The organism is Microbacterium sp. NPDC058062 (genome assembly GCF_042885375.1).
GTDB classification, from domain to species: domain Bacteria; phylum Actinomycetota; class Actinomycetes; order Actinomycetales; family Microbacteriaceae; genus Microbacterium; species Microbacterium trichothecenolyticum_C.
The window spans coordinates 845,693-930,770 of the sequence record NZ_JBHVSC010000003.1 but is presented as its reverse complement, the minus strand read 5'-3'; the positions used below and the strand labels follow the sequence as shown (position 1 = coordinate 930,770).

Genomic DNA, 85,078 nt, shown 5'->3' with positions numbered 1-85,078 from the left:
CTCTCGAAGAAAGAGATCATCCGCTGCCTCAAACGGCTCGTCGCACGCGAGATCTACACCGCCCTCACCACTTGACATCCATAGGAGCATCCTGTTGGAGGGATGGAGGGACGGATGCTGCGGCGCGAGGCCGCGGCGCACGCACAACGAAGACGCCCCGCCGCGAAAGCGACGGGGCGTCTGGGAGGCGTGCGGCTGGGGGTCAGCGGCCGCCGCGGCGGTTGGTGCCGTTGGGGCGGACGACCGAGCCGACCATCAGCTTGCCGGTGCCGCCCGACGAGGCGCGGCGGCCCGGGGTGCGGGGGTTGCCGGCGGGCTGAGCCGAGCGCGAGTGACCCGCGCTCTGGTCGTGACGCTGGTGCGAGGCCTTGTCGTGTGCGGTGGCGGCGTCGCGGCGCTGACCGCCAGCGGCCTGCTGACGGCCGTTGCCCTGAGCCGAGCCGGCCTGCGCCGAACCGCCCTGGCCCGAACCGCGACGGCGACGGCCGCCGCCGGAGCGGCCCGCGGTGGCGGCAGCATCCGTCTCGCGTGCGTCACGCGCAGCGCGCTTTCGCTGGGCGTTCGCGCCCTGGCTGGTGCCGCGCGGCGTCTCGGCCACGGGGACCGGCTTGACGTACGGGGCGACCTCGCCGACGAGCTCGACGACCTCGGGCGAGGTCGCCGTGACGGCGACGGGCTCGACGGAGATCGCGGCCTTGCGCAGCAGCTGCGACACGTCGCGACGCTGCTCGGGGAGCACGAGGGTGACGACCGCGCCCTCGGCGCCGGCGCGGGCCGTGCGGCCGGAGCGGTGCAGGTACGCCTTGTGCTCCATCGGCGGGTCGACGTGGATGACGAGCTCGACGTCGTCGACGTGCACGCCGCGGGCCGCGACATCCGTCGCCACGAGCACCTTGACGGCGCCGGAGGAGAACGCCGCGAGGTTGCGGTCGCGCGCGGCCTGCGACAGGTTGCCGTGCAGGTCGACGGCCGGGATGCCCTGGCCGGTGAGCTGCTTCGCGAGCTTCTTCGCCTGGTGCTTGGTGCGCATGAACAGGATGCGGCGACCCATGCCCGAGGCGAGGGCCTTGACGACGTCCTTCTTGGCGTCGGCGTCGGCCAGCGTGAAGACGTGGTGCGTCATCGCGGCGACGGGCGAGTGCGCCTCGTCGACGGAGTGCAGCACCTCGTTCTGCAGGAAGCGGTTGACGAGCTTGTCGACCCCGTTGTCGAGGGTCGCGCTGAACAGCAGGCGCTGGCCGCCGGACGGCGTCGCGTTGAGGATGCGCGTGACTCCCGGCAGGAAGCCGAGGTCGGCCATGTGGTCGGCCTCGTCGATGACGGTGACCTCGACGGCGTCGAGGTGCACGAAGCCCTGCTTCATGAGGTCCTCGAGGCGGCCGGGGCACGCCACGACGATGTCGACACCGGCGTTGAGCGCGTTCACCTGACGGTTCTGGTTCACGCCGCCGAAGATCGTGGTGGTCGTGAGGCCGTAGGCCTTGGCGAGCGGCGCGAGGGTCGCATCGATCTGCGTCGCGAGCTCACGGGTCGGCGCGAGCACGAGGCCCAGCGGGCGGCCCTTGCGGCGGGTGCCGCCGGCGAGCTTGCCGCCCAGGCGCGCGGCCATCGGGATCGAGAAGGCGAGGGTCTTGCCCGAGCCGGTCTTGCCGCGGCCGAGCACGTCGCGGCCGGCGAGCGTGTCGGGAAGCGTGTCGACCTGGATCGGGAACGCGGTGGTCTTGCCGTTCGCGGCGAGCGCGTCGACGAGGGGCTGCGGCACGCCGAGCGCGCCGAACGAGGTTTCGGTCATGAGGGATGTTCTCTGGGCACGCGAGTGCCCTGTCGGTGGCCGGGGCGTATCTCGCCCGCGGGTCGCCGTACGAAAGATGTCAGCGCGGTTCTTCGGATCGGGGTCCGGATGCCGGCGCGAGGGAAGCGTTCTACGACGCGAGAAGCGCAAGAATGCGCTGCAAGGGTTTCCACCTTACCAGTGGGTGGCTGGGCGTTCCCCGGCGCGGTCAGAGGTCGGCGGTGTCCTTGCGCTTCTTCGACCGCTTGCGGCTGCGTTCCCGGCGGAGTTCCGGCTCGGCGTGCGGGACGGCCTCGGGATCGGGGTCGTCTTCAGCGTCGTCGGCTTCGAGGCCGGCCTCGGGCTCGGAGGACAACTCCGGCGAGTTCTGCTCATCGGACTCATCTGCCGCAGGCCCCGACTCGGCAGGCTCGGACTCGTCCGGCTCCCCCTCAGCGTCTCCCGACTCAGACACCCCGGGCGCCGCCGCGGCCTCGTGAGTGTCAGAGTCGTCCGCCGGCGCCTCCGGCTCGTCAGCCGGCGCCTCGACGCCCTCCGCGGGCGCTTCCGACTGCTCCGCCGACTCCTCGGCATCCTCCGCGGACGCGTCCGTCTCCGCCTGCTCCGAGGGCGCATCCGCCTCCTCCGCCGACGCCTCCGCACCCTCCGCGGATGCCTCCGCGTGCTCCGGCACCCGGTCCGCGAAGCGGTCCGTCGCGGCGCGCAGGGCGGACGCGATGCCCGGCTCGGACGCGGCGTGCGCAGCATCCGGGATCATCACGAAGTCGGCCTCGGGCCACGCGCGGTGCAGGTCCCACGCGGTCATGGCGGGGGTGCAGACGTCGTAGCGGCCCTGCACGATGACGGCGGGGATGTCGCGGATGCGGCCGACGTTCGCGATCAGCTGCTCGGGCTCGAACCAGCCGCCGTGAAGGAAGTAGTGGTTCTCGATGCGCGCGAACGCCACCGCCGCGCGGGGTTCCGTCATCGCCTCGATGAGCTCGGCGTCAGGGAGCAGCGTGAGGTTCGCGGCCTCCCAGCGCGACCACGCGACCGCGGCCGGAACGTGCACGGCGGGGTCGGGATCCGAGAGGCGGCGGTGGTAGGCCTGCATGAGCTGCGAGCGTTCGAGGATCGGGATGGGGGCGATGAAGTCCTCCCACAGATCCGGGACGATGGATGCTGCGCCCCCCTCGTAGAACCACTCCAGCTCGTGGCGGCGGAGGGTGAAGATGCCGCGCAGCACGATCTCGGTGACGGCCTGCGGGTGGGCTTCGGCGTAGGCGAGTGCGAGCGCGCTCCCCCAGGAGCCGCCGAACACCTGCCACCTCTCGATGCCGAGGTTCTTGCGCAGCAGCTCGATGTCGGCGACGAGGTGCCACGTGGTGTTGTGGCGGAGATCGGCGTCCGGCTCGCTCGCGTGCGGGGTGGAACGGCCGCAGCCCCGCTGGTCGAGCAGGATGATGCGGTACCGCTGGGGGTCGAAGAAGCGACGGTGCCAGGGCGACGTGCCGGCGCCCGGACCGCCGTGGAGGAACACCACCGGCTTGCCCTCGGGGTTTCCGCTCTGCTCGTACGCGATGCGGTTGCCCTCGCCGGCGATGAGCGTGCCGGTGTCGTAGGGCTCGATGGGCGGATAGAGGATGTCGTCGAGGTGTTCGTTCATAGGCTTCCCCCCGGGACGGCGAAGGTGTCGCACGCGGAGGGACCGTTCCGGTAGCCGGTCTCGAACCAGCCCTGTCGCTGCTCGCTCGAACCGTGGGTCCAGGATTCGGGGTTCACGGCGCCCCCGGACTCCTGCTGGATGTGATCGTCGCCCACCGCGCCGGCCGCGTTGATCGCGTCGGCGATCTGCTGCTGCGTGGGCTCCTTGAGATACGGTACGCCGTTCTCGTCGCGCTGCTCGGTCATGTCGCCGACCCACGCGCCCGCGAAGCAGTCCGCCTGCAGCTCGGTCCTCACGCCGTTGCTGTCGGGCCCGGTGCCGTTGTTCGGGTGCTCGTTCATGATGCCGGTGATGCTCTGCACATGGTGCCCGTACTCGTGGGCGAGCACGTACAGCTGCGCGAGGTCACCCGCGGAGGCATCGAACTGCTGGCGCAGCAGCCCGAAGAACGTCGGGTCGATGTAGACCTTCTCCTCGGGCGGGCAGTAGAACGGGCCGGTCTGGTTGGACGCCGTGCCGCACGCGGTGCCGGTCTGCTGGTCGACGATGATCAGCTGCGGCGCACGGTAGCCCTGTACCTGCGACCCCCAGTACTGGTCGAGCACGACACTGCCGGCGGCGAGGCGGCACTCGTCGTTGGCGTTCGCGTCGGCGCCCGTCTCGCACTGCTGGATCTCGGACTCCTGACCGGATCCGACCTGCGGCTGCGAGGGGATGATGCTCGACAGGTCCTGTCCGGTGAACAGCTGGAACAGGATCACCGCGATCGCACCGAGGCCGGCGATGCCGCCGCCCGCCACCGCGATGCCCCCGCCTCGACGCCTCGCCGTGTTCCCCCCGACGTTGGCGTTCTCATTGAACGTCATGCCGTCACGGTACCCCGACAGTCCGATCCTCAGCAGGAACCATTCCCGAATCGCCAGGAATGAGTACAATGCCGCCGGTCTAGGCTCGGGAGCATGGCGAGCGAACCCACGACCGTGACCATCACCGGCGGCGGAGGCCAGATCGGCTACGCCCTGATGTTCCGCATCGCAGCGGGCGACATGCTCGGCCCGGATCGTCCGGTTCGGCTGCGCCTGCTCGAGATCCCCCAGGGCATGCGCGCGGCCGAGGGCGCGGCGCTCGAGCTGCAGGACTGCGCGTTCCCGCTGCTGGCCGACGTCGACGTCACCGACGACCCGCTGACGGCCTTCAACGGCACCCGGATCGCGATGCTCGTGGGCGCGCGGCCTCGCACTGCCGGCATGGAGCGCGGCGACCTGCTCGCCGCGAACGCCGGCATCTTCGGGCCCCAGGGCGACGCGATCGGCGCGGTGGCCGACGACAGCGTGCGCGTCGTCGTGGTGGGCAACCCCGCGAACACGAATGCGCTCATCGCCGCAGCATCCGCTTCGCCCGACATCCCGACCGACCGCTTCACCGCCCTCACGCGCCTCGACCACAACCGCGCCGTCGGCCAGCTCGCCGAGGTGCTCGGCGTCGCTCCCGGCGACATCGCCGACGTCGTGATCTGGGGAAACCACTCGGCGACGCAGTTCCCCGACGTGTCGCACGCGATCCTGCCCGACGGGATGCCGGTGCTGGAGGCCCTGGCCGAGCGCCTCGGCGGCGAGGTCGCAGCGACGGCGTGGCTCGACGACGTCTTCATCCCGCGCGTCGCGAAGCGCGGCGCCGAGATCATCGAGGTGCGCGGCTCGTCGTCCGTCGCGTCCGCGGCGAACGCCGCCATCGATCACGTGCGCGATGAGCAGCTGGGCACCCGCCGCGGCCTGACCTCGGCGGCGGTCGTCTCACGCGGCGAGTACGGGGTGCCCGAGGGACTGGTGTGCTCGTTCCCGGTCACCTCGCGCGGCCACGACCACGGTTATCGCGTCGTCGAGGGACTCGACCTCGACGATCGCGCACGGGCACGGATCGCGGCATCCGTCGACGAACTCGTCGCGGAGCGCGACGCGGTCCGGGCGCTCGGCGTGCTCTGACGCGCTCGACGGTTCGCTGGGGCCGGGACGGGCCCGGCAATAGGCTCTGAGTCGTGGAAGCCCTGATCGTCGTCATCATCGCGATCGTGGTGATCGCCCTCGCCACGGCGGTCGCGCCCAAGCTCGGGATCGCGGGGCCCCTGATCCTCGTGCTCGTCGGCGGCGCGGTGAGCCTGCTGCCGTTCCTCGAGATCCCCGAGATCAACCCCGAGTTCATCCTCGTCGGCGTGCTGCCTCCGCTGCTGTACTCGGCGGCCGTCTCGCTCCCCGCGATCGAGTTCCGCCGTGACTTCGGACCGATCGCCGGGCTGTCGTTCCTGCTCGTCATCCTGAGCTCTGTCCTGCTCGGGCTCTTCTTCATGGCCGTGATCCCCGGCATCCATCCGGCCGTGGCTGTCGCGCTCGGGGCGATCCTCAGCCCCACGGATGCTGTGGCCACCTCCATCGTCAAACGCCTGGGTGTGTCGCGCCGCGTGGTGACGATGCTCGAGGGCGAGAGCCTGCTCAACGACGCGACCGCGCTGGTGCTGCTGCGGACCATGATCGCCTCGGTCGGACTCGCGACCGGCGTCAGCGGCGACACCCGCATCGGGTTCGGGTTCATCCCGGCGTTCGCGTGGGGCGTCGTCGTCGCGGTCGTGGTCGGCGCGATCGTCGGGTGGCTCAACCTGCGGCTGCGGTCGCTCATCAAGAACTCCGCCGCGAACACCGCGATCGGCTTCGTGGTGCCCTTCATCGCGTACATCCCCACCGAGGAGCTCGGCGGATCGGGCCTCGTCGCCGCAGTGGTCGCGGGCATCGTGACCGGTCAGGGTGCGGCCCGGTGGTTCACGCCCGAGCAGCGACGGTCGGACGAGCACAACTGGCACACGATCGAACTCGTGCTCGAGGGCGCGGTCTTCCTCATCATGGGGCTCGAGCTCAGCGACATCGTCGAGCAGAACGTCGAGCAGCACAACGGCCTCGGCACCGGCCTCGGGATCGCGCTCGGCGCGCTGGCGATCATCATCGCGGCGCGCGCCGGGTACGTCTCGCTGCTGGTGTGGCTGCAGAGCCGACGCGCCCGCGGGCGGCAGCGCACGCGTCTCGAGGCCATGAACAGCCGGCTCGATCAGATCGCCGACGGCACGGCCGTGCCGGACCCGCGATATCGCGGCCGTCGTGGCGAGGTCTCGTTCGACGACCCGCGGGCGCAGCGGCGCCTCTCGTCGATGCGGTCGCGCGTCTCACGGGCGCTCAGCGACCTCGATTACTACCAGGCGTCGCCGCTCGGGTGGAAGCACGGCGCGATCATCGTGTGGGCCGGCATGCGCGGCGTCGTGACGCTCGCGGCGGCTCAGACGATCTCGAGCGACGTCACCGACGACCGCGCGCTGCTGGTGTTCATCGCGTTCGCGGTCGCCGTGGGCAGCCTCATGCTGCAGGGCTTCACGCTGCCGTGGCTCGTCAGGGCATTGCGGCTCGAACGGCCGGGCGACGACAGCCTCGACAAGGCCGAGCAGTCGGCACTCGACGACGAGCTGCGCGATGCCGCGATCGGCGCGCTGTCGAGCCCCGCGCTGCGCCGCCGCGACGGATCCGCGTTCGACGACGAGCTCGTCGAACGCATCGGCAGCCGCATCGTCGACCCGCCCGACGACGCCGACGGGCTCCCGACCCGCGACCTGCTGGAGCTGCGGCTCGCGATGATCGAGGCGATGCGCGGGCGCCTGAACGAGCTGTCGTCGGGCGGCGAGTACAGCACGCCCGCCCTGCGCCACGCCCTCGCCGAGCTCGACGCCGACCAGCTCAGCCTCGAGCTGCGCCTCGACGACGAAGAGGACTGAGCGCGGTCCTGCTGCGACCGCTGCAGTTTCCGGCACCTGCTGCGTCGCGCGACGCAGCAGGTGCCGGAAAGTGCAGCACTTGTCACGAGGGCACCGCGTCGCCGCATGACGGCGGTGTGGGGGACAATGGTCGGGAGCGAGGGGGCCTCACATGAGCGAGACGACGAAGACGCCGGATGCCGCGCACACGCACGCGGCGCCGACTCCGGGGTCGGTCGCGTCCGATACCGCGCCGCTGCATCTGCCGCACCAGGCAGCCGAGTGCCCCAAGTGCTTCACCGAGCTGCAGCAGAACCGCAACTGGTGGCTCGCCCAGCCCGCCGGCTCACGTCTCGTCGGACTCGTGATCGCACGCGACGACATGCCGTCCGTGGTCGAGCAGCGGGGCGACCTCACGCGCTTCGGCGTGCCGATCGAGGGCTTCCGCCACCCGGCTCCCGAGACCCTCGAGTCCTGGGAGGACCGGCTCGTCCGCCTGTTCGGCACGCTCGTCCGGGGCGATGTGCTCGTGGTCGCGAACGTGCACGCGCTCGGCCGCGACATCGACGAGGAGACCCGCACCGTCAACGAGCTGCACCGCCGCGGTGTGGTGGTGAAGGTCGTCAGCCACGGCGGACGCCACCTGTACGACGCCGGGCGCTGACGCGCCTCGTCCGGATCAGCCGACGAGAGGCGCGACTCAGGTCTCGTCCGCTTCACTCTCGCCGCGCAGCGAGCTCTCCTGCTCGACATCCAGGAGAGGGAGGTCGTCACGCGTGACGAGGCGTGCCGCGATCGCGTGCTCGACGAGTCGCACGCGGCGGTTGGTGGCGTACGAGCGCACCCCGCCGCGCATGCCCGGCACGCCGACGCGGTCGAGCTTGTCGCACACGTTGTCGAGCTTGCGGTTGAAGCGCGTGAGCGTCCAGCCGAGCCGCTCGGCGGCCTGGGCCGACGTCGGCAGCTCGCTCATTCCGGTGCCGTCGCGCCGCAGCACGGGCTCGGCGAGCGCGAGGATCATGACGCGCTGACTGTGCGTCAGCGGCACCTCGCCGATCGTCGAGAGGCCGTCGTCGTCAGCGGGCGGCTGCGTGTCGCGGAAGGTCGGCTCGGCCGCGTGGATCGTGAGCTCGTAGGTCGTGGGGCCGGCACTGAAGATGACGGATGTCGCGGCGAAGACGAGCGGCAGCCGTGCACCGGGTGCGAGCCAGGCCTGCACACGCCCGCCCGAGTCGGTGACCGTCGCCGACAGGCGCGAGCCGACGTTCGAGAGCAGCCAGAGCCCCTCGACGTTCTGGATCGTGAGGAAGTTGCGGTGCAGGAACAGGTTGTCGTCGATCGCGAGGTCGCCCTCGCGTCCCACCGTGAAGACGGTGCCGGGTTCGACGGAGAACTCCTCGCCCGCGAACTCGACCCTGAGCTCGTCGACCTCTGCGGCTGTCACGGTGTGCACCCCCGAGTGGGCTCGTTCTGGAACTGCCCGTTCGCACGGACCAGCTCCACGTCGACACAGGTGGGTCCCGAGGCAGCGGCCGGCACGATGATCTCGGCCGCGTCGACGGGCTCGGGTTCGGGGTCGCTGTCGCTCACCGTCACCGGCGTCACGAGGTAGTGGTCGCCGTCCTGCGGGTCGGGGTTCGTCCACGTGAACTTCACGCCGCCGTCGGCCGGCGTCCCGACGACGTCCGTGACGGCGGGGATGACGGCCGAGATCGGGTCCTGCGGCTTCGACGACTCCGTCGGCTTCGGCTGCTCCTGTGCCGTGCCGGACAGGATGCCCGGCAGCGACACCCCGACGATGACCGCCACGATCACGAGCGCGGCGGCGCCGAGCCCGATCCAGAGTCCGGTCCGGCGGCGACGCGGGGGCGCGGCTGGGCCCCCGGCTCCAGAGGCTCGGCGCGACGCGCCAGCGGCGCGTGGAGGGGAACCGGGGACCGTCTCCTCCTCCCGGGGCGGGGCCGCGTCGAAGGCGGGAGCGCGCACGATCGTCTCGTCGAGCGACACCGGCAGGTCGACCTGATCGCGCCGGACCGTCTGCTCGTACGCCGACGGGGGCGCGGGTGCGCGGCGGGCGACCGTCTCGGTCTCGACGGGCGCCGGGTCGAACCGCGGCGCGACGGCGGCGGCGCTCGGCGCCGTGACCGCCGACGGTCGGGTCATACCCGCCGCGGGGGTCGTCTCGGGGTTGATGCTGACGACGCCGCGGACGCGGGTGAGGCCGTCGTCCTCGTCCTCCTCGATGTCTTCGGGGACGTGGTCATCGAGGATGTCGATGGGGGTGACCGAGTGCGACAGCTCGATCTGCACGGTCTGCAGCGCACGCGCGAGGGCGAGCGCGCTCTCGTAGCGGTCGGCCGGCGCCTTCGCCATCGCGCGCTCGAGCACGCGCTGCAGCGACACCGGCACGTCGGCGCGACCGAGGGCGGGGAGCGGCAGCGTCTCGATGCGGTGGATGAGCTCGGCCGCGCCGTTGCGCTGACCCGGCAGCTCGAACGGCGAGCGTCCGGCGAGGAGCGTGTAGACGGTCGCGCCCAGCGCGTACACGTCCGAGCGCGGGTCGCTGCGGGGCACGTCGGCGAACGACTCCGGCGGCGACCACGGGATCGACAGGCCCGCCGACTCGGCGGCCGCGTTCGTGGTCGAAGCGATGCCGAAGTCGGTGAGCGCCGGGCGGTTGTACTCGGTGACGAGGATGTTCGCGGGCTTGATGTCGCGGTGCAGCACGCCTGCGCGGTGCGCGGTCTCGACGGCGGCCGCCACCTGCACGCCGACGCGCAGCGACTCCGCGATCGAGAAGGGCTCGCGCCGGTACCGCACCTGCAGGTTCGGCCGCGGGCAGTACTCCATCACGAGATAGGGGCGGCCGTCCTTCGCGACGCCGGCCTGGTAGATCGTGACGATCGCCGGGTGCGTCGACAGCATCGCCATGACGTTCGCCTCGGCGGTGAACTCCTCCACCGAGCCGCTCGACATGCGGTCGGTGAGCAGCACCTTGACCGCGACGCGACGCTTGGGCAGCTGCTGCTCGTACAGGAAGACGTCGGCGAAGCCGCCCGAGCCGAGCAGGTCGACGTAGGTGAAGCCGGGAAGATCCGGCGGCGCCATGGGCGCGCGCTTGGCGCTCACGACAGCCCCTCGATCGCGACGGTGATGCCGTCGCCCAGATCCAGCACATCGCCCGGGATGACCACCGTGCTCTCGCCCGGGTGCAGCCGCACGGGGTCGGCGCCCTGGCGCAGCAGCGTCGTGCCGTTCGTGGTGCGCAGGTCGGTCGCGACGATGCTCTCGCCCTCGACCCGCAGCTCGACGTGGCTGCGCGAGATGTCCTGCTGAGGGCTGTCGACGGCCACCAGATGCGGCAGATCGGTGCCGCTCACGCGTGTCGAACGCGGGCGCCGGCCGATCACGACGGTGCGGTCGAGCGGCAGCACCTGCCCCGTCGACACCCGGATGCGTCCGGGGGCGGGCGGGCGCGGCGGCGCGAGCGGCGCAGGGGCCGAGTCGATGGGGAACCCGGATGCCGCGCTCCCCGGTCCACCCGCCGCTTCACGCAGTGCACGGGCCTGGGCCAGTGAGATCGTCGCGCCGTCGTGGTCGCCGGCGGGCGGCGCGGCGGGAGCGGGCTCGACGTCCTCGCCGAGGCGGACGGGGCCGTCGTCGGCGGACCGGATCACCGTGGCACCCCAGACGTCGTCGAACGCCGTCGCCGAGGCGTACTCGTCATCGCCGGCCGGGGCCGGGCCGGCCGGAGGCAGCGGCACCTCGGTCGCAGCGGGCGGGGTGAGCGCCGAGTCGAGGGGAAGCAGGGTCTCGGCGTCGACGACCGACGGGACGGAGGTCGAGTCGATGAGCTCGCCCGGGTTCGCCGAGGGAGTCTCGGCGACCGCGGCATGCGAGGTCCACGCACTGCGGACCGGTGCCTCCTCGGCGGATGGAGCCGGGGCAACGGGCGCCGCCGGGATCGCGGGCGCCTCCGCCGGTGCCGGCGCGGATCCGGCGTCAGCGGGCTCCGATGCCGCAGGCGCCGCGACCTCGCGCCGGCGCGGAGCCGGTGCGGCCTCGGCCGGGGCATCACCGGCAGCCGACGGCGCACCCGCGGGCGCAGCATCCCATTCGATCCTGCTCGCCAGCACGATGCCGTCGGCGATCTCGAACTCGGCCGGGCCGTCGGAACCCGTGGCCGTGAGCGCGACGCGCACCGCGCCCGGGATGACGCGCTCGGTCCACGTCGTGACGCCGGCGCCCGACACGCTCTCGGACGCCGCGCCGTCGATGTCGAACGCGAAGTCGCCGCGCACGGCGACGCGGATCCCGTCGCCGTCGGCGAGTGCCACGGCGAACGCGGGGATCGCGGTGAGAGACGCGCCGTACGCGCCGGTGAGCGCCTCGATCACGCCGCCGAGGCCACGGCCGTCGACGAGCACCGACCGGATGCGGGTGAGCAGCGACGCCGAGGCGCCGGGCTCGAGCACGGCGAATCCGCGCGGGGTGACGGCGACCGGCGCGGTTCCCGGAGCGTAGAGCGTGGGCATCAGAATCCTCCCGCGAACACCGCGCGGGGCAGCGTGTCGCCGTCGATGTCGGCGTCGTCGATGGTGTCGGCGGCGCTCACCGGCACCGTGTCGCGCTCGGACGCGCGGCTCGTGCGGGTGCGCACCGCGAGGGCGTCCACGACGATCGCCGTGATGTTGTCGCGGCCGCCGCGCACCATCGCCTCGTGCACGAGCCGGGTCGCGGCCGCCTGCGGGTCGGCTTCGGCGAGGAGGATGCCGTGGATCGCATCCTGCTCGAGCTCGCCCGAGAGCCCGTCGGAGCACACCAGGATGCGGTCGCCGTCCTCGGCGGGGATGAGCCAGTAGTCGGGCTCGGCGTCGCTGCCCGCTCCGATCGCGCGCGTGATCACGTTGCGGCGGGAGTCGCGCTGTGCGGCGTCGGCGGCGAGCTGTCCGCTGTCGACGAGCTCCTGCACGACCGAGTGGTCGACGCTCACCTGCTCGAAGTGGCCTTCGCTGAGGCGGTAGGTGCGCGAGTCGCCCAGGTTGAGGGCGAGCCAGTAGCCCTCGCCGTCGACGTCGGCGATGACGACACCCGCAAGGGTCGTGCCGGCACCCGCACCGGCGCCGGCCGGCAGCGCCGCGACGCGGCGGCGCGCGGCGACGACCGCGGCCTGCACGTCGTCGATGGTCAGGCTCTCGCGACCGGTGAGGCCCGAGAACTCCTGGATCACGGTCGCGCTGGCGATCTCGCCCGCGTTGTGACCGCCCATGCCGTCGGCCACGAGGAACAGGGGCGACACCGCGAGGTACGAGTCCTCGTTGATGCGGCGGCGCAGGCCCGCATCCGTCGACGCCCCGAACGCGACCGCGATGGGCGGGGTGATCCCGGTCATCGTGCGAGCCCCACCGTCACGCGCCGGTCGCCGAACTCGAGCGTGTCGCCGTCGCGGAGGTTCGTGCGCACGCCCGGGGTGAGCGGAATCCGTCCGCCGTCGCGGACGAGCGTCGTGCCGTTGGTCGAGTGGCGGTCGGCGATCCACGTGCCGGCGGTGTCGCCGCCGACCTCGAAGTGCGTCTTCGACAGCGACAGCGTCTCATCGCGCACGGGGATCGCGACCGCGCCGTCCTCGCCCGCGGGGTTGCGGCCGTAGAGGGTGCGCCCGTACACGGCCATCCGCGTGCCGTCATCCCACGTGAGCACCGCGAGCACCGGCGCGCCGTCGTACAGCGCGGCCCGCTGGGCGGGCGGCGGCACGACGATGCGCGTGGCCTCGACGTCCTCTTCGACGGACGCCGGGATCAGGGTGCCCACGCCCCCTCCACGCGCCGCCGGCGCGTCGCGCGGAGCCTCTGGGCGCGTGGGCCCAGCTGCGAACGCGGGTGCTGCGGCAGGTGCGATGGCGGTGGCGGTCGCGGTGGCGCCGAGCGGCTCGGTCGTCGTCGCGGCAGGGAACGGCATCGTGACGTCGGGGAAGGGCTCGGCCGCGCGGGTGAAGGGGGGCTCGTGCGTGATCCACGGGACATCGGCGATCACACCGGTCGGCACGGGAGCGGCGGGCCGTGTTGCGGCCGGTGCGGGCGCGCGCGTGAATCCCGGTGCGGGCAGGGGTGCGGGCTGCAGCGGCGGCGTGGGCGGCAGCGGTGGGGCGCCAGCGGGTGCAGCCAGGTAAGGGTTCGCCGCGGTCATGGCGGCGAGGGCGGCCGCAGCATCCGCCTTCCGGACGTCGACGACCACCGCGCGCGATGCCATGTCGTGCCAGCCCTGGCGGCGGCGGCTCGCGTCGAAGAGGGGCGTGAAGTAGCCGACCACGATCGACGCGGCGAGGCTGAACACGAGGTTGCGGAGGATCGCGCGCCAGAATCCGATCGGGGTGGCCGAGGAGGCGTCGTGCAGGCGCAGCCCGAGGATCCGCTGCCCGATCGACCCGCCGCGGCTGCCCTGCATCGCCGAGTAGACGAGCCACCAGGCGAACAGCAGGAGGCCGATGCCGGCGTAACTGATCAGGATCATGACCGCCAGGCCGTCGCGCTGCCATGCCGGACCGGCGCCGAAGATGATGCCCACGACGATGCCGACCAGCACGGCGCCGATCACCCAGGCGACGCCGATGTCGATCGCGAACGCCCCCACACGGCGTCCGATGGTCGCCGCGGGGGCGGCGCCTGGCGGGCTCACGGTCATTCGTTCTCCTGTGCGGGGTGGGCGGAGCGCTCGGGTGCGCTCCGGGTCTTGCTGCCGCGGCGCGAGCGCCGGGTCGACGTCGGGGCCGGACCCGCGTCCGGCGCGTCGGGCTGCGCGCCGGCGACGGCGTCAGGCGTCGGCGTCGGGCGCGGTGCCCGTGCCGGACGCGCGGGCAGGGCGAATCGCGTGCCCTCGAGGAGTGTACGGATGCTGAGCCTCGCGCCGAGACGCTGCCACACCGAGCGCCCCTTCCCCATGCCGCCGACGATCTCGTCGACCTGCATCCAGAACGCCGCGATGTCGTCGGGCGACGGCTCGGTGGGACCGAACACCTCGAGGTCGGCGCGGGAGGCCAGGGTCGCGACCCGCGGCTCGGCGAACGCCGCGGTGAGCACGCCGGCGTCCTCCTGGCGCGTCGCGCCGGGGCGCACCGGCGCCCCGAAGTCCGAGGCGCGATCCACGAGCTCGTCCCACCCGCCGCTGATGCGGTCGGACGCGCGCTCGGCTTCGAGGCGCTTGCGGCGGCGCGTGGCCTTCAGGGCTCCGATCACGATGAACGGCGCGAGCAGCACCGCGAGGAGGCCGAGCAGGCCCGCGCCGATGGACACGATGGTCCACAGCAGCCCCGCGTCGAAGGCGTTATCGTCTTCCGAGCCGCGGTCGTCGGCGACGGTCGGCGGCAGGTCGACGGGCTCGGCGGGCGGGGGCGGCGGCTGCAGCACCTGCGGCTTCGGGTCGGCCTTCGGCTTCGTCGTCTGGTCGCTCGGGACCTGGTCCTCGGGCGGCGTCGGGTCGAACGGCACCCACCCGGCGCCGTCGAACGCGACCTCGACCCACGCGTGGAGCGTCTCGCCCGTCGCGGTGTAGACCGGCTCGCCTGCCGCGTCCTCGTCCGGGTAGAACCCCATCACGACGCGCGCCGGGATGCCGACCTGGCCGGCGAGCAGGGCCATCGCCGTCGCGTACTGCTCGTCGTCACCCACCATCTGCTCCGAGCCGAGCAGCGTCGCGATGCGCTCCGCGCCGTGGCCGGCGCGCGAGAGCGGCTGGCCGGCGAGACCGTGGCTGAAGTAGCCGCCCTCCGACAGCATCTGCTGCAGCGCGCGCACCTGCTCGACGGGCGTCTCGGCCTCGGCGACCGTCTTCGACGCGATGTCGGCCAGCGCCTCGGGCACACCGGTCTGCTTCGGCATCCTCAGCGGCGCGAAGGTCTGGTCGCCGAGCGCTTCGTCGCTCGGCACCTGCGGGATCACAGCGTCGAGCGTGTACTCGTCGCCCTTCTCGAGCCCGACGGTGACGACTCCGGTCTCGGTCGCCTCGTTGTAGTGCGCGGTGCGACGGAGGTCGTCGGCGCGGTCGCCGTCGAACGTGACGCTGCGGACGGCACCGGCATCCGGCATCCACACGCTCTCGAGCTCCCCGATCTCGACGTGCACCGTCGCGGGCGTGCCCTCGGCGTCGGCCGACATGTTGGTGCGAGCGGGCGCGAAGGCGCTGGACGAACCGCTGCCGTCGTCCGACACGTTGTACACGGTGCCGTTGTACGCATCCATCGTCGCCAGGCGCATGCGGGCACCCTCGGGCAGGCCGCTCACGGTGAAGAGCGGGTCGTCGGGGTGGTCGCGCACGTAGGCGCGGAAAGACTGCAGGGGGCTCGCGAACTCGCGGATGTCGAACGGCGGGATCACGACGTCGCGCAGCACGTACCGCGGTGACGACGGTGCCGCGAACCCGCTGGTCGCGACGCCGACGACGGCGGCGATCGCGACGACGGCGGCGCCCATCAGCACGCGCCGCACGCCCGCGCCCGACTTCGCCGACCCCTCGCCGACCGCGATCGCGGCCGCCTGCGGCTGCCACGCCTGGCGCAGGGCCAGCCACACGACCGCGACGAGTCCGAATGCGACGCCCTGCACGACCGGTACGAAGGGCTCCGACGTGCCGAGCGCGATCGCGATCGCGAGGAATGCGGCGGCCGGGATCAGCGCCCACGCGGCGCTGCGCAGCCGCACCGCGAGAGACGTCGTCAGCGCCGCCGCGACGAGCGACAGGATGAACGGCACGATCAGGTGGCCGTCGTCGGTCGCCACCGGAGCGATCGTGGTGAGGAGCTGCTTCCACGACATGACGGCGCCGAGCGCGAGCTGACGCAGCGTCTCGATGGTGGGGATGACGCCGGCGACCGTGGTGTGCGGCAAGGCGAGCGCCCCGCCGAAGAGGAAGTAGACGGCGATCGTGGCGGCCGTGAGCACCAGGATGCCCCAGCGGAAGAGGCGGCCGAGCACGCCCAGGCCCATGCCGAGCACGAGCCCGCCGAGGGCGGCGACGAGGTAGCTCGCGCCGTCGAACGTCGGCGCGAACCCGACGACGGGGATGAGCAGCAGCAGCGCGACGGCACCGAGGTCGAGCATCCAGCGGCGGGCCGGGAGCGCGTCCGCGCGCGGACTGCGAGGAGCGGATGCTGCCGCCCGCGGCGGTGCAGCCGGCTCGGCGCGCGTCGGAAGCGGCGTGACGGGCGCGCTCATGCGAGCACCTTCCGGAGGGCGTTCGGGAGCTGGTCGAGCGCGCCGAGGGTCACGACATCCGCTTCGCCGATCCTCCGGAGGGAGGGCGCGGTGTCACCCGGCGACGCGACCACGGCGAGAACGCGCGCGCCGAACGGCAGGCGACTGCACGCGGTGCGCAGATCGTTGGAATCGACCTTGCTGCCGCACACCAGCACGACCACGCTCGCGAGGGGCAGCGTCGCGGCGACGACGCCGGCGAGTTCGACGACCGAGCCGGCCTTCGCCTTCGAGTGCCCGAGCGCCGAGAGCGCGTCGAGGAACTGCTTGCCCGTGCCGGCCGGCAGCGCGCGCTCCTGCACGCGCACCTCGACGCGCTGCGAGTCGCGCAGGGCGCGCAGGCCCAGGGACCCCGCCGCCGAGATCGCGAGCTCGAACTCGTCGTCGTCGCGGTAGTCGCCGGGGCTCGTCGACAGGCCGATCACGAAGTGCGAGCGGCGGGTCTCCTCGTACTGGCGCACCATCATGTGGCCGGTGCGCGCGGTCGACTTCCAGTGCACGTGGCGGAGGTCGTCGCCGGGCTGGTACTCGCGCAGCGCGTGGAACGAGACGTCGTCCGGCGACAGGTCGGTGGCGGGAAGGCCCTCGAGGTCGCGGACGAACCCCAGCGACTGCCCGTCGAACAGCACCGTGCGCGGGTGCACGAACAGGTCGACCGGCTCGTCGCGGCGGTGCACGCGCTCGAAGAGGCCGAGCGGATCGCCGCGCACGACGCTCACCGGGCCGACCTTGACCACCGCGCGACGCGACGTGGGGATGGCGAAGAGCTCCTCGGCGGATTCGCCTGCGGCCAGCCGGTTCACGTCGAAGACGCCGCGCCCGCCTCCGACCGGCAGCAGCACGCGCGACGGGAGGATCGCGCGCGAGCCGGTGTTGGCGAGGGTGAGCGCGCCCACGGCGCGCTCCCCCACCACGACGCGCGTGCGGTTGAGATCGAGCGACACGTCGTAGGCCGTGCGGCCGATGAGGAACAGCAGGCACAGCGCCAGCACGACGGTGATCGAGATCGCCGCGACGGTGAGCTCCCACCAGCCGAGCGACTGGCCGGCGATCCACAGCGTGAGCGCACCGGCGATGAGCACCCAGGCGACGGGGCGCACGACCCCGAACACGCGGCCGAGCACCGCGCCGACGCGCCGGAGCGCGCCGAGCATCAGCTGCCCGTACCAGGCGCGGCGGTCCTGAGCGGTCGCCGTCTGCCCGAGTGCTTCGGTCGTCATCAGGCCGCGGACCTCGCCTGCGGTGCGGCCACCGACTCCAGGACGCGCCCGATGACGGTCTCGGCCGACGTGCCGGCGAACTCGGCCTCGGGGTCGAGCACGATGCGGTGCGTCCACACCGGTGCGACGAGCGCCTTGACGTCGTCGGGTAGCACGAAGTGGCGGCCCTGGGCGGCGGCGTAGACCTTGGCGATGCGGATCATCGCGAGCGAACCGCGCACCGAGACGCCCAGGCGCGTGGCCGGGTCGTTGCGGGTCGCCTCGGCGAGCTGCGCGGTGTAGCGCAGCACGGCGGGGTCGACGTGGACGGTGCCGGCGAGGTCGGCCATGTCGGCGACCGCGCCCGTCGTGATGATTGCCGGCAGGTGCGCCGACGGGTTGCGGTCGGCCGCGCCCGCGAGGATGCGCTCGGCCACGGCGAGGTCGGGGTAGCCGATCGACGTCTTCACGAGGAAGCGGTCGAGCTGCGCCTCGGGCAGCTTGTACGTGCCCGCCTGCTCGATGGGGTTCTGCGTCGCGATGACGAGGAACGGGCGGCCGACCTCGTGCGCGACGCCGTCGACCGTGACGCGCGACTCCTCCATGACCTCGAGGAGCGCCGACTGCGTCTTCGGCGAGGCGCGGTTGATCTCGTCCGCGAGGACGATCGAGGCGAAGACCGGGCCGCGGTGGAACTCGAAGCGGTGCGAGGCCTGGTCGTAGATCGTGACGCCGGTCACGTCCGACGGGAGCAGGTCGGGCGTGAACTGGATGCGGCTCGACGTGCCCTGCACGGTGGCCGCGAGCGCCTTGGCGAGGCTCGTCTTGCCCGTGCCCGGGGCATCCTCCAGCAGCACGTGGCCTTCGGCGAGCATCGCCGAGAGCACCAGCCCCACGACTTCGCGCTTGCCCATGAGGGCCTGGTCGACGTTGTCGACCAGTCGCGCGAAGGTGCCCTGGAACCAGGCCGCCTGTTCGGGGGTCATCGTCATGAGTTCGTCTCGCTTCTCGTTGGGATGTCGTGTGTCATGGGCGTGCGGTCAGTACCAGGTGACCGGATCGGCGGATCCCCATCCGTCGATCGAGACCCACGCCCGGCGGCCCGGGTTGCCGTAGTAGCAGCTCAGCTGGACGGTGCCGTTCTCCGGCACGTAGTAGGTGCGCGACCCCCACGTGCCCGCAGCGTCGTCGTTGCAGCGCAGCACGTAGTTGCCGGCGGGGAAGTTCTTCACCGTGACCGTCATGTACGCGCACGAGTACGTCGTGCAGTAGCCGGGCCAGTTGCCCGACGCTCCCTTGCCCGTGACGGCCGTGGGCTTCGGGGCGTCCACCGTCCGTGCCGAGTCCGACACGACCGCACTCCACTGCCCGGCGGCATCCTGTGCGCGCGCTTCGATCCGGTGCGTCTCGCTGTAGCCGTAGTTGGCCGACGTCGAGCCGTTGTTCGCCACGTTCTGCCAGCCGCCGCCGTCGATGCGGATCTGCATCTGGGTGATGGCGCGACCGTTGGGCGATGGCGGGCTCCACGAGTAGGTGATGGAACGCTGGTTCGCGTTCGCCCTGACGGTGGGGTTGCCGACCGGTCCGTAGGGTTTCACGGTGTTGGACGCGGCGGAGGGTGCACCGGGCTCGCTCGCACCGCTGACGGTCGAGACCGCGCGGACGCGGACCGAGTAGTCGGTGCCGTTGGCCAGCCCGCCGATCACGCCGTTGCCGGCCAGGGCCTGCCAGTTGCCGTTGTTCACCGACGCCTGATAGCCGACCTCATTCGGGTTGGCGCCGTTGAGCGCCCCCGGCTGGTACGTGACGGTGAGCGAGCGGTCGCCCTCCTTCGCGCTGACGTTCGTCGGAGCGGCCGGCGCCGTGAAGGCGCGCTGCGGCGCGGAATTCGGGCTGAACTGTCCCCAGCCGGCCTTGTTCTGCGCGCGGACGCGGAAGGTGTAGTCGGTCGTCGAGGTGTCGACCACCACCGCCTGGCTCGTCTGCCCCGCGGGAACCGGGATGGAGTTCACGAGGGCCGAGCCACGGAGTACGTCGAGCTGGTAGCCCGAGATCGCGTCGCCGTTGTCAGCGGGCGCATTCCACGCCACCTGCATCTGCGCCTGCGCACCCACCGGCTGCAGACGAGCGGTCGTCGGAGCGCCGGCAGCATCGGGGGCTCGCGCCGGGATCTCGCTCACGGACCACGTGCTCCAGCTCGAGGGCTCGGGCGCTCGGTTGAGGGCCTGAACGCGCACCTGGTAGGCGACGCCGTTCTGGAGACCGTCCCAGACGATCGAGTTGCCGACGACGTCGACCTTCTGCCCGACGCCCGACGACGGGGCCGGTGAGATCTCGAGGTTGTACTTCTCGACCGGCGAGCCCGGCGTCGTCGGCGTGACCCACGACACGGTCAGGCTGCGGTCGCCGAACACGAGTGTCGGCGCTGCCGGCGTGTCGGGACGTGCGTCGGGGCGAGCCGTCTCGGACGGCGCCGAGGGGTCGGACTCACCGACGCGGTTCTCGGCCACGACCGTGAAGTTGTACTCGACGTTGTTCGTCAACCCGTCGAGCGTGCACGTGGTCGCAAGGCACACCTTCTCGTAGTTGCCCGCGGTCGAGGTGACGAGGTAACGCTCGATCTCGGCGCCGTTGTTGGCCGGCGGCGTCCACGACAGCACGACGGTGCGATCCTGCACGCTCGAGACGATCGGCGTGCCCGGAGCGTCGGGCTTGCCCTGCACGGTCAGCCGGATGCGGCCCTCGACCTCTCGGTCGGGGTCACCCGTGGCATCCTGCACGCGGTAGCGGACGACCATCGTGCCGAAGAACTTCGCGTCGGGGGTGACCCGCACCTGATCGCCGGCGACGTCGGTGTCACCCTGACCGGTCTCGAGGACCGCGGTGGTGACCTTCAGCGCCTTGTCCGGGAACGGGTTGACGTCGTTGGCGAGCACCGGCACGGTGATCGTCTTGCCCTGGTGCGCCTCGGGCACGATGTCGTCGTTGGCCGTGGGCAGCTCGCGGGTCGACGCGATCACACGGATCGCCACCGTGCCCTCGATCGGCTCGGTCGTGCCGTCCTCGATCTTCAGGCGGATCGTCGCCGCGGTGCCCTTCTTGGTGTCGGCCGCCGCGCTCACGCGCAGCTCGTCGCCCTCGATCGACGCCGTCATGCCGTCGGGCGAGCCGCCCACGATCTGGTATTCGATGCGGCCCGCGTCCTCGGGGTCGGGGTCCGTGGTCAGGCCGCCCAGGTCCAGCGTCGTCGCATCCTCGCCGGGCGCGACATCCATCTGCCCGTTCACGAACGTCGGCTGCTGGTTCTCGGGGGGCAGGACGGTGACCGGAATGGTCAGCGTGGCCTTCCGGCCTTCGGGGTCGTCGGGGCCGGTGCCGTCGGTCACCTCGAACGTGATGGCGTCCGGTCCGAAGTAGCCCTGCGCCGACGTGTAGACGAGCGTCGTCTGGTCCTTGATCAGCGACGAGCCGTCGTTGTGGGCGGCGGTGACCTTGGCCGCCTCGGTGATGACGACCTTGCCGCCGCCCGCCGCACGGACGTACTTCGAGAGGGCCAGCTCGACCGTCTCGCCGCTCTTGACCTCGACGGGCTCGGTCGAGACGAGGGTCGGCGGCAGCGAGGACAGCGACGGGACATGGATGAACGCGGATGCCGCGTTCCCGTCGCGGTCGGTGATCGTGTACGTCACGAGCCGCCCGGCGTCGCCGAGCGTGACGCGCACCTTGCCGTCGGCGAGCACGCGCGAGTTCGTGTCGGCGACCTTGAGCTCGAGGTCGTCGACGGTGCCGTCGGGATCCTCGTCGTTCGCGAGCACCTCGAGGTCGACGACGCCGTCCTCGACGTCGGCCGCACGCACGTAATCGTCGCGTGCGATGGGCTTCTGGAGCGGCACGTCGTCGGCGACGGTGATCTGCAGCACGGCCTTCGCCTCGGCGCCGCGCGCATCGCGGATCGTGTACTGCAGCGAGGTCTCGACGGGCTGCGACGGCGACGTGACGACCACGCGGTTGCCCTCGACCTTGGCCTTGAGTCCCGCGACGTCGGGGAGGATCAGGCCGTTCTTGACGATGCCGAACTCGTCGCCGTCGGGGTCGGAGTCGTTCGCGAGCACCGGGACGGCGACCGAGCGCCCGGGGCGCATGATCACGGAGTCCTTGACGGCGTACGGCGCCTGGTTCACGCCCTCGGCGGGCGCGACGCCGACACGGATGGTCGCGGTCGCCTCGGCGCCGAGGCGGTCGCGCACGCGGTAGGTGAAGGTGTCGACGCCCGCGGTGTCGTCGAATGCCTCGTAGACGAAGTGGTCGGCCCCGGTCTCGGTGATCCGTCCCTTGCCGGGCGAGGAGGCGAGCCCGACGAGCTCGACGGAGTCGCCGTCGGAGTCGATGCCGTCCAGCGGCACCGCGATGTTCACGCGGCTCCCGGCGAGCACACGGGCGGTGATGTCCCGGGGCCGCGGCGCCGCGTTCGTGTCGGCGTTGACGGGGAGCACCTGGATGGTGATGTAGCCGGCGTCCTTCTGCCCGGTGCTGTCGACGGCCTCATAGGTCGCATAGACGGTGCCGGGCTCATCGGACGCGCGGAACCGCACGGTGTCCTGCGAGACGAAGACCTCGCCGTCCTCGGGCTCGATGAGCGGCGGCACGAGATCGGGCGCGACGTGGATGGTGTCGCCGTTCGGGTGGTAGTCGTTGTCGAGCACCGGGATCGTCACGACGTCGCCGGCGCGCACCACGACCTGGTCGTCGTTCGCGACGGGCGGGCGCAGCTGCGCCGGGGCCGGGATCGGGATGACGATGACGTCGCCCTCGGCCGACTGCGAGCCGTTGGAGATGCGGTACGTGATGCGCACCTGCTCCGACAGCGCCGCCTGGTCGCTGATGCGGAGGGTCTCGTGGTTCAGCACGGCCACGGCGACGCCCGAGTTCGGCTCGACCGTCACCGACTGCACCACGAGGATGCCGCCGGAAGGGTCGGAGTCGTTCGTCAGGACGTTGACCAGCACCTCGCCACCGCTCGGCAGCAGCGCGACGTCGCGCACGGCGACCGGCGGCAGGTCCGTCTCGCCCTCGGGGATGACGTCGACGCGCACGATGCCGGGGACGCCGGAGGCGCCCGCCGCCACCATGTACTGGACGTAGTACGTGCCGGGCGTCACGGAGCGGAACGTGAAGGTCTTGTTGGAGTAGTCGGGCACGATGTCGGCACCGGAGACCGGGTCGACACGTGCCAGGCGCAGCGGCTCGCGCCCCGCCCCGACGTCGTTGGCGAGCGGCGAGACGGTCGCCGTCTGGCCGGTGCGCACGGCGATGTAGTCGGCGTTCGTGACCGGGTCGATGGAACCGACCGGCCGCACATCGAAGCGCACGGTGCCGACGGTCACGTCGGAGCCGTCCGAGACGGTGATCTCGACGTCCTTGCGGCCCTGCGTGCCGCCGACTGCTCGATAGGTGATCCGGCCGTCCGACGTGAAGTCCGCCTCGTCGCCCTCGGCGGGCTCCACCGAGCCGAGGAACACGTCGTCCCCGTCGGGGTCGATCCAGTCGGGCAGCACGTTGTACGTGATGGTGCCCCCGGCCTCGACGGCCACGGTCGTCACGCGCTTCTGCGTAGGCGGCGAGTTGACGTCCCAGCCGTGGACGGCGAGCGACACCCTCGCGGTGTCGGTGCCGCCGCGTCCGTCGGAGACCTCATACGTGAAGGAGGTCGAGCCCTGGGCGTCCTCGGGGACCGCGATCTGCAGCGATCGGCCGTTGTCGACGGACTGGATCTCGCCGACCGACGGCCCGCCGTCGACCACACGCGTCGTCAGGACGTCGCCGTCGGGGTCGCTGTCGTTGTCGAGGATGGGGAGGATCGTGGTGCGGCCCGGGCGCACGCCCAGGTCGTCGTCGTTGGCGTCGGGCGGGGTGTTGATGTCGGAGCGCTCGGGGAGGACGGTCTCGGTCGTCTCCTCGGTCGTCTGCTCGTCGTCCTCGGTCTCCCCCTCGGGCGGGGTCATCTCGTCCCAGTTGTCGACGCGCTGGAGGTCCTCGACGGCCATCCAGGTGGCACCGCCGACGACGTCGTTGAGCACCACGACGTCCCGGTTGACACGGAACTTCAGCAGCGACGTCGGCTCGATGCCGTCGATGTCGGCCGCGAGGTCGTCGGCCTTGCCCGCGCAGTCCCGCACGAACCTGCCGGACCCCGTCCACGCGGCGTAGCCGCAGCCGTCGAGCCAGACCGGTGCGGCAGGCGCGCCCTCGGCACCGGCTTTGACGGACTTCGGCTCGGAGCCGTCGAACGGCACGCGCACGAACGCGGACGCCGTGGAGAGCGAGACGGCATCGGATGCCGCGGACGGCTGCTGCAGGACGGCGTTGCGTCCGCCGTCGATCTCGGTCGCACGGCCGTCGACGATCACGGTGCCGGTGGCGGTGTCGAGCACGGCGGGCTTGTCGCCGACCGCCGTCACCGTCAGCTCCGCACTGTCGCCGAGGTCGTTGAGTCCGGAGCGAGCCGGCTCCTCGGGTGTACCGTCCGCGCCGATGCGGATCGTCACCAGTTCGGAGGTCTTCGGCGAGACCGCGTACACGACGCCGTCGACGCCGACGGCGACATCCGCACCCTTGCCGACGTTGGCCGTCGGGTCGGTGCCCTCGATCTGGAACGAGCCGATGCTCGTGCTGGGCACCACCCACAGGTCGCCGGACGCCCGGTCGAGGATGGCGACCGTCTCGCCGCCGAGCGCCACGTCGGCGTCGGCGGGCACGCCGGCCGCGCCGGAGAGCGCGACCATGGCCGGATCGACCACGCCGACGGAGGAGCCGGCGTCATCGACGACGAGGACGGTGCTGCCCGACTGGAGGATGTCGTAGTCGTCGCTCGTGGTGCGCAGGGCCCCGTCGAGAACCTGGGACTCGTGGTTGAAATGACCGACGAACAGGCTGGACTGTTTCGTCACCCACACGCCGCCGTCGTGGAGGTCGACCTCGGTGGTGGGCACCCCCTGGTAGACGAACGCGAGCGTCGTGATCGTGACCGCGGCAGCGGTCACCGCGCCTGCCGATGCGAGAGCGCGCGGGCGCGATCGCAGCCATGCGAAAGACCTCATCGAACCTCGGCCTCCTCCGGGGTGTCGTGCGTCTTGTCGTGGCGTGGGACCCCGGCGAGGGGCGTCGCGAGCTCACAGAAGACCTGGGGGAACACTCCAGCCTAACCCGGCGCAGGGCGTGCGACGAGACCGGGAGTGTCAACTCAGGAGATCGTATTCCGCCTGATCAGAGGGGATCGATGGGGACAATCACCCATCCTTCGACAGGCGCGGGAACCGATCAGGTCGCCGAGCCCGTCGACGCGCCGACGTACTCCCGCAAGTGCTGGGCCGTCAGCGTCTCCGCGCCCGCGACGAGATCGGCGGGCGTGCCTTCGAACACGATCGAGCCGCCGTCATGGCCGGCCCCCGGACCGATGTCGATGATCCAGTCGGCGTGCGCCATCACGGCCTGGTGGTGCTCGATCACGATCACGCTGTTGCCGGCTTCGACGAGGCGGTCCAGCATCCCGAGCATGTTCTCGACATCGGCGAGATGCAGCCCCGTGGTGGGCTCGTCGAGCACGTAGATCGCGCCCTTCTTCGCCATCGAGATCGCGAGCTTGAGGCGCTGCCGCTCGCCGCCCGACAGGGTGTTGAGCGCCTGGCCGAGCGTGATGTAGCCGAGGCCGACGTCGATCATGCGCATCAGGGTCGTGTGCGCGGGGCCCTTCGTGAAGAAGACGGATGCCTCGGCCGCCGACATCGCGAGCACCTCGGCGATGTTCTTCCCGTCGAGGGCGTACTCGAGCACCTCGTCGCTGAAGCCCGAGCCCTCGCAGAGCTCGCACAGGGTCTCGACGGTCTGCGTGAAGCCGAGGTTCGTGATGATGACGCCGAGGCCGCGGCACGCGGGGCACGCGCCCTCGGAGTTGGCGCTGAAGAGGGCGGGCTTCACGCCGTTGGCCTTCGCGAACGCGGAGCGGATCGTGTCGAGGATGCCGGTGTACGTCGCCGGGCTGGAGCGGCGGTTGCCCTTGATGGGCGACTGGTCGACGACCACGACGTCGTCGAAGCCGGGCACGTTGCCGTGGATGAGCGACGACTTCCCCGAACCCGCGACGCCGGTCACGACGGTGAGGATGCCGAGCGGCACGTCGACGTCGACCTCCTTGAGGTTGTGCTGAGTGGCTCCGCGGATCTCGAGCGCGCCCTTCGCGGCCCGCGTCGAGTCCTTGAGGCGCGCGCGGTCCCCGAGGTGACGGCCGGTGATCGTGCCGGACGTGCGCAGACCCTCGACATCCCCCTCGTACTGCACCTCGCCGCCCGCACGGCCGGCGCCGGGGCCCAGATCGACGATGTGGTCGGCGATCTCGATGACCTCGGGCTTGTGCTCGACGACGAGCACGGTGTTGCCCTTGTCGCGCAGCAGCTTCAGCAGCCGGTTCATCCGCTGGATGTCGTGGGGGTGCAGGCCCGCCGTGGGCTCGTCGAAGACGTAGCTGATGTCGGTGAGCGCCGAACCCAGGTGCCGGATCATCTTGGTGCGCTGCGCCTCTCCGCCCGAGAGCGTGCCCGAGGCGCGGTCCAGCGACAGGTAGCCGAGTCCGATGTCGATGAACGACGCGATCGTCTGGCGGAGGCCCCCCATGAGCGGCGCGACGGAGGGGTCGTCCACCGTGTCGAGCCACACCGCGAGGTCCGTGATCTGCATGGCCGCAGCATCCGCGATGCTCGTCCCGTTGATCTTCGAGGACCGCGCACCGTCGTTCAGGCGCGTGCCGCCGCAGTCGGGGCAGGGCAGGAACTTCACGGCGCGGTCGACGAACGCGCGGATGTGGGGCTGCAGGGCCTCGCGGTCCTTCTGGAGCATCGACTTCGTGATCTTCGGGACGAGACCTTCGTAGGTCATGTTGATGCCGGCGATCTTGACCTTCGTCGGCTCCTTGTAGAGGAAGTCGGCGCGCTCCTGCTCGGTGTAGTCCTGGATGGGCTTGGCCGGGTCGACGAAGCCGGACTCGGTGAACGCCTTCACCATCCAGCCGTCGGGGTTGTAGCCGGGGACCTGGATGGCGCCGTCCTGCAGCGACCTGGTCTTGTCGTAGAGCTCGTCGAGGTCGACGTCGCTCACCTCGCCGAGGCCCTCGCAGCGCGGGCACATACCCCCGGTGATCTCGAACGAGCGGCGTTCCTTGACCTTCTTGCCGCCCTTCTCGAACGTCACCGCGCCGGCGCCCGACACGGACGGGATGTTGAACGAGAACGCCTGCGGCGAGCCGACGTGGGGCACGCCGATGCGGCTGAACAGCAGCCGCAGCATCGCGTGCGCGTCGGTCGCGGTGCCCACCGTGGACCGCGCGTTCGAGCCCATGCGCTCCTGATCGACGATGATCGCGGGGCTCACGTTCTCGAGCGCGTCGACCTCGGGGCGGCTCAGCTGCCCCATGAACTGCTGCACGAACGTGGGGTACGTCTCGTTGATGAGGCGCTGCGACTCGTTCGCGATCGTGCCGAACACCAGCGACGACTTGCCCGACCCGCTCACCCCGGTGAAGACGGTGAGCCGCCGCTTCGGGATGTCGACCGACACGTCCTTGAGGTTGTTCTCGCGGGCGCCGACGACGCGGATGACTTCGTGCGAATCAGCGATGTGGGACTCGGATGCCATGCCGACGAGTATGCCCGGGAACCCGGACACCGCGCTTCCTGAATCCTGCTCGATCCGCTGTTGCCAGCGCCCCACGCGACCTTTCGGCGAGTCGCCATGAATGCCGTCCTCACTCACGCTCTCTGGCGAGTCGCCAAATGGTGAGCGTGGGGATGGATGCTGCGGCTCAGGCGGCGTCGAACTCCGCGGGCTCGATCGCGAAGTTGTCGCGGAAGACGCACGTCGGGTCGTAGGTCGCCTTCACGCGCCGCAGCCGCGCCAGCGTCGCGGGTGGGAAGGCCTCGGCGATCCGCTCCGGCCGCTCGGACGAGTCGAAGCTCAGGTACATGCCGTCGACGTGGTCGGCGAGCGTGCGCCACTGCGCGTCGAGCCGGTCGGGGTGGGATCCGAGCGCGGCGACCGAGAAGTTCGCCGAGCGGTGCGCGTACGCGGTCGCGTCCTCGGCCACGTCGGCCACCGCCCCACCGACCGCGCGCAGCTGGAAGAACGGCACGGCGCCGGACTGCAGCATCCGTTCCACCGCCGCAGCGATGGCGGGCGTGACGTGCTCGATCAGACCCGAGCGGCTGTGCGGCTCGCCCGCGCCGTGCTGCGGGCCGAGGTCGGCGTTCGCCATGATCTGCGGGTATGTCGTGAGCTGCACGGACTGCTGCACCAGCGGGGCGAGCTCGGCGAAGGGCTGCAGGCGGGCGATGATCGTGTCGGGGTCGTCGGAGTCGACGATGCCGTACAGCTGGACGACCTGCGGCTGGCCGGGCCGCGGTCCGCCGGTGAGGAGGAACAGCGTGAGGTCGCGCGGCGACTCCTCGACGATGCGGCCGTAGCCCTCGAGGAACTCCGCGACGTCGTCCACCTGGAACGCGAGCTGCGCGTAGCCGACCTGCCCGACCTCGTCGACCTCGAACTCGAAGGCGGTGACGATGCCGACGTTCGCGCCGGCGCCGCGGATCGCCCAGAAGAGGTCGGGGCGGGTGGAGGCATCCGTCCGCACGATCGAGCCGTCGGCGAGCACCACCTCGGCGGCGCGCAAGTGGTCGATGGTGAGGCCGTGCTCACGGGCGAGCAGGCCGATGCCGCCCGCCGTCGCGAGTCCGCCGACCCCCACGCCGCCGTAGTCGCCCGACGTCAGCGCCCAGCCGTGTTCGCCGAGCGCCGCAGCCACCTGCGCCCATCGCGCGCCCGGCCCGATGCGCACGAGTCGGCGGTCGGCGTCGAGCACCTCGATCTCGTCGAGACTCCGGAGGTCGATCACGATGCCGCCGTCGTTCGTGCTGCGACCGCTGATGCCGTGGCCGCCGCTGCGCACCGCGAGCGGGAGCTCGGGATGCCGGCGTGCGAACGCGAGCGCCTCGGCGACCTGCTCGGACGACGAAGGCTGCAGCACGAGGCCGGGACGCCCGCCGCGCATGTAGGTGGCGCGCACGTCGCCGTAGTCGAAGTCTCCGGGCTCGATCGCGCGGAGGCCGGCCGGCACGTCGTCGTACGCGATGCCGTCACGGCGGGCGGCGAGGGCCGCGGCCGACCGCACCGGCGCGGCGTCGACCCCGCGGGTGCCGCGCTCGGCGGCCACGAGCTCGCGCACGGCGGGGGCGACGTCCTCGCCGAAGCGCTGGAGCAGGTTCGGGTCGTCGGCCGCGATGATGAACGTGCCGATGCCGTCGTCGAGAGCGAGGCGGGCCAGGCGCTCGGCGAACTCCTGCGGATCGGCGGCGAGCTGCCCGATGTTGAGCAGGCGCCGGATCTCGCGCGGGTCGCGGCCGGCCGACTCCGCGGCCTCGTCGATCGCGGTGTTGCCCTTCGCGAGGTCGCCCGGCTGCAGGTAGCCGAGCGACGGCAGCCACCCGTCGCCCTTGCGGCCGGTGAGCGCGAGCATGCGCGGCTTGTACGCGCCGATGCGGATCGGGATGTCGTGCGCGGGCCGCGGCCCGCGCTTCGCGCCGTGCACGGCGTGGAACTTCCCGTCGGTGAACACGCCCCGGCGCTCGTCGGTGCGCCACAGCTCGCGGATGAGGTCGATCGCCTCCCCCAGCGCCGTCACCGCCTGGCCCGGCGTGAGCCGCGTGCCGCCCATCGCCTCGATCGCGTCCCAGAAGCCGCCGGCGCCGAGGCCGAGGTCGAACCGACCGCCCGACAGCAGGTCGATGCTCGCGGCGGCCCGCGCGACGACGGCGGGCGGGCGCAGCGGCACGTTCAGCACGTTGGGCGCGACGCGGATGGACGAGGTGCGTGCCGCGACGAACGACATGAGCGTCCACGTGTCGAGGAACGCCGGCTGGTACGGGTGGTCCTGGAAGGTGACGAGATCGAGACCGGATGCCTCGGCCACCTGCGACAGCAGCACCGGCGCCTCAGGGGTCGCGGCGGAGGGGGTGATGAAGGCGCCGAACTCGAGCGCGTGTCCGTAGTCCATGGGGGTCCTTTCAGCCGATGGTCGCGGCGGGACGGAGCGCGGCGGCCGGAGCCGGTGAGTCGGGGGCCCAGTCAGGGCGCAGCCCCGACAGGAGGATGTCGAGCAGCAGGTCGCGGTCAGCGGGGGCGCCGAGCCGCACCGCGTGCTCGACTCCGCAGACGAGGCGCTGCAGCTGGGCGGGCGAGACGTCGCCGCGCACGACGCCGTCGCGCTGCGCTCGCGAGAGGACCGCGTCGTAGCCCGCGAACACCTTGCCGCGCGCGGCGGCGCACTCGTCGTGCAGGCCCGGATCGGTGCGCGCCATGTCGGTCAGCACGGCCTCGAGCCCACCGTCCTCGAGCTGCAGCGTCAGCGCATCGTCGAGGAAGCGGCGGAACGCCTCGTGCGCGTCGGGTTCGCCGACCGCGCGGTCGGCGGCGTCACCGAGCCGCATCAGCGTGTCGACGCTGAGCGCCTCGACGAGCGCCTTCACCGTCGGGAAGTGCCGATAGACCGTGCCGATCCCGACGCCCGCGTCGCGGGCGACGTCGTTGAGGCGCAGCGCGCGCACGTCATGTCCGCGGGCGACCTCGAGGATGCGCGCGCGACTGCGTACGGCGTCGGCTCGGGGGGTCATGCCGCCAGCCTACACCCGAAACGGATGAACTATCCGTTTCTACGGGGACACCCTCCAGCACCCGTCGACGTGGTCGTCCACCATGCCGGCGGACTGCATGAGCGCGTACATCGTGGTCGGCCCGACGAACCGGAAGCCGCGCTTGCGCAGCGCCTTGCTCATCGCCTCGGCCTCGGCGGTGATCGCGGGCACCTCGGCGAACGTCGCCGGGCGCCGATGGGCCGCCGGCGCGAAGGACCACATGAACGCGTCGAGCTCACCGGGCTCGAGGTCGAGCACCAGCCGCGCGTTGGAGATCGTGGCCTCGATCTTCGCGCGATTGCGGATGATCCCGGCATCCGTCATCAATCGCGCGATGTCGTCCTCGCCGAACGCCGCCACCGTCTCGGGGTCGAACCCCGCGAACACTTCGCGGAACCGCGGTCGCTTGCGGAGGATCGTGATCCACGACAACCCCGCCTGGAACCCCTCGAGGCTCATCTTCTCGAAGAGGGCGCGGTCGCCGTGCAGCGGCACCCCCCACTCCTCGTCGTGGTAGCGGGCGTACTCGGAGTCGTCGCCGACCCACGCGCAGCGCGCGCGGCCGTCGGCGCCGAGGCGGACGTCGGTGCTCACCGCGCCAGCCTAGGCTCCCCCGCCGACGTCGGTGTCCCGAGCCCGCCGGGGCTCGCGTTCAGCCGCCCGACACCCGCTCGATTCCCGGATGCCGCTTCCGTCGCTTACCTTGGAATGTCGGGCTGTTCGGGTCCGCGCAGCTGGGAGGCAGGACCATGAAGATCGTCGCGTCGGCGGATTGGCGGGACTCGGTCCCCTTCGAGAACCCCGTACTCCTCGCAGACGTGGTCCCGGGCGAGCCGACGCGCTGCTTCTCGTGCGGCCCGGAGTCGGAGCTGCTGCCGCGCACCGAGCTGTGGGCGTACAAGCACCGCCACCCCAAGAACCACGACGGCTACGTCCGCTTCTACTGCGCGTACCACGTGCCCGCCGCGGCGATCGTCCCGCAGCCGGCGGCAGCCGCGCCGGCGGCACGCGCGAAGTCGTCGTCCCCTCGCGCCGCCGCCGAGCGCCGAGTGAGCAAGCCGGTCGTCCCCGAGCGCGTGCGCGCGATGTGCCCGAACTGCTTCATCGAGGTCTCCGCGACCGGCGAGTGCGGCAACTGCGGCTGGTCCGCTTCCTGACCCGATCCCGATCCTCAATTGAGGATCGTTGCCGAGATGCGGAGCCGTCGGTGAAGATCGGCCCGCATCTCGGCTCCGCTCCTCAGTTGAGGACGCCGGCGCGCACGGTGAGCCGCGCCGTCACTTCTTCTTGAGCGACTTCTCCGACACCGGCGCCTCGCCCGACGCGGCGAGGGCGCGGTAGTACTCGCGCGCCTCGTCCTGGCGCTTGCGCTCCGCACCCGACGCGATGGGTGCGCGCACGTGCTCGGGCGCGAAGCCGTAGGCGTCGACGAGATCCTGCGCGTGCGGACGCAGCCGCGCCGCGAGCCGATCGATGTAGCGGGAGACGGATGCCGCGCGCTGGGTCGAGAGCCGGCCGTTGATGATGTACCAGGCGAGGTGCTTCTCGATGAGGTGCAGCCCGAACAGGTCGCGCAGCCACGTCAGCACCTGCTTGGTGCCCTCGTCCGAGACACGGTTCACACCGTCGGTGAAGGCCTCCCACTGCAGAAGCTCGCCGTGTGCGCGGGCGGCTTCGATGAGCTCCGCCTGGTGGCTGTTGAACAGCGCGGCGGCCTCGGCCGGCGACAGCTTCGACGCCGGACGCAGGGCGGCCGCGACATCCGCCACCATCTGCTGCACCCGGCCGGCGAGCAGCTCGTGCTGCTGGTCGGTGCGCAGGCCCAGCTCGATGGAGCGCGCGGTCGAGCCGAAGTCGGTCACCGTCTGCCCGAGCTGGCGCAGACCCGCCCCGTGGAACACCTTGCCCGCGGTCTGGCCGACGGCGAAGCGGGCCAGCTTCGCAGCATCCGCCCCCTTGAACTGCTTGGCGTAGTCCGACAGGAGTCGCTTGCCGACCAGCTGGAGCAGGACGTTGTTGTCGCCCTCGAAGGTGACGTAGACGTCGAGGTCCTGGTGAAGGCCGACCATGCGGTTCTCGGCGAGGAAGCCGGAGCCGCCGCAGGCCTCGCGGGCCTCCTGGATCGTCGACAGGGCGTTCCACGTCGACAGCGGCTTGAGCGCGGCGGCGAGGGTCTCCAGGTCTTCGCGCTCCTCGGGGGTGTCGGTGCGGCCCGAGAAGACGGCGTCGAACTTCTTGAGGAGCTCGTCGTGGCTGAAGAACTGCGCGTAGTTCTGCGCGAGGAGCGGCAGCAGGCGCCGCTGGTGCTTGCCGTAGTCGAGCAGCACCACCTCTTCAGTGCCCGCACCCGAGTCGAACTGGCGGCGCTGGTTCGCGTACGTGAGCGCGATGTGGAGCGCGAGCGCGGTGCCGGTGGTCGCGGCGCCGTCGAGCGACACGCGGCCCTGCACGAGCGCGCCGAGCATCGTGAAGAAGCGGCGGCCGGGCGTCGGGATGTCGGAGGTGTACGAGCCGTCGGCGGCGACCTGGCCGTAGCGGTCGAGCAGGTTGAAGCGGGGCACCCGCACCTGGTCGAACGCGAGGCGGCCGTTGTCGATGCCGTTGAGGCCGCCCTTGACGCCGTCGTCCTCGCTGATGATGCCCGGGAGCATCGCGCCCTCGTCGTCGCGGATCGGCACGAAGAAGCAGTGCACGCCGTAGTTGACGCCGCCCGTGATGAGCTGTGCGAACACGGTCGCGGCCTTGCCGTGCAGCGCCGCGTTGCCGAGGTAGTCCTTGTACGCGCCGCGGAACGGCGTGTGGATCACGAACTCCTCGGTCTCGGGGTCGTAGGTCGCGGTCGTGCCGATGGACGCGACATCCGAGCCGTGCCCGGTCTCTGTCATCGCGAACGCACCCGGGATCGAGAGGTCGGTGATGCCCGGCATCCACTTGTCGTGGTGCTTCTCGGTGCCGAGCTGGAAGACGGCCGAGCCGAACAGGCCCCACTGCACACCGGACTTGATCTGCAGGCTGGGGTCGGCGAGCACGAGCTCCTGGAAGCCGGCGAGGTTCGCCCCGTTGTCGTTGAGCCCGCCGAACTTCTCCGGCATCGCGCGGCGCGAGCCGCCGTGCTCGACGAGCAGGTGCAGCTGCGTCAGCACGCGCTCACGGTGCTCGGGCATCGACTGCCCCTCGATGCGCCAGAACGCGGGGTCCTTGATCATCTCGCGGGCCTCGCGGCGGGTCTCGCCCCACGTCCCGAGGAGCAGATCGGTGACCGCGGCGATGTCGATGCGGGGATCGGATGCCTCGGCCGCGGTGTGCGGAGCGGTCGGCGCTCCGCCGGCGGGCGTGTTCTTGTGGACGGCGGGCTTCTTGGTGCGGACGGCGGCGTCAGCCATGTGCATCACCTCTCGGTGCGACGGGGAAGGGTCGAGTTCCCTTCGACCGTAGGACTCCGACAACGTCCCCTCAAAGCCTCTGGTGGATGTCCACAAGGTCGGCGCGACACGGGTGACCGATGCGTTGTGCGAGACACACAGCGAGGTCGCCTCCGGGCGCCGTGCCGGGGGTGTTCGGGCAGGACCGCGCGAACGTCCGCGGCGAGGCCTAGGCTCGGGTCATGAGCCCGCCGACGGCGATCACGCCCGCGTTCATCCCCGTGCACGATCCGCGAGCGAGCGCGCACTGGTACGCGGATGCGTTCGGCCTCGGCGTCGTCGAAGAGACCGACGCCTCGAGCGTGCTCGCGGGCTCGCACGGACAGGTGACCCTGATGGGCCCGAAGAGCGGCATCCATGTCGAACCCGGCCTGCCGTGGGCGACGTGCAACTTCCGCGTCGACGATTTCGCCTCCATCCACGAGCGTCTCGCGCGACTCGGGGCGCACCCGAGCGACGAGCTCGGCGACCCCGACCGCTGCCTCTTCTTCACCGCGACAGACCCCGACGGGAACACCATCCTCGTCACCGATCGCTGATGACCGATGCAGTCGTGACCCTCGCCCCGTGGGCGGCGGGCGATCTGCCGCTGCTCGAGCGCGCCAACACGCCGGAGATGATGGCGCATCTGGGCGGGCCGGAGACGCCCGAGCAGCTGGTCGAGCGCCAGGAGCGCTACATGAACCTGATGCGCACGGGCGAAGCCGCCATGTACCGCATCGAGCTCGATGGCACGCCGGTCGGCGGCATCGGGTACTGGCAGGTCGACCACGACGGCGAGCCGGCGTGGGAGGCGGGCTGGAACGTCTTCTCCGAGTGGCAGGGGCGGGGCCTCGCGCACGCGGCGCTCGGGCTGGTCGTGCGCGAGGTCGCGGATCGGCACGATCGCAGCCTCCTGGTCGCCTACCCCGGCGTCGACAATCCCGCGTCGAACGCACTGTGCCGCGCCGCGGGGTTCGAGCACCGCGGGTCGAGGACGGAGCCGTGGCACGGCCGTGAGCTCTCGTTCAACGTGTGGGTGCTCGACATGTCGCCACTCGACCTCGACGGCCGCGAGCCCGACCTCGAGGAGCGGTTCGGCGAGGGCGTGCTCGACGAGAAGGTGTGGTGGCCGCACTATCTGCCGCACTGGTCGTCGCGCGAGCGCACCACCGCCCGCTACTCCATCGCGCCCGACGCGCTCGAGCTCTTCATCGACGCCGACACCGCGCCGTGGTCGCCGGAGTTCGACGGTGACAACCGCGTCTCGCACGTGCAGACGGGCCAGTTCGCGGGCGCGCGGGGCGGGGCGATCGGGCAGCACCGCTTCCGCGAAGGCCTGGTCGTGCGCGAGGAGCAGCCGGAGCGCCGGCTCCACCTCCCGCGGTTCGGCGTGATCGAAGTCCGCATGGCCGCGGTGCGCCACCCGGACGCGATGGTGGCGTTCTGGCCGATCGGGTTCGAGGACCGCCCCGAGGACTCCGGCGAGATCTGCATCGCCGAGATCTTCGGAAGCGAGCTCGACGACGAAGGCGGCTGGGTCGGCGTCGGGGTCAAGCGCCAGCACGACCCGCGCCTGCGCGACGACTTCGAGAAGGTCCGAGTCGCGGGTGATCTCACCGTGATGCATGACTACGCCGTCGAGTGGACGCCCGACGCGGTGCGGTTCTTCATCGACCACCGCTGGGTGAAGACCGTGCACCAGAGGATCGACTACCCCGTGCAGCTCATGCTCGACCTCTACGAGCTGCCGCGCGCCGACCGCAGCCGCGACCTCGTGGCGCTCCCCCACACGCTCCGCGTCGAGCGGGTGCGCACCTTCCCGCCGCTCTGACCGCCGGGGTGGCCCGGCTTCAGAAGAGTCCGACGATGCGCCCCTCGTCGTCGACGTCGATGCTGTTCGCGGCGGGGGTCACCGGCAGCCCGGGCATCGTCATGATGTCGCCGCAGATCATCACGACGAACCGCGCGCCGGCGGCGAGGCGCACCTCGCGGATGTCGACGACGTGGCCCGTCGGCGCACCGCGCAGCTTCGGGTCGGTCGAGAACGAGTACTGCGTCTTCGCGACGCACACCGGGTAGCCGCCGTAGCCCTCGTCCTGCAGGCGCTTGATCTGCGCGCGGACGGCGGTCGAGGCGGTGATCTCGGACGCCCCGTAGATGCGCGTCGCGATCGCGTTCATCTTGCGCCACAGCGTCGCGTCATCCGGGTACGTGAAGTGCAGCGCTTCTTCGTCCCCTGGTTCCGCGGCCCGTTCGTCGCACAGCCGCAGGACCTCGCGCGCCAGGTCCTCCGCGCCCGCGCCGCCGTCGGCGAAATGCCTCGCGACCACGGCCGTGACCCCGACGGACTCGGCGGCCGCGATGAGCGCCGCGGTCTCAGCATCCGTGTCCTCCGCGCGATGGTTGATCGCGACCACCGTCGGGATGCCCCACGTCTCACGGAGCGTCTTCAGGTGCCGCAGCAGGTTGGCGGTGCCCTGCTCGAGGGCGGCCACGTTCTCGTGCGGGAGGTCGGCGACCTCGACGCCGCCGTGGAACTTCATGGCGCGTACGGTCGCGACGACCACCGCGACGTCGGGGCGGAGGCCCGTCGTCCGGCACAGGATGTCGACGAACTTCTCGGCGCCGAGGTCGGCGCCGAAGCCTGCCTCGGTGACGACGTAGTCGGCCATCCGCAGCGCGGAGTCGGTCGCGAGGTACGAGTTGCAGCCGTGCGCGATGTTCGCGAAAGGGCCGCCGTGCACGAACGCCGGCGTGTGCTCGAGCGTCTGCACGAGGTTCGGAGCCAGGGCGTCGCGCAGGATCGCGGCCATGGCCCCGTGGGCCTGCAGGTCGCGAGCGCGGATCGGCGAGCGGTCGCGGGTGTAGGCGACGACGATCTCGCCGAGCCGATCCCTGAGGTCGGCGAGGTCGGTGGCGAGGCAGAAGATCGCCATCACCTCGCTCGCCACGACGATGTCGAAGCCGTCCTCGCGGGGATAGCCGTTCGATGGACCACCGAGGCCGATCACGGCGTCTCGGAGGGCCCGGTCGTTGACGTCGAGCACGCGCCGCCACGTCACGCGACGCACGTCGATGCCGAGGGCGTTGCCGTGGTGGACGTGGTTGTCGATGAGCGCCGCGAGCAGGTTCGTCGCGATCGCGATGGCCGAGAAGTCGCCCGTGAAGTGGAGGTTGATGTCTTCCATCGGCACGACCTGCGCGTACCCGCCGCCCGCGGCGCCGCCCTTCATGCCGAACACCGGCCCGAGCGCGGGCTCGCGCAGGCAGATCATCGCCCGCTCTCCGATGCGGGTGAGCGCGTCGCCGAGTCCGACGGTGGTGGTCGTCTTGCCCTCGCCCGCGGGGGTGGGCGACACGGCGGTCATCAGCACGAGCCGCCCGCGCGGCCTCTCCTGGAGCGTCCGCAGGTGCCGCAACGACACCTTGGCCTTGAACCGGCCGTACGGCTCGAGCTCCTCGTCAGGGATGCCGAGCCCCTCGGCGATCCGCGTGATCGGCCAGAGTTCGGCCTGCTGTGCGATCTCGATGTTGCTCGTGGCCACGCTCGCTCCCGTTGCGGGCCTCGTCGCCCACCTCCGTCAGCCTATGCGGGTGGCGCTCACTCGTCGCGGACGCGCACCGAGAGGCACGTCACGCAGCCCTCGAGCTTCTCGAACTCCGTGATCGGCGTGGTGATGACCTCGAGCCCGCGCGACCGGTAGAGCTCGGCGGTCTCGGGAGCGTCGGCCGACATGAGCACGGTGGCGTCGTCGAGCACGACGACGGCGGTGCCGTGCTCCTCGGGCACGGCCAGGAAGTCCGGGTAGGCGGCCGGGTCGTCGACGAGCGGCTCGAACCCGACGACCGTGCCGTCGGGAAGCGCGGTCACGCCGCTCTTGAGGTGCAGCACCTTGGACACGGGCACGCCGACGACGCTCCAGCCGCGCGGCGCGAGCAGGTCGCGCAGCTGCGTGATCCCTTCGTCGTTCGTGCGCAGCGTCCGCCCGACGTACACCGTGCGCCCGATCTTCAGCACGTCACCGCCGTCGAGCGTGCCCGGCAGCTCGATGCTGCGATACGGGATGCCGGCATCCTCCAGTGCCGACCGCGTCGAGGCGATCTCGCCTCGACGGGACTCGGCGCCGGGGCTGGTCAGCACCGCGAGGTCGCCGAACATGACGACGGCGTCCTCGATGAACACGCCGTCGGCGTGCTCGTCCGCCGGGTCGACCTCGACGACCTCCCACCCACGGTGCCGGAACACGTCGACGTACGACTCCCACTGGCGCTGCGCGAGCGCGGCGTCGACCGGCACGCGGTCGATGTGGGTGAGCTCACCCTCCGCGAGGCGGGGCGATGGACGGCGAACGAGAAGGCGCGGCATGGGCGCAAGGCTACCGCCGCGACCCCGGGCGGCAGCATCCGTTCCCCTTCTGACGTCTGTGATCCCAGACGGTGTCGGCGGTGCGGGCCTATGCCCGATCCGCCCCGCGCACCAGACTGGGGGCACTCCGGGCGAGGTGGCCCGGCCACCCCGTGGGGAGTCCGACATGGCCGCACTCGGCGAACAGCTCTTTCGGCGCAAGCCCATCGTCATCCAGCAGAAGCACCACAAGGGCGAGGAGCTCGCCCGGAACATCGGCACCTTCCAGCTCATGATGTTCGGTGTCGGCGCGACCGTCGGCACCGGGATCTTCTTCGTCCTGAGCGAGTCGATCCCCGAGGCGGGCCCCGCGGTGATCATCTCGTTCATCGTCGCCGCGATCTGCGCCGGCCTCTCGGCGCTGTGCTACGCCGAGCTCGCCTCGGCGATCCCCGTGAGCGGCTCCACCTACTCGTACACGTACCACGCGCTGGGCGAGATCTGGGCGGTGATCATCGCGGGCTGCGTGCTGCTCGAGTACGGCGTCGCCGTCTCGGCAGTCGCAACGACACCTTGGCCTTGAACCGGCCGTACGGCTCGAGCTCCTCGTCAGGGATGCCGAGCCCCTCGGCGATCCGCGTGATCGGCCAGAGTTCGGCCTGCTGTGCGATCTCGATGTTGCTCGTGGCCACGCTCGCTCCCGTTGCGGGCCTCGTCGCCCACCTCCGTCAGCCTATGCGGGTGGCGCTCACTCGTCGCGGACGCGCACCGAGAGGCACGTCACGCAGCCCTCGAGCTTCTCGAACTCCGTGATCGGCGTGGTGATGACCTCGAGCCCGCGCGACCGGTAGAGCTCGGCGGTCTCGGGAGCGTCGGCCGACATGAGCACGGTGGCGTCGTCGAGCACGACGACGGCGGTGCCGTGCTCCTCGGGCACGGCCAGGAAGTCCGGGTAGGCGGCCGGGTCGTCGACGAGCGGCTCGAACCCGACGACCGTGCCGTCGGGAAGCGCGGTCACGCCGCTCTTGAGGTGCAGCACCATGGACACGGGCACGCCGACGACGCTCCAGCCGCGCGGCGCGAGCAGCTCGCGCAGCTGCGTGATCCCTTCGTCGTTCGTGCGCAGCGTCCGCCCGACGTACACCGTGCGCCCGATCTTCAGCACGTCACCGCCGTCGAGCGTGCCCGGCAGCTCGATGCTGCGATACGGGATGCCGGCATCCTCCAGTGCCGACCGCGTCGAGGCGATCTCGCCTCGACGGGACTCGGCGCCGGGGCTGGTCAGCACCGCGAGGTCGCCGAACATGACGACGGCGTCCTCGATGAACACGCCGTCGGCGTGCTCGTCCGCCGGGTCGACCTCGACGACCTCCCACCCACGCTGCCGGAACACGTCGACGTACGACTCCCACTGGCGCTGCGCGAGCGCGGCGTCGACCGGCACGCGCTCGATGTGGGTGAGCTCACCCTCCGCGAGGCGGGGCGATGGACGGCGAACGAGAAGGCGCGGCATGGGCGCAAGGCTACCGCCGCGACCCCGGGCGGCAGCATCCGTTCCCCTTCTGACGTCTGTGATCCCAGACGGTGTCGGCGGTGCGGGCCTATGCCCGATCCGCCCCGCGCACCAGACTGGGGGCACTCCGGGCGAGGTGGCCCGGCCACCCCGTGGGGAGTCCGACATGGCCGCACTCGGCGAACAGCTCTTTCGGCGCAAGCCCATCGTCATCCAGCAGAAGCACCACAAGGGCGAGGAGCTCGCCCGGAACATCGGCACCTTCCAGCTCATGATGTTCGGTGTCGGCGCGACCGTCGGCACCGGGATCTTCTTCGTCCTGAGCGAGTCGATCCCCGAGGCGGGCCCCGCGGTGATCATCTCGTTCATCGTCGCCGCGATCTGCGCCGGCCTCTCGGCGCTGTGCTACGCCGAGCTCGCCTCGGCGATCCCCGTGAGCGGCTCCACCTACTCGTACACGTACCACGCGCTGGGCGAGATCTGGGCGGTGATCATCGCGGGCTGCGTGCTGCTCGAGTACGGCGTCGCCGTCTCGGCAGTCGCGGTGGGCTGGAGCGGCTACTTCAACGAACTGCTCGAGAACACGCTCGGATTCCGGCTGCCGGATGCCCTGTCGGTGTCGTTCATCCCCGGATCCGACGGCGCGGCGACCGGCGGCATCATCAACCTGCCGGCCGTCGTCCTCGTGGGCCTGTGCTGTCTGCTCCTCATCCGAGGGGTCGCCGAGTCGGCCACGGTGAACACGATCATGGTGCTGATCAAGCTCGGGGTGCTCGCGCTGTTCATCGTCCTCGGCTTCACCGCGTTCAACGCCGACCACTTCGAGAACTTCTTCGCGTTCGGCGCCGCCGGCATCAGCGCGGCGGCAGGGACCATCTTCTTCTCGTTCATCGGCCTCGACGCCGTCGCGACGGCGGGCGAGGAGGTGCGCAACCCGCAGAAGGCACTCCCGCGGGCGATCATCGGCGCCCTCATCATCGTCTCGACGGTGTACATCCTGGTCGCGATCGCGGGGCTCGCGGCCGAGCCGGTCGAGTTCTACTCGACCGAGGAGGCCGGTGAGGCGGGCCTCGCCCAGATCCTGGAGAACATCACGGGCAACCCGGTCTGGGGCACGATCCTGGCGGCCGGCGCGGTCATCTCGATCTTCTCGGTGACGCTGGTCACGCTGTACGGGCAGACCCGCATCCTGTTCTCGATCTCTCGCGACGGGCTCGTCCCGCGGAAGTTCCTCCACGTCAACGCCAAGACGATGACGCCGATCTACAACACGGTGGTCGTCTCGACGATCGTCGCGATCATCGCCGGCTTCGTCCCGTCCGACTATCTGTGGGACACCGTCTCGATCGGCACGCTGATGGCGTTCAGCGTGGTCGCGCTCGCCGTCATCGTGCTGCGGCGCACGAAGCCCGATCTCGAACGGCCGTTCCGGGTTCCGCTGTACCCCGTGGTGCCGATCCTCACCATCGCCGCGTGCGTCTACATCCTGTCGGGGCTGGCCGCCATCACCTGGGTGATCTTCGGCACCTGGATCGCGATCGTACTGCTCTACTACTGGTTCTACGGCCGAAAGCACGCGACGCTGAACGACTACACCTCGGAAGAGCAGATCGCCGAGCCGATCCATCCCGAGGACGAGACGTGACGTACCTCGTCGGCTACGGACCGCGAGGCGACGATCGCAGTGCGATCGAACTCGCGTTCCAATTCGCCCGCTCGCATCCCGAGCCGGTCGTGGCGGTGTCGGTCGTGCCGCAGGGGTGGGGGACCCCGCTCGCCGGCGGCGTCGACCGCGAGTACGAGGAGTGGGCAGCGGGCGAAGGCCGGCTGAGTGCGGAGCTCGCCCTGTCGGACTTCGCCCACCATCCCGGGATCCCCGCCGAGGCGGTGTGGGTCGCCGGCAGATCGGCACCCGCGACGCTGATCGAGCAGGCCGTGGCGCGAGACGCGCGGATGATCGTGGTGGGATCCGCCGAGGAGGCGGAGCCCGGGCGCGTGCGGCTGACCTCGAAGACCGACCGCCTCGTCCACTCCTCGCCCCTGCCGGTGGCCATCGCTCCGCGGAGCTATCGCACGACGAGCGCGGTCACGAGGGTGACCGTCGGCTTCCGCGACGACGACGCCAGCTGGTCGCTGCTGAACCGCGTCGCGGAGTTCAGCAGGCTCGCGTCGGCGCGGATGCGCGTCGTGACCTTCCTCGTGAACCCGGCGCGCCGGCCTGTCACCACCGACATCAGCCACGCGCAGACGCAGGTCATCGAGCTGTGGGGCGTGCAGGCCGCCGCCGCGCAGCAGGAGGCGGCCGCGCACCTGAAGACGCTGGGATTCTCGGACGACGAGCTCGAGTACGGCATCGCCGCGGCCGGCGACTGGGGCACGGCGGTGTCGTCGGTCGGCTGGACCGAGGGCGACGTCATGGTCGTGGGGTCGTCGTCGACGCACCGCCTGGCCCAGGTGTTCCTGGGCTCCAGCGCGTCGAAGATCCTGCGCAACGCCCCGGTTCCCGTCGTCGTCGTGCCCGGCGCACCCGACTAGCAGGACGATGGATGCTGCGCCGCGAGGTCGCGGCGCAGCATCCCGTCTTCGCCGGCTAGAGCGAGAGGCCGTGGCCGAAGCGGAACAGCGGGTCGGCGGTGTCGAAGGGCACGTCGGGGCGCGACGCCTCCACGGCCGCCATCGAGCTCGGCACGTCGAACGGCAGCTTGCCGGTCGCGGGGGATCCGCCGGTCAGGACGTCGAGCAGCGCGTCGGCGTTCACACCCCAGTTCGCGGTGACCGCGCCTGCGGCCTCGACGATCGGGCCGAGGATCGCGGGGCGATCGAGGAACACGTCCACGACCGTCGGCACGACCGACGACACCGCCCGCACGTGGGCGACGACGTCCTCGGGGAAGTCGAGCGAGCCGGCGTGGAAGAAGTTCTCGAACATCGAGGCGCGCTGCTCGTAGGGTGCCTGCAGGCGCAGGATCGCAGCATCCGCTTCCTCCGGCGTCTCGACGATCTCGCCGTAGTGAGCCGCCGCCTCAGGCGCGATGCCCTCGACGTAGAGCTTCAGTCCGCGGCGCAGCGGCAGGGTTCCGTCGTTCGACAGCACGGCGATCGACGCGCGCTGCGCGGCCTCGCCTGCGGCGCGGAACTCCGCCGAGCCGACGATGGCGTCGGCCGCCTCGACGTCGACGTACGGGTTCTCGAACAGGCCCAGCTCGAACTTCTCGCGGAGCAGACGGCGGGCTGAGACGTCGAGGCGCTCCTCGCTCACGCGTCCGTCGCTCACGAGGCCGAGGAGCAGCGACGGGTCGTGCTCGCCGCCGAACTGGTCGGCGCCGGCGTCGAGGATCTTCACCATGCGCTCGGCGGGGGTCAGGTGCTCCACACCCCACGCGCGGGCGGCGAAGTCCGTGCCCATGATCGGCTGGTCGGTGACCAGGCCCCAGTCGGTGCAGACGATGCCGTCGAAGCCGAAGCGCTCGCGCAGCAGACCCGTGAGCACGCCCTTGTTGAAGCCGAAGCCGACCTCTTCGTACTCCGTGCCGACCGGCATGCCGTAGTACGGCATGATCTGGCGGCCGCCCGCGGCGAAGATCTCCTCGAACGGCTTGAGGTGCAGCTCGAACTGCCCGCCGGGGTAGACCTGCTCGCGGCCGTAGTCGAAGTGCGGGTCCTCGCCGTCCTTCTGCGGGCCGCCGCCCGGGAAGTGCTTGGTCATCGTGCTCACCGAGCCCGGTCCGAACGCGGAGCCCTGGAAGCCGCGCACGTACGCCGCGCCCAGCTCGCCCGCGAGAGCAGCATCCTCGCCGAACGTCTGCAGCTGGCGTGCCCACCGCGACTCGGTCGCGAGGTCGACCTGCGGGTGCAGCGCTACGCGGATGCCGACGGCCGTGTACTCCTGGCGTGCGATGTCGCCGAAGCGCTGCACCAGGTCCGCGTCACGCGTCGCCGCGAGGCCGAGCGGCTCGGGCCACTGCGAGAACGGGCCGGCGAACATCGCGGCGCCGGGGTTGTCGCTGAACGAATGGCGCGGATCGGTCGAGATCGACACCGGGATGCCGAGACGAGTGGATGCCGCGAGCTCCTGCAGCTTGTTGTGCCAGGCCGCGATGTCACTGGCCTTGGGCGCGACGCCCAGCAGGTTGAAGTGGTTCATGTGACGGCCGACCACGTACTCGCGGTTGGCCGGGATGCCGAACGCGGGGTCTCCCTCGGAGAGCTCGCCGCCCTCGCTCATGACGATCATCGTCTGGAAGAAGAGGCCGGCCTTCTCCTCCACCGTCATCTCGGCGAGGAGCAGCTCGACGCGCTCGTCGACGGGCAGGCTCGCGTCGAGCCAGGGCCGGTTCTCCGGTGCGGCGGGGGTCGCAGCATCCGTGGTCAGAATGTCGGTCATCACTTCACTCCCTTGATGCGGTAGACGAGCACGGCGCCGGCGAGGGACACGAGCGCGCCGAAGAGGTAGTACACGGTGTAGCCGCCGAGGGCGGTGGTCGCGCCGAAGGCGATGATGCCCGGGGCGATGGCGGGGGCGATCGACTGCGGCAGCGCGTTGGCGATGTTGAGCACGCCGAGGTCCTTCGCGGTGTCCTCGCGGTTGGGCAGCACCTCGGTCGCGAGGGCCAGGTCGACCGACATGAACGAGCCGGCGCCGAAGCCGATGATCGCCTGGGCGACGAGGACGACGGCGACGCTCGGCGCGAACGCGAGGGTCACGAGGCCGACGACCATGATGACGCCGGCGATCGCGACGAACGGGCGCCGCTTGCCGATCTTGTCGGAGAGCACGCCGCCGAGCGGGCCCGAGATGGCCATGGCGACCATCGACGCGAGGTTGGCGATGAGGATCGTGGTGATCGCGCTCTGCTCGTCGAGGCCGAACTTCTCGGTGAGGTAGAAGGGCAGGAACGTCGCGATGCCCGCGTAGCCGAACATGACGAGGAACTTGGTGAGCCAGGTCCAGCCGAAGTCCGGGTGCTTGGCGGGGTTGAAGACGAACGAGCCGAAGAACTGGCCGATCGTGAACTTCTGCGCGGGCTTGTGGTCGAGGCGACGGTCCTTCAGCACGAGGACGAAGAGCACCGCGAGCACGGTGGCGATGGCCGCGGGCACGACGAAGCGGGCGAAGTCGTCCGACAGGAAGTTGACGAGGAACGAGCCCGCGAGGATGCCGAGCGGCGTGGTGAGGCCCACGATGCCCGACACCTTGCCGCGGCCGGTGACCGGCACCTGGTCGGGAAGCGTCGCGTTGGCGGCGGCGAGGACGGCGTTCATCGAGGTCTGCACGAGGCACCACGCGATGAGCACGACCCACACCGACTCCGCGATGCCGATGAGGGCGAAGCCGCCGAGGCCGACGAGCGTGCCGCCGAGGATCCACGGGCGGCGCATGCCGAAGCGGGAGGTCGTGCGGTCGGACAGTCGTCCGGCGAGCGGGTTGGCGATGAGCGCGAACAGAGCGCCGACGCCCATGATGAGGCCGAGGTTGGCGGTGGCGGTGCCTTCGGGCGAGATGTGCTCGACCTTGAAGGCCATCGAGACGAGCACGGGCGTCAGGAGCGCGAGATAGACGCCGAAGTTCACCGCGGCGAGGCCGGGCGTGTAGCCCCGGGGAGTCTTCTCGGGCGTCGTGCCCGGGGCCTTGAAGCCGGTGGTGCCGGCGGCGGCAACCGTCGCGGCGGGCGACATCTCTGTCATCGGAGTCCTTTCTCGGGTGCGACGCGGTCGACTCCGACGCGCGTCCAGGCACGAGCGTACATGAAACCCGACCGTTTGGTAACTGAAATTCGACCGCGTGGTAATCGACGAGGATAGGATGGGCGCAGGCGAGCGCGGGGAGGCGGTGACGACGTGACGACGACCGCACCCGGCACCGTGCGCACCGCCCGCACCGAGCAGACCCGCGCCGCGATCGTCGCCGCGGCGCACGACGCATTCGTCACCCGGGGGTACCGCGCCACGTCGCTCCGCGACATCGCCGCCGCCGCCGGCATCAGCCATCCCGGTCTGCTCCGCCACTTCGCCACGAAGGACGAACTGCTCGCGGCCGTGGTCGACCTGTTCGAGCGCGACAACGAGACCGAGCTCCTCGAGCGCATGGCGGCCGAGGACCCCGGCGCCCTCGCCTACAGCGAGCTCGCGCGGCGCAACGAGACCGTGCCCGGATACCTCGCTCTCTTCGCCGCGCTCACGGGCGAGGCATCCACTCCCCGTCACCCCGCGCACGAGATCATGCGCGACCGGTACGCGCGCCTCCGTGAGCTGTCGATCGACGCCATCGACGAGGCGATCACGCAGGACATCGTGGCGGCCGACCGCGACCCGGCGGGCGAGGCGGTGCGCATCGCCGCCGCGTGGGACGGGCTGCAGCTGCTCGCGCAGTACCTCCCCGAGCGGGTCGACATCGGCGAGACCCTCGAGACGTACGAGGCGTCGCTCGCCCTGCCCGTCGGCTGGCGCGACGCCGACGATCCCCCACCCGCCTCGACGGCGGCGCCGGTGCCCCCGATGCCCTCCTTCGCGTCAACGGTCCCCACGTCCCCTCCACGCGCCGCTGGCGCGTCGCGCGGAGCCTCCGGACGCGGGGGCCCAGCTGCGCCCTCGGGCTATCGCGTGGGCCGCGAGCGCCGCGCGCTCATCGTCGACGGCGCCACGGCGCTCTTCGCCGAGGAGGGCTACGGCGACACCAGCCTGCGCGACATCGCCGAGCGGGTCGGGGTGTCGAAGTCGACGCTGCTGCACTACTTCGCGTCGAAGGAGGAGCTGCTGAGCGCGGTGCTGAGTCACCGCGACCAGCAGATCGAGTCGCGCGCGGACTACGTTCCCGCCGACCGTGCGGTCGAGGAGCTGCGCGGCCTCCCTCGCGGCGCGACCGTCAACGCCGCGACGGCGCCGGGCCTCATCGAGGTCTACGCCGTGCTGTCGTGCGAGGCGGTGCCCGCCGACCATCCCGCGCACGCGTACTTCGAGGAGCGTTTCCGCGGCGTGGTCGATCACTTCGCCGCGCTGTTCCGCGCCGCCCAGGAGGACGGCGACCTCCCCTCTCACCGCGACCCCGGGTTCGAGGCCCTCTGGCTCACCGCGCTCTGGGACGGCCTACAGTACCAGTGGCTCTACGACCGCTCGTCCGTGGATGTCGCGGCCCAGCTCACGGCGCACCTCGACGACGTGCTGCCCCGGTGACGGCTCAGGCGGCGGCGACCACCGCGAGCACGGCCTCGCCGTAGGCCTCGCGCTTCTTGGCGCCGATGCCCGAGACGCCGTCGAGGTCGGCCAGGCTCTCGGGCCGGCGCTCGGCGAGGGCGCGCAGGGTCGCGTCGCCGAACACGATGTAGGCCGGCACGCCGAGCTCCTTCGCGACACCGGCACGCCACGCGCGCAACGCCTCGAAGAGGCCCGCGTTCGCGGGGTCGAGCGTCTCGGGAGCGGTGCTCTTGCGCACGCGCGCGACGCCGCCGGAGCGGCCCATCACGTCGCGACGCAGCGGCACGGGCGTCTCGCCCCGCAGCACGCCGGTCGCGGACTCACCGAGCGCGAGCGTGCCGTACTCGCCGCGGGCGACGAGGATGCCGCGGGCCAGCAGCTGCCGGATGACACTGCGCCAGTCCTGATCGCTGAGATCGGCGCCGAGCCCGTACGTCGAGAGCTGGTCGTGGCCCTGCTGCCGGATGCGGTCGGTCGAGGCGCCGCGGAGGATGTCGACGAGGTGACCGGCGCCGAACGCCTGGCCGCGCTCGCGCTGTAGACGCACGATCGTCGAGAGGAGCTTCTGCGCGGGGACCAGTCCGTCCCACGTGTCGGGCGCCTCGAGGCAGGTGTCGCAGTTGCCGCACGGGGCGGAGGGCTCGCCGAAGTAGGCGAGCAGGTTCTGGCGGCGGCATCCGACCGTCTCGCAGAGGCCGAGCATGGCGTCGAGGTGCTGGCCCAGCCGGGTCTTGAAGGCGCGGTCGCCAGGCGACTGGTCGATCATGCGGCGCTGCTGCACCACGTCGCCGAGTCCGTAGGCCATCCACGCGACGGATGCCTCGCCGTCACGGCCCGCTCGGCCGGTCTCCTGGTAGTAGCCCTCGACCGACTTCGGCAGGTCGATGTGCGCGACGAAGCGCACGTCGGGCTTGTCGATGCCCATGCCGAAGGCGATCGTCGCGACCATCACCACGCCGTCCTCGCGGAGGAAGCGGGACTGGTTCGCGGCCCGCGTCTCGGCGGGAAGGCCCGCGTGGTACGGGAGCGCGTCGACGCCCTGCGCCGAGAGGAACTCGGCCGTCTGCTCCACGGACTTGCGGCTCAGCGCGTAGACGATGCCCGCCGCGCCGGATCCCTGTGACCGGATGAAGGCGACGAGCTGGCGCCGCGGGTCGGACTTGGCCTCGATGCGGTACTGGATGTTCGGCCGGTCGAAGCTCGAGACGAAGTGGCGCGCCTGCGGCAGCTGCAGCCGCTCGGTCATCTCGCGGTGCGTCGCGGGGGTCGCCGTAGCGGTGAGCGCAAGGCGTGGCACGCCGGGGAACCGCTCGGCGAGGGCGCCCAGCGCCAGGTAGTCGGGCCGGAAGTCGTGGCCCCATTGCGATACGCAGTGCGCCTCGTCGATCGCGATGACGCTGAGCTGTCCGCGCGCGAGGAATCGCAGCGTCGCCTCGGTGTTGAGCCGCTCGGGGGCGACGTAGAGGAGGTCGAGCTCGCCCGCGAGGTACGCGCGCTCGACGACCGCGCGCTCGGGCGGCGCCTGGGTCGAGTTGAGATACGCGGCGCGCACGCCGTTGGCGACGAGCGCGTCGACCTGGTCGTGCATGAGGGCGATGAGCGGGCTCACGACGAGCCCCGTGCCGGGGCGTGCGAGCGCCGGAACCTGGTAGCAGACGCTCTTGCCGCCACCCGTGGGCATCAGCACGACGGCGTCGCCGCCCGCGATGACATGGTCGACGATCGCGCCCTGCTCACCGCGGAACGCGTCGTACCCGTACACCTCGCGCAGCACGGTGGCCGCGTCGGCGCCCGTGAAGTCCCGGCGAGGGCCGGCTCCCGCGAACGGGTCGATCGATGTCGAGCCGCCCGCCAGCGGGTCGGGCGGAGGCTGGGCCCACGCGCCCGGAGGCTCCGGGCGACGCGCCAGCGGCGTCTGGAGGGGGCGTGGGGACCATCCGTCCTCCGGCGGCGCCCACGAATCGTCGGGCGGAGGAGCGAACTCGGGCTCCCACGCGAGGTCGGCGTACGGGTCGCCCTGGGGGATTGTCACCCGTCCCAGGGTAGCCGCGGGATCCGACGCGGTCCCCCCGCGCGCCCGCCCCGGTGCACAACCCGGGCCGAACCCGTTTCCCCGGGTTGTGTGGAGGAGCCTCCCGGCATCCTCAACTGAGGATCAGGGCCGAGATGAGGAGCGGCGCGCCGGAGTCGGGTCCGCATTCCGGCCCTGGTCCTCAATTGAGGAGACGGTGAAGCCTCGGCACCACGCGCTCAGCACCACTTGTCGGCGAGGGTCGCGATGACATTGAGGTTGCGGTTGGTCGCGACGCCGAGAAGCTTCGCCGCGCGGAGCGGATCGACGTTGCCGGCCTCGTACCCCGGCCCGAGCAGGGCGTGCGCCGCGCGTCCGCTGACGACCATGCTCCCGGCATCCGTCGCCAACTCCGTGATGCGCGCCACGGTCTCCTTCGGCAGCTCGTCCTTGAGCAGATAGACGTAGTGCCGCTCGAGCCCCGGGTTATCCTCGCCCAGAGCCGCCGCCTCAGCCGCGATCGCCTTCAGCTCGGCGGTCGTGAACACCATCGTCGGAACCTCGAACCCGCGATCCGCGGCGAACGCGTCCTCGAGCGCTTTCTCGATCTTCGCCCGCGACCGCATCGGCGTCGTGAACCGCACGTTGCCGGTGTTGATGTGGGTCTCGACGTCGGTGAACCCGACCCCCTCGACCACCCGCACGATGTCGGCCTTCGGGAACTTCCGGTTCGCTCCGAGGTTGATCGCCCGGAGGAACGCCACGTAGGTCGGCATGACGCCATCATCTCCGACAACGCCGCTTCCCGTGCGCGACCGCTGCAGTTCCCTGCGAGTGCTGCGTCGTGCGACGCCGCACTCGCGGGAAAGAGCAGCACCTGCCGAGCTCCGGGTCGGGCGATCCGCTAGCCTCGTCGCATGCAATGCCTGTGACCCCGTCTCCGTCACCACGCCGTCCGACGAATCCGTCGGACGCAGAACATTGGATGCTGCGAGCCGGCGTCCTCGAAAGGCATCGCATGTTCCCCTCCTCGTCGTCCCTGCCGCTCGCCGGCAAGACCGCCCTCGTCACCGGCGTCTCGCGCCGTCGCGGCATCGACATCGGCGAGACCCTCGAGACGTACGAGGCGTCGCTCGCCCTGCCCGTCGGCTGGCGCGACGCCGACGTCCTCCTCCACCACTACCGCCCGCACGACACCCGCCTGCCGTGGGGCGGCGACGACCTCGACGCCGTGCGCGAGGGTCTGCGCGCGGCGCTCGCTCCGGGCGCGCAGCTCGGCGACATCAGCGCGGACCTGCGGGACGCAGCATCCGTCCCCCTCGTCATCGAGGCCGCGCGGGCGTTGACCGGGCGGCTCGACATCCTGGTGTGCAACCACGCGCAGTCGGGCGACGACGGGTCGATCCTCGACATGACGGCCGAGCGGCTCGATGCCTTCTGGCAGACCAACACGCGGTCGACGCTGCTGCTGACGCGCGAGTTCGCGGCGCTCCACGCGGGCGACGGCCCCGCCGCGAGACCGGGCGAGCGCGTCGGGCGACGGGGACCGTTCGCTGAGCCGACGGGGCGCGTGTTCTGGATGACGTCGGGCCAGATCCACGGCCCGATGCGCGGCGAGGTCGCCTACGCCGCGAGCAAGGCGGCGCTCGCCGGCGTCACGAAGACCGTGGCGGCCGAGCTGCTCGACCTCGGCATCATCCTCAACACGATCGATCCGGGGCCGGTCAACACCGGCTATCTCGACCCCGAGACGACCGATCGGCCGCTCGATGAGATCGCGGAATGGATGCGGTCGACGCCGTTCGGCCGCTACGGCGAGCCCGCCGATCCCGCGCGACTCATCGGCTGGCTCGCGACGCCCGACGGTGCGTGGGTCGTGGGCCAGGTGCTGTCGACCGATGGCGGACTCGGGCTCGGCTGACGCGAGAGCTCGGGCGCAACCGCGCAGCTCGGGTGGCGCAACACGCGGCGTCGACTCACCGATGCCGCGTGTCACGACTCCCGAGGGGCCACGTCGGCCGCGAAGGCGGGAGACGGTCCCCGCTCCCCTCCAGGCGCCGCTGGCGCGTCGCCCGGAGCCTCTGGGGGCGGGGGCCCAGCTGGGGCACGCGTCTCCCGCCTTCGCGAGTCCGACCCGCTCAGGCCAGCGCGGCCTCCGCGCCGGAGACGCGCGCGCGGTGGCTGACGCGGTGGCCGATCCAGAACCCGAGGGCGATGAGCCCGGCGAGTGCGAGTCCGAGCATCCAGGGCAGCACGTTCGGGGTCGTCGCCGCGGTCGCGGCGGCCAGCGTGTCGGAGCCGTCGGCGACCTGGCCGCTGCCGTCGGCGAGCGCGGTCGCACCCGCGGCGAGCGTGTCACTGCCGTCCGCGAGCTGCTGCGACCCCGCGGCCAGTGTGCCGGCGCCCTCGGAGAGCGCGGTGGCCCCGGTCGACAGGTCCGTGGCGCCGGACGACAGCGCGTCCGTTCCGGCCGCGAGCGTCGCCGCACCCTCGGAGAGCGTCGTCGCCCCGCCGCTCAGGTTCTGCGACCCCGCGCCGAGCCGGGCGACACCGCTCACGAGCGACTGGGTGCCGGCCGCGAGCGAGGCCGCGCCGTCGCGCACCTGCCCGGTCCCGGCGCTCAGCGACTGAGCGTTCGCGGCGAGGAAGGGTGCACCCTTCGCAGGGTCGGCGAGCCCGGCGGTTCCGGGCCATCCCTTGGCCTGGTCGCCGTGGACGAGCGCGTTCAGCCCGCCGGCGAGCTGCTGCGCGCCGCCCGAGGCGTCGATGACGCCGGCCGCCAGCAGCGGAGCCGCGCCCGCGGCGCCGGCGATACCGTCAACCTGCTGGTCGAGCCCGGTGGCGAGGGCACTGAGTTGCTGCATCTGCTCAGTCGGGTTCGCCGCGGCGAGCGCCGCGAGAGCGTCGGCGAGCTTCTGCGAGTTCACCGGGGCGCCTGCCGCGGCTCCCTGGATCAGCTCCTTGCCGGCGGCCAGCGCCTTGACGTCGTCGGTGACTGCCGGAGCGAGCTTGTCGCGCATCGTGGTCGCTCCGGCCAGAAGGTCGCCGGAGATCTTGTGCGCCGCGCCGACGCCCGTCGCGAGGGTCTGCGCGCCGGCCGCCAGTCGCGCCGCGCCGTCCGCGGCCTGGCTCGCACCGGCGGCGAGGCTCGTGGCCCCCGCGGCCGCGGAGCGCGTGCCCGTGCCGAGCGTGCCGACTCCGCTCGCCAGCGACTGCGCGCCCGACTGCAGGCTGGCCGCTCCGGTCGCGAGCGACTGCGCGCCCGCGTCGGCAGATGAGGCGCCGTTCGCGAGGCGTGCGGCACCGGCGCTCGCGGACGCGGCGCCGTCGTCGAGATCCGATGCGCCGGCGGCGAGGTCTCCGGCGCCGGCCGCGAGTTCGGACGCGCCCGCGGCGAGCTCGGCCGAGCCCTCGTGCGCCTGGCCGGCGCCGTCCGCGAGCTTCGTCGATCCGCTCGCGATCTGCGACGTCGTCACGAAGTAGAGCAGGATCATGGCCGCGAGGGCCACGCTGAGCACGATGACGGCGACACGCATGCCGACGCCGTGGGTGTGGGTTTCTGTTCTCGTCATTGAGAGCACTCCGGTTCAGCGCCTGGGGGGTAGGCGCGGTGGACGTCGACGACCGGTGATCCGGCCGCCCGGCGACACAGCGGCAGGGTGTCGGATCCCGCCTTCGTCGGAGGGGTCCGGCCTGCTGTCGCGAGTGCAGTGTATGAACGGCGCACGCCACGCACACGGTCGTCGTCGAAGGAACCCAGTTTCAGATGCCCTGAGACTCAGTTTCGTTGTGCGATGGGCACAATCGACGCGTGCGGGCTACAGCCGCACGACCTCGGTCACCCGCACCACTGCGGTGCCCGCCTCCTCCGACGCGGCGAGGTCCACCAGGCCGCGGATGCGCCAGTCGTGATCCCCCGCCGGGTCGTCGATCGTCTGCTCTACGCGCCAGAGCCCCGACTCCGCGGCATCCGTCTCGTCCACGGTCACCAGTCGCGGCGACCGGGCCGCGCCCCCCGTCAGGATCTCGTCGTGGTCGTCGAAGTAGGCGTCGAGCACGGCCGGCCAGTCCACCTCGGGGTCGAGCTCGACGAGCTCCTCGTCGCGCTGCAGCGCGGCGAGCTGCACCCTCCGGAACAGCTCGTTGCGCACCAGCACTCCGAATGCGCGGCGGTTGGTGAGCACCGACGGCGGGGCGGGCGGAACCACCGGCGCCGACGGGTCGTCGACGGGGTTGATCAGCGCCTCCCACTCGTCGACAAGGCTCGAGTCGACCTGCCGCACGACCTCGCCGAGCCAGGCGACCAGGTCGTGCAGATCGTCGGTCTGCGCCTCGGCCGGAACGGTCTGGCGCACCGCACGGTACGCGTCCGACAGGTACCGCAGCACCAGTCCCTCGCTGCGGGCGAGCTGGTACAGCGAGATGAGCTCCGAGAACGACAGCGCCCGCTCGAACATGTCGCGAACGACCGACTTCGGTGACAGCTCGAAGTCGCGCACCCACGGCTGGCTCGACGCGAACACCTCGTAGGACTGCGCGAGCAGCTCCTCGAGCGGCTTCGGGTAGGTGACCTCTTCGAGCAGAGCCATGCGCTCGTCGTACTCGATGCCGTCGGCCTTCATCGCGGCGACGGCCTCGCCGCGCGCCTTGAACTCCTGCTGCGACAGGATCGGCCGCGGGTCGTCGAGCGTCGCCTCGATGACACTCACGACGTCGAGCGCGTAATGCCCCGTCCCCGTGCCGCCACCGGTCGCTGAGCCTGTCGAAGTGTCGTCGGGGTCGAGCAGCTCGATCGCGGCGAGCGCGAACGGCGACAGCGGCTGGTTGAGTGCGAAATTCGGCTGCAGATCGACGGTGAGACGGATGCTGTGCCGCGAGGCATCCGGACCCGCCGAGCGGTCGATCTCGACCACGTCGGCGGTCAGCAGCGTCCGGAAGATCGCGATCGCGCGCCGCGCGAGCTCGTACCGCCGGGCGCGCGGCTCGTGGTTGTCGAACAGGAGGCTGCGCACATTCGCGAACACGTCGCCGCCGCGCGCGATGACGTTGATGAGCATCGCGGCGGTGAGCTGCAGCTGCGGCACGAGGGGTTCGGGCTCGGCCTCGACGAGGCGCTCGAACGATCCGAGCCCCCAGTTGACGACGCCCGTCGGCGCCTTCTTGCGCACGATCTTCTTGCGCTTGGCCGGGTCGTCGCCGGCTTTGCGGAGTGCGGCCTCGTTCTCGATCTCCCACTCCGGCGCCATCACGACGACGGTGCCCGAGGTGTCGTAGCCGGCGCGTCCCGCGCGACCGGCGACCTGGTGGAACTCGCGCGCGGAGAGCTGGCGCATCTTCGTGCCGTCGAACTTCGACAGCGCCGTGATGAGCACGGTGCGGATCGGCACGTTGATGCCGACGCCCAGGGTGTCGGTGCCGCAGATGACTCGGAGGAGCCCTCGCTGCGCGAGCGTCTCGACGAGCCGGCGGTAGCGCGGCAGCATGCCCGCGTGGTGCACGCCGATGCCCGCACGCACGTAGCGCGAGAGCGTGCGGCCGAACGCGGTGGTGAAGCGGAACCCGCCGATCGCCTCGGCGATCGCGTCCCGCTGCTCACGCGAGACGACCTTGATCGACGACAGCGCCTGCGCCCGCTCCATCGCGGCGGCCTGCGAGAAGTGCACGATGTACACCGGCGCCTCGCCGGTCTGCAGCAGCTCCTCGACGGTCTCGTGCGCGGGCGTGCGCGCGTACGAGAAGTGCAGCGGCACCGGACGCTCGACACCGGTGATGCGCGAGACCGTGCGACCGGTGCGGCGCTCGAGGTCCTCGGCGATCGTCGTGACGTCACCGAGTGTCGCCGACATGAGCACGAACTGCGCGCGCGGCAGGAGCAGCAGCGGCACCTGCCAAGCCCACCCGCGATCGGGGTCGCCGTAGTAATGGAACTCGTCCATCACGACCTGGTCGACCGCGGCATCCGCGCCCTGCCGCAGCGAGAGGTTCGCGAGGATCTCCGCGGTGCAGCACACGATCGGGGCGTCCGGATTCACCGACGAGTCGCCGGTCACCATGCCGACGTTCGCGGCACCGAAGATCTCGACGAGCGCGAAGAACTTCTCGCTCACGAGCGCCTTGATCGGCGCGGTGTAGTAGGTGCGACCGCCACGGGCGACGCACGCCGCGTGGGCCGCGACCGCCACCAGCGATTTGCCCGTGCCCGTCGGCGTCGACAGGATCACGTGCGAGCCCGACACGATCTCGATGACCGCCTCGTCCTGCGCGGGGTACAGCGCGAAGCCCTGATCCCCCGCCCACTCCACGAACGCGTCGTACAGCGCGTCGGCGTCGGGCGCCCCCGCGGGCGCACCCGAGGCCTCGGCCGCGGCACTGATGGTCTCGAGAAGCGTCACGGTCCGAGTCTGCCAGGCCGCTGGGCCCACTCGCCCCGCGGCTCCGCGCAGCGCGGAGCCATCCCTGGAGAGGACGCGGGGACATCCGTCCGTCCTGGCGGTCGCCGCCGTCCCCCCGCGCTTCGCACGCACGTCGGGATGACGGATGCCGCGGGCCGCGGCATCCGTCATCCCTCGAGTCAGCGCCCGAGAACCCCGAGGATCACGTCGGTGTAGGCGGTGTACCCCGCGTACGTCGGGTGCAGGTAGCCCGCCGGATCGCCCACCGGGTCGAGCCCGAACCACGGGTCGCTGGGCACGCCCGGCACGAGCTGCACGCCGTGCCCGGCGAACGCGTCGACCACGTCGGCGTAGTGCACGTTCGCGCCACCTGCCGCGGCGGCGCCGACGGCACCCTGGATCGCGGCGTTGAGCGCGTCGGTCGCACCGTTCACGGCGGCGACGAGGGCGGCGAGCTGGGCGAACTGCGGGGCGCCGGGCGGGGCCGCGAGCAGGTGCGGGTAGCCGGTGACGACGATCGTCGCATTCGGCGAGCGCTGGGCGACGGATCCGATCAGCGAGCTGAGCGGCATCACGATACCCGGTGCGGAACCGACCGCCATCTGGATCGCGGCGAGACACGGCGCAGGGTCTCCGCCCGCCGCGGCTGCCGCGCAGGCGCCGTAGACCTGGTCGAGATCGAGATCGTTCGCGCCGACGGTGAGCGTCACGACGGTCGTGCCGCGGTTGACCTGCGACAGCTGCGCCATGGTGTCGGCGATCGTGGCGCCCGAGCACCCGGCGTTTCGCAGCAGGTTGAACTTCGGCGCCTGGTCGAGCTGGGCCGCGTACCCTCCGCCCGTCCGGGCGCAGGCGTCCAGTGGGACGCCGCCACCCTGGCCCGCGGCGATGGAGTCGCCGAGGGCGACGTGTTTGGCGACCAGCAGCGGCGAGGCCGTGGCAGGCCCTGCCGCCCCCGCGACGAGCACGACGGCCCCCAGTGCGACGGCCGCGAGCGCGGCCAGAATGCGTCGTTTCATGATTCCCCTTCGAATCCTCACCGGATCGATTCCCCCGAATCGGCCCGCGCAGAGTGCGGACGAGGCCGACGATAGACCCGTGGCAACCGTCCCGCCAGGGGTCCGCGTGTGCGCGCGGTGGCGGAATCGCGCGGCGGACCCGTACGTTGAGAAGGACGACGGAGGGACTGAAGTGACCGAGACGCAAACGCAGACCATCGTGACCCGCAACGACGAGGATCGCCGCTATGAGGTGCACGTCGACGACGTGCTGGCCGGCTTCACCGTTTTCCGCATCGACCCGAAGGGCCGGCTGCACTTCCCTCACACCGAGGTGGACCCCGCCTTCCGCGGCCGCGGTCTCGCGCAGATCGTCGTCTCGGAGGCGATGGCGGATGTCGCGCGCCGGGGCGAGACCGTCGTGCCGCACTGCCCGGTCGTGGTGAAGTACCTCCGCACGCATGACGTACCCGGGCTCACCATCGAGTGGCCCGACCAGCCGCACCCGGAGTGATCGGGGCCGGCGACATGACCCGACTGGACGCCGACGACGCGGTCGCCACCGAATCCGCGGTCGAGTGCGCGGGTCCGCGCACGCTGCTCCTCGAGGCCCGCGAGGTGCCGCTCGGCGGCGTGCGCGCGATGTCGGTGCACCGCGCGCTCCCGCAGCGTGAGCTGCCGCTCGTGGGCGCCTGGTGCTTCCTCGACCGATTCGGCCCGCAGGAGACGCGCATGCGCGTCGAACCCCACCCGCACATCGGCCTGCAGACGGTGACCTGGCCCTACCTCGGCGATGTGCGCCACCGCGACTCCGTCGGCAGCGACGTCGTGGTGCGTCGCGGAGCCCTCAACCTCATGACGAGCGGCGCGGGCATCGCCCACTCCGAGTACTCGGTCGGCGAGGATGCCGCACCCCTCGACGCCCTCCAGCTCTGGGTCGCGCTCCCCGAGTCGCGACGCCACGGCGGACCCTCGTTCGAGCAGCATGCGGTGCTGCCCGAGGTGGAGCTCGCTCCCGTGACCGGCGACGCAGGTTCGGGCACGGTCGTGCTCGGCGAGCTCGCGGGAGCCGCCTCGCCGGCCACGGTCTACACGCCGATCGTCGGCGCGGAGCTGCGGATCCCCGCGGGCTCGACGGTGACGGTGCCGCTCGACCCCGCGTGGGAGCACGCGCTCGTCGCCGTCTACGGCCAGGCCGCCGTCGCGGCCGACACCGGCGACGACGTCGTGGTCGACGCGGCGCACCTCCTCTACCTCGGCACGCACCGCGACGACGTCGTGATCTCGAGCCCGGCCGGGGCGACGCTGTTCCTCCTCGGCGGCGAACCGTTCGAGGACGACGTCGTCATGTGGTGGAACTTCGTCGGCCGCACCCACGAAGAGATCGTCGAGGCCCGCGAAGCCTGGGAGGCGGGCTCCGCCCGCTTCGGCCGCGTCGTCGACCACGGCGACGAGCGCATCCCCGCTCCGCCCATGCCCGCCGTGCGCCTGACCCGGCGACGCCGGCGCCTGTAACCCCGGGCGCGACGAGCTTCGGAGCGAATGGATGCTGCGGCCCGCAGCATCCACGATCCACAGACGCGAAGGGCGCCCGGGCCGAAGCCTGGGCGCCCCCGCTGTATCGGTAGGGGTTACGGCACGTCGACCGAGACCACCGTGCGCACCTGCGAGTCGCCGTAGCGGACGACGCCCAGGTAGCTGCCCGTGTCGAGACCCGACCACGACAGGTTGTACGTCGCGGGCGTGCCCTGCTGGGCGGCCAGCGTGCTCGGGTTCGCGGTGAGCGAGCCGACGCCGCCGGGGCCGACGAGCGCACTCGTAGCCGTCCAGGTGAACGGCGCGGTGAACGCGTAGACGTTGGCCGAGATCATGTAGTACCCGGCGGTCGGCTGCGTGATCTGCACCGCCTCGTCCGCAGACGCGGTGGCCGACTGCCAGCGCTCGTAGTAGCGCAGGTCGGTCGGGCTCACCACGCGGTAGACCGTGAGGTCGAGGTCGGTGCCCGAGGTGTCGACCGACGAGTTCAGCGCGAACTTCGCCACATCGATGCCCGCCGGCACCTGGATCAGCACGTTCGTGGTGCCGCCGTTCGCCTCGCCGGTCTTCTCGGTGCCGTCGATGAGCACGTCGGCCTTGGCGAGGCCGAGCACCGTCAGCGGCAGCTGCCCGGTGAAGCCCGGGGTCACGGTGATGTCGAGGTCACCCTCGGCGCCGGTGCCCGCCGCCGTCGGCGGCGCGTCGGCGCTGACCGGATAGACCGCGATGGGAGAGCGCACCGTGTTGCCGGCGCCCGTCCACGTGAGGAAGCCGGTCGCCCACTTCTCGAGCGACGCACCGGCCGTCGTGAAGGTCACCGTGAAGGACTTCGACTCGCCGACCTCGAGGTCGAGCGTCGCGGGTTCGACCACGGCGTTCACGCCCGGGACGTTCACCGACGCCGTGTACGTGCCGGCGGTGGTGGCCGTCACGGTGCGCGTGATCGTCTGCGTGCCCGCGAGCGCGCCGATGCCGATCGAGGCGATGTTCAGGTCGCTCGGGTCGATCGGGTCGACGCCGTCGAAGTAGTCCTGCCCGAGGGCGCCTTCGAGGTACCCGGCCCAGTCGACGATGCCGTTCTCGTACACGAGACCCGGGTTGAAGTACCGCTTCGGGTCGACGTGACCCGCACCCTGCGCGAACGTGTCGGCCGTCTGCTGACCGTTCGCGTCGACGAGGTTGTACGCCGTCGTCATGAGCGCGGACTTGATCTTCGCGGGCGACGCCAGCGGCTCCTCGCCGAGGTACAGCGCACCGAGGCCGGCCACCTGCGGCGACGACATCGACGTGCCCGACTTGAAGCCGAACGTGGGCTTCTCCTTGGGTCCGTTGTGCGTGGCCGCGAGGATCGCGACGCCCGGAGCCGACACATCGGGCTTGATGACGTCGCGGCCGTCCGCGAGGATCGGGCCGCGGCTCGAGAACCCGGCGATCTGCGGGGTCGGCGTCACCTTGCCGGTCACGTTGTCGCCCACGAGCGTCGCCGTCGCGCCGGCACCCGCGGTGCGGACGTCCTCGAGCAGCGCGGCACGATACTGCGCGTCGATGTGGACGGTCGGCACCGAGTGGAAGTCGTTGTCGAGCGAGCCGGCGGTCACGTTGACGAGGATCATCGCCGTGCCACCCGCTCCCTTGACCTCCTGCGACTTCTCGACGCGGGCGTTGGTACCGCGGTCGCAGATCACCGTCTTGCCGGCCGCCTTGGCCGGGTCGAGCGTCCCGAGGAAGCACAGTGCCGCCTCGTTCGGCGCCGCGCCCGCCCTGGCGATGTCACCCGCGTAGACGACCGGTCCGGTCAGCTCCTTGCCGAACGGCACCGTCACCGATGCGCCCGCGGCCTGGAAGCCGTTGGGCAGCTTGACCGTGCCCTCGTAGGTCGGGATGGTGGATGCCGCGACCGTCGTGTACCACGGCGAACCGTGGTCGGCGGTCGAGGCGCCCGGGCCGTCGTTGCCCGCGCTCACCGCGACGAACACGCCCGCCGCGGCCGCGCCGAGGAACGCGTAGTCGTCGGCGCTCAGCACGGTGGATGCCGCGCCGCCGCCGATCGAGTAGTTGATCACGTCGACGCCGTCGGCGACGGCCTTGTCGATGGCCGCGATCAGGTCGCTGCCGGCGCAGATGTCGTCGGTGGTGACCAGGTCGTCCGGTCCGACGTAGCAGGCCTTGTACGCCGCGACCTTGGCCGCCGGCGCGACGCCCGAGATCTTGCCGAAGCCGATGCCCTCGACCGACGCGTCGACGCCGAAGTTGCCGGCCGCGGTGCTCGCGGTGTGCGAGCCGTGGCCGTCGCCGTCACGGGGCGACAGGAAGTCGTAGCTGAAGTCGAAGCCCGACGCCGCCGCACCCGCGGAGAAGTACTGCGCGCCGATGAGCTTTGTGTTGTAGTTGCGCTTGTCCCAGCTCTGGGCGATCGTGATCGGCCCGCGGAACTGGCCGCCGTCCGCCTTGTCGAAGACGATCGTGTCGCCGTTCTCCGTGTACGGGACGCCGGGCGCGCCCTTCTTCTTGAGCTGGTCGCCCGCGAAGGAAGGGTTCTCGGGCGCGATGCCCGTGTCGATCACACCGACGACGACGCCCTTGCCGGCTTCGCCCACGCCGCCGACGGCATCCCAGATGCCGCCCGCGCCGGTCGTGTTCGAACCGAGGCCGAGGAACTCCGTCGAGGGGACGGCGGCCGTGGGGTGGTGGATCTCGTCGGGGAAGACGCCCAGCACGCCCTTGTCTGCGCTCAGCTCGGCGACCTGCTTCGCCGTCAGCGCGGCGCTGAAGCCGTTGACGGTGACGCCGTACGACTGCTGGGGCGTGACGCCGGCCTCGGCCGCGACATCCGCCTGCTGCTTCTTCAGGTGCGCGAGGTACTTCTTCGAGTTCCTCGAATTGGCGTCCAGCTGCTTGCCCTTGTCGGGCTTGGTGCGCTGGATGCCGGTCGTGCCGCCCTCGTAGGTGGCGAGGGGCGCGTCCTTGAGGAGGACGATGTACTGGCCGTCCTCGGCGTTGATGGGGGTCGGGGTGTTCACCTCCTCCGGGACGCTGCCGAAACTGGCGGTGGCGGTGCCCGTGAACAGTGCGGCGAGTGTGACGACCGCGGCTGCTCTGACGGAGGATCGACCCATACGTGGCCTCCATTGATATGTGGGGAGTCGCTGCGCCACATCGTCGGGGCGCAGCGGATTCAAACGTAACTGCCAGGTGAATCTCAGTTAATGAGAGCTCAGTGAGAATCGCGAGGCCGCATCCCAGTACGCTGGGCAGGTGGCTGCCCGCACCCGGATTTCGACGAGCGTTCTGCTCACCTGCGCCGCCATCGGCGTCGCGACCGGCGTTCTGCAGGCGGGCGCGGGAGCGATCAGCGGCTTCGTCTCGGCCGGTGCGCCGATCCTCTACGGACTCGTCCTCGGCGTGCACGTGCTGCCCGGTGTCGTGGCGCAGGAACTGCTGCGCCGGCCGTGGGTCGCGCTGATCACGCACATGGTCGCGGCCCTCGTCGCGAGCGCGGTCGTGCCGCTCTGGATCGGCCGCTACATCGGCACCGCCCTCCTCATCGGGGGACTGCAGGAGATCATCGCCGCGACCTCGCGCTACAAGCGCTGGGAGCCGTGGCGCTTCTTCCTCTCGGCGGTCATCGTCGGCGCCGTCATCGCGGCCGCGATCTGGTTCGCGGCCGACGTGACCCGCTTCCCCCTGTGGGGTCAGATCGTCTACGTGGCGCTGTTCATCGTCGGCCCGGTGGCATGGACCGCCGTGGGTCTCGCGATCGGCTCCGCGCTGCGGCGCGCGGGGGTCGCCCGGCGCAGTCAGCTCTGAGGGATCCGTCGCCCGGAGCCGTTTCGCCGCCGCGCGGTCGGCCGGTAGGTTAGGGAAGGCTAAGTTTCCCTCGACGATCGGATGCCCGTGTCTCCTGCCGTGCCGCTGCTGCGCGTGCGCGAGCTCGGCATCACCCACGACGGCGAGACCACCCCGGCGCCGGCATCCGTCTCCTTCGACGTCGCCCCCGGCGAGGTCGTGCTGCTGCTCGGCCCCAGTGGGTCCGGCAAGTCGACGCTGACTCTCGCTCTCAACGGGCTGCTGCCGCAGGCCGTGCCGGCGACCGTCACCGGATCGGTCGAAGTCGACGGACTCGACACGCAGGCGACGCCCGTCGCCGAGCTCAGCACCCGCGTCGGCATGGTCTTCCAGGACCCGGACGCGCAGCTCGTGACCGGAACGCTCCTCGACGAGGTGGCCTTCGGGCCGGAGAACCTCCGGATGCCGGTGGCCGAGGTGCTCGCCCGGGCCGAGGAGGCCCTCCGCCGGGTGGGCCTCTGGGAGCGCCGACGCGAGAACCCCGACCGCCTGTCGGGCGGCGGACGCCAGCGGCTCGCGATCGCGTGCGCCCTCGCCATGGGATCGCCGCTCCTCGTGCTCGACGAGCCGACCGCCAATCTCGACCCCGCCGGCATCGAGGAGGTCTACGCCGCCCTCGCCGAGCTCGTCGCCGCCGGTGACCGGGCGATCCTCCTCGTCGAGCACAACCTCGACGCCGCCGTCGGCTTCGTCGACCGGGTCATGGTGCTCGACCACGACGGCTTCCTCGCCGCCGACGGCTCGGTGGATGACGTGCTGCGCGGCCGCGCCGAGGACCTCCACGCGATGGGCGTGTGGCTGCCTGTCTCGACGATCGCCGCCCTGCGGCTCCGCCGCGCGGGCTTCCGCCTCGACCCGCTGCCGCTGACCCCCGACGAGCTTGGGGCCGCGCTCGACGCCGAATCCGGCGCAGACCGCGAGTCCGAGGCGTTTCGTCTGCGGGCGCCGGAGCGCCCTCCGCTCGACGACCGGGGCGCCGAGGCCCTCATCACCGTCCGAGGCCTCACCCTCCGCCGCGGCCGCACCGAGGTGCTCCACGACGTCGACCTCGACATCCCCCGCGGGGCGTTCGTCGCGGTCGTCGGGGCGAACGGCGCCGGAAAGACGAGCCTCATCCACGCCCTCGCGGGGGTCGTCTCGCCCCCCAAGGGCACGGTGCACGTCGACGGGCTCGACGTCGGCCGCGCCGACGCCCGCACCCTCAGCTCGCGCATCGGGTTCGTGTTCCAGAACCCCGAGCACCAGTTCATTGCGCACACCGTGTTCGACGAGATCGCGCACGGCCTCCGTCGCCAGCACCTCTCGGACGACGAGGTCCGCGCCCGCACCGCGGCGCTCCTCGAGCGGTTCGGCCTCACGGCCAAGGCCGAGAGCCACCCGTTCCTGCTGTCGGGCGGGCAGAAGCGCCGCCTCTCGGTCGGCACGGCCCTGGTGGCCGGCGCGCCGGTGCTCGTGCTCGACGAGCCGACGTTCGGGCAGGACCGCGCCCGTGCCGACGAGCTGCTCTCCCTCCTCTCCGAGCTCAACGCCGAGGGCACCACGATCATCGTGGTCACCCACGACATGCAGCTCGTGACCGACTACGCGGACCGCGCCGTCATCCTGTCCGACGGCCGCGTGCTCGCCGAAGGACCCACCGCCGACCTCTTCGCCGACGACGCGCTCATCGCCCGCGCGGGTCTGCGCCCGCCGCCGCTGCGCCGCGCGCTCCAGGGCGTGCAGCGGCATCCCGAGCTCTCCCGGATCGCTCGCCTCGCCGACCTCCCCGGCTCTTCGGCACCCACTCCCCGGCCCGTGATCAGGACCGATTCCCCGGATGCGGCCGACACCGGGCGAATCGCCCCGCTCAGCGCCATCGGTCCTGAGAGCGGTGCGACTCGCACTCCGGCCACGCACCCCCCGGCCCCGCACGTCACGGGAGGTGCCGCGTGACCGACACCGGCCCGCTCACCGCGGCGACGGCTGCGCACTCGACGTTCGATCCGTACGCACGGCGGGTCGAGGCTGGGCCCACGCGCCCGGAGGCTCCGGGCGACGCGCCAGCGGCGCCTGGAGGGGGCGTGGGGACCGCTGTCCGCTTCCTCTACGGGATGAACCCGCTCGCGAAGCTCGCCGCGCCGCTGCCCGCGATGGCGCTGCTCGTGTTCGTGCGGGATCTCGCGACCCCTGCCGCGTTCCTCGCGCTCGCGTATGTCGTGCTGCTGGTGGGGGTGTCGTTCACGCGGCGCCTCGCGGCGATCCTGTTCCTGGCGCTGCCGCTCAGCGCCCTCGTCATCGGCTTCGGGTTCTCGCTGTGGACCGATGCCTCGAAGGTCGACCAATCCGTCGTGGTGTGGCAGCTCGGCGGCTGGACCATGTACGGCGGCGCGCTCGAAGTGGGCTTCGCCACGGGTCTGCGCCTCGCCGCGATCCTCGCCCTCACGCTCATCGCGGGGCTCTCGACCAGCGGACCCGACCTGGTGCGCGCGTCGGTGCAGCAGCTGCGCGTGCCCTACCGCATCGGTTACACGGCGCTGGCGGCGTTCCGCTTCGTGCCGCGCTTCGGGCACGAGCTCGATGTCATCCGCCAGGCGCATCGCGTGCGCGGCGCCCACGGCGGACGCGGGCCCTTCGCCGCGATCGCCCGCTGGTTCGGGTACGTCGTGCCGCTCATGGCCGGCGCCATCCGTCACGCCGAGCGGGTCGCCCTCGCGATGGACGCCCGCGCGTTCGGCGCGCACCCCGACCGCACCGAGCGGTACCTCGTGCCGTGGCGCGTGCGCGACACCGTGTTCGTTTTCGCGTTCTGGCTCGCGTCCGCCGCACTGTTCGCCGTCTTCTTCCCCTGGGGCCTCTGACCCCCTCGCCCTCCCGACAAGGAGCACCGACATGGCTCATCCTCGACTGGTCAAGCCCGAGACGCAGGGGCTCGTGCACCTCACGGTGCTGCGCACCGAGCGCCTCTCCCCGCACTGGCTGCGCGTGACGCTCGGTGGTGGCGAGATCGATCGGTTCCGCGCGATGGGCTACGACCAGTGGTTCCGGCTGTTCCTGCCGCTCGGCGGTGACGAGGGCCTCGAGCGCCTGCCCGCGAAGGCGAACAAGATGTTCGGCTACCTCAAGTACCTCCGCATCCCCGACGGCGTGCGCCCCGTCATGCGCAACTACACCGTGCGCGCGTTCCGCCCCGCGACGGCGACGACCGGCGCCGAGATCGACGTGGACTTCGTACTGCACGGCTCCGCGGCCGACGGCACCGCCGGTCCCGCGTCGCGCTGGGCGGAGTCCTGCCAGGCGGGCGAGAGCGTCGTCGTGATCGACGAGGGCCTCACCTTCAACCCCGACCGCGGCACCGACCGCGTCGTGCTGGTCTCCGACGAGACCGGTCTGCCGGCGATCGCGGGCATCTGCGCCGCGCTGCCGTCGCACGCGACCGGCCACGCGATCGTCGAGGTGCCCTCCGCCGAGGATGCGCTCGACTTCCCGCATCCGGCCGGAGTCGCGGTGCGCTGGATCGTCCGCGACCACGACGTGAAGCCCGGAACCCTGGCGCTGCAGGCACTCCGCGACGCTTCGATTCCGGATGCTGCGATCCACGCGTACATCGTCGGCGAGCAGGCCCTCGCGACCGAAGGTCGCCGGCATCTCGTCGGCGAGCGCGGTGTCTCGAAGGACCTCGTGAGCTTCTGCGGCTACTGGCGCGTGGGCGCCGCGTCGCCCGCCCCGAAGTCTCAGCGCGCGACGGCCGAGGCCCACTCGTGAGCGGGTCCGCCACCCCGACGCCCGCCGCGTCCACCCCGCCGCGCAGCACCCGCGGTCGCGTCACCACCGCGTACCTGCTGACGTGCGCCGCCATCGGCGTCGCCGGCGGCGTGATGCTGTGGGGCGCCGGCTGGATCTCGACCGTGCTGTTCGCGACCGTGCCGTTCGTCTCGGTCGCGATCGCCGGGCTCTGGCTGCTCCCCGCGACGGTCGCGCTGCGCCTGCTCGAGCGCCCGCTCGCCGGCATCCTCGTCGGCGTGGTCTCCGGGCTCGTCGTGTTCCCGTTCCTCGGGGCGGCGATCTGGTGGGCGTTCTTCGCCGAGCTCGCGTTCCTGGTGACCCTCTACCGCTCGTGGCGCACCTGGCAGTACTACGCCGGCGCCGTCTTCGTCGGCGCGATCTACCCCGTGCTCGCCGCGGCATCGTTCAACCTGTGGGCGATGGAGCCGTGGGCCCTCATCACCTTCTTCGCCCTCACGATCGCGAGCTGCGTCGCGGGCGTCGCGCTCGGCATCCTGGTGGCCGACCGCCTCCGCAAGGCCGGCGTCGCCAAGCTCGCCCGCCGTCGCGGCCTGGCCTCGCGCGGCCTCGGCCGCGGCGCCGGTCCCGCCGGCCAGCACTGACCCGACGGGCTCCCTGCCCCCCACCTCGTATCTGGCGACTCGCCAAGATGCACGGCCCCCACCGAGCTTTCTGGCGACTCGCCAAGATGCACGGCCCTGACCGCGCTTTCTGGCGACTCGCCAAATTCGAGCGTTCCAACGGCGTGCCACGGTTCTGGCCACTCGCCAAAACAGCACGGGCCTCACGGTGCTTTCTGGCGACTCGCCAAATCCGAGCATTCCAACGGCGTGCCCCGGTTCTGGCCACTCGCCAAAACAGCACGGGCGTCACGGTGCTCTCTGGCGACTCGCCAAAACCGGGCGGCGCGCAACGCGGGGGCGACAACGAACGGATGCCGCGACCCCGTGCCTCCGCAGAGGCGCCGGGTCGCGGCATCCGTTGTCGAGTGAGCGTCAGCGCTTGCCGACGATCTGGCGCGAGACCAGGTCGCGCATGATCTCGTTCGTGCCGCCGTAGATGCGGTGCACGCGGGCGTCGAGGTAGGCGCGGGCGATCGGGTACTCGGTGATGTAGCCGTAGCCGCCGTGCAGCTGCACACCGACGTCGAGGAGCTCGGCCTCGCGGTCGGTCGTCCAGAACTTGACCTTCGCGGCCTCTTCGGCGGTGAGCTTCTGGTCCTTGTAGAGCAGCATCGCGCGGTCGACGTAGGTCCACATCACGTCGACGGTCGTCGCCATGTCGGCGAGCTTGAAGCGCGTGTTCTGGAAGTCGGCGATCCGCTCGCCGAACGCTTCGCGGCTGAGGACGTAGTCGCGGGTCCACGCGAACGCGGCCTCACCGGCGGCAGCAGCGGCGACACCGATCGACAGACGCTCGAGCGGCAGGTTCATCATGAGCTGGATGAAGCCGAGGCCCTCCTTGCCGCCGATGAGGTTCTCCTCCGGCACGAAGACGTCGGTGAACGAGAGCTCGGCGGTGTCCCAGCCGTGGAAGCCCATCTTCTCGAGCTTCTTGCCGTGGTCGAAGCCCTGCATGCCGTCCTCGAGGATCAGCAGGCTGAAGGCGTCGGGGCGATTGCCCTCGCCGGTCTTCACGAACGTCACGACCATGTCGGCGGTCTTGCCCGACGAGATGAAGGTCTTCGCGCCGTTGACGATGTAGCCGCCCTCGACGCGCTTGGCGGTGGTCTTGATGCCGCGCAGGTCGCTGCCGGCGCCGGGCTCGGTCATCGCGAGAGCGCCGAGGATCTCACCGGTCGCCATGCCGGGGAGCCACTTCTCCTTCTGCTCCTGCGTGCCCATGTGCACGATGTACGGCACGGCGAGGTCGTCCTGGATGCCGAGGGCACCGGCGAGCGAGCCCAGGCCCGCGCCGATCGTCTCTTCGAGCACGATCGAGCGGAAGCGGTAGTCCTGCAGCATGCCCGCGCCGCCGAACTCCTCGGGCACCGACAGGCCGATGATGCCGGCCTCACCCGCGGCGAGCATGGTCGCGCGGTCGATCTCGCCGTCCGCGTCCCACTGCTTGCGCTTCTCGTCCGACGCGTAGCGCTTGACGAACTCCTTGACGACGTCGCGGAACGCCTCGTGGTCCTCGTCGTAGATCTCGCGCTCCATGATGCGCCTTCCTCTCGTCTTCGAGTCTGTGTGGAGACGCACCCCCGGTGGAATTGCATCTCACCTTCAATGGTACTCAGTTTCAGTCGCGACGGATGCCTCGGCCCGCGGCATCCGTGATCCGCAGAGTAGTGGCGACGCCCGACGTCAGCCGAGGTAGTCGGGAGCCGGGTCGAGGGCGAAGAACTCCTCGAGCGAGGTCCAGCCGCCGTCGTGATACGCCTTCGCGAGCTCGGGGCCGACGTAGCGGAGGTGCCACGGCTCGGGGAGGTAGCCGGTCACCGGCGTGGCTCCTTCGGCGTAGCGGACGATCCACCCGTGCTCCCACGAGTGCTCGGCGACGAACTGACCCTGCGGCGTCGCGGCGATCTGATCGAGCGTCCCGCACGAGCCGGCGCACGCGACGACGTCGGCGCTGAGTCCCAGCTGGTGCTCGCTGTATCCGGGCCGCGCGCTCACCTGGTCGGCGCGCTCGCCCTTCTCGGCGAAGTGGCGCCCGTACGTCTGCTGCTGGGTCTGGTACGACCGGAACCCGCTCTCGAGCGCGATCTCGCCGACTCCGGCGTTGCGGGCGGCGGTGACGAGGGAGGCGAGAGCGGATGCTGCGTCCGAACGCAGCGCGCCGCCCTCGATGTTGCGCACCCCGTCGGGGAGCACGAGCGCGCTGGGGCGGTAGTCGATCGGGCTGGCCGGGCGGATCTTGTCCATGACGGTCCAGACGCGGGCGGAGTCGCCGAGGTCCACGCACGGCGCCCGGCCCTCGACGACCGCTGCGCGGAACGCCTCGCCGCCGCCGGCTGCGACGATCGCTGCCTCGTCGTCGCCGCGCTGCACCGCGGCCGCCACGTCGGGCAGCGAGCAGATGTCGGCCGCGGGCGGGGACTCCTCGACCTGGGGAACCGGAAGCTGCTCGATCTCGGGCAGCTCCATCGTCATCGTCAGCGCCGCGTCGGCGCCGGCGGCCTGCGGCTCGGACGGGAGCATCATCGCGGTCATCGCCGCGGATCCGAGCAGCAGTGCGGCACCGGTGGCGAGCCCCGCCACCAGGATCAGCCGCTTCGTCAGCCGACGCGGCCGCGCATGCCGGACGGGCTGCGCACTCTCGTCGACCTCGAGCAGTCCGTCGGCGCGCGCGGCGCGACGCTCGCTGACGACGGGCCGGGGCGAACGCACGGCGCGTCGGCGTCCGCGCACCCGCGCCTCGGGAACGCGGTGAGGCGTCGAGTCGGTCCGGTGCGCCGCGGCGCCCGTCGGGCGGAGGTCGAGCGGCAGCGTGGACGGTGCGCCCGCCGAGATCGAACCCGGCACGAACTCGTCGCTCGGCAGCTCGAACTCGAGCAGGCCGTCGGCGGGATCGGCGACCGGCGCGCGCACGTCCGCGGGGGCGGATTCCTGTGCGCGGGCACGCCTCGCTGCCTCTTCGCGCATCGCTCGGGCTGCGCGACGAGTCTCGGGGGCGGCTCGGGGGGTAGCGAGCCCGCCAGGCTCCGTCACGTCTGCCATTCTTACCCGCGACGGCCGGTTTTGGCCAGGCAAGCGGCATCCGTCTCGCCGATGTTCTAGACACGGCAGCGCTGGTCTTGACTTAAGTTCGAAGCTTTGTTCTCATGGATGCATGCGGTGGCAAGGTCAGGAATTGGGTGTGGCGGATGCTGCGGCCCTGCCCGGCCTCGAACAGCTGAACGGTCTGGTGCGCTCGGTGACGACCCCCGAGTTCGCGGGCGTGACCTTCCACGAGGTGCTCTGCAAGTCCGCTCTCAACCACGTGCCGGGCGCCTCCGCGATGCCGTTCGACTGGACCGTGAACCCGTACCGGGGGTGCAGCCATGCCTGCGTCTACTGCGTATCGCCAGACACCCTCGTGCTGATGGCCGACGGTCGCCACCGCCCGATCAGCGATATCTCGGTCGGTGACGAGATCGTCGGAACGCGCGAGGAGGGAAGCTATCGCCGGTACACAGAAGCGCGAGTCCTGGCCAAGTGGACCAGGCGTAAGCGCGCCTACCGCGTGTCACTCGCCGACGGCACGGAACTCGTGGCCAGCGCAGACCACCGCTTCCTGACCAACAGAGGCTGGAAGCATGTGATCGGTGCGATGAACGGAGCAGCTCGCCGCCCCTACCTCACGCCTGGACTTCGACTCCAGGGGTTCGGGCTCGACGTCAACGCGTGTCGAGAGCCCATCGAAACACCTGACTATCGCCGGGGATACCTCACGGGGATGATCAGGGGCGACGGAATGATCTTTCACCGCGCATATCCCAAGGACGGACGTGCGGGCGAGGTACATCAGTTCCGTCTCGCTCTCGCGGACCTCGAAGCTCTTGACCGCGCCCGAACGATGCTCGCTGCTGAAGGCATTGTCACCCACACACGACCTTTTGCTCCGGCATCAGCCACCCGGCGAATGATGACCGCGATTCAGACGGGCCGGAAGGCCGACGTCGCATCCATCGAGGATCTCGTTCGCACACCAGACTTCAGGTCAAGCGAGTGGCAGGCCGGTTTCATGGCGGGGTTGTTCGACGCGGAAGGCTCCTACTCGCGAGGAATACTCCGCGTTTCCAACAAGGATGACCAGATCATCAGACTGACGAGCGAAGCCCTTGCCACTCACTCGATTCCGCATCAGATCGAGGGCATCCGACCGAATGGTGTCGTGCCGGTGCGAGTTACTGGGGGACTGCCGTCGATCCAGCGCTTCTTCGCTATCGCACGCCCCGCTATCACTCGCAAGCTGAGCATTCTCGGGACCGCGATCAAGTCTGTTGCAGACCTGCGCATCGTCTCGATCGAAGACCTCGGCGAGACGATCGACATGGTCGACATCACGACGTCCACCGGCGACTTCATCGCGAACGGCGTTGTCAGCCACAACTGCTTCGCCCGCGGCACCCACGAGTACCTCGAGCTCGATGCGGGGCGGGACTTCGACACGCAGGTCGTGGTGAAGGTGAACGTCGCCGAGGTGCTCGAGAAGGAGCTCCGGCGGGGCACCTGGCAACACGATCCTGTCATGCTCGGCACGAACACCGATCCGTATCAGCGCGCAGAGGGGCGCTACAAGCTGATGCCGGGGATCGTGTCGGCACTGACCGAGTCGGGTACGCCGTTCTCCATCCTCACGAAGGGCACGCTCCTGCGGCGGGATCTGCCTCTGCTGACGGATGCCGCGAACCAGGTGCATGTGACGATCGCGATGTCGATCGCGGTGTTCGACGACGAGCTGCAGCACCTCATCGAACCTGGCACGCCCAATGCGACGGCACGTCTCGAGACGGTGCGCGCGGCGACGGAGGCGGGATTCCGCGTCACGGTGTTCCTGATGCCGATCATCCCGCACCTCACCGACTCGATCGCGGCGATCGACCACGCACTCGCCCGCATCAAGGCGGCGGGAGCGGTACGGGTCGTCTACGGCGCACTCCACCTGCGGCCCGGCGCCAAGCAGTGGTTCCTCGAGTGGCTCGCCGAGCGGCACCCCGAGCTCGTCTCGTCGTATCGGGGGCTCTATCCCGGCGCGACGGCGTACGCGCCGAAGGCCTACCGCTCGTGGCTCGCCAAGCGGGTGCGCCCGTTGCTGCGCGTCCACGGCCTCGACGGCCAGGCCGAGGAAGAGAATCCGCGCGGCGCGCCCGTGGCGGGTCTCGCCGACCGGGCCGATGCCCGCAGCAACCCGCCCATCATCACGACCTCGCGCGGGCGCGCCGCCGCGACGTCGTTGCGAGCGGCGTCCTCCCGGTCGCAGGCTGGGGCCGAGGCATCCGCTCGTCTCTTCTGAGTCCCGCCCGCCGGCGTCGCGGAGACACAGGAGTGCCGATCTCTGCGCACAGAATCGGAGACCCCGTCCGACACGCCGAGGACGGATGCCGCCGCCCCGCGTGTCACCGAGGACCTCCGACTCTGTGCGCTCGAGGGCGTTACGCCGCGACGGGACTGAGCTTCCCGACCGGCGCGACCTCGACGACATCTCTCGCGCGCACGACGAGCGGAGTGCGGACGTGGCCCAGCACGGCGTCGAGCACCGCGTCGTCGGTGAGGATGCGGTTGTGCCCGAGGCCCTTCGTCGCGAGCAGCTTCGCCCCGGGGTTCGCGGCGACGACCCGTCCCGCCTCGCCGAACGGCACGACGCGGTCGCCGTGGTCGTGGGCGACGAGGAGTGGCACCCCGGCCGGAAGCGGGCGCCGCACGCCCGACAGCCAGGCGAACGGGTCGGGCTCGCCGGGGAAGTACCGCGTCGCGAAGAGCTCGCGCATGCTCGCCGCGACCGCATCGGAGTACCCGAGCATGCCCTGGAACTGACTCAGCAGCAGGTCGGCGTCGGCGGGCGCGGCGATCGTCACGACGCGCGCCGCATCGATGCCGCCGGCGACGCCGACCAGCGTCGCGAGACCGCCGAACGAGTGCCCGACCATGGCGTCGAAGCCGCCGCGGCGCTCCTGGAGCGCGGCGAACACGTCGAGCCAGTCGACGAGATAGGTGTGACGACCGCCCGAGCCGCCATGCGCGGGCGCGTCGAACGAGACGACGCGATACCCGTCGGCGCGGAGTTCGCGCACGAGCACCGAGAATTGGCTGGCGCGGCCGTTCCAGCCGTGCGCCAGCACGACCGTGCGCGGACCGTCGCCCCACTCGTAGGTGTCGACGTCGACACCACGGCGGTCGATGCCGGCGATGCGCACCGTCTGCCGGCGCGCGCGCAGCATCGTGGCCTCGTCGTCGGGGTGCACGGGTCGCGGCTTCACGACGTGACCGAAGAGCGGCATAGCCACGGCGGCGCCCCACCGCGGCGAGAGGGCGGCCGCGGCGCGAACGGAGGTGCCGGCGGCGGCGAGTGCGAGATTCATGATGCTCCGATCAGAAGAATACGAACGATCGTACTTATGAACACGAACGATCGTACGGTAATCTCGAGGTGTGACACAAGCCCCCGTCGACCGACGTCGCCTCCGAGGCGACGAATCGCGACGCGCCGTGCTGTCGCACGCGGTCGACACCGCGACGGTCGACGGCCTGGACGGCCTCACGATCGGGCGGCTGGCGGATGCCTCGGGGCACAGCAAGAGCGGCATCGCGACCCTGTTCGGCTCGAAGGAGCAGCTGCAGCTCGCCGTGGTTGCGGCCGCTCGTGAGGTCTTCATCGACCGCGTCGTCGCACCGGCCCGCGCCCGCACACCTCGCGGCCTGATCCGCGTGTGCACGCTGCTGGGCGACTGGCTGGACTACTCCCGCGATCGCGTGTTCCGCGGCGGCTGCTTCTTCGCAGCGACCTCTGTGGAGTTCGATGCGAAGCCGGGCGTCGTGCGCGACGCGATCGTCGCGGCCTCGAGCGAGTGGGAGGACTACCTCACCGTGAGCATCGAGTACGCGATGGCTGCCGGCGAGCTGCCCCTCCTCGACGATGCGCGTCAGCTCACGTTCGAGATGGTGTCGTTCCTCGAGGCTGCGAACACCCGCTCGCTGCTCCACACGAGCGAGGAGCCCTACCGCCGCGCCGAGGTCGCGCTCCGCGCGCGCCTCACGTCCCTCGGCGGCGACCCCGAGCTCATCGCCTCGATCGGCGCCGCGCCCACCGCCTGACCCTCGCGCGCCGCCTGGCGCAGCGAGGGTGGCCCCTGTGGTCACCACCCACGACCGAAGCGGCGAAAGCGGCCACCTCGGCGTACCGGTGCCCGACCGAGTTGGTGCATGCGCCCGCCGAAACCCGGTCCCCCGCCGAAACACGGGCCGTCACCCCCGGTCTCAGCCGAAGCCCCCTGTCTCGCCGACATGCCGCCGCACGCGACAGCGCCCCACCCCGCTCTCTCGCTCCCTCGCCTCGTCCTCATTTGAGGACCAGGGCCGAGATGCGGACCCACTCGCCGCACCCCGGCCCTCACATCGGCCCACAACCTCAAACGAGGAACGGACGCGGCACCCCTGCGCCCGAACAACACCCGACCACCCACGACCTCAAATGAGGAGCGGATGCCGCGGCCCCGGACTCGGACACACCCACCCACTCCGTCCTCAATTGAGGAGCAGAGCCGAAATGCGGACCCACTCGCCGCACCCCGGCCCTCACATCGGCGCACGACCTCACACGAGGAACGGATGCCACGCGCCGCGCCCAACAACCCCCGACCACCCACGACCTCAGACGAGGAGCGGATGCTGCGACCCCGCGCCCACCCCGAGCACAGCGACAGCGGGCGCCCCGACCGGGACGCCCGCTGCGCGGCGAGGGCTCAGCGCTTCCAGGGGCTGCGCTTGCCTCCGGGCACGTCGTTGCGGCTCCACCACTGCGCCGTGTACGTCACGCCGGCGTAGACGACCTGGTCGCCCTTGTCGTAGATGGTGTCGGCGTACCAGTCCTGCACGGTGGCGGGGCTCACGCCGCACGCGGTGAGCGTGGCCCACGGTCCGCGCGGCGAGGCGCCGGGCTGGTCGCCCTTCGCGTACCACTGCGCCTGGAAGACGCGACCGTCGAGGAACACGAGCTCGCCCCCGCGGTACGTGGTCTGCGCGTTCCAGGGCTGGGCGGCAGCATCCGGAGTCGTCGCGCACTGCAGCCCCTCCGCACCCGCGACCGGGCCGGGGGCAGCGGCGCGCAGCACCTCGGCCGACGCGGCGGAGAGGTCTCCCGCGACGTCGTTGCCGACCTCCCAGAAGTCGACGCCGCCGAGGCCCTTCGAGATCGCCCAGGCGCTCTTCTCGGCCACCGCCACCTCGTCATCGAACGACCAGAACTGGCGGGCGGCGACGTCGTAGCCCCACGTCGCGTTGAAGCGTCCGTCGGCGGTGTACTCGTGGTGGATCTCGAGGTCGCGCGCCTTCAGCTGGTCCCACGTGATCTGGGTGAGGCCGCCGCCCGAGAGGGTCCAGGGCTGGGGTTCGGCATCCGTCCAGCCCTGGCCATAGGCGGCGAGGCCGAGGTTGAGCTGCGCCGGATCGATGCCCGCGTTGACGTACGAGGCGACGACGGCGTCGAGGCCGAGCCCCCAGTTGTAAGCGGGGTCGCCGTAGACGTTGCCTTGGTGTCCGGTCTCCGCGGTCCACGAACCCCACAGGTCGTAGCCCTGGAGGTTCGCGAAGTCGAGGTACTCGAAGAGCTCGGGGTCGTTCCAGCCGCCCGCAGCGATCTGGGTCGGCCCCGCCGGGAGGAACGCCGAGATCTCGTAGTCCTCGCCGGTCTCGGCCTCGACGGCGTTCAGCTGCGCGCGGAGCTCCTTCACGAACGCGAGGAAGTTCGCCTTGTCGTTCACGGGGTCGACCGTGTTGCCGACCTCCTGCGCCCAGTCGGGGGCGCCGGGCCACTCCCAGTCGAGGTCGAACCCGTCGAAGACGCCCGCGGCCGCGCCCGCGCCGCCGCGCCCTCCGATCGCGGGCAGGTTGCCGCGGATGTAGAGGTCGATGCACGACTCGGCGAGCGCCGAGCGGAGCTCCGGCGTCGCGACCGCCTTCGAGAACGACTTCGACCACGACCAGCCGCCGAGCGACACGTTGACCTTGAGGTCGGGGTACAGGCGCTTGAGCTGGGCCAGCTGGTTGAAGTTGCCGGCGAGCTTCTGCTTCTTGGTGTCAGCGATGCCGAGGACCGACTGCGCCCCGGTGAACGCGTGCACGAAGTCGCTGTCGGCGTCGCCTGCGGTGTCGGTCTGACCGGGGCCGGGTGCCGCGGTGTCGGAGATGAAGCACGTGTACGGCTCGACGCCGTCGAGGCCCTGCACACCGGCGGCCCGTGCGGAATCGAGCGCGGCGTGGTCTCCGGCGACGTTGCCGAAGGAGTAATTGAGGTGGGTGAGGTTCGCGCCGGCGCCGCCGTCGACGAACAGGCGCTTCAGCGTGGCCTGCGCCTCGCCGGTCGCCCGCCATTGGCCGTAGTAGCCGACGTTGCGGTACGCGTTGACGGTGGTCGTCGGGGTGGGGTCGTCCGTCGCGGCGACCGCGGGCGACGCGGCGAGGAGGCCCACGGCGAGCGCTCCGGTGATCGCGGCGGCGAGCGCCGGCAGGGGATGTTTCGACACACAAGCTCCTTCGGTTGTGGGGGGAGGCATCCGTTCGGAATTAGGTAACCGTCCTAACAAATACCATGGTCACCATTCTGGCATCGAACGCCCCTGCACCGGAAGACCCGGGCGCACACCGAGGCCCTGGTGCGTCTCCCCCGGTTGCGACACGATGTCCCAATGGCCCGATTCCTGGTGACGGCCATGCCATTCACCGGGCATGTCCTCCCGCTGCGTTCGGTCGCCCAGGCGCTGGTCGCACGCGGCCACGACGTGCGCTTCTACACCGGGAGCGCGTTTCGCGCGGGGATCGAGGCATCCGGAGCCGTCCATGTGCCGTGGCGCGCAGCGCCGGACTTCGACGAGAACGATCTGCGCGCGACCTTCCCCCGGCTCGAGGGGCGCAAGGGCCTCCGCCAGGTCTTCGCGAACCTCGAAGACGTCATGATCAACACCGCCCCGGCACAGGTCGCCGACCTGCAGGCGGAATGGGACCGCGCGCCGTGGGACGCGATCGTCGCCGACGACACCTCCATCGGCGCGGCCCTCTTCGCCGACCGCCCCGGCTGCCCGCGGGCCACGATCGCGGTCCTGCCGCTCCACCTCACCAGCCGACAGGGGCCACCGAGCGGGATGGGGCTCACGCCGGGCCGCAATCCGATCATGAAGGCACGGGATGCTGCGCTCCGCGGCATCGCACCGCTCGCGATGCGTCCGCTGACCAAGCCCATCGTCCGCGCGCGCGTCGAGGTCGGCCTGCCCGCGGAGCCCCTCACCTTCGAGCAGACGGTGCTGTCACCCCTGCGCATCCTCGCGAGCGGATCACCCCTGCTCGACTTCGGCCGCACCGACCGGCCCGCACACCTCGACTTCGTCGGTCTGCTGACCGCGCCGCCCTCCGCGGTCACGCCGCTCCCAGCCTGGTGGGGTGACCTCGACGGCCGCACGGTGGTCCATGTCACGCAGGGCACGCAGAACATCGACCCCACCGACCTGATCCGCCCCGCGCTCGACGCGCTCGCCGACCGCGACATTCTCGCCGTCGTGTCGACCGGGGTGCGCGGACGCGACGAGCTTCCGTTTCCCGTTCCGTCGAACGCGCGGATCGCCGGATTCCTCCCTTACGACGCACTCCTCCCCCGCACCGCCGTCGTGGTCACCAACGGCGGCTGGGGCGGCACGCTCACCGCGCTCAGCCACGGCATCCCGCTCGTCATCGCCGGCGGCGACCTCGACAAGCCCGAGATCGCGGCGCGTGTCGCGTGGGCCCGCGCGGGCGTCGACCTCCGCACCGGCACGCCCACTTCGGCGCAGGTCGCGGCCGGCTTCGAGCGCGCCTCGACGGACACCGCGATGAGGGATGCCGCCACCCGCGTCGCAGGCGAGCTCAGGTCGCTCGGCGGAGCGCCGCGTGCTGCCGAACTGCTCGAAGGGTTCGCGGCCCGGTCGGGGCGGTGAGCGACGTGACGTCAGCGCCCGGCGAGCTCCTCGAGCAGGTCGTCGCCGGGGCGCACCTCGTCGAACGGCGCCTCGATGTCGGCCCGGTCGAGCAGGTCGGCGAGCCGCTCGCGGCGCGCGCGCGTCACCAACGTGACGACGGTGCCCGAGCGTCCCGCGCGGCCCGTGCGGCCCGAACGGTGCAGGTACGTCTTGTACTCGTCGGGCGCGTCGGCCTGCACCACGAGATCGATGTCGTCGACGTGGATGCCGCGGGCTGCGACATCCGTCGCCACCAGCACGTCGATGCGACCCGACGTGAGCTTCTCGAGGTTGCGCGTGCGGCGGGCCTGATCGAGGTCGCCGTGGAGCGCAAGCGCGCGGATGCCCACGTCGTCCAGCTGGTCGGCGAGCATCTCGGCGAACGCGCGCGTGCGCGTGAAGACGAGCGTCTTGCCGCTGCGGTCGACCAGCGTGCGCAGGATGTCGCGCTTGTCGCGGTGGTCGACCACGAGCACACGATGATCGATGGTGCCGGTCCGCTGGGTCTCGCCGGCGACCTCGTACACCGCCGGCTCGCTGAGGAACTCCTTCACCAGCGACGACACCTCGCCGTCGAGCGTCGCCGAGAACAGCAGACGCTGCGCGTCGCGGGACGTGCGGCGCATGATGCGCTGCACCGGCTCGAGGAAGCCCAGATCGCACATGTGGTCGGCCTCGTCGAGCACCGCGATGCGCACCTGCGAGAGGTCGAGAGCACGCGACTCCACCAGGTCTTCGATGCGCCCCGGCGTGCCGATGACGATGTCGATGCCTCGCTTCAGCGCGCCGAGCTGACGCGCCTTGGGCACGCCGCCGTAGATCTGTGTCGTGAAGAGGCCGACGCTGCGGGCGATCGGCTGGACCGTCGCGTCGATCTGCAGCGCGAGCTCACGCGTGGGCGCGAGGATCAGCGCGCGCGGCGCGCGACCGAACTCGCGCTTCTCCCGGGCCTGCGACCGCAGCACGCTCTCGACGAGCGGCGCGCCGAACGCGATGGTCTTGCCGGACCCGGTGCGGCCTCGCGCGAGCACGTCGTGGCCGGCGAGGATCGCCGGGATCGTCGCCGCCTGGATGGGGAACGGATGCTGCGCCCCGAGCTCCGCGATCGTCTTGACGATGTTCTGGCCCAGGCCGAGATCGGCGAACGTCACGTCCTCGACTTCGCCGGGTGCGACCGCGGCGGCCTCGAGCCGCTCGTGCACGACGTCGCGGTGCCCCGAGTCCTCCCGGCGCGGGGCGGCATCCCGGCGCTGAGCGGCATCCCGGCGCGGAGCAGCCCTCCGGGCACCGGCGTCCCGCCGCGCACCGTCGTCGCGGCGAGGTGCAGCGTCCCGGCGCGGCGGCTCGCCGCGCCCCGAGTCACGACGGTCGTCGCGGTCACGCCCCGGTCGCCCGCGGTCGTCCCGCGAGTGCGTGCGGATCGTCCGTGCCTCATCCCGGCCCGCGCGCTCCTGCTCGGCCCAGCGGCGCTTCGGCGGCGCGGCGTCCGTGGATTCGGTGCGGTGTCCGCGGTGCCCGGCGCTGCGGCTCCCCGGCTTGCCCGACGACGATTCGCCGGGCCGGCGCTTGCCGTCCTGAGCGTCGCGACCCTCGCTCGCCGCGCGGTACTTCGGGTTGTACCGGGGGTCGAAGTTCTTCGCCGCGCGACCGCCGCCGGGCTTGTTGTTCTTGGGCATCCGGCTCCTCCAGGTGCGGGTCCGCGGCACCCGCGCGCCGTCCACGCGGCGCGGCGCGTGAACCGGCCCGTCCAGCGTACCCGGCACGATGCCTGCACCAGGGAGTCGCCATATACCACCGACCAGCGCTTTCCCGGCTCTGCGGGATACAGTTTCGGTATGCGGTTCGCCGCTGAACTGGGGAATTGCCGTCTTGACCAACGGGCCCCGGACCGGGGGTTCTTTGGGGGGATGTCCGGCTTCGGGCACGCCGTGCAGAACCGATCGTGAGTCGAATGCCTCCCACGACCCTTTCCGACGCTCCACCGGTCACCGTCCCGCCCGCGCGCGCGGCGGTCGCCGTCACCGCGCCGACCCTCACCCGAGTCGACCCCGAACCCGCCGTCGCCCGGGCGATTTCGCACGCCGCGACGAGCACCTCCACCGACGCGCCTTCCCTCTCGGCGACGACGACCACCGCCGACGCGGCCACCGCCACCGCCGTCACGACCACCACCGTCGCCACGATCCCCGCCGCACCCGAGGCGGCGACGGCCGATCCCGCGCACATCGCCCACCGCATCGGCCGGCTCGCCGTGCTGTCGCTCCCGGTCGGGGTCGCCGTCGCGATCCTGACGACGCACGACGCCACGTGGTGGCAGCTCCACTTCTCCCAGCTCGGCACCCACACCGACTTCTCGGGCCGCACCTTCAACAGCATCACCATCTTCTCCGGCTTCCTCCTCGCGGTGTACGGCGTGCTGATCGCGGTGGCGCTGCCCAGCGGCATCCGTCGTCGCGCCTCACGCGCGTTCCGCGGTTCGATCGTGTCGGCGGGACTCTTCCTGACCGGCGTGGGGCTCGTGCCGATCCCGGTGAGCCCGGTGGGGCACGACCTCATCGCCACCGCGCTCGGGCTGTCGTTCTTGTCGACCGTCGCGACGGGACTTGCAATTCCTGGTCGCAGTCGCCGATTCCGCCGGGCCACCATGCTGTGCGTCGCGCTCCTCGCGACGGGCATGGGTGTGCTCACCGCCGGTTTCATCACCCTCGCGCTCTTCGAGTTCGTCGCCTTCGTGACGATGGGCTTCTGGCTGCTGTCGCTGCCGCGCGCACTCGCCCTCACGCCGTCGCCCGCGCCCGTCCTGGTGACCACGACGATGCCCGCATCCGCAGAATGGATGGCATGGCAGAACCCGTGGCCCACCCCATCACCGTCGCGATCGAACGGCGCATCGATCCCTCTCGCACCGTCGAAGCCACAAGCTGGATGCAAGCCGGCACCGATCTCGCCGCAGGCTTCGCGGGGTTCCTCGGCTCCGGCTGGGTCCGCGCCGGCGAAGGCAGCGACCTCTGGTACATGCTCTACCGCTTCCGCGACATCCCGACCCTCGAAGCCTGGGAGGACTCGCCGCAGCGGTCTTGGTGGCTCGACTCCGGCCGCGCCTTCGCGAGCGAAGTCAGGGTCGAGCGACGCACCGGCATCGAGGGATGGTTCGACGCCCCGTTCGCCACGCACGTCGAGTCGAGGCATCCGGGTCACGCGACTTCACCGGTCACCGGCCCGGTGCAGCAGCCCATCCCGGCCGCTCCGCCGCGCTGGAAGCAGGCCGTCACGATCTGGCTCGGCTTCTTCCCCACGAACCTCCTCGCGTCGTGGCTTCTCGGGTTCGTCCCGGGCTTCGCGGAGTGGCCGCTGATCGCTCGCGTGCTCCTCTCGACGGTGCTGCTCACCCCCGTCATGACGTACGCGGTGCTTCCGTGGGTGACACGGATGCTGCGCCCCTGGCTGCAGCGCGGCGCTTGACGAATCTGTGACCGAATCTTCCTGCGCCGATCACCCTCGACGTTCTCGCGCGGTCGTACTCTGACCTCGTGAGCACTGTGAACACCTCGCCGGTGCCGGACGCCGCCCCTCCGACGCCCGGTCGCAAGGCAGAATCCGAAGCGGTCTACGCCGCGTTCGGCGCCGGCATCGTCGGCGCGATCTACGGCCTCCTCGTCGGGATCCTCGCCCCCGACGTCCAGCTGGGCAGCCAGGCCGACTCGCTCGCATTCTGGGCCGCGTGCGGCGCCGCGGTGGTCGCGGCCGTCGCCTCCACCGTCGAGTACTGGCGCTCCCGCAACCGCCCCGGCCAGGAGTGGCGGCAATCGCTGCCGTCGTGGAAGTACATCGTCAACACGATCTCGGTCGTCATCGTGCACACGGCGCTGGCGTTCGTCGCCGTGTACGCGCTGGGACGCCTGCTCGCGATGGGGTTCATCGGGCTGCCGATCATCACGTTCTGGGCGGTCGTGCTGATGGCGATCACGCTCGGCCTCACGACCTGGTTCGTGTACCTGTCCGTGTCGGCGATGACGACGCAGCGCATGTCGTCGCTGCTGCTCACGTTCATCGCGATCGGCACGCTCACCGCCATGGTGACCACGCCCGACCCGACCTGGTGGAAGCTCCACTTCAGCCAGCTCGGCACCTTCGAGGACGACCTCTCGAGCTGGGTGTTCAACGGCACCCTCATCGCCGCGGGCCTGCTCGTGACGACGTTCGCCGTCTACGTGGCCAACGACATGCGCGAGCTCACCGAGGCGGGTGTGCTCCAGAACCCCCGCGGGATGCGGACAGTCCCGGTGCTCTTCGTGATCATGGGCATCATGCTCGCGTGCGTGGGCATCTTCCCCGTCGACGTGAACATGCCGGCGCACAACCTCTCGGCATCGGGCATGGCCGTGATGTACCTGGTGCTGCTCATCGGCGGCCCCCGCTTCTTCCGAGGGATGCCCCGCACCTACTTCGTCGCATCGTGGACGTTCCTCGCGGCGATGGTGGTCTCGGTGATCCTCTTCATCCCCGCGGTCGGGTACTTCTCGCTCACCGCGTTCGAGATCATCGTCTTCGCGCTGATCTTCGGCTGGATCGCCGTCTTCATCCGGTTCCTGGGCGTCGCCGGCCGCAAGGATTGACGCGGATCAGGACTCGCTGGGCGCGAGGAAGACGCCGATGCGGCTGCCGTCGAAGACGAACTGCAGGGCGCTGCCGGCGGGGAAGCGGTCGCGGAGCTGCTGCGGCGCGTTGCTGTCGATGACGAACTGGACGGTGGCGGGAAACGCGCCCGCGCGGCAGCCGTTGTACATGATCCCCGAGAGCGACCACGAGTTCGTGTCGGCGTCGAGCTCGGGCATCTGCTCGGTCGCCACCACGGCGAAGCAGTCGGTGCCCATGCCGGTGTAGCCGCCGGTGCTCTCGAACAGGGTGAGACCGTAGTACTCGAAGGCCATCGAGCTCGGACCGGCGCCGAACCAGCCCGCCGGGACCTCGATGAACGGATCGGGCTCGAGCGTGTCGACCTGCGTCGCACCGCTGGAGGCTTCGACCGGCGGCGCGGACGTCAGCGAATACGTGAGCCCGGCGGCCAGGGCGGCGGCCCCGAGCACGGAGAGCGCCCAGAGCGCCACGGACTGGCTCGACGGGCGACGGGGCTTTCGGCGCCTGGTGGACGCAGGCGCGTCCGACTCGGTCTCGCTCGACTCCCCGATGGCGAAGAGCTCGGCGCCGTCGTCGGCCGGCGGCAGCACCGGCGCCTCGACCGGCGTGGGCCCGACGTGCGCCTGCAGCACGGACGGCTCGTCCGGCGCCTCGGCGTCCGGCGCATCGCGGCTCGCCTCCAGCTCGCGGAGCCGCTGCAGCGCGGCGGGATCCTGCTCGATGTCGGCGGAGGGGCCATAGGCGCGGGCGCGCAGCGTGCGCAGCTCGTCGAGGGTCGCGGCATCCATCTCGTGCATCGTCTCACGCCGCGGGCCGCGGGCTGGATGGCTGGTCCGGTGCGGGACTAGCGTCGTCCTCGAGCGATCGCACACCACCTGCGGAGGCATCCGATGCTGAACCACGTCGCCGACGGCGTTCTCACCCACGAGAGCGAGTTCATCCAGACCCAGGCCACGGTCGTGCAGGGGCGCGACGGCGTGCTCCTGGTCGACCCGGGCATCACGCGCGCCGAGATGGCGGACCTCGCGCACGACCTCCGCGAACTGGGTCGGCCGGTCGTGGCGGCCTTCTCGACGCACCCCGACTGGGACCACGTGCTCTGGCACGCCGATCTCGGCGACGCGCCGCGCTGGGGCACGGCCCGGGGCGCAGCATCCATCCGCGAAGTGCTGTCGATGGCGGACTGGAAGGAGCAGATCGCCGAGGGGCTGCCGCCGGAGTACGCCGACGACATCCCGATGGAGCTGCTCGGCCACATCACGGGCCTCCCCGAGGGGGCCACGCACCTCCGTTGGGACGGCCCAGCCGTGCGCGTCCTCGAGCATCGCGCGCATGCGCCTGGGCACGCCGCACTGCTTGTCGAGGCAAGCGGCGTGCTCGTCGCGGGCGACATGCTCTCCGACATCCTGATGCCGTTCCTCGATCTGCAGGCCGACGACCCGATCGGCGACTACCTCGCCGCGCTCGACCTGTTCGAGAGCGTCGCCGACGACGTCGCGGCCGTCATCCCCGGGCACGGCTCCGTCGGCGGCGCCGGCGCGCTGCGCCCGCGCATCGCCCAGGACCGCGCGTACGTCGAGGCCTTGCGCGACGGCCGCACTCCCGACGATTCGCGCATCGGCCCGTCGGCACCGTTGGACTGGCTCGTCGACGTGCACGACTGGCAGGTGCAGGCGATCACCGAGCGCCGCTGACGGCGCTCAGTCGGCGGGATCACGGACGAAGACGTCCACCGTGTCCTCGCGGAATCGGAAGTCGACGTTGCTCCCGTCGGGCAGCCACTGCCCGAACTCGTCCGCTTCCCGCGCGACGCTCAGGGTCAGCGCGACGTCCGTGCCCGGCGGGGCGCACTTGATGGAGAACCTGCCGCTCGCGGCGAGGTCCCAGACGATGAAGCAGACCTTTCCGGCGTGGTCCTCGACCGACCACACGCGCACGCCGTGGTACGGCTCGAAGCGGCGCAGCGTCGAGGGAACCGGGCCCCTCCCCTGGGCGCTCAGCACGCGGATGATGTCGCTGTTCGCCTCGACGGCGATCTGCTGCAGGGTCGCGTCGGGACGCGGCGCGAGGCTCCACACCGTCGTGCCGACAACCCCGAGGAGGACGATCGCCCCCGCGATGGGCCACGCACGACCCCGGTGCGAGGCGTTCGGCGATGTCTCGATCATCGGCGGCTCCGGGGCGACCGTCGCGGCCTCGACCGCCGTCGAACCCGCGGCTCGCGTCGCCGTGGCCGCGGACAGGTGGGCTGCCTCCAGTTCGGCCAGCCGAGCCATCGCCGCCGGGTCCGCCTCGATGTCGGCGTCCGGGCCGTACGCTCGCGCGCGCAGTTCTGCGAGCTCGCGTGCGGTGTCTGACGGGCGCGAGCTTCCTTCCGTGAGCTCGGGCGGCTCGGGGCCGAAGTCGGGTGCGGATGGCCTTCCGTCCACAGCCTCACGGTACCCCCGCACCCTCCGCGGATGGGGCCGGCGTTCGCGACGACGGATGCTGCGGCCCGCAGCATCCGCTCCCTTCAGGTCCGCGTCACGGACGCGGGTCGGTGGCGAGCATCGACATCAGGATCGAGTCGACCCACTCGCCGTCCCACAGCATCGTGTCGCGGGCGCGGCCCTCGACGACGAAGCCGATCTTCTCGTACGAGCGCTGCGCGCCGGGGTTGAAGCTGAAGACGTCGAGCGAGATGCGGTGGATGCCGACGGTGTCGAACGCCCACTCGACGACGGCGCGGCCGGCCTCGGTGCCGAAGCCCTGCCCGCGCACGCCGCTCGCGACGAGGCCGATGCGGTAGTTCATCGCGAGGTTGTCGTCGTCGAGGTCGTTGAGCACGACCTCGCCGAGGTAGGCGCCCGACTCGTCGAGGATCGCGAAGTCCGCGCGCTCGTCGGCCCCGACGAGTCGCTCGAGGTGCGCGAGCACCTGCTCGCGTGTGAACTCCGTGCGCGTGCCGGTGAGCTTCATGGCCTCGGCATCCTGAAGGGCCGCCATGACCTCATCGAGGTACTCGGGGCCGTGCTGCACGAGGGTCAGCCGCGGCGTGCGCAGAACGGGCTGTGCGGCGAGGGAATCGGCGATCGACACGGGTTCAGGCTACTGACCAGACGGCGCATCGCGGCGACCGCCCCCGAGCGGCCCTGATGGGTGGACAATCAAGCCATGGCACGCGGCGCGTGGACGCAGGAAGCACGCCTCGAAGCTGCCGCGGTACGGGTCGAGAAGCAGCTGCACCGTGACGGAGTGGTCGAAGCGCGACGCTTCGCCGTGCGCACCGAAGCCCGGGCGATCGTCGTCGCGGCTCTCGCTTTCGGCATCGGCCTCGCCGCCGGGGCACTGGGGTTCTGGGGCCGCGCCGCACACGTGTGGGAAGGGGCGTCGGTCGGCGCCGCAGGCATCGTGGTCGCAGCATCCGTCACGCTCGCG

At 71.4% G+C, this 85,078-nt stretch carries 60 protein-coding genes and 3 pseudogenes (1 of these 63 only partly in view); 26 read left to right on the top strand and 37 right to left on the bottom strand.

What is annotated here, in order from left to right:
* Positions 1–202: 202 nt before the first annotated feature.
* The 3 genes and pseudogenes from ACFVSU_RS13340 to ACFVSU_RS13330 form a co-directional block, all read right to left on the bottom strand.
* Positions 203–1,792: a DEAD/DEAH box helicase gene (locus tag ACFVSU_RS13340; protein ID WP_387143460.1), complete on the bottom strand. Its 1,590-nt coding sequence runs from the start codon at positions 1,790–1,792 to the stop codon at positions 203–205.
* A gap of 679 nt (positions 1,793–2,471) precedes the next feature.
* Positions 2,472–3,437, bottom strand: a pseudogene (pip, locus tag ACFVSU_RS13335) (prolyl aminopeptidase); the annotation flags it as partial.
* On the bottom strand, positions 3,434–4,303 hold the full coding sequence (locus ACFVSU_RS13330; protein WP_387143457.1) for a neutral zinc metallopeptidase: 870 nt from the start codon (positions 4,301–4,303) through the stop codon (positions 3,434–3,436). The gene ACFVSU_RS13330 and the pseudogene pip, both read right to left, overlap by 4 nt.
* A gap of 93 nt (positions 4,304–4,396) precedes the next feature.
* Between ACFVSU_RS13330 and ACFVSU_RS13325 the strand changes: the two genes are divergently transcribed.
* The 3 genes from ACFVSU_RS13325 to ACFVSU_RS13315 all read left to right on the top strand — a co-directional run bounded on the left by ACFVSU_RS13325 (position 4,397) and on the right by ACFVSU_RS13315 (position 7,888).
* Complete coding sequence (locus tag ACFVSU_RS13325) at positions 4,397–5,419, top strand: malate dehydrogenase (protein ID WP_387143454.1); 1,023 nt, start codon at positions 4,397–4,399, stop codon at positions 5,417–5,419.
* Positions 5,420–5,472: 53 nt separating this feature from the next.
* On the top strand, positions 5,473–7,245 hold the full coding sequence (locus ACFVSU_RS13320; protein ID WP_387143451.1) for a cation:proton antiporter: 1,773 nt from the start codon (positions 5,473–5,475) through the stop codon (positions 7,243–7,245).
* A gap of 151 nt (positions 7,246–7,396) precedes the next feature.
* Entirely contained in the window at positions 7,397–7,888 is a 492-nt protein-coding gene (locus tag ACFVSU_RS13315) for a recombinase family protein (protein WP_387143448.1), read from the top strand.
* A gap of 36 nt (positions 7,889–7,924) precedes the next feature.
* Here ACFVSU_RS13315 and ACFVSU_RS13310 read toward each other — a convergent pair whose 3' ends face one another.
* The 13 genes from ACFVSU_RS13310 to ACFVSU_RS13250 all read right to left on the bottom strand — a co-directional run bounded on the left by ACFVSU_RS13310 (position 7,925) and on the right by ACFVSU_RS13250 (position 30,993).
* Complete coding sequence (locus ACFVSU_RS13310; protein WP_387143445.1) at positions 7,925–8,668, bottom strand: hypothetical protein; 744 nt, start codon at positions 8,666–8,668, stop codon at positions 7,925–7,927.
* Positions 8,665–10,353: a protein kinase gene (locus ACFVSU_RS13305; RefSeq protein ID WP_387143442.1), complete on the bottom strand. Its 1,689-nt coding sequence runs from the start codon at positions 10,351–10,353 to the stop codon at positions 8,665–8,667. Before ACFVSU_RS13305 ends, ACFVSU_RS13310 begins: the two co-directional genes overlap by 4 nt.
* Positions 10,350–11,759 (bottom strand): FHA domain-containing protein, encoded by a 1,410-nt coding sequence (locus ACFVSU_RS13300; RefSeq protein WP_387143439.1) that lies wholly within the window; start codon positions 11,757–11,759, stop codon positions 10,350–10,352. Before ACFVSU_RS13300 ends, ACFVSU_RS13305 begins: the two co-directional genes overlap by 4 nt.
* On the bottom strand, positions 11,759–12,616 hold the full coding sequence (locus tag ACFVSU_RS13295; protein WP_387143436.1) for a PP2C family protein-serine/threonine phosphatase: 858 nt from the start codon (positions 12,614–12,616) through the stop codon (positions 11,759–11,761). The genes ACFVSU_RS13300 and ACFVSU_RS13295 overlap by 1 nt, the downstream gene beginning before the upstream one ends.
* Positions 12,613–13,905, bottom strand: a complete 1,293-nt coding sequence (locus tag ACFVSU_RS13290; protein ID WP_387143433.1) for an RDD family protein — start codon at positions 13,903–13,905, stop codon at positions 12,613–12,615. Before ACFVSU_RS13290 ends, ACFVSU_RS13295 begins: the two co-directional genes overlap by 4 nt.
* Positions 13,902–16,430: a transglutaminase family protein gene (locus tag ACFVSU_RS13285; protein WP_387143430.1), complete on the bottom strand. Its 2,529-nt coding sequence runs from the start codon at positions 16,428–16,430 to the stop codon at positions 13,902–13,904. The genes ACFVSU_RS13290 and ACFVSU_RS13285 overlap by 4 nt, the downstream gene beginning before the upstream one ends.
* Positions 16,427–17,689 (bottom strand): DUF58 domain-containing protein, encoded by a 1,263-nt coding sequence (locus ACFVSU_RS13280; protein WP_387143428.1) that lies wholly within the window; start codon positions 17,687–17,689, stop codon positions 16,427–16,429. The genes ACFVSU_RS13285 and ACFVSU_RS13280 overlap by 4 nt, the downstream gene beginning before the upstream one ends.
* Positions 17,689–18,660 carry an AAA family ATPase gene (locus ACFVSU_RS13275; RefSeq protein ID WP_387143426.1) on the bottom strand — a complete coding sequence of 324 codons (972 nt, stop codon included), beginning with the start codon at positions 18,658–18,660 and terminating at the stop codon, positions 17,689–17,691. The genes ACFVSU_RS13280 and ACFVSU_RS13275 overlap by 1 nt, the downstream gene beginning before the upstream one ends.
* A 48-nt stretch (positions 18,661–18,708) precedes the next feature.
* Positions 18,709–24,708: an Ig-like domain-containing protein gene (locus ACFVSU_RS13270; RefSeq protein ID WP_387143423.1), complete on the bottom strand. Its 6,000-nt coding sequence runs from the start codon at positions 24,706–24,708 to the stop codon at positions 18,709–18,711.
* A 277-nt stretch (positions 24,709–24,985) separates the two neighbouring features.
* Positions 24,986–27,352 (bottom strand): ATP-binding cassette domain-containing protein, encoded by a 2,367-nt coding sequence (locus tag ACFVSU_RS13265; protein ID WP_387143420.1) that lies wholly within the window; start codon positions 27,350–27,352, stop codon positions 24,986–24,988.
* A gap of 166 nt (positions 27,353–27,518) precedes the next feature.
* Positions 27,519–29,762 carry an LLM class flavin-dependent oxidoreductase gene (locus ACFVSU_RS13260; RefSeq protein WP_387143417.1) on the bottom strand — a complete coding sequence of 748 codons (2,244 nt, stop codon included), beginning with the start codon at positions 29,760–29,762 and terminating at the stop codon, positions 27,519–27,521.
* Between the two features lie 10 nt (positions 29,763–29,772).
* Positions 29,773–30,378, bottom strand: coding sequence for a TetR/AcrR family transcriptional regulator (locus ACFVSU_RS13255; RefSeq protein WP_387143414.1), 606 nt, complete (start codon positions 30,376–30,378; stop codon positions 29,773–29,775).
* Positions 30,379–30,417: 39 nt separating this feature from the next.
* On the bottom strand, positions 30,418–30,993 hold the full coding sequence (locus tag ACFVSU_RS13250; protein WP_387143412.1) for a DNA-3-methyladenine glycosylase I: 576 nt from the start codon (positions 30,991–30,993) through the stop codon (positions 30,418–30,420).
* Positions 30,994–31,148: 155 nt separating this feature from the next.
* Here ACFVSU_RS13250 and ACFVSU_RS13245 point away from each other — a divergent pair, with 155 nt between their 5' ends.
* Complete coding sequence (locus tag ACFVSU_RS13245; RefSeq protein ID WP_387143409.1) at positions 31,149–31,556, top strand: glucose-6-phosphate dehydrogenase; 408 nt, start codon at positions 31,149–31,151, stop codon at positions 31,554–31,556.
* Between the two features lie 120 nt (positions 31,557–31,676).
* Here the strand turns inward: ACFVSU_RS13245 and ACFVSU_RS13240 are convergent, their stop codons facing one another.
* On the bottom strand, positions 31,677–33,782 hold the full coding sequence (locus ACFVSU_RS13240; RefSeq protein WP_387143406.1) for an acyl-CoA dehydrogenase: 2,106 nt from the start codon (positions 33,780–33,782) through the stop codon (positions 31,677–31,679).
* A 221-nt stretch (positions 33,783–34,003) separates the two neighbouring features.
* Between ACFVSU_RS13240 and ACFVSU_RS13235 the strand changes: the two genes are divergently transcribed.
* Both ACFVSU_RS13235 and ACFVSU_RS13230 read left to right on the top strand, forming a co-directional pair.
* Entirely contained in the window at positions 34,004–34,360 is a 357-nt protein-coding gene (locus ACFVSU_RS13235) for a VOC family protein (RefSeq protein ID WP_387143403.1), read from the top strand.
* A complete protein-coding gene (locus ACFVSU_RS13230) occupies positions 34,360–35,634 on the top strand; it encodes a GNAT family N-acetyltransferase (protein WP_387143400.1) in 1,275 nt (424 codons plus the stop codon). Before ACFVSU_RS13235 ends, ACFVSU_RS13230 begins: the two co-directional genes overlap by 1 nt.
* Positions 35,635–35,653: 19 nt before the next feature.
* Here ACFVSU_RS13230 and ACFVSU_RS13225 read toward each other — a convergent pair whose 3' ends face one another.
* Together ACFVSU_RS13225 and ddaH (ACFVSU_RS13220) are read right to left on the bottom strand one after the other, a co-directional pair.
* Entirely contained in the window at positions 35,654–37,348 is a 1,695-nt protein-coding gene (locus tag ACFVSU_RS13225) for a formate--tetrahydrofolate ligase (protein WP_387143397.1), read from the bottom strand.
* Positions 37,349–37,404: 56 nt separating this feature from the next.
* Positions 37,405–38,169 carry a dimethylargininase gene (gene ddaH / locus ACFVSU_RS13220; RefSeq protein WP_387143394.1) on the bottom strand — a complete coding sequence of 255 codons (765 nt, stop codon included), beginning with the start codon at positions 38,167–38,169 and terminating at the stop codon, positions 37,405–37,407.
* A gap of 166 nt (positions 38,170–38,335) precedes the next feature.
* Between ddaH (ACFVSU_RS13220) and ACFVSU_RS13215 the strand changes: the two are divergent.
* Positions 38,336–38,713, top strand: a pseudogene (locus tag ACFVSU_RS13215) (amino acid permease); the annotation flags it as partial.
* Here the strand turns inward: ACFVSU_RS13215 and ACFVSU_RS13210 are convergent.
* Entirely contained in the window at positions 38,661–38,840 is a 180-nt protein-coding gene (locus ACFVSU_RS13210) for a formate--tetrahydrofolate ligase (RefSeq protein ID WP_387143391.1), read from the bottom strand. The pseudogene ACFVSU_RS13215 and the gene ACFVSU_RS13210 overlap by 53 nt on opposite strands.
* Before the next feature lie 56 nt (positions 38,841–38,896).
* Positions 38,897–39,661, bottom strand: coding sequence for a dimethylargininase (gene ddaH / locus ACFVSU_RS13205; RefSeq protein ID WP_387143389.1), 765 nt, complete (start codon positions 39,659–39,661; stop codon positions 38,897–38,899).
* A 166-nt stretch (positions 39,662–39,827) separates the two neighbouring features.
* Here ddaH (ACFVSU_RS13205) and ACFVSU_RS13200 point away from each other — a divergent pair, with 166 nt between their 5' ends.
* Together ACFVSU_RS13200 and ACFVSU_RS13195 are read left to right on the top strand one after the other, a co-directional pair.
* Positions 39,828–41,306 carry an APC family permease gene (locus ACFVSU_RS13200; RefSeq protein WP_387143386.1) on the top strand — a complete coding sequence of 493 codons (1,479 nt, stop codon included), beginning with the start codon at positions 39,828–39,830 and terminating at the stop codon, positions 41,304–41,306.
* Positions 41,303–42,196, top strand: a complete 894-nt coding sequence (locus tag ACFVSU_RS13195; RefSeq protein WP_387143383.1) for a universal stress protein — start codon at positions 41,303–41,305, stop codon at positions 42,194–42,196. The genes ACFVSU_RS13200 and ACFVSU_RS13195 overlap by 4 nt, the downstream gene beginning before the upstream one ends.
* 55 nt (positions 42,197–42,251) lie before the next feature.
* Here ACFVSU_RS13195 and ACFVSU_RS13190 read toward each other — a convergent pair whose 3' ends face one another.
* Together ACFVSU_RS13190 and ACFVSU_RS13185 are read right to left on the bottom strand one after the other, a co-directional pair.
* Entirely contained in the window at positions 42,252–44,045 is a 1,794-nt protein-coding gene (locus ACFVSU_RS13190) for a glycoside hydrolase family 3 protein (RefSeq protein ID WP_387143380.1), read from the bottom strand.
* Entirely contained in the window at positions 44,045–45,346 is a 1,302-nt protein-coding gene (locus ACFVSU_RS13185; RefSeq protein ID WP_387143377.1) for an MFS transporter, read from the bottom strand. The genes ACFVSU_RS13190 and ACFVSU_RS13185 overlap by 1 nt, the downstream gene beginning before the upstream one ends.
* A 153-nt stretch (positions 45,347–45,499) precedes the next feature.
* Here ACFVSU_RS13185 and ACFVSU_RS13180 point away from each other — a divergent pair, with 153 nt between their 5' ends.
* Entirely contained in the window at positions 45,500–46,831 is a 1,332-nt protein-coding gene (locus ACFVSU_RS13180; RefSeq protein ID WP_387143374.1) for a TetR/AcrR family transcriptional regulator, read from the top strand.
* Between the two features lie 4 nt (positions 46,832–46,835).
* Here ACFVSU_RS13180 and recQ read toward each other — a convergent pair whose 3' ends face one another.
* A complete protein-coding gene (gene recQ / locus ACFVSU_RS13175) occupies positions 46,836–48,884 on the bottom strand; it encodes a DNA helicase RecQ (protein ID WP_387143371.1) in 2,049 nt (682 codons plus the stop codon).
* A gap of 218 nt (positions 48,885–49,102) precedes the next feature.
* On the bottom strand, positions 49,103–49,639 hold the full coding sequence (locus tag ACFVSU_RS13170) for a DUF1697 domain-containing protein (RefSeq protein ID WP_387143368.1): 537 nt from the start codon (positions 49,637–49,639) through the stop codon (positions 49,103–49,105).
* Between the two features lie 242 nt (positions 49,640–49,881).
* On the opposite strand from ACFVSU_RS13170, the gene ACFVSU_RS13165 reads away from it, so the two are divergent.
* Positions 49,882–50,784, top strand: a complete 903-nt coding sequence (locus tag ACFVSU_RS13165; RefSeq protein WP_387143365.1) for an SDR family oxidoreductase — start codon at positions 49,882–49,884, stop codon at positions 50,782–50,784.
* A gap of 217 nt (positions 50,785–51,001) precedes the next feature.
* Here ACFVSU_RS13165 and ACFVSU_RS13160 read toward each other — a convergent pair whose 3' ends face one another.
* The 3 genes from ACFVSU_RS13160 to ACFVSU_RS13150 all read right to left on the bottom strand — a co-directional run bounded on the left by ACFVSU_RS13160 (position 51,002) and on the right by ACFVSU_RS13150 (position 56,274).
* Positions 51,002–52,435 carry a hypothetical protein gene (locus ACFVSU_RS13160; RefSeq protein WP_387143362.1) on the bottom strand — a complete coding sequence of 478 codons (1,434 nt, stop codon included), beginning with the start codon at positions 52,433–52,435 and terminating at the stop codon, positions 51,002–51,004.
* Between the two features lie 246 nt (positions 52,436–52,681).
* Complete coding sequence (locus tag ACFVSU_RS13155) at positions 52,682–55,255, bottom strand: DEAD/DEAH box helicase (protein WP_387143359.1); 2,574 nt, start codon at positions 55,253–55,255, stop codon at positions 52,682–52,684.
* 179 nt (positions 55,256–55,434) lie between these two features.
* Positions 55,435–56,274 (bottom strand): GDSL-type esterase/lipase family protein, encoded by an 840-nt coding sequence (locus ACFVSU_RS13150; protein ID WP_387143356.1) that lies wholly within the window; start codon positions 56,272–56,274, stop codon positions 55,435–55,437.
* A 172-nt stretch (positions 56,275–56,446) separates the two neighbouring features.
* Between ACFVSU_RS13150 and ACFVSU_RS13145 the strand changes: the two genes are divergently transcribed.
* Positions 56,447–56,767 (top strand): GNAT family N-acetyltransferase, encoded by a 321-nt coding sequence (locus ACFVSU_RS13145; protein ID WP_387143353.1) that lies wholly within the window; start codon positions 56,447–56,449, stop codon positions 56,765–56,767.
* A gap of 14 nt (positions 56,768–56,781) precedes the next feature.
* Complete coding sequence (locus tag ACFVSU_RS13140; protein ID WP_387143350.1) at positions 56,782–57,768, top strand: pirin family protein; 987 nt, start codon at positions 56,782–56,784, stop codon at positions 57,766–57,768.
* A gap of 116 nt (positions 57,769–57,884) precedes the next feature.
* Here the strand turns inward: ACFVSU_RS13140 and ACFVSU_RS13135 are convergent, their stop codons facing one another.
* Positions 57,885–60,905, bottom strand: coding sequence for a S8 family serine peptidase (locus ACFVSU_RS13135; RefSeq protein WP_387143347.1), 3,021 nt, complete (start codon positions 60,903–60,905; stop codon positions 57,885–57,887).
* A 139-nt stretch (positions 60,906–61,044) separates the two neighbouring features.
* Here ACFVSU_RS13135 and ACFVSU_RS13130 point away from each other — a divergent pair, with 139 nt between their 5' ends.
* The 5 genes from ACFVSU_RS13130 to ACFVSU_RS13110 all read left to right on the top strand — a co-directional run bounded on the left by ACFVSU_RS13130 (position 61,045) and on the right by ACFVSU_RS13110 (position 65,999).
* A complete protein-coding gene (locus ACFVSU_RS13130; protein WP_310287520.1) occupies positions 61,045–61,596 on the top strand; it encodes an ECF transporter S component in 552 nt (183 codons plus the stop codon).
* An 81-nt stretch (positions 61,597–61,677) separates the two neighbouring features.
* Positions 61,678–63,567 (top strand): ABC transporter ATP-binding protein, encoded by a 1,890-nt coding sequence (locus tag ACFVSU_RS13125; protein WP_387143344.1) that lies wholly within the window; start codon positions 61,678–61,680, stop codon positions 63,565–63,567.
* Between the two features lie 128 nt (positions 63,568–63,695).
* Positions 63,696–64,472, top strand: a complete 777-nt coding sequence (locus ACFVSU_RS13120) for an energy-coupling factor transporter transmembrane component T (protein ID WP_387143534.1) — start codon at positions 63,696–63,698, stop codon at positions 64,470–64,472.
* A gap of 31 nt (positions 64,473–64,503) precedes the next feature.
* Positions 64,504–65,376, top strand: a complete 873-nt coding sequence (locus ACFVSU_RS13115; RefSeq protein ID WP_387143341.1) for a siderophore-interacting protein — start codon at positions 64,504–64,506, stop codon at positions 65,374–65,376.
* Entirely contained in the window at positions 65,373–65,999 is a 627-nt protein-coding gene (locus tag ACFVSU_RS13110; RefSeq protein ID WP_387143338.1) for an ECF transporter S component, read from the top strand. The genes ACFVSU_RS13115 and ACFVSU_RS13110 overlap by 4 nt, the downstream gene beginning before the upstream one ends.
* A 393-nt stretch (positions 66,000–66,392) precedes the next feature.
* On the opposite strand, the gene ACFVSU_RS13105 is transcribed toward ACFVSU_RS13110, so the two are convergent.
* Both ACFVSU_RS13105 and ACFVSU_RS13100 read right to left on the bottom strand, forming a co-directional pair.
* Positions 66,393–67,556, bottom strand: a complete 1,164-nt coding sequence (locus tag ACFVSU_RS13105; protein WP_387143335.1) for an acyl-CoA dehydrogenase family protein — start codon at positions 67,554–67,556, stop codon at positions 66,393–66,395.
* A gap of 147 nt (positions 67,557–67,703) precedes the next feature.
* The gene (locus ACFVSU_RS13100; protein WP_387143332.1) at positions 67,704–69,050 is read right to left on the bottom strand and encodes a M15 family metallopeptidase; all 1,347 of its coding nucleotides are present in this window, start codon (positions 69,048–69,050) and stop codon (positions 67,704–67,706) included.
* A 121-nt stretch (positions 69,051–69,171) separates the two neighbouring features.
* On the opposite strand from ACFVSU_RS13100, the gene ACFVSU_RS13095 reads away from it, so the two are divergent.
* Positions 69,172–71,337, top strand: a complete 2,166-nt coding sequence (locus tag ACFVSU_RS13095; RefSeq protein ID WP_387143329.1) for an intein-containing Rv2578c family radical SAM protein — start codon at positions 69,172–69,174, stop codon at positions 71,335–71,337.
* Between the two features lie 139 nt (positions 71,338–71,476).
* On the opposite strand, the gene ACFVSU_RS13090 is transcribed toward ACFVSU_RS13095, so the two are convergent.
* Entirely contained in the window at positions 71,477–72,403 is a 927-nt protein-coding gene (locus tag ACFVSU_RS13090) for an alpha/beta fold hydrolase (RefSeq protein ID WP_387143326.1), read from the bottom strand.
* Between the two features lie 70 nt (positions 72,404–72,473).
* On the opposite strand from ACFVSU_RS13090, the gene ACFVSU_RS13085 reads away from it, so the two are divergent.
* On the top strand, positions 72,474–73,136 hold the full coding sequence (locus ACFVSU_RS13085) for a TetR/AcrR family transcriptional regulator (protein WP_387143323.1): 663 nt from the start codon (positions 72,474–72,476) through the stop codon (positions 73,134–73,136).
* A gap of 647 nt (positions 73,137–73,783) precedes the next feature.
* Here the strand turns inward: ACFVSU_RS13085 and ACFVSU_RS13080 are convergent.
* Positions 73,784–75,562, bottom strand: a complete 1,779-nt coding sequence (locus ACFVSU_RS13080) for a glycosyl hydrolase family 18 protein (protein WP_387143320.1) — start codon at positions 75,560–75,562, stop codon at positions 73,784–73,786.
* Between the two features lie 162 nt (positions 75,563–75,724).
* Between ACFVSU_RS13080 and ACFVSU_RS13075 the strand changes: the two genes are divergently transcribed.
* Positions 75,725–77,002, top strand: coding sequence for a glycosyltransferase (locus ACFVSU_RS13075; RefSeq protein WP_387143317.1), 1,278 nt, complete (start codon positions 75,725–75,727; stop codon positions 77,000–77,002).
* 11 nt (positions 77,003–77,013) lie between these two features.
* Here the strand turns inward: ACFVSU_RS13075 and ACFVSU_RS13070 are convergent, their stop codons facing one another.
* Positions 77,014–78,699, bottom strand: a complete 1,686-nt coding sequence (locus ACFVSU_RS13070; RefSeq protein WP_387143314.1) for a DEAD/DEAH box helicase — start codon at positions 78,697–78,699, stop codon at positions 77,014–77,016.
* Between the two features lie 275 nt (positions 78,700–78,974).
* Here ACFVSU_RS13070 and ACFVSU_RS13065 point away from each other — a divergent pair.
* From ACFVSU_RS13065 to ACFVSU_RS13055, 3 genes and pseudogenes are all read left to right on the top strand, one after another.
* Positions 78,975–79,721, top strand: a pseudogene (locus ACFVSU_RS13065) (hypothetical protein); the annotation flags it as partial.
* A gap of 134 nt (positions 79,722–79,855) precedes the next feature.
* On the top strand, positions 79,856–80,485 hold the full coding sequence (locus ACFVSU_RS13060) for an antibiotic biosynthesis monooxygenase (protein WP_387143311.1): 630 nt from the start codon (positions 79,856–79,858) through the stop codon (positions 80,483–80,485).
* 68 nt (positions 80,486–80,553) lie between these two features.
* The gene (locus ACFVSU_RS13055) at positions 80,554–81,639 is read left to right on the top strand and encodes a DUF998 domain-containing protein (RefSeq protein WP_387143308.1); all 1,086 of its coding nucleotides are present in this window, start codon (positions 80,554–80,556) and stop codon (positions 81,637–81,639) included.
* A gap of 6 nt (positions 81,640–81,645) precedes the next feature.
* Here the strand turns inward: ACFVSU_RS13055 and ACFVSU_RS13050 are convergent, their stop codons facing one another.
* Positions 81,646–82,449 carry a hypothetical protein gene (locus tag ACFVSU_RS13050; RefSeq protein WP_387143305.1) on the bottom strand — a complete coding sequence of 268 codons (804 nt, stop codon included), beginning with the start codon at positions 82,447–82,449 and terminating at the stop codon, positions 81,646–81,648.
* Between the two features lie 102 nt (positions 82,450–82,551).
* On the opposite strand from ACFVSU_RS13050, the gene ACFVSU_RS13045 reads away from it, so the two are divergent.
* The gene (locus tag ACFVSU_RS13045; protein ID WP_387143302.1) at positions 82,552–83,355 is read left to right on the top strand and encodes an MBL fold metallo-hydrolase; all 804 of its coding nucleotides are present in this window, start codon (positions 82,552–82,554) and stop codon (positions 83,353–83,355) included.
* Positions 83,356–83,361: 6 nt separating this feature from the next.
* Here the strand turns inward: ACFVSU_RS13045 and ACFVSU_RS13040 are convergent, their stop codons facing one another.
* Positions 83,362–84,090, bottom strand: a complete 729-nt coding sequence (locus tag ACFVSU_RS13040; protein ID WP_387143299.1) for a hypothetical protein — start codon at positions 84,088–84,090, stop codon at positions 83,362–83,364.
* 94 nt (positions 84,091–84,184) lie between these two features.
* On the bottom strand, positions 84,185–84,739 hold the full coding sequence (locus ACFVSU_RS13035; protein ID WP_387143296.1) for a GNAT family N-acetyltransferase: 555 nt from the start codon (positions 84,737–84,739) through the stop codon (positions 84,185–84,187).
* 75 nt (positions 84,740–84,814) lie between these two features.
* Here ACFVSU_RS13035 and ACFVSU_RS13030 point away from each other — a divergent pair, with 75 nt between their 5' ends.
* A protein-coding gene (locus ACFVSU_RS13030) for a hypothetical protein (protein ID WP_387143293.1) crosses the window boundary here: on the top strand, positions 84,815–85,078 show its 5' portion. It continues 888 nt past the right edge of the window; the window shows 264 of its 1,152 coding nt (coding positions 1–264); its start codon is at positions 84,815–84,817; the stop codon falls past the right edge of the window.

Bases quoted from the DNA above. Each gene is read 5' to 3' on its own strand.
- ACFVSU_RS13340 (WP_387143460.1), bottom strand. From the start codon at position 1,792: ATGACCGAAACCTCGTTCGGCGCGCTCGGCGTGCCGCAGCCCCTCGTC.
- ACFVSU_RS13330 (WP_387143457.1), bottom strand. From the start codon at position 4,303: ATGACGTTCAATGAGAACGCCAACGTCGGGGGGAACACGGCGAGGCGT.
- ACFVSU_RS13325 (WP_387143454.1), top strand. From the start codon at position 4,397: ATGGCGAGCGAACCCACGACCGTGACCATCACCGGCGGCGGAGGCCAG.
- ACFVSU_RS13315 (WP_387143448.1), top strand. From the start codon at position 7,397: ATGAGCGAGACGACGAAGACGCCGGATGCCGCGCACACGCACGCGGCG.
- ACFVSU_RS13300 (WP_387143439.1), bottom strand. From the start codon at position 11,759: ATGCCCACGCTCTACGCTCCGGGAACCGCGCCGGTCGCCGTCACCCCG.
- ACFVSU_RS13295 (WP_387143436.1), bottom strand. From the start codon at position 12,616: ATGACCGGGATCACCCCGCCCATCGCGGTCGCGTTCGGGGCGTCGACG.
- ACFVSU_RS13290 (WP_387143433.1), bottom strand. From the start codon at position 13,905: ATGACCGTGAGCCCGCCAGGCGCCGCCCCCGCGGCGACCATCGGACGC.
- ACFVSU_RS13285 (WP_387143430.1), bottom strand. From the start codon at position 16,430: ATGAGCGCGCCCGTCACGCCGCTTCCGACGCGCGCCGAGCCGGCTGCA.
- ACFVSU_RS13280 (WP_387143428.1), bottom strand. From the start codon at position 17,689: ATGACGACCGAAGCACTCGGGCAGACGGCGACCGCTCAGGACCGCCGC.
- ACFVSU_RS13275 (WP_387143426.1), bottom strand. From the start codon at position 18,660: ATGACGATGACCCCCGAACAGGCGGCCTGGTTCCAGGGCACCTTCGCG.
- ACFVSU_RS13265 (WP_387143420.1), bottom strand. From the start codon at position 27,352: ATGGCATCCGAGTCCCACATCGCTGATTCGCACGAAGTCATCCGCGTC.
- ACFVSU_RS13260 (WP_387143417.1), bottom strand. From the start codon at position 29,762: ATGGACTACGGACACGCGCTCGAGTTCGGCGCCTTCATCACCCCCTCC.
- ACFVSU_RS13255 (WP_387143414.1), bottom strand. From the start codon at position 30,378: ATGACCCCCCGAGCCGACGCCGTACGCAGTCGCGCGCGCATCCTCGAG.
- ACFVSU_RS13245 (WP_387143409.1), top strand. From the start codon at position 31,149: ATGAAGATCGTCGCGTCGGCGGATTGGCGGGACTCGGTCCCCTTCGAG.
- ACFVSU_RS13240 (WP_387143406.1), bottom strand. From the start codon at position 33,782: ATGGCTGACGCCGCCGTCCGCACCAAGAAGCCCGCCGTCCACAAGAAC.
- ACFVSU_RS13235 (WP_387143403.1), top strand. From the start codon at position 34,004: ATGAGCCCGCCGACGGCGATCACGCCCGCGTTCATCCCCGTGCACGAT.
- ACFVSU_RS13230 (WP_387143400.1), top strand. From the start codon at position 34,360: ATGACCGATGCAGTCGTGACCCTCGCCCCGTGGGCGGCGGGCGATCTG.
- ddaH (WP_387143394.1), bottom strand. From the start codon at position 38,169: ATGCCGCGCCTTCTCGTTCGCCGTCCATCGCCCCGCCTCGCGGAGGGT.
- ddaH (WP_387143389.1), bottom strand. From the start codon at position 39,661: ATGCCGCGCCTTCTCGTTCGCCGTCCATCGCCCCGCCTCGCGGAGGGT.
- ACFVSU_RS13200 (WP_387143386.1), top strand. From the start codon at position 39,828: ATGGCCGCACTCGGCGAACAGCTCTTTCGGCGCAAGCCCATCGTCATC.
- ACFVSU_RS13190 (WP_387143380.1), bottom strand. From the start codon at position 44,045: ATGACCGACATTCTGACCACGGATGCTGCGACCCCCGCCGCACCGGAG.
- ACFVSU_RS13185 (WP_387143377.1), bottom strand. From the start codon at position 45,346: ATGACAGAGATGTCGCCCGCCGCGACGGTTGCCGCCGCCGGCACCACC.
- ACFVSU_RS13170 (WP_387143368.1), bottom strand. From the start codon at position 49,639: ATGCCGACCTACGTGGCGTTCCTCCGGGCGATCAACCTCGGAGCGAAC.
- ACFVSU_RS13165 (WP_387143365.1), top strand. From the start codon at position 49,882: ATGTTCCCCTCCTCGTCGTCCCTGCCGCTCGCCGGCAAGACCGCCCTC.
- ACFVSU_RS13160 (WP_387143362.1), bottom strand. From the start codon at position 52,435: ATGACGAGAACAGAAACCCACACCCACGGCGTCGGCATGCGTGTCGCC.
- ACFVSU_RS13150 (WP_387143356.1), bottom strand. From the start codon at position 56,274: ATGAAACGACGCATTCTGGCCGCGCTCGCGGCCGTCGCACTGGGGGCC.
- ACFVSU_RS13140 (WP_387143350.1), top strand. From the start codon at position 56,782: ATGACCCGACTGGACGCCGACGACGCGGTCGCCACCGAATCCGCGGTC.
- ACFVSU_RS13135 (WP_387143347.1), bottom strand. From the start codon at position 60,905: ATGGGTCGATCCTCCGTCAGAGCAGCCGCGGTCGTCACACTCGCCGCA.
- ACFVSU_RS13125 (WP_387143344.1), top strand. From the start codon at position 61,678: ATGCCCGTGTCTCCTGCCGTGCCGCTGCTGCGCGTGCGCGAGCTCGGC.
- ACFVSU_RS13115 (WP_387143341.1), top strand. From the start codon at position 64,504: ATGGCTCATCCTCGACTGGTCAAGCCCGAGACGCAGGGGCTCGTGCAC.
- ACFVSU_RS13105 (WP_387143335.1), bottom strand. From the start codon at position 67,556: ATGGAGCGCGAGATCTACGACGAGGACCACGAGGCGTTCCGCGACGTC.
- ACFVSU_RS13095 (WP_387143329.1), top strand. From the start codon at position 69,172: ATGCGGTGGCAAGGTCAGGAATTGGGTGTGGCGGATGCTGCGGCCCTG.
- ACFVSU_RS13090 (WP_387143326.1), bottom strand. From the start codon at position 72,403: ATGAATCTCGCACTCGCCGCCGCCGGCACCTCCGTTCGCGCCGCGGCC.
- ACFVSU_RS13075 (WP_387143317.1), top strand. From the start codon at position 75,725: ATGGCCCGATTCCTGGTGACGGCCATGCCATTCACCGGGCATGTCCTC.
- ACFVSU_RS13070 (WP_387143314.1), bottom strand. From the start codon at position 78,699: ATGCCCAAGAACAACAAGCCCGGCGGCGGTCGCGCGGCGAAGAACTTC.
- ACFVSU_RS13060 (WP_387143311.1), top strand. From the start codon at position 79,856: ATGGATGGCATGGCAGAACCCGTGGCCCACCCCATCACCGTCGCGATC.
- ACFVSU_RS13050 (WP_387143305.1), bottom strand. From the start codon at position 82,449: ATGGATGCCGCGACCCTCGACGAGCTGCGCACGCTGCGCGCCCGCGCC.
- ACFVSU_RS13045 (WP_387143302.1), top strand. From the start codon at position 82,552: ATGCTGAACCACGTCGCCGACGGCGTTCTCACCCACGAGAGCGAGTTC.